At 36.8% G+C, this 115,343-nt stretch carries 113 protein-coding genes and 1 tRNA gene (1 of these 114 running past the window's edge); 52 read left to right on the plus strand and 62 right to left on the minus strand.

Annotated elements, in window-relative coordinates:
* Positions 1 to 106 precede the first annotated feature (106 nt).
* Positions 107 to 637, plus strand: a complete 531-nt coding sequence (locus LUA86_RS15930) for a transposase (RefSeq protein ID WP_255713487.1) — start codon at positions 107 to 109, stop codon at positions 635 to 637.
* On the opposite strand, the gene LUA86_RS15935 is transcribed toward LUA86_RS15930, so the two are convergent.
* Positions 621 to 2,984 carry a SusC/RagA family TonB-linked outer membrane protein gene (locus LUA86_RS15935; protein ID WP_231464546.1) on the minus strand — a complete coding sequence of 788 codons (2,364 nt, stop codon included), beginning with the start codon at positions 2,982 to 2,984 and terminating at the stop codon, positions 621 to 623. The genes LUA86_RS15930 and LUA86_RS15935 overlap by 17 nt on opposite strands.
* A gap of 12 nt (positions 2,985 to 2,996) precedes the next feature.
* Positions 2,997 to 3,452: a carboxypeptidase-like regulatory domain-containing protein gene (locus tag LUA86_RS15940; protein WP_231464549.1), complete on the minus strand. Its 456-nt coding sequence runs from the start codon at positions 3,450 to 3,452 to the stop codon at positions 2,997 to 2,999.
* 202 nt (positions 3,453 to 3,654) lie between these two features.
* Here LUA86_RS15940 and LUA86_RS15945 point away from each other — a divergent pair, with 202 nt between their 5' ends.
* The 7 genes from LUA86_RS15945 (at position 3,655) to LUA86_RS15975 (ending at position 16,951) form a co-directional block, all read left to right on the plus strand.
* On the plus strand, positions 3,655 to 3,840 hold the full coding sequence (locus tag LUA86_RS15945; protein ID WP_109926271.1) for a CsbD family protein: 186 nt from the start codon (positions 3,655 to 3,657) through the stop codon (positions 3,838 to 3,840).
* A 134-nt stretch (positions 3,841 to 3,974) separates the two neighbouring features.
* Positions 3,975 to 8,111 carry a hybrid sensor histidine kinase/response regulator transcription factor gene (locus tag LUA86_RS15950; RefSeq protein WP_231464552.1) on the plus strand — a complete coding sequence of 1,379 codons (4,137 nt, stop codon included), beginning with the start codon at positions 3,975 to 3,977 and terminating at the stop codon, positions 8,109 to 8,111.
* Between the two features lie 117 nt (positions 8,112 to 8,228).
* On the plus strand, positions 8,229 to 11,303 hold the full coding sequence (locus LUA86_RS15955; RefSeq protein ID WP_231464554.1) for a TonB-dependent receptor: 3,075 nt from the start codon (positions 8,229 to 8,231) through the stop codon (positions 11,301 to 11,303).
* Positions 11,304 to 11,322: 19 nt separating this feature from the next.
* A complete protein-coding gene (locus tag LUA86_RS15960) occupies positions 11,323 to 12,807 on the plus strand; it encodes a RagB/SusD family nutrient uptake outer membrane protein (protein ID WP_231464556.1) in 1,485 nt (494 codons plus the stop codon).
* Positions 12,808 to 12,894: 87 nt separating this feature from the next.
* A complete protein-coding gene (locus LUA86_RS15965; RefSeq protein WP_231464559.1) occupies positions 12,895 to 13,953 on the plus strand; it encodes a glycoside hydrolase family 130 protein in 1,059 nt (352 codons plus the stop codon).
* On the plus strand, positions 13,938 to 15,221 hold the full coding sequence (locus LUA86_RS15970; protein WP_231464562.1) for an MFS transporter: 1,284 nt from the start codon (positions 13,938 to 13,940) through the stop codon (positions 15,219 to 15,221). The genes LUA86_RS15965 and LUA86_RS15970 overlap by 16 nt, the downstream gene beginning before the upstream one ends.
* Before the next feature lie 14 nt (positions 15,222 to 15,235).
* Positions 15,236 to 16,951 carry a hypothetical protein gene (locus LUA86_RS15975; RefSeq protein ID WP_231464565.1) on the plus strand — a complete coding sequence of 572 codons (1,716 nt, stop codon included), beginning with the start codon at positions 15,236 to 15,238 and terminating at the stop codon, positions 16,949 to 16,951.
* A 237-nt stretch (positions 16,952 to 17,188) separates the two neighbouring features.
* Here LUA86_RS15975 and LUA86_RS15980 read toward each other — a convergent pair whose 3' ends face one another.
* Positions 17,189 to 20,119, minus strand: coding sequence for a pitrilysin family protein (locus tag LUA86_RS15980; protein WP_231464568.1), 2,931 nt, complete (start codon positions 20,117 to 20,119; stop codon positions 17,189 to 17,191).
* Positions 20,120 to 20,341: 222 nt separating this feature from the next.
* Between LUA86_RS15980 and surE the strand changes: the two genes are divergently transcribed.
* The 17 genes from surE (at position 20,342) to LUA86_RS16065 (ending at position 46,651) form a co-directional block, all read left to right on the plus strand.
* Complete coding sequence (surE, locus tag LUA86_RS15985; protein ID WP_231464570.1) at positions 20,342 to 21,187, plus strand: 5'/3'-nucleotidase SurE; 846 nt, start codon at positions 20,342 to 20,344, stop codon at positions 21,185 to 21,187.
* A 3-nt stretch (positions 21,188 to 21,190) separates the two neighbouring features.
* Positions 21,191 to 21,463: a stationary phase survival protein SurE gene (locus LUA86_RS15990; RefSeq protein ID WP_231464575.1), complete on the plus strand. Its 273-nt coding sequence runs from the start codon at positions 21,191 to 21,193 to the stop codon at positions 21,461 to 21,463.
* 444 nt (positions 21,464 to 21,907) lie between these two features.
* Positions 21,908 to 23,014, plus strand: a complete 1,107-nt coding sequence (lpxB, locus tag LUA86_RS15995; protein WP_231464578.1) for a lipid-A-disaccharide synthase — start codon at positions 21,908 to 21,910, stop codon at positions 23,012 to 23,014.
* A 122-nt stretch (positions 23,015 to 23,136) separates the two neighbouring features.
* Entirely contained in the window at positions 23,137 to 24,141 is a 1,005-nt protein-coding gene (locus LUA86_RS16000) for a LacI family DNA-binding transcriptional regulator (RefSeq protein ID WP_231464581.1), read from the plus strand.
* A 356-nt stretch (positions 24,142 to 24,497) separates the two neighbouring features.
* Positions 24,498 to 27,521: a SusC/RagA family TonB-linked outer membrane protein gene (locus LUA86_RS16005; RefSeq protein ID WP_231464584.1), complete on the plus strand. Its 3,024-nt coding sequence runs from the start codon at positions 24,498 to 24,500 to the stop codon at positions 27,519 to 27,521.
* Positions 27,522 to 27,534: 13 nt separating this feature from the next.
* Positions 27,535 to 29,175, plus strand: a complete 1,641-nt coding sequence (locus tag LUA86_RS16010) for a RagB/SusD family nutrient uptake outer membrane protein (RefSeq protein ID WP_231464587.1) — start codon at positions 27,535 to 27,537, stop codon at positions 29,173 to 29,175.
* A gap of 350 nt (positions 29,176 to 29,525) precedes the next feature.
* A complete protein-coding gene (locus tag LUA86_RS16015; protein ID WP_231464589.1) occupies positions 29,526 to 31,793 on the plus strand; it encodes a GH92 family glycosyl hydrolase in 2,268 nt (755 codons plus the stop codon).
* Positions 31,794 to 31,858: 65 nt separating this feature from the next.
* Positions 31,859 to 32,776, plus strand: coding sequence for an ROK family protein (locus LUA86_RS16020; RefSeq protein ID WP_231464591.1), 918 nt, complete (start codon positions 31,859 to 31,861; stop codon positions 32,774 to 32,776).
* A 119-nt stretch (positions 32,777 to 32,895) separates the two neighbouring features.
* Positions 32,896 to 35,091: a GH92 family glycosyl hydrolase gene (locus LUA86_RS16025; protein ID WP_231464594.1), complete on the plus strand. Its 2,196-nt coding sequence runs from the start codon at positions 32,896 to 32,898 to the stop codon at positions 35,089 to 35,091.
* A 12-nt stretch (positions 35,092 to 35,103) separates the two neighbouring features.
* Positions 35,104 to 36,495: an alpha-L-fucosidase gene (locus tag LUA86_RS16030; RefSeq protein WP_231464596.1), complete on the plus strand. Its 1,392-nt coding sequence runs from the start codon at positions 35,104 to 35,106 to the stop codon at positions 36,493 to 36,495.
* Between the two features lie 26 nt (positions 36,496 to 36,521).
* Positions 36,522 to 38,807, plus strand: a complete 2,286-nt coding sequence (locus tag LUA86_RS16035; RefSeq protein WP_231464599.1) for a GH92 family glycosyl hydrolase — start codon at positions 36,522 to 36,524, stop codon at positions 38,805 to 38,807.
* A gap of 97 nt (positions 38,808 to 38,904) precedes the next feature.
* On the plus strand, positions 38,905 to 40,326 hold the full coding sequence (locus tag LUA86_RS16040; RefSeq protein WP_231464602.1) for a DUF1080 domain-containing protein: 1,422 nt from the start codon (positions 38,905 to 38,907) through the stop codon (positions 40,324 to 40,326).
* 11 nt (positions 40,327 to 40,337) lie between these two features.
* A complete protein-coding gene (locus LUA86_RS16045) occupies positions 40,338 to 42,311 on the plus strand; it encodes a hypothetical protein (protein WP_231464605.1) in 1,974 nt (657 codons plus the stop codon).
* Between the two features lie 325 nt (positions 42,312 to 42,636).
* Positions 42,637 to 43,326 carry a ribose-5-phosphate isomerase RpiA gene (gene rpiA / locus LUA86_RS16050; RefSeq protein ID WP_231464608.1) on the plus strand — a complete coding sequence of 230 codons (690 nt, stop codon included), beginning with the start codon at positions 42,637 to 42,639 and terminating at the stop codon, positions 43,324 to 43,326.
* A 154-nt stretch (positions 43,327 to 43,480) separates the two neighbouring features.
* The gene (locus LUA86_RS16055) at positions 43,481 to 43,864 is read left to right on the plus strand and encodes a hypothetical protein (RefSeq protein WP_231464611.1); all 384 of its coding nucleotides are present in this window, start codon (positions 43,481 to 43,483) and stop codon (positions 43,862 to 43,864) included.
* A gap of 340 nt (positions 43,865 to 44,204) precedes the next feature.
* On the plus strand, positions 44,205 to 45,524 hold the full coding sequence (locus LUA86_RS16060) for a DUF3887 domain-containing protein (RefSeq protein ID WP_231464614.1): 1,320 nt from the start codon (positions 44,205 to 44,207) through the stop codon (positions 45,522 to 45,524).
* A 68-nt stretch (positions 45,525 to 45,592) separates the two neighbouring features.
* Positions 45,593 to 46,651 carry a YihY/virulence factor BrkB family protein gene (locus LUA86_RS16065; RefSeq protein WP_231464617.1) on the plus strand — a complete coding sequence of 353 codons (1,059 nt, stop codon included), beginning with the start codon at positions 45,593 to 45,595 and terminating at the stop codon, positions 46,649 to 46,651.
* Positions 46,652 to 46,655: 4 nt separating this feature from the next.
* Here the strand turns inward: LUA86_RS16065 and LUA86_RS16070 are convergent, their stop codons facing one another.
* On the minus strand, positions 46,656 to 47,078 hold the full coding sequence (locus LUA86_RS16070) for a secondary thiamine-phosphate synthase enzyme YjbQ (protein ID WP_231464620.1): 423 nt from the start codon (positions 47,076 to 47,078) through the stop codon (positions 46,656 to 46,658).
* 2 nt (positions 47,079 to 47,080) lie between these two features.
* Positions 47,081 to 48,403 (minus strand): M23 family metallopeptidase, encoded by a 1,323-nt coding sequence (locus LUA86_RS16075; protein ID WP_231464622.1) that lies wholly within the window; start codon positions 48,401 to 48,403, stop codon positions 47,081 to 47,083.
* Between the two features lie 215 nt (positions 48,404 to 48,618).
* On the opposite strand from LUA86_RS16075, the gene kduI reads away from it, so the two are divergent.
* Positions 48,619 to 49,458: a 5-dehydro-4-deoxy-D-glucuronate isomerase gene (gene kduI / locus LUA86_RS16080; RefSeq protein ID WP_231464625.1), complete on the plus strand. Its 840-nt coding sequence runs from the start codon at positions 48,619 to 48,621 to the stop codon at positions 49,456 to 49,458.
* A gap of 26 nt (positions 49,459 to 49,484) precedes the next feature.
* Positions 49,485 to 50,252, plus strand: a complete 768-nt coding sequence (locus LUA86_RS16085) for an SDR family NAD(P)-dependent oxidoreductase (RefSeq protein WP_231464627.1) — start codon at positions 49,485 to 49,487, stop codon at positions 50,250 to 50,252.
* A 286-nt stretch (positions 50,253 to 50,538) separates the two neighbouring features.
* On the opposite strand, the gene LUA86_RS16090 is transcribed toward LUA86_RS16085, so the two are convergent.
* Both LUA86_RS16090 and LUA86_RS16095 read right to left on the minus strand, forming a co-directional pair.
* On the minus strand, positions 50,539 to 51,168 hold the full coding sequence (locus LUA86_RS16090) for a carbonic anhydrase (RefSeq protein ID WP_231464629.1): 630 nt from the start codon (positions 51,166 to 51,168) through the stop codon (positions 50,539 to 50,541).
* Between the two features lie 154 nt (positions 51,169 to 51,322).
* A complete protein-coding gene (locus tag LUA86_RS16095) occupies positions 51,323 to 51,940 on the minus strand; it encodes a Crp/Fnr family transcriptional regulator (protein ID WP_231464632.1) in 618 nt (205 codons plus the stop codon).
* 75 nt (positions 51,941 to 52,015) lie between these two features.
* Between LUA86_RS16095 and LUA86_RS16100 the strand changes: the two genes are divergently transcribed.
* From LUA86_RS16100 to LUA86_RS16115, 4 genes are all read left to right on the plus strand, one after another.
* Positions 52,016 to 52,723 carry an HAD family hydrolase gene (locus LUA86_RS16100; protein WP_231464634.1) on the plus strand — a complete coding sequence of 236 codons (708 nt, stop codon included), beginning with the start codon at positions 52,016 to 52,018 and terminating at the stop codon, positions 52,721 to 52,723.
* Positions 52,707 to 53,348, plus strand: a complete 642-nt coding sequence (locus LUA86_RS16105) for a chloramphenicol acetyltransferase (protein ID WP_231464637.1) — start codon at positions 52,707 to 52,709, stop codon at positions 53,346 to 53,348. Before LUA86_RS16100 ends, LUA86_RS16105 begins: the two co-directional genes overlap by 17 nt.
* Before the next feature lie 297 nt (positions 53,349 to 53,645).
* Positions 53,646 to 53,719, plus strand: a tRNA-Ala gene (locus LUA86_RS16110).
* A 104-nt stretch (positions 53,720 to 53,823) separates the two neighbouring features.
* Positions 53,824 to 55,119 carry a phage integrase SAM-like domain-containing protein gene (locus tag LUA86_RS16115; RefSeq protein WP_231464639.1) on the plus strand — a complete coding sequence of 432 codons (1,296 nt, stop codon included), beginning with the start codon at positions 53,824 to 53,826 and terminating at the stop codon, positions 55,117 to 55,119.
* A gap of 148 nt (positions 55,120 to 55,267) precedes the next feature.
* On the opposite strand, the gene LUA86_RS16120 is transcribed toward LUA86_RS16115, so the two are convergent.
* From LUA86_RS16120 to LUA86_RS16220, 21 genes are all read right to left on the minus strand, one after another.
* Positions 55,268 to 55,903, minus strand: a complete 636-nt coding sequence (locus LUA86_RS16120; RefSeq protein ID WP_231464642.1) for a hypothetical protein — start codon at positions 55,901 to 55,903, stop codon at positions 55,268 to 55,270.
* Positions 55,900 to 56,277: a hypothetical protein gene (locus LUA86_RS16125; protein WP_231464645.1), complete on the minus strand. Its 378-nt coding sequence runs from the start codon at positions 56,275 to 56,277 to the stop codon at positions 55,900 to 55,902. The genes LUA86_RS16120 and LUA86_RS16125 overlap by 4 nt, the downstream gene beginning before the upstream one ends.
* 10 nt (positions 56,278 to 56,287) lie before the next feature.
* Positions 56,288 to 56,866, minus strand: a complete 579-nt coding sequence (locus LUA86_RS16130; protein WP_231464648.1) for a glycoside hydrolase family 108 protein — start codon at positions 56,864 to 56,866, stop codon at positions 56,288 to 56,290.
* A gap of 75 nt (positions 56,867 to 56,941) precedes the next feature.
* On the minus strand, positions 56,942 to 57,223 hold the full coding sequence (locus LUA86_RS16135; RefSeq protein WP_231464650.1) for a hypothetical protein: 282 nt from the start codon (positions 57,221 to 57,223) through the stop codon (positions 56,942 to 56,944).
* A 20-nt stretch (positions 57,224 to 57,243) separates the two neighbouring features.
* Entirely contained in the window at positions 57,244 to 62,592 is a 5,349-nt protein-coding gene (locus LUA86_RS16140; RefSeq protein ID WP_231464653.1) for a hypothetical protein, read from the minus strand.
* Positions 62,593 to 62,663: 71 nt separating this feature from the next.
* Positions 62,664 to 64,007 (minus strand): hypothetical protein, encoded by a 1,344-nt coding sequence (locus LUA86_RS16145; RefSeq protein WP_231464656.1) that lies wholly within the window; start codon positions 64,005 to 64,007, stop codon positions 62,664 to 62,666.
* 44 nt (positions 64,008 to 64,051) lie between these two features.
* A complete protein-coding gene (locus LUA86_RS16150; protein WP_231464659.1) occupies positions 64,052 to 65,095 on the minus strand; it encodes a hypothetical protein in 1,044 nt (347 codons plus the stop codon).
* Entirely contained in the window at positions 65,095 to 66,420 is a 1,326-nt protein-coding gene (locus LUA86_RS16155) for a hypothetical protein (protein ID WP_231464662.1), read from the minus strand. Before LUA86_RS16155 ends, LUA86_RS16150 begins: the two co-directional genes overlap by 1 nt.
* Positions 66,420 to 67,328 carry a hypothetical protein gene (locus tag LUA86_RS16160; protein WP_231464664.1) on the minus strand — a complete coding sequence of 303 codons (909 nt, stop codon included), beginning with the start codon at positions 67,326 to 67,328 and terminating at the stop codon, positions 66,420 to 66,422. The genes LUA86_RS16155 and LUA86_RS16160 overlap by 1 nt, the downstream gene beginning before the upstream one ends.
* A 1-nt stretch (position 67,329) precedes the next feature.
* The gene (locus LUA86_RS16165) at positions 67,330 to 71,436 is read right to left on the minus strand and encodes a tape measure protein (RefSeq protein ID WP_231464667.1); all 4,107 of its coding nucleotides are present in this window, start codon (positions 71,434 to 71,436) and stop codon (positions 67,330 to 67,332) included.
* The gene (locus tag LUA86_RS16170; protein ID WP_231464669.1) at positions 71,437 to 71,607 is read right to left on the minus strand and encodes a hypothetical protein; all 171 of its coding nucleotides are present in this window, start codon (positions 71,605 to 71,607) and stop codon (positions 71,437 to 71,439) included.
* Positions 71,608 to 71,624: 17 nt separating this feature from the next.
* Positions 71,625 to 72,128, minus strand: a complete 504-nt coding sequence (locus LUA86_RS16175; RefSeq protein ID WP_231464672.1) for a hypothetical protein — start codon at positions 72,126 to 72,128, stop codon at positions 71,625 to 71,627.
* Between the two features lie 39 nt (positions 72,129 to 72,167).
* Complete coding sequence (locus LUA86_RS16180; RefSeq protein WP_231464675.1) at positions 72,168 to 72,692, minus strand: hypothetical protein; 525 nt, start codon at positions 72,690 to 72,692, stop codon at positions 72,168 to 72,170.
* 12 nt (positions 72,693 to 72,704) lie between these two features.
* The gene (locus LUA86_RS16185) at positions 72,705 to 73,109 is read right to left on the minus strand and encodes a hypothetical protein (RefSeq protein ID WP_231464678.1); all 405 of its coding nucleotides are present in this window, start codon (positions 73,107 to 73,109) and stop codon (positions 72,705 to 72,707) included.
* Entirely contained in the window at positions 73,099 to 73,539 is a 441-nt protein-coding gene (locus LUA86_RS16190; RefSeq protein ID WP_231464681.1) for a hypothetical protein, read from the minus strand. The genes LUA86_RS16185 and LUA86_RS16190 overlap by 11 nt, the downstream gene beginning before the upstream one ends.
* Positions 73,530 to 73,862 (minus strand): hypothetical protein, encoded by a 333-nt coding sequence (locus tag LUA86_RS16195; protein WP_231464684.1) that lies wholly within the window; start codon positions 73,860 to 73,862, stop codon positions 73,530 to 73,532. The genes LUA86_RS16190 and LUA86_RS16195 overlap by 10 nt, the downstream gene beginning before the upstream one ends.
* Positions 73,856 to 74,182 carry a DUF6706 family protein gene (locus LUA86_RS16200; RefSeq protein WP_231464686.1) on the minus strand — a complete coding sequence of 109 codons (327 nt, stop codon included), beginning with the start codon at positions 74,180 to 74,182 and terminating at the stop codon, positions 73,856 to 73,858. The genes LUA86_RS16195 and LUA86_RS16200 overlap by 7 nt, the downstream gene beginning before the upstream one ends.
* Positions 74,183 to 74,188: 6 nt before the next feature.
* Positions 74,189 to 74,533, minus strand: coding sequence for a hypothetical protein (locus LUA86_RS16205; RefSeq protein ID WP_231464689.1), 345 nt, complete (start codon positions 74,531 to 74,533; stop codon positions 74,189 to 74,191).
* Positions 74,533 to 75,618 (minus strand): major capsid protein, encoded by a 1,086-nt coding sequence (locus LUA86_RS16210; protein ID WP_231464690.1) that lies wholly within the window; start codon positions 75,616 to 75,618, stop codon positions 74,533 to 74,535. The genes LUA86_RS16205 and LUA86_RS16210 overlap by 1 nt, the downstream gene beginning before the upstream one ends.
* A complete protein-coding gene (locus LUA86_RS16215) occupies positions 75,618 to 76,010 on the minus strand; it encodes a hypothetical protein (RefSeq protein ID WP_231464694.1) in 393 nt (130 codons plus the stop codon). Before LUA86_RS16215 ends, LUA86_RS16210 begins: the two co-directional genes overlap by 1 nt.
* 13 nt (positions 76,011 to 76,023) lie before the next feature.
* On the minus strand, positions 76,024 to 76,683 hold the full coding sequence (locus LUA86_RS16220; protein WP_231464697.1) for a hypothetical protein: 660 nt from the start codon (positions 76,681 to 76,683) through the stop codon (positions 76,024 to 76,026).
* 251 nt (positions 76,684 to 76,934) lie between these two features.
* On the opposite strand from LUA86_RS16220, the gene LUA86_RS16225 reads away from it, so the two are divergent.
* The 7 genes from LUA86_RS16225 to LUA86_RS16255 all read left to right on the plus strand — a co-directional run bounded on the left by LUA86_RS16225 (position 76,935) and on the right by LUA86_RS16255 (position 79,888).
* On the plus strand, positions 76,935 to 77,222 hold the full coding sequence (locus LUA86_RS16225) for a helix-turn-helix domain-containing protein (RefSeq protein ID WP_231464700.1): 288 nt from the start codon (positions 76,935 to 76,937) through the stop codon (positions 77,220 to 77,222).
* Positions 77,223 to 77,295: 73 nt separating this feature from the next.
* Positions 77,296 to 77,433 carry a hypothetical protein gene (locus LUA86_RS16230; protein WP_231464703.1) on the plus strand — a complete coding sequence of 46 codons (138 nt, stop codon included), beginning with the start codon at positions 77,296 to 77,298 and terminating at the stop codon, positions 77,431 to 77,433.
* Positions 77,433 to 78,221 carry a phosphoadenosine phosphosulfate reductase family protein gene (locus tag LUA86_RS16235; protein ID WP_231464706.1) on the plus strand — a complete coding sequence of 263 codons (789 nt, stop codon included), beginning with the start codon at positions 77,433 to 77,435 and terminating at the stop codon, positions 78,219 to 78,221. Before LUA86_RS16230 ends, LUA86_RS16235 begins: the two co-directional genes overlap by 1 nt.
* A 14-nt stretch (positions 78,222 to 78,235) precedes the next feature.
* Positions 78,236 to 78,439, plus strand: coding sequence for a putative quorum-sensing-regulated virulence factor (locus tag LUA86_RS16240; RefSeq protein WP_231464708.1), 204 nt, complete (start codon positions 78,236 to 78,238; stop codon positions 78,437 to 78,439).
* A 1-nt stretch (position 78,440) separates the two neighbouring features.
* Positions 78,441 to 78,635 (plus strand): hypothetical protein, encoded by a 195-nt coding sequence (locus LUA86_RS16245; protein ID WP_231464710.1) that lies wholly within the window; start codon positions 78,441 to 78,443, stop codon positions 78,633 to 78,635.
* A 204-nt stretch (positions 78,636 to 78,839) separates the two neighbouring features.
* The gene (locus LUA86_RS16250; RefSeq protein WP_231464712.1) at positions 78,840 to 79,169 is read left to right on the plus strand and encodes a hypothetical protein; all 330 of its coding nucleotides are present in this window, start codon (positions 78,840 to 78,842) and stop codon (positions 79,167 to 79,169) included.
* 341 nt (positions 79,170 to 79,510) lie between these two features.
* A complete protein-coding gene (locus tag LUA86_RS16255; RefSeq protein ID WP_231464715.1) occupies positions 79,511 to 79,888 on the plus strand; it encodes a hypothetical protein in 378 nt (125 codons plus the stop codon).
* Positions 79,889 to 80,080: 192 nt separating this feature from the next.
* On the opposite strand, the gene LUA86_RS16260 is transcribed toward LUA86_RS16255, so the two are convergent.
* A complete protein-coding gene (locus tag LUA86_RS16260; protein ID WP_231464718.1) occupies positions 80,081 to 80,428 on the minus strand; it encodes a hypothetical protein in 348 nt (115 codons plus the stop codon).
* Positions 80,429 to 80,430: 2 nt separating this feature from the next.
* Positions 80,431 to 80,616 carry a DUF3606 domain-containing protein gene (locus LUA86_RS16265; protein WP_231464721.1) on the minus strand — a complete coding sequence of 62 codons (186 nt, stop codon included), beginning with the start codon at positions 80,614 to 80,616 and terminating at the stop codon, positions 80,431 to 80,433.
* A gap of 81 nt (positions 80,617 to 80,697) precedes the next feature.
* Here LUA86_RS16265 and LUA86_RS16270 point away from each other — a divergent pair, with 81 nt between their 5' ends.
* Both LUA86_RS16270 and LUA86_RS16275 read left to right on the plus strand, forming a co-directional pair.
* Positions 80,698 to 81,465, plus strand: coding sequence for a DNA-formamidopyrimidine glycosylase family protein (locus LUA86_RS16270; RefSeq protein WP_231464723.1), 768 nt, complete (start codon positions 80,698 to 80,700; stop codon positions 81,463 to 81,465).
* A gap of 5 nt (positions 81,466 to 81,470) precedes the next feature.
* Positions 81,471 to 81,680, plus strand: coding sequence for a hypothetical protein (locus LUA86_RS16275; protein ID WP_231464725.1), 210 nt, complete (start codon positions 81,471 to 81,473; stop codon positions 81,678 to 81,680).
* A 93-nt stretch (positions 81,681 to 81,773) separates the two neighbouring features.
* Here LUA86_RS16275 and LUA86_RS16280 read toward each other — a convergent pair whose 3' ends face one another.
* Genes LUA86_RS16280 through LUA86_RS16300 form a run of 5 tightly spaced genes read right to left on the minus strand, consistent with a single transcriptional unit; the run spans position 81,774 to position 83,956 of the window.
* Positions 81,774 to 82,292, minus strand: a complete 519-nt coding sequence (locus LUA86_RS16280; RefSeq protein ID WP_231464727.1) for a hypothetical protein — start codon at positions 82,290 to 82,292, stop codon at positions 81,774 to 81,776.
* 2 nt (positions 82,293 to 82,294) lie between these two features.
* A complete protein-coding gene (locus LUA86_RS16285) occupies positions 82,295 to 83,038 on the minus strand; it encodes an SOS response-associated peptidase (RefSeq protein WP_231464729.1) in 744 nt (247 codons plus the stop codon).
* 9 nt (positions 83,039 to 83,047) lie between these two features.
* Positions 83,048 to 83,260: a hypothetical protein gene (locus LUA86_RS16290; protein ID WP_231464730.1), complete on the minus strand. Its 213-nt coding sequence runs from the start codon at positions 83,258 to 83,260 to the stop codon at positions 83,048 to 83,050.
* A complete protein-coding gene (locus tag LUA86_RS16295) occupies positions 83,260 to 83,709 on the minus strand; it encodes a hypothetical protein (protein WP_231464732.1) in 450 nt (149 codons plus the stop codon). Before LUA86_RS16295 ends, LUA86_RS16290 begins: the two co-directional genes overlap by 1 nt.
* A 13-nt stretch (positions 83,710 to 83,722) precedes the next feature.
* Positions 83,723 to 83,956, minus strand: coding sequence for a hypothetical protein (locus LUA86_RS16300; protein ID WP_231464734.1), 234 nt, complete (start codon positions 83,954 to 83,956; stop codon positions 83,723 to 83,725).
* A gap of 386 nt (positions 83,957 to 84,342) precedes the next feature.
* Here LUA86_RS16300 and LUA86_RS16305 point away from each other — a divergent pair, with 386 nt between their 5' ends.
* On the plus strand, positions 84,343 to 84,621 hold the full coding sequence (locus LUA86_RS16305) for a hypothetical protein (RefSeq protein WP_231464736.1): 279 nt from the start codon (positions 84,343 to 84,345) through the stop codon (positions 84,619 to 84,621).
* On the opposite strand, the gene LUA86_RS16310 is transcribed toward LUA86_RS16305, so the two are convergent.
* The 7 genes from LUA86_RS16310 to LUA86_RS16340 form a co-directional block, all read right to left on the minus strand.
* Entirely contained in the window at positions 84,618 to 86,450 is a 1,833-nt protein-coding gene (locus LUA86_RS16310) for a hypothetical protein (RefSeq protein WP_231464738.1), read from the minus strand. The genes LUA86_RS16305 and LUA86_RS16310 overlap by 4 nt on opposite strands.
* Before the next feature lie 6 nt (positions 86,451 to 86,456).
* Positions 86,457 to 87,884, minus strand: coding sequence for a phage portal protein (locus tag LUA86_RS16315; RefSeq protein ID WP_231464740.1), 1,428 nt, complete (start codon positions 87,882 to 87,884; stop codon positions 86,457 to 86,459).
* Position 87,885: 1 nt separating this feature from the next.
* On the minus strand, positions 87,886 to 89,226 hold the full coding sequence (locus tag LUA86_RS16320; protein WP_231464742.1) for a phage terminase large subunit: 1,341 nt from the start codon (positions 89,224 to 89,226) through the stop codon (positions 87,886 to 87,888).
* A complete protein-coding gene (locus tag LUA86_RS16325; protein ID WP_231464744.1) occupies positions 89,186 to 89,833 on the minus strand; it encodes a hypothetical protein in 648 nt (215 codons plus the stop codon). The genes LUA86_RS16320 and LUA86_RS16325 overlap by 41 nt, the downstream gene beginning before the upstream one ends.
* 1 nt (position 89,834) lies before the next feature.
* The gene (locus tag LUA86_RS16330) at positions 89,835 to 90,488 is read right to left on the minus strand and encodes a hypothetical protein (RefSeq protein ID WP_231464746.1); all 654 of its coding nucleotides are present in this window, start codon (positions 90,486 to 90,488) and stop codon (positions 89,835 to 89,837) included.
* Positions 90,489 to 90,566: 78 nt separating this feature from the next.
* Complete coding sequence (locus LUA86_RS16335; RefSeq protein ID WP_231464748.1) at positions 90,567 to 91,511, minus strand: hypothetical protein; 945 nt, start codon at positions 91,509 to 91,511, stop codon at positions 90,567 to 90,569.
* 16 nt (positions 91,512 to 91,527) lie between these two features.
* Positions 91,528 to 92,349 carry an AbiJ-NTD4 domain-containing protein gene (locus tag LUA86_RS16340; protein ID WP_231464750.1) on the minus strand — a complete coding sequence of 274 codons (822 nt, stop codon included), beginning with the start codon at positions 92,347 to 92,349 and terminating at the stop codon, positions 91,528 to 91,530.
* Positions 92,350 to 92,442: 93 nt separating this feature from the next.
* Between LUA86_RS16340 and LUA86_RS16345 the strand changes: the two genes are divergently transcribed.
* Positions 92,443 to 93,951 carry a P-loop NTPase fold protein gene (locus LUA86_RS16345; RefSeq protein WP_231464752.1) on the plus strand — a complete coding sequence of 503 codons (1,509 nt, stop codon included), beginning with the start codon at positions 92,443 to 92,445 and terminating at the stop codon, positions 93,949 to 93,951.
* A 253-nt stretch (positions 93,952 to 94,204) separates the two neighbouring features.
* Here the strand turns inward: LUA86_RS16345 and LUA86_RS16350 are convergent, their stop codons facing one another.
* The 13 genes from LUA86_RS16350 to LUA86_RS16410 all read right to left on the minus strand — a co-directional run bounded on the left by LUA86_RS16350 (position 94,205) and on the right by LUA86_RS16410 (position 105,142).
* Positions 94,205 to 94,780 carry a hypothetical protein gene (locus tag LUA86_RS16350; RefSeq protein WP_231464754.1) on the minus strand — a complete coding sequence of 192 codons (576 nt, stop codon included), beginning with the start codon at positions 94,778 to 94,780 and terminating at the stop codon, positions 94,205 to 94,207.
* Positions 94,767 to 95,033 carry a hypothetical protein gene (locus tag LUA86_RS16355; protein WP_231464755.1) on the minus strand — a complete coding sequence of 89 codons (267 nt, stop codon included), beginning with the start codon at positions 95,031 to 95,033 and terminating at the stop codon, positions 94,767 to 94,769. Before LUA86_RS16355 ends, LUA86_RS16350 begins: the two co-directional genes overlap by 14 nt.
* Positions 95,030 to 95,413: an endonuclease domain-containing protein gene (locus LUA86_RS16360; RefSeq protein ID WP_231464757.1), complete on the minus strand. Its 384-nt coding sequence runs from the start codon at positions 95,411 to 95,413 to the stop codon at positions 95,030 to 95,032. The genes LUA86_RS16355 and LUA86_RS16360 overlap by 4 nt, the downstream gene beginning before the upstream one ends.
* Positions 95,406 to 96,242: a hypothetical protein gene (locus LUA86_RS16365; RefSeq protein WP_231464759.1), complete on the minus strand. Its 837-nt coding sequence runs from the start codon at positions 96,240 to 96,242 to the stop codon at positions 95,406 to 95,408. Before LUA86_RS16365 ends, LUA86_RS16360 begins: the two co-directional genes overlap by 8 nt.
* A 5-nt stretch (positions 96,243 to 96,247) precedes the next feature.
* Complete coding sequence (locus LUA86_RS16370; protein ID WP_231464760.1) at positions 96,248 to 97,189, minus strand: DUF4373 domain-containing protein; 942 nt, start codon at positions 97,187 to 97,189, stop codon at positions 96,248 to 96,250.
* Positions 97,190 to 97,244: 55 nt separating this feature from the next.
* Positions 97,245 to 97,856: a helix-turn-helix domain-containing protein gene (locus LUA86_RS16375; RefSeq protein ID WP_231464762.1), complete on the minus strand. Its 612-nt coding sequence runs from the start codon at positions 97,854 to 97,856 to the stop codon at positions 97,245 to 97,247.
* Between the two features lie 9 nt (positions 97,857 to 97,865).
* The gene (locus LUA86_RS16380; protein WP_231464764.1) at positions 97,866 to 100,499 is read right to left on the minus strand and encodes a DNA methyltransferase; all 2,634 of its coding nucleotides are present in this window, start codon (positions 100,497 to 100,499) and stop codon (positions 97,866 to 97,868) included.
* A 23-nt stretch (positions 100,500 to 100,522) separates the two neighbouring features.
* Positions 100,523 to 101,257 (minus strand): MBL fold metallo-hydrolase, encoded by a 735-nt coding sequence (locus LUA86_RS16385; RefSeq protein WP_231464766.1) that lies wholly within the window; start codon positions 101,255 to 101,257, stop codon positions 100,523 to 100,525.
* A complete protein-coding gene (locus LUA86_RS16390; protein ID WP_231464767.1) occupies positions 101,257 to 102,171 on the minus strand; it encodes a recombinase RecT in 915 nt (304 codons plus the stop codon). The genes LUA86_RS16385 and LUA86_RS16390 overlap by 1 nt, the downstream gene beginning before the upstream one ends.
* A 165-nt stretch (positions 102,172 to 102,336) precedes the next feature.
* A complete protein-coding gene (locus tag LUA86_RS16395; protein WP_231464769.1) occupies positions 102,337 to 104,295 on the minus strand; it encodes an AAA family ATPase in 1,959 nt (652 codons plus the stop codon).
* A gap of 28 nt (positions 104,296 to 104,323) precedes the next feature.
* The gene (locus LUA86_RS16400; RefSeq protein ID WP_231464771.1) at positions 104,324 to 104,470 is read right to left on the minus strand and encodes a hypothetical protein; all 147 of its coding nucleotides are present in this window, start codon (positions 104,468 to 104,470) and stop codon (positions 104,324 to 104,326) included.
* Positions 104,454 to 104,843 (minus strand): hypothetical protein, encoded by a 390-nt coding sequence (locus LUA86_RS16405; protein ID WP_231464773.1) that lies wholly within the window; start codon positions 104,841 to 104,843, stop codon positions 104,454 to 104,456. The genes LUA86_RS16400 and LUA86_RS16405 overlap by 17 nt, the downstream gene beginning before the upstream one ends.
* Positions 104,843 to 105,142, minus strand: a complete 300-nt coding sequence (locus LUA86_RS16410) for a hypothetical protein (RefSeq protein ID WP_231464774.1) — start codon at positions 105,140 to 105,142, stop codon at positions 104,843 to 104,845. The genes LUA86_RS16405 and LUA86_RS16410 overlap by 1 nt, the downstream gene beginning before the upstream one ends.
* Positions 105,143 to 105,454: 312 nt before the next feature.
* Between LUA86_RS16410 and LUA86_RS16415 the strand changes: the two genes are divergently transcribed.
* On the plus strand, positions 105,455 to 105,748 hold the full coding sequence (locus tag LUA86_RS16415) for a hypothetical protein (RefSeq protein WP_231464776.1): 294 nt from the start codon (positions 105,455 to 105,457) through the stop codon (positions 105,746 to 105,748).
* On the opposite strand, the gene LUA86_RS16420 is transcribed toward LUA86_RS16415, so the two are convergent.
* Genes LUA86_RS16420 through LUA86_RS16430 form a run of 3 tightly spaced genes read right to left on the minus strand, consistent with a single transcriptional unit; the run spans position 105,728 to position 106,724 of the window.
* Positions 105,728 to 105,934 (minus strand): hypothetical protein, encoded by a 207-nt coding sequence (locus tag LUA86_RS16420; protein WP_231464778.1) that lies wholly within the window; start codon positions 105,932 to 105,934, stop codon positions 105,728 to 105,730. The genes LUA86_RS16415 and LUA86_RS16420 overlap by 21 nt on opposite strands.
* Positions 105,934 to 106,161 carry a hypothetical protein gene (locus tag LUA86_RS16425; RefSeq protein ID WP_231464780.1) on the minus strand — a complete coding sequence of 76 codons (228 nt, stop codon included), beginning with the start codon at positions 106,159 to 106,161 and terminating at the stop codon, positions 105,934 to 105,936. The genes LUA86_RS16420 and LUA86_RS16425 overlap by 1 nt, the downstream gene beginning before the upstream one ends.
* On the minus strand, positions 106,158 to 106,724 hold the full coding sequence (locus LUA86_RS16430; protein ID WP_231464782.1) for a response regulator transcription factor: 567 nt from the start codon (positions 106,722 to 106,724) through the stop codon (positions 106,158 to 106,160). Before LUA86_RS16430 ends, LUA86_RS16425 begins: the two co-directional genes overlap by 4 nt.
* 129 nt (positions 106,725 to 106,853) lie before the next feature.
* Here LUA86_RS16430 and LUA86_RS16435 point away from each other — a divergent pair, with 129 nt between their 5' ends.
* Genes LUA86_RS16435 through LUA86_RS16460 form a run of 6 tightly spaced genes read left to right on the plus strand, consistent with a single transcriptional unit; the run spans position 106,854 to position 110,050 of the window.
* Positions 106,854 to 107,666, plus strand: coding sequence for a hypothetical protein (locus LUA86_RS16435; RefSeq protein WP_231464784.1), 813 nt, complete (start codon positions 106,854 to 106,856; stop codon positions 107,664 to 107,666).
* Between the two features lies 1 nt (position 107,667).
* Entirely contained in the window at positions 107,668 to 108,537 is an 870-nt protein-coding gene (locus LUA86_RS16440) for a hypothetical protein (RefSeq protein ID WP_231464786.1), read from the plus strand.
* Between the two features lie 7 nt (positions 108,538 to 108,544).
* Positions 108,545 to 108,994 (plus strand): hypothetical protein, encoded by a 450-nt coding sequence (locus LUA86_RS16445; RefSeq protein WP_231464788.1) that lies wholly within the window; start codon positions 108,545 to 108,547, stop codon positions 108,992 to 108,994.
* Between the two features lie 10 nt (positions 108,995 to 109,004).
* Positions 109,005 to 109,418: a hypothetical protein gene (locus LUA86_RS16450; protein ID WP_231464790.1), complete on the plus strand. Its 414-nt coding sequence runs from the start codon at positions 109,005 to 109,007 to the stop codon at positions 109,416 to 109,418.
* The gene (locus LUA86_RS16455) at positions 109,408 to 109,692 is read left to right on the plus strand and encodes a hypothetical protein (RefSeq protein ID WP_231464792.1); all 285 of its coding nucleotides are present in this window, start codon (positions 109,408 to 109,410) and stop codon (positions 109,690 to 109,692) included. The genes LUA86_RS16450 and LUA86_RS16455 overlap by 11 nt, the downstream gene beginning before the upstream one ends.
* Positions 109,693 to 109,729: 37 nt before the next feature.
* Positions 109,730 to 110,050, plus strand: coding sequence for a hypothetical protein (locus LUA86_RS16460; protein ID WP_231464794.1), 321 nt, complete (start codon positions 109,730 to 109,732; stop codon positions 110,048 to 110,050).
* Between the two features lie 127 nt (positions 110,051 to 110,177).
* Here the strand turns inward: LUA86_RS16460 and LUA86_RS16465 are convergent, their stop codons facing one another.
* Genes LUA86_RS16465 through LUA86_RS16475 form a run of 3 tightly spaced genes read right to left on the minus strand, consistent with a single transcriptional unit; the run spans position 110,178 to position 111,867 of the window.
* Positions 110,178 to 110,642: a hypothetical protein gene (locus tag LUA86_RS16465; RefSeq protein WP_231464796.1), complete on the minus strand. Its 465-nt coding sequence runs from the start codon at positions 110,640 to 110,642 to the stop codon at positions 110,178 to 110,180.
* 5 nt (positions 110,643 to 110,647) lie between these two features.
* Complete coding sequence (locus LUA86_RS16470) at positions 110,648 to 111,118, minus strand: hypothetical protein (RefSeq protein WP_231464798.1); 471 nt, start codon at positions 111,116 to 111,118, stop codon at positions 110,648 to 110,650.
* Positions 111,115 to 111,867: a TIGR04255 family protein gene (locus tag LUA86_RS16475; protein ID WP_231464800.1), complete on the minus strand. Its 753-nt coding sequence runs from the start codon at positions 111,865 to 111,867 to the stop codon at positions 111,115 to 111,117. The genes LUA86_RS16470 and LUA86_RS16475 overlap by 4 nt, the downstream gene beginning before the upstream one ends.
* A gap of 301 nt (positions 111,868 to 112,168) precedes the next feature.
* Here LUA86_RS16475 and LUA86_RS16480 point away from each other — a divergent pair, with 301 nt between their 5' ends.
* Positions 112,169 to 113,563 carry a site-specific integrase gene (locus LUA86_RS16480; RefSeq protein ID WP_231464802.1) on the plus strand — a complete coding sequence of 465 codons (1,395 nt, stop codon included), beginning with the start codon at positions 112,169 to 112,171 and terminating at the stop codon, positions 113,561 to 113,563.
* On the opposite strand, the gene LUA86_RS16485 is transcribed toward LUA86_RS16480, so the two are convergent.
* Positions 113,560 to 113,763, minus strand: coding sequence for a hypothetical protein (locus tag LUA86_RS16485; protein ID WP_231464803.1), 204 nt, complete (start codon positions 113,761 to 113,763; stop codon positions 113,560 to 113,562). The two genes, LUA86_RS16480 and LUA86_RS16485, sit on opposite strands and share 4 nt — an antisense overlap.
* A gap of 316 nt (positions 113,764 to 114,079) precedes the next feature.
* Here LUA86_RS16485 and LUA86_RS16490 point away from each other — a divergent pair, with 316 nt between their 5' ends.
* Together LUA86_RS16490 and LUA86_RS16495 are read left to right on the plus strand one after the other, a co-directional pair.
* The gene (locus LUA86_RS16490) at positions 114,080 to 114,661 is read left to right on the plus strand and encodes a TetR/AcrR family transcriptional regulator (protein WP_231464805.1); all 582 of its coding nucleotides are present in this window, start codon (positions 114,080 to 114,082) and stop codon (positions 114,659 to 114,661) included.
* Between the two features lie 75 nt (positions 114,662 to 114,736).
* Positions 114,737 to 115,343, plus strand: partial view of an MFS transporter gene (locus LUA86_RS16495; RefSeq protein WP_231464807.1) — the 5' portion only. Its footprint extends 551 nt past the window's final position; only the first 607 of its 1,158 coding nucleotides appear in the window; the start codon lies at positions 114,737 to 114,739; its stop codon lies beyond the right edge, outside the window.

Below are 115,343 nucleotides of genomic sequence, written 5' to 3' on the forward strand. Positions count from 1 at the left end.
CAATCTGGGATTCCGTAAACTTGATTCTTTTCATATTGCCAATTAAAATTAATAGTTTTTCTAATAGCCTCGCTGCGCTCGGTCTAGAATTCTACTTTTAAATGGTCTGAATTTTGGGAAGTGCACAGATCAGGCAAGGGCTACTTTGGCCCTGCAGCAGATCCAGCAACTTTATCAGATCGAACGCACCTGCAAAGAAAACCGGTACAGCTATGAGCAGATCAGGGAAATTCGCCAGCAAAAGGCATTACCGATACTCAATACATTCAGGGAATGGCTGGTCCAGAATTATAGTGAGGTACTCCCATCCAGCGTGATCGGGAAGGCGATTGCTTATACCCTAAATCTTTGGGATAAGCTTACTGTATATCTACAGGATGGAAAACTTCATATAGATAACAATGGGGTTGAAAATGCCGTACGGCCATCTGCAATCGGAAAAAAGAACTATCTTTTTGCGGGATCTCACGAAGGGGCCAAAAGAGCAGCAATGTTGTATACGTTCATGGGAAGCTGTAAAATGAACAACATAAACCCTCAGGAATGGCTTACTGATATCCTGGAAAGAATACCATCACACAAAGCAAATAAGCTTAAAGAACTTATGCCAAATAATTGGACTAAACCAACTGCCTAAAATATCTGCCAAAAAAAAGATGGGTTGGTCGTATGCTTACACTCTTAACTCTTAGGTAAGAACCATCCTGAATCCAACGAGAAGATGGACTTGTTCCATTACCCTCATTAAATCTTGGTTGAGGAATCATGGTAACTCTGTTCGTTGGTGTCCAATAATTCATTTGATCAACTGTTTGGTTGTCAAAATAATCTCCATTGGCCGATTGAAAAACACCTGCCATATTGTAAATGTCATTTCCAGAAACAAATTGGGTCTGTACATCTAAATCGAAGTTTTTGTACGAGAAGTGATTTCCTAAACCACCAAAAAACTTAGGATTTGGATCACCTAGCTTTTGATTTTGAGCAAGACTATAATCGCTAGTTGTAGCGGTTCTTGATGCATCAACATAATAAATTGCATCTCCGTTCGATGGATCTACGCCTGCATAAGCTTTTCCATAAAAATAACCTAATGGTTCTCCAACAGCAACTCTACCTAAAAATCTACCGCCTGTAAAAATTGGTTGGTCATTGACTAAACGTAGAACTTTGTTTCTGTTTAATGAAATGTTAAATGAGGTACTCCATTTAAATTCTCCGATGAAATTTCTCGTATTTAGAGAGAATTCAAAACCTTGATTTTGCATATCACCAATGTTTTGTGTTATCGATGAAAAACCATTAGTAGCTGCAATTGGAGCATTTAACAATAAGTCGGTTGTTTTCTTTTTATAGTATTCAACTGTTGATGAAATTCTATCATTAAAGAAACCGAAATCTAAACCGATGTTAAAGTTATTCGTTGTTTCCCAGGTTAAATTGGGGTCGCCAAGTTGAAACGGACGTGTACCACCAACTCCAGCATAATTAACTCCTCTGTATAAATTTCTTGAAGCAAAATCACCGATTTCGGCATTACCAGTTAAACCATAACTCGCTCTAAGTTTTAATTGACTTATCGTTTTACTATCTTTTAAAAAACTTTCCTCATTAATAATCCATCCGGCAGAAACAGCAGGGAACGTTCCGTATCTATTGTTTATCCCAAATCTCGATGAACCATCTGTTCTAATTGATGCACTTAATAAATATTTATCTTGAAATTTATAGTTTATTCTAGCTAAGTATGAAACAAAAGTGTGTCTAGTTTCAGAAGAACTACCAGCTGAAATAACAGCAGCACTTGCAATTTTTGTAAAGCTATCTGATGGTAGTGTTGTGCCTTCAACTGAAGAAAATCTGAATTTAGTATCCTGGAAAGCAAATCCAGCCAACACATTTAAACTATGTTTATCGTTGAAAGTTTTTGTGTAATTTAAGGTATTATTAGTGTTAAAATTTATAGATTTAGCCATGTAATCAGATGAATATCCACCTGTGCTACCACCATCCTGAGTTTTTGAACCTAAGAATTGTTCTTCCTCTAAATTGTTAAAATCAAAGCCATATTCACTTCTGAAAATCAAATCAGGCGTAATTTTTAAGCTTGCAAATGCATTCGCAAATGTTCTGTACGTAGTAGATAAATTTTTGCCATTTGCAACATCAATTAATCCATTATAATAAACAGTTGAACGATTTAATTCTCCAAATTCATCATAAACTGGCTGAATAGGAGGTAATGCGTTCAGTTGCAGTGGATTTGAAAATGCATTATCTGTTGAAATACGATAGTTGTCCACTTTAGAGATGTTTATCGAACCACCAACATCTAAAATTTTTGAAACGGTATGGTCTAAACTCAATCTTCCACCAGTACGAACATATCTGTTACCGATAATAATACCATCATTATTATTGTAATTACCTGATATCATAAATCTCGTTTTCTCATTTCCACCATTAATGTTTAAGCTATACTGTTGTATGTGACCTCTTTTAAATGCCTGATCAACCCAATTTGTATTATTGTTACTCGTCCAATCTGTTGTTCCCGTATAATCTTCCCACATTTCAGCAGCATTTGCATAGTCGCCCCCATCATAATTGTTGTATTTAAATGCTTCATTCAGTAACTGACGATATTGATCTGCATTTAAAAATTCACCTTTTTTGGTTGGGTCGCTAAAGCCTGCATAATATCCAAAATCGATATTGGTTCTTCCTTGCTTACCTTTTTTCGTGCTAATTAATACAACACCGTTTGATGCACGTGCACCATAAATTGCCGCTGCTGCAGCATCTTTTAAAACTTCCATCGATTCGATATCATCTGGGCTAATTGCAGCCAGAGGATTATCAGCCTCTGTATAAGTACCCAATGCTTCAGTTACAATTGGCACACCATCTATTACAAATAATGGTTGATTACTTGCAGAAATTGAAGAAATACCTCTAACGCGTATTTGTAAAGCCTGACCCAATTTACCACTACTCTAATTAATGAAAACCCCAGGAGCTTTACCTTGTAGCGCACTTTCAACAGTCGCCAAAGGTCTATCTTTCATCTCGGCCGCGGTTACACGTGCCTGAGATCCTAATAAATCACGCTTACTTTGCGTTCCATAACCAACCACAACAACATCGCTTAATGTTGTGTTATCCACCTCCAGATTTGCATTAACAGTGTTACCTCTTATTGCAACATCTTTTGATTTATAACCAACAAATGTAAAAGTTAGTGTATTTGCATTTTGCGGAACAGTTAATCTGTATTCGCCTGATGCATTTGTTTGCGTACCGTTTGCCGGCGTTCCTTTCACATACACGCTTACTCCAGGGAGCGGTTCGCCTGTACCCGAAGTTACCTTTCCGCTAATTGGTTTGTCTTGTGCAAAAACAGATGTAATTACGCAAAAAGATAAAAAGAAACTTAAGAGTAGTTTTTTCATCAAATAGGTCGTTTTAAGTTTATAATAGTTTGTTAAATAGGGATTAACAAAGCTAATGTAACAAAAATATTAGATTATTCATTCTTAAAACGATTAAAACTTTTTGTTTAATAGCCTTCTTAGATGAATTTTTAAACAAAGATTCGTTTTGTTGGTTATAATAATGAATGCATTATTTAATAACCTATAAATATTTAAAGAAATGGATAAGTTAGAATTAAAAGGAAAGTGGAACGAGATAAAAGGCAAAGTAAAACAAGCTTATGCCGAATTAACAGATGATGATTTGAAGCATGAAGAAGGGCAAGATGATGAATTGTTAGGTAAGCTTCAACAAAAAACCGGCAAAGGAAGAGACGAACTTGTAAAGTGGATTAATTCTTTGTAGAATTAAGCTCAAATTTATTAAGCAGGCAACTAAAATTAGTTGCCTGTTTTTGTTTAGTGTTATGAGTAGTTAATATTTTCTTTAAATTTATTGCGCATCCTTTAAAATTTCTCCAACAATAAATTTTAGCTTTTATGAGTAAGGTGTGGCGTAGGCTCTTTATAATTTTCTTTTTTAGTGCATGCTCCTTTATTTATGTTAATGGTAATCCACCAGGCATACCTTTTTATTATCAGCAATTAGATAATCGTAATGGATTATCTAACAGTTCTATTAACAGTATTTTTGAAGATAAAGACCAACTAATATGGATCGGTACCTGGGATGGTTTGAACAGATACGATGGAACAAAGTTTACTGTTTATAACCATAACATCGGCAGGGCCGAGAATAGCATTGGCAGTAATGTTATTCAGTCTATTAATGAAGATAACCAAAAAAATATCTGGATAAACACCATAGGAGGTATTTCTCGCTACAACAAACTTAATGGCAAATTTTACAGATACTTTTACAAGAATACGGTTAACCAAAAGGTTAGAGAAAATGAATATCAGTTAATTATTAATCATCAAGGTGCTGTTTTTTGTTATGCTGCTAATGGTGATTTAAGCCTGTACAACGCTAATACTGATAAGTTCGAACTTTATCACCATTTTTCTTCTGGTGATGGTATTGTTAAAATGGCTTTCGCTAATCAAAAATTATACTATATCAATAAAAAAGGCGAACTAATTGTTGGCAAATTAAATTCTGATAGGCTCAGTATTACACAAAAGTACAGTTCAAAAGGTGGTATTAATAATTTTTTTCTTGTCGATAATCAACTTATTTATTCAACTAATAAAGACGAACATTTTTTGGTTAGAGGTGATGGTGTTAAACATCAATTAAACATCGCACCTAAAAAAATCAAGGCAATAGCAAGTTATCAAAATAATTACGTTGTGGCTTGGGAGAACCAGGGTTTATCCATTTATGATAAAGAATTTAAAACATCCACTTTTCTTAAGAAAGAGTCTAATCAATTAGAAAACCTAAAAATTACGGCAATAAAAGTTAGTCAGGGCAAAACTTTATGGCTTGGTACCGATGGAAATGGATTGATTCAAATTTATCCAAAAGAAAATTTATTTGGCATAGTTAGTAAGTTAAATGACAACGCTGTAAATAAACCTATCAGAGCTTTTGAAGAGATAAATGGCGATTTGTGGGTAGGAACGAAAGGTAATGGTGTATTAATTTTTAAAGATTTTTGGGACAACAGAAAGGATCTTGTTTCAAAAAAAATTGACGTAAATAATGGTCTAGAAAATAATTCTGTTTTTGCAATTAAGCGTGGTGCCGATAAGCTTATATATATGGGAACTGATGGTGTAGGCGTATCCGTTTATGACGAACAATTGAAAACCATACTTAGATGGAAAGACATAAAAGGTTCATCTAAACTTCCTGATTTTAAATCGGTTTACACGATAATTCAAGATAAAGATAGTTCGGTATGGATAGGTACAAGTGGTTATGGTTTAATTCATCTAAAGCTGCAAAGAAATATTGATGGAGCTCTTTCAGTTTCTAAATTCAAGCAGTATGCCTCGTCTGGAGTAGAGAAAAATGGCCCTGTAAATGATATTATTTATGCCCTTGCAGAAGGCAAAAACAACCAGCTTTGGATAGCCTGCAGATATGGTGGTTTAAGTGTACTTGATAAAAAAACTGGTCTTTTTAAAACTTACAAAGCCCTTGGTTATGAAGGAAGTTTATCGCATAGCGATGTATTATCTTTATTTTATGACAGCAAAAATACTTTATGGATTGGTACCAGTTACGGCTTAAATTACTTAAGCCAATCAGAATCGGCAAGGGAAAAGCCCAAATTTGTAAAAATAACCACCGAAACGGGTTTACCCAATAATACAATACATGCCATTCAGGAAGATAATGTTGGCAACATTTGGTTAAGCACAAGTAAAGGATTGGCTAAATTAAATCCGCTAAACAAAAGCATTGCTAATTATCAGCATAGCGATGGTTTACAAAGCAACGAATTTAGTGATGGAGCAGTTTTTAAATCGAATACAGGGAATTTGTTATTTGGAGGCATTTATGGTTTCAATTACTTTATTCCACGAAATATTGTAGAAAATAAAAAGCAGCCAAATCTAGTAATTTCAGATTTGCAGATGGGCGGCGTTAAATTCGAGAACAATCAATATGTTATTATTAAAGCCAAAGCTGAAAGCCCTAAAACATTCACATTAGATAGAAAGAATAATTTCTTTCAGTTTTCATTTAATGCGCTAAACTACTTTAATGCATCAAAAAATGAATTTGCTTATAAACTTGAAGGGCTAGACCAAACCTGGCGATATACGGGTACAAACGGAGAAATAGCTTATTATAATATTCCGGCAGGTAATTATAAGTTAATGGTGCGTTGGAGTAATGGTGAAGGCATTTGGACACAAGATATTATCGCCTTAAACATTGAAGTGAAACAATATTTTTGGCTTACACTTCCGGCGTATGCAGCTTATTTATTGCTTTTAATTATTGGTGGTTATGCCTTTCATCTTTACAGAAAAAATAAATTAGAGATGAAATTTAAACTGGAGAGAGCATCCTTATTCAGGCAAAAGGATGAGGAAATTCATCGCCAAAGGATTAACTTTTTTACAAATATTGCCCATGAAATACAAACGCCCTTAACCTTAATAATGGGTTCGGTAGAGCATGTTATGCAAAAACAAAATGAAGTAGAGAAACCTAAGGATAAAAACTTCTTTTTGTCGCTCGTTCATCAGCACACAGCAAGGCTTACGTATTTGGTGCAGCAATTATTAGAATTTAGAAGGGCAGAAGCTGGCTATCTGAAAAGTAACGAAGATTATTTTGACATCACAAAATTATTAAACGGTTTATCGCAATTGTTTATTCCAATCGCTGAAAAAAATAAGCAAGAATTTACCAGAGAAATTCAACAATCAATTGCAGGTTTTATTGATAAAGATAAATTTGAGAAAGTGCTTTTTAACCTGCTATCTAATGCCTTTAAACATGCAGGTATAAATGAAACCATAAAATTTAATGCTAACTATGATGAAAAAGCAAATGAGCTGGAAATAACTGTGGCAAATTCTGGCTGTAAACTTAAAGAAAGCGATTTGCAAAGTATTTTTGAGGAATTTAAAGTTGGCGAAGAGGCGCAGTTTGAGAAGTTTAATTCTGGTATTGGTTTGGCTTTTACTAAAGAGCTAATTTCTATAATGGATGGTAGTATTGATGTCTCTTTAAAACAAAATTGGATTACATTTAGCTTCAAACTGAAGTTAAAGCAGGTTATTGGTGGAAAGGAAAATGAAGTTGTGGCATCGGCTCCATCCTATCTTTTCGAATCTATTTTAAAACCTTATGGCGATGAAATTACATCAACAGTAGAACAAAATAATAAAGCAGCATTAATTGACAATTTGAAGCAAAAAGCTGAACATACCGTTTTGGTTGTGGAAGACGATACGGCCTTGAGGTTTCTGATAAAAAACATTTTAAGCGAACATTACATCGTTTACGAAGCCGAAAATGGATTAAAGGCATTAGAGTTTCTTAAAAAAAATACACCCGACTTAATAGTAAGTGATGTTATGATGCCAGAAATGGACGGTTTAGAACTTTGTAAGTTTGTGAAAACCGCACCTGCAACCTGCCACATTCCATTTATAATACTATCTGCCAAAGGCACTGAAGAACATAAAACTGAAGGTTATGAAACAGGCGCTGATGCCTATATTCCGAAACCATTTCATGTTAATTATTTACAGATGCGGGTTCGCAAATTATTAGATTACCGTGAGCGCATGAACAATTTGATTAAAGATGGCAACATCAATAATCAGTTTGTAGATGTTGATTTAGAGCAAAGCGATAAGGAGTTTTTAAATGCACTTGTTAAAGCTGTTGAAGATAACCTGGCAGAATCTGATTTGGATGCTGCAAAACTTGAAGCTGCTTTGTGCATTAGTAAAATGCAACTTTACCGCAAGCTGAAAACCTTAGCCGGGATGACACCATCTGAATTTATAAAAAGAATACGCCTGAAACATGCTGCGGTATTGCTCCAAAATTCATCGCTAAACGTATCCGAAATATTTTATAAAACGGGTTTCAATAATAAATCTTATTTCTTTAGAGAGTTTAAAAAGATATACCATTTTGCTCCTAATGATTATCGCCAAAAACAGCACGAAGGAATTTTAGATAAAGAAGCATTATAAGCAAAAAAGGCCTTTTTTACGCTTGTTTGCAACAATAGTGAACTAAAATGTTATTATAGTGTACTACTGTTGCATAGCTGCTGAGCTATATTTGTGTACTAATCAAATATAAATCAGATGAAAAAAAACAGACGTATTTATGCATTGTTGGCTTTCTTGTTTTTAGTTGTAACGGGTTTTTCAAGCTATGCTCAAACTAAAGTAACAGGAAAAGTTACCGATGAATCTAATCAGCCTTTACCGGGTGTTGTAGTGGCTCAAACCAATACTCAAAACAAAACCACAACAAACGAAGATGGTGTATATGTGCTCACGCTACAGGTGGGTGGCTCACAAACCTTAACATTTAATTACATTGGTTATAATGCTGTTACGCTAAATGCAGCCGGAGGTAATTTAAGCGTTTCGTTAAAGCCATCTGCTCAATCTTTAGATGATGTGGTGGTTGTAGGTTATACCTCTCAAAAGAAAGCTTCAATTACTGGTGCTGTTGCTACAGTTAATATGAGTGATTTGCAAAAAACCAGGATACCTGATGTTGCTCAAGCATTGCAAGGTCAAGTGGCTGGTGTTTTTGTTGCTGCAAACACAGGTGCACCCGGCGATGGTATTAAACTGAGAATTAGAGGTGAAGGAACCTTAGGCAATAATGACGTTTTATATGTTATTGATGGTGTGCCTACGCGGGATATTTCTTTTCTAAATCAAAGCGATGTAAAGTCGATGACGGTTCTGAAAGATGCTGCAGCCGGTGCAATTTACGGTTCAAGAGCTGCAAACGGCGTTGTAATTATTACCACCATAAGTGGCACAAAAGGTAAAGCAAACCTTAACATAGAGTATTTTAATGGCTTTTATCAGGCAACCAATTTGCCGAAAATGTTAAATGCCGACCAATATTTAACAATTAAAGATAGAGCCTGGCATAATACATTAGGTAATGCCGCAAACGCAGTTAGTCCGTACCAGGCAGCAAGAAGCAGAACTGATTTGGCCGATACAGACTGGCTGGGCGAATTATTCGAAACTGGTAAATCCACTAATTTGCAAGCCGCTGTTAACGGAGGTTCTGAAAATGTACAGTATTTAATTTCAACAGGTTATTTTAAACAGGATGGTATTGTGGTGCAAAATCATGATGGCTATGAGCGTTTTAACTTCAGGTCGAACGTAAATGCTAACGTAACCGACAGATTTAAAGTTGGCACAAATCTTCAGTTAAGTTTTGCTAAGCAAGATAAATTATCATCAAGTGGTGATGTTCCCGGCGTAATTCGTCATGCACTATTGCGTCCGCCGGTTTTAGGTGTTTATAAAAACGTAAACGATCCAACCTACTCTGCGGCTAATCCTTTTACTGATTTGCCTTTTTATACGGGTAATAATAACGGTTGGGATAAGAATTTTGAGTTCAGCTCTAATCCAATTGCCATTGTAAATTTTACAAATGATAAAAGAAAAACGTTTCAAACATTTGGAAACCTTTACGGTGAATATGCCTTTTTAAGTGATAAATCTTTAACCTTCCGTTCAAGTGTAGGTGTTGATATCAGTTTTTCTCACAATAAAAATTTCGCTCAAAATTATGGTGATGATAATGATAATAACCCTGATGAACTTTATCCTGGTAAGGGCAGAAATAATAAGCCGAACAATTTGGATGAAAACAGGGGAGAAGTAATGAATTTTACCTTTACCAACACCTTAAATTATGTAAAAACCTTTGCCGAAAAACATAGTGTAAACTTTTTACTTGGTGCCGAAAGTATTTCAAGTAAATCATCGGCAATTGGTGGCAGCAGGCAAAACTTCAATAAAAGTACATCAGGATTTCAATATTTAGATTATGGAAGCCTAAGCAATATCTATAATTCAGGTTCTGCAAGCCAGTTTAGCCTGGTTTCATTTTTCAGTAGTGCTTCTTATAACTATGATGGAAAATATTTTGCAACGGCAACCTTAAGGGCAGATGGTTCATCTCGCTTTGGTCCTAGTAATAAATGGGGCTATTTTCCATCAGTTTCTGCCGGCTGGATGCTTTCTCAGGAAAATTTCTTAAAAGATGTTCAATGGATTTCAGAATTTAAACTGAGAGGAAGTTGGGGGCAAGCTGGTAACCAGGAAATCCCTAATAACACCTATCAAACTTTAGTTTCAGAATCGGGTGGTATTGTAAACGTTGTACGTTATGGTAACCCAGATGTAAAATGGGAAACTACAACACAAACCAACTTTGGAATTGATTTCGGTATCTTAAAGAACAAGCTATCTTTCACAGCTGATTATTTCAACAAAAAAACAGATGATATTCTGTTAACCGTGGGTTTGCCGGCAGTATCGGTTGGAGTAATTGATAGAACCTATGTAAATGCAGGTGAGGTTACAAATAAAGGTTTTGAGTTTGGTTTAAACTTCCAAAACCGCGACAAAGCTTTTAAATACAATATCAATGCAAATGTTGCAACTTTAACTAATCGCGTAAATAAATTGCAAGAGTTTGTTAAAAATATTATCGACGACCAAACGCATACAAAAACTGAAGTTGGCCAGCCAATTAGCTCATATTTTGGTTTAGCCTTTGATGGAATTTACCAAACACCGGCAGAAGTAAGTAGTCATTTATTTTCGAATGCAAATGGCGCCTTACCAGGCGATATTAAATTTAAAGATTTAAATGGCGATGGACAAATCAATGCTGATGACAGAACATTTATTGGCAACCCAATACCAAAAGTTACTTACGGATTTGCCTTTTCTTCGTCATTTAAAAAATTCGATTTTTCATTCTTGCTTCAAGGTGTTCAGGGTGTAGATCGTTATAACGACTTAAAGCAGATTATAAACTTTGATAGCAGACCTTTTAACTCCATGACTTCGGTTTTAGATAGCTGGAATGGTCCGGGAACAAGTAATACTTTGCCTCGTGTAACCTTTAACAATAATGGTGGTGGTAATGTATCAAGTGTTTTTGTTGAAGATGCTTCATATTTAAGACTAAAAAATATAGAAATAGGCTACACTTTTGATATTAAAAACATTGGTGTTAAAAATGTTCGCTTATATGCATCTGGTCAGAATTTGTTCACCATTACCGATTATACAGGTTTAGATCCAGAGTCGACCTCGTTAATAGACAAAGGAACTTATCCTCAATCAAAAGCATTTATCCTTGGTTTAAAAATTAATTTGTAAACCTTTTATTAAAAATATCATGAAAAAAATATTATATATAAGTGCAGTAATAGGTTTAGCTACATTTACAAGCTGTAAAAAACAACTTACTACAGAAGCTGTGGGCTTAACTACTCTAGAGCAGGTTAATGCTACGCCAACTTTGGGTACAGTAGAAAACTCTGTAAATTCATCATATCAACTGTTATCAAACCGATTAAACATTTTAGCGCAATGGGATTGGGCAAACGGTTTGGTTTTTCAAAACGATTTGGTATTACAGGATATCGCATCAGATGATTTGGAGAAAAAATGGAATCCAGATGGCGACCAACCCTGGATGGATGACATAAACAATTTTACATTTACGTCTACAAATGGTGGTCCGAATGGTTTATGGAAATATGATTATGAAGGCATTAAGCGCCTTAATATCGCAATTGAATTGTTAACTAAACCCGATATCGAGGCAATTACAGGTATAACGGCAGCCCGGAAAAATCAATTATTAGGGGAAGCTTATTTCTTACGTTCATATTATTATTTTTCGCTGGTTACAAATTTTGGCGATGTACCATTAATTCTAAAACCTGTAAGCACTTATCAAGAGGCTTTTGAAGTAGCTGTTAAAGCCGATAAAAATGCGGTATGGGATAAGATTAAATCAGATTTAACGCTGGCGAAAGGTTTGTTGCCAAATGCCAAATACAGTTCTGCAACCGAAAGGTGGAGAGCAAATAAAGGTTCGGCAATAGCTTTGCTGGCTAAAAGTGCCTTGTATACAGAAAAATGGGCTGATGTTGTGACAAATGTAAACGAGCTTCAAGCCTTGGGTTTTTATAGTTTGAATGCCAATTATTTTGACAGTTTTAACCAAACGAAAGAATTTGCAGAGAACGAAGTTATTTTTTGTTATGACCATCAAAGTAACCAGAATCCTTTAAAAGGAAATGGTATTTGTGCGCCTTTAGGTTGGGGTTTCTTTGCGCCAAGTACTGATTTCTTAAATGCTTTTGAAGCAAATGATCCAAGAAAACTTTATACGGTTGATGCTCCAAATCAAAATGTAAATAAGTTATTAGGTAGTACAAATGGCTCAAATAAAGGCAATGATGATGCGGCAAATAATAAAATTTACATCCGCTACGCTGATGTTTTATTATGGAAAGCTGAGGCACAAAATGAATTAGGGCAATATGCCGATGCAGTATCAATCATCAATCAGATTAGAACCAGAGCTAGAACAAGCGCCAGCGCAGCGGGAGTGCTGCCTCCAGCGGGTACTTTATCAAATCGTTCTACATCAACCAATAAAGAAGAAATTAAAAACTGGTTGATTTCTGAGCGCAGGGTAGAACTTGGTTTCGAATCGCAACGAATGTTAGATTTAAAACGCTGGAAAATCGCTAAAACTGTTATGACATCCAAAGGCAAAAATTTTCAGGATAAACATTATCTATACCCAATTCCACAAGGAGAAGTTGATGCTTCTGCAGGAACATTAAAACAAAATCCTGGTTATTAATAGAAACTGGCAGTAATTAAATTTACTGCCAGTTAACTTATAAATTGTTCTAATAGCCATTTCGGCTAAAATTTATCCAAAACATATATGACAGATGCTGCTGAGAGATTTTCTCAAAACCCAATATTATCTCCAAAAGATTTAACTCCAAGCGTAGAAGGGTTAGAAATTGCATGTTTATTAAATCCGGGTGTATTTACTTTTCAAAACAAAACCTGGTTATTAATTAGAGTTGCCGAAAGACCCAAGCAAAAACCCGGTGTAATTTCATTTCCGGTTTTAAAAGAAGGTGGAATCGAAATTATAGAAATTTTGGAAAGCGACCCTGAATTAATTGCTACAGACCCTCGGGTTATCAATTATAAAGGTGCCGATTATTTAACAACTTTATCGCATTTAAGATTGGTTTGCAGTGATGATGGCATAAATTTTTATCAACCTGAAGGTTATCCACTGTTACATGGCGAAGGTGCTGCTGAATCTTTCGGTATAGAAGATTGTAGAGTAGCAGAAATCGAAGGGACTTATTACCTCACCTTTACTTCAGTTTCTGAAAATGGTGTTGGTGTGGGTATGCGTAGTACTAAAGATTGGAAAACATTTGAGAAGCATGGCATGATTATCCCACCACACAATAAAGACTGCGCCATTTTTGAACAGAAAATTAACGGTAAATTTTATGCTTTACATCGCCCAAGCAGTGTAGATTTAGGCGGTAATTACATTTGGATTGCCGAATCGCCAGATGGTATTCATTGGGGGAATCATAAATGCATCATCAAAACCCGAAAACACCATTGGGATAGTAAACGTGTTGGTGCAGGCGCTGCGCCAATAAAAACCGACAAAGGTTGGTTGGAAATTTATCATGGGGCAAATGCCGAACATCAGTATTGTTTAGGTGCATTTTTAATGGATTTGAATGATCCTTCAAAAGTAATCGCCCAAACTGAAGAGCCAATTATGAAGCCGATTGCTGAGTATGAATTATCTGGCTTTTTTGGTCAGGTGGTTTTTACAAATGGCCACACTGTTAACGGCGATGAATTAACCATTTACTATGGCGCAGCCGATGAATTTGTTTGTGGTGCGAAATTCTCTATTCAAAACATTTTAGCTCAATTAAAATCATGCGATCAGAAATAGCTCATTTTAAAAGTCAATCCTATAATTTTAAGGTACTAACTCTAACCAATTTAATTTATAGCATTGTATTACCTGTTATAGATATTTTTGTAGCAGCCTATGTAATGCGTAGTTCAAATGATCCGGTAAAAGTGGTTGTTTATCAATTAACCATTTACACAGGTATTCCAATTACGTTTTTAATAAACGGTTACTTATTACGTACTTTTTCTATCAAAACTTTATATTCTTTAGGGATGATGCTAAGTGGAATTTCTATGATGGTTATGATGTCTTTAACTACCTTAGATACCGTTGGAATTGGTGTTGCCGGACTAATTATGGGCATGTCTTTCGGGTTTTATTGGGCAAATAGGGATTTTTTAGCTTTGGCCATGACCAATGATGAGAATAGAAATTACTATTATGGCTTAGAAACATTCTTCTACACCATTATTGCAATCATAATACCTTTTTCTATTGGCGCATTCATAGAGTATCAATCTGCAATAAGTGGTAACGCACAATTAGCCTATCGCATTGTTACAGGCTTTGTGGTATTTATTACAATTTTGGCTTCGATAATGTGTTTCAGAGGTAATTTTACAAATCCAACTGAAAAGAAATTTGTCTATTTTAAGTTTGACCCTTATTGGTACAAGTTGTTAAGATTAGCCAGTTTAAAAGGTTTGGTACAAGGATTTTTAGTAACCGCACCTGCAATGTTAATTATGTTATTAGTGGGTAAAGAAGGTGCCTTGGGCACAGCTCAATCTGTGGGCGCCATTATTGCCGCATTTGTAATGTATATAATTGGTCGAAAAACTGCCCCAAAACACCGGGTTTATGTATTTGGAGCCGGATTGTTATTGTTTGCTATTGCAGCAATCATTAACGGTATTTTATACAACAGCACAGGAGTTATCATATTTATGCTTTTACTTTTGCTGGCAAAACCTTTGTTAGATATTGCTTATTACCCTATTCAATACAGTGTAATTGATATTTTAACCAAGAAAGAAAAACGCAGCGAATTTGCCTACATATTAAATCACGAAGCTGGATTGTATATTGGCCGTTTGGTTGGCGCCGGAACATTTTTAGTATTGGCTTATAGTTTTTCTGTAGAAATTGCCCTTCGTTATGCCATTGTAATTGTTGCTGTTTTGCAACTGGCCTCGTTTTGGGTAGCCAAGGATATCATTAAGCAGGGCAAAATAGAAAATATAGATGACGCTCCAATTTTGAGTAACGAAGAGCCAACGCTTGTTGCTCCTATCACTAACTAGTAAAGAATTTTTTTATGAGGATTACAAAAATACTTTTAGCTCTATTAATATTAGCTGTTTCGAATATTGTTTATGCCCAGGTTAAGCAGGTATCGCTAAATCGGGTTGATGAAATGGCCGATGTTCCACAGCCTTTAAAAATTATTGACTGGAGGCTGATGGCGCAAAATTTTGATAAAACCATTTATGATTTTAACGCTAAGGGCGAATATTGGCCAGTGGTTTGGATGGATAGTACCAACAAAAATTTTGAACAGCCGGTTATGGGTATTTACACTGCCGTAGGCGATGTTCGCCAGGGTAAGCAGAATAATAAAGGCATGTTTCATGAAGCTTTGGCTAATATGGGAGCGGTAATGGGCGCCACTTTAATCGGAATAGATAAAAGCAAGCAGAACAATATCAATTATGTTGCCATGCTGAAAAACTATTTTAATCGTGATACCAAATGGAATATTATGATGAACAATACTGCTCCCGAGGTTGCACTTTTAGGAGGAGGTTATGGCAGAGACTGGTGGTATGATGTTTATCCGAATGTTTTATTTTATGCCATTTGCGAGCAATATCCAAAGCAAAAGGATTTTGATTGGATTGCAAAAAGTATAGCAGAAAAATTTTTTAAGGCCGATTCAATTTTAAAGGGAGATTATAATTATTCGTATTTTGATTATGCCCAAATGAAGCCGATGAAAAACCAGATTTGCGCACAGCAAGATGCAGCTGCCGGGCATGCATGGGTTCTATATTCTGCTTATAAAAAATTTGGCGATAAACGTTATTTAAAAGGTGCCATAAGCGCTATGACGGCTCTTGAAAGTAATAAAATAAATCCTACTTACGAATTGTTAATGCCTTTTGGAGCTTATTTAGCTGCAAGAATGAATGTAGAGCAAGGAACAAAATTTGATGTTCAAAAATTAATGAACTGGACATTTGACGGAACTGCAGTATGTCGAGAAGGTTGGGGTGTTTTAACCGGAAACTGGAATGGTTACGATATTTCTGGCGTTGTTGGTAGTACTGTAGACCACGGTGGTTATGGTTTTTTAATGAATACATTTGATGCCGCCTGGCCGCTGGTGCCAACAGTACGTTATAATACAGCTTACGCAAATGCAATTGGTAAATGGATGTTAAACGCGGTTAATGCTTCAAGGTTTTTTTACCCTCAATACATGCCGGCAGATAGACAAACCATACCTCAGTTTGAATCGGTTACCAAAGGAGTTATTGCTTACGAAGGTTTTGCCAAAGTTTCTACTTTTGATACACTTTACACAGATAAAAAAGGTCCGGTTGCACAGGGTGATGGACCGAAATGGGTACCAGGAAAAAATCCTGAAGTATCGCAATTTAGTGTTTATGGCAGCGGGCATGTTGGTATTTTCGGCGCCATTGTGGAGAAAACCAATGTTGACGGAATTTTGAAATTGGACGTGCTTGCCACCGATTTTTATAAAAATAAAGCTTACCCATCTTATTTGATTTATAACCCTTACAAAGACGGCAAAGCGATAAACTATAAAACGAAAGGCAAAACAAAGGTTGATTTATATGATGCGGTAAGCCAAAAATTTATTGCTAAAAATGTACTGTCTTCTAATCAATTAAAGCTAAATGGTATGCGTTCTGTTTTGATTGTTGAAGTACCAACGGGTAGCAAAATTACAAAAGCGAAAAATCATTTATTGGCTAATGGTGTTGTTATCGATTATCAGAAAAAATAGCTTTAAAGCAATTTAGCTTTATGTTTTTGAAAGATGAACTTTTGTTTGTAAACCCGACAGCAGCGGCAGCCCCGAGTTTTCACGAGGGCTATAGCGAATGGCGGGGCTGAGGTTTCCGATAGATTACTGCACACTCATTTTCTAATTATAGTTTGTAGTAAAAATCATAAAGAATATGTACAAAAAAAGCGTTCCGAAATTAATCGGAACGCTTTTTTTAGTTTAAATATTGCAAATCTAATATCCAAAAATCTGTTCTAATGTTAAGGTTGTAACCTTGCCAAATTTCTGCATATCCTCAAGTTTCACTTTTTTATCAGATGCAACAATTAAATAGCTGTAAGGCTTATTTGCTATTTTTTGGTCGTGGAAACCTTTAATATCAGTAAAGGTTATTGGTTTCAAACCTTTGTATAAATCAATTCTTGAATCGTAATCGTAGCCTAATTTTTTGTCGGCAAAATAGTAGGCAAAAATACCATCTTTAGTTATTCTTGTGGTTTCGAGCGAAGAAAGCACGTTTGATTTTGCACCATCGAACGATTTATCACTTTGTGGCAAAACATTTAATAATTCATTCATTCCGTTAACGGCATCCGTCATTTTATCGGCCTGGCTACCAACATAAGCAATCATGCTATATTGTCTGTCGGCTTTATCTGGCATTTGGTAAAGCGCATAGGTAGAATATGCCAATGCTTTCGATTCTCTGATGGTTTGGAATACGATAGAACCCATTCCGCCACCAAAATAATTGTTAAAAACCTCAATATTCGGGCGGTCAGTTTTATTGTAAACTCCAGTGTTTCTTAACCAGCGAATTTCTGATTGTACCATATCATAGTTAGCAAAATAGACTTTGTTGCTATCCTGAACGGTATAATTATAAACCTTTGCAGGTGCAGCCGGCGTAAATTCTTTAGCTAAAGGATGTTCTTTTTTAATATCGGCAGTAATTGCATTAACGTCTTTTGGTCCGTAATAAGTAATTACATGCTCATAATTAGTTAAGTTTTTCAGCAAATAAATTAAATCTTCGGCTTTCATGTTTTTAACATCATCGTTAGAAAGCACGTTATTATATGGGTTTACCGCACCATATTGTGCATAAGAAGTTAAACCAACCATTATCTGGCCTTTATTTAATTTATTATTTTCGCGATTTTTAAGAATGGTATTTTTTAAATCTGCTAAAGCTTTTTCATCAGGTTTTACATTTGCAAGAATGTGTTCAACTAGGCTTACTGCTTTATCAAAATTTTCTTGTAAGCCACTAATGTTTAGGGTTGTATTTTCGGTACCAACGTTTAAGCTGTAGGTGCAAGCAATATCATAAAAAGCCTTACTAATTTCTTCTGCAGTATATTTATCAGTTCCTAAAAACGGTAAATAGCTTGCAGCATAAGGTAATAACTTATAATTGTTAGTGCCGTGGTTAAATCTGTAAGTCATTCTGAAAATAGAATTATCGGTATTTTTAGTTGTTAAAACCTCTGCAATACCTACTTTGCCGGCAACAATATCTTTTTTATAATCTAAAAACTTTGGCTCTAATGGCTTAACCGGAGATTCGATTACGCTTTTAACAAATGGAGATGTTAAATTGCCATTTGCATTAATTGGCGTAATGGTTGGCTTTTCTACTTTAACTATGTTTTTGTCTTCACCTTTATGTTTGAAGCCGATAACATAATTATCTTTAAAGTAAGTGTTGGCAAAAGCAACTACCTGCGCTTTAGTAATTTTAGCAGTTTCTTCTATGTCTGCTAAGCTTTTATCCCATTTTGTGCCTCTGTTTAAAATAAACTCGTTTGATAGATATTCAGCTCTGCTATTATTGCTATCAAAAGCTTGTAAGAAACTAAATTTCTGGTTTGCAACTATCGCTTTAATCAAGCCATCATCAAACTTACCTTGTTTTAAAAGCTCAATTTGCTCTAACAATAATTTCGAAGCTTGCTCTAAACTCTGGCCCTGACGCGGTTGTGCAGATAAATTGAACACACCGTAATCTTTCATTTGCTGATAGCTTGCGCTGGCTCTTTGTGTTTTTTGTTGCTTGTTTAGGTTGATATCTATTAAACCTGCTTTGCCATTAAATAAAATACTTTTTATTAAATTAAGCATTAAGCTGTTTTGTGTGTTTTCGGCGTAGCCGCGATAATAAATTTCGGCCATCTCTGCACTCGGACCATAAACATCAACTTTCTGTATTTTTGTTAAAGGTTTTTCAGGAGCCGGATTGTATAAGGTTACAGGTTTGGAAACCATGTAGCTAAATGCCTTGTCCACTTTTTTAATCATTTCATCAGGGTTGAAATCACCGGTGAAAATGGCAGCCATATTATTCGGCACATAATATTTGTTGTAGTAATTTCTTATTTCAACTAACGATGGGTTTTTTAAATGCTCAATAGTACCAATTGTAGTTTGCTGACCATAGTTATGCGTAGGGAAAAGCAATTCCATCATCGCTTCATCAAGCTTGTTTGGGTCGCTATCTAAACCACGGTTTTTTTCCTCGTAAACCGCTTCAAGCTCTGTATGGAAAATACGGAAAATTGGTTTGCGGAAACGCTCACTTTGAATGGCCAAAAATTTATCAACTGCGTTTGATGGAAAATCTTCATTATAAACGGTTTCCTCGTACCAGGTATGGGCATTTGATGAGTTACCACCAATACCAGAAATCATTTTATCGTATTCATTCGCGATAGAAAAATTTGATGCTTCGCCAGAAGTTTTATCAATTTCTTTATAAATTTCTTTACGTTGAGCAAGGTCTGTAGTTTTGTTATACTTTTCGTACAGCGCATCAATTTTATCCAACAAAGGCTTTTCTTTAGCCCAGTTGTTTGTGCCAAATTTATCAGTTCCTTTAAACAAAAGGTGCTCTAAATAATGCGCTAAACCTGTTGCGTTTTTCGGGTCGGTGTTGCTACCCGCCCTAACGCTCATTCTCCATTGAATATTTGGTTCTTTATTATTTGGAGAAAGAATTACGGTTAAACCATTTTTAAGGGTGTAAAATCTCGAATTCGATGGGTCGTTGGTTACATATTTATACGTGTAACCGCCTCCAGTTGCTGTTTTCCACAGATAAGTTTGTGCTTTTACAAACGAACCTGTTACTAAAAAGCAAGCAAGCGTAAATAGTTTGAATTTCATTTATTTGATTTTGGTTTATGATAACGATTTTCGCAATTTTATTGCTCTAATGGATGATTAAAATTCTAAATCGTAGGGTTAATAAGTTACTTTACCAAATATAAATGGATTATTGTATCGAATGAAATGCTTTTGAAATAATTAAAAGAAAAGGTTAAATAACTCATCAATATAATAATCAGCTTTACTACCGCTTAAATTTATAATCTGTATTTTTACAGCATGACAAAGCAAAACACTAAACCCAATATTTTAGTTGTAAATGATGATGGCATTACCGCTTTAGGCATTAAAAACCTAATGGAAGTGATGCAGGAATTAGGAAACGTAGTTGTTGTAGCGCCTGATAGTCCGCAGAGTGGAATGGGCCACGCCATTACAATTGGCAAACCCATTCGTTTTGATAAAGTAGAACTTTACCCGGGCGTAGAAATGTACAAGTGCAGCGGTACACCGGTAGATTGTGTAAAGCTTGCCGTTAATAAAATTTTTAAGGGTAAAAAACCAGATTTGTGTGTTTCTGGAATCAATCATGGCTTAAACAATTCCATAAACGTTCTTTACTCAGGCACAATGTCTGCCGCGGTAGAAGGTGCCATCGAAAAAATTCCTTCAATTGGTTTTTCTTTAGATAATTTTGCAGCCGATGCCGATTTTAGTTTCACAAAAAAGTATATCAAAAACATTTGCGAGCAGGTTTTGGCAAATGGTTTACCCGAAGGCATATTGCTAAATGTTAATTTCCCTAAAGGTGATGGCTTAAAAGGCATTAAAATTTGCCGCCAGGCAAATGCAAAATGGATGGAAGAGTTTGATGAGCGGAAAGACCCTTACAACAGACCATATTATTGGTTAACGGGGGTTTTCGAGAATTTTGATAAAGGCGAAGATACCGATGTTTGGGCATTGGAAAACGGTTACGTTTCAGTAGTTCCGGTTCAGTTTGATTTAACTGCTCACCATGCCATACAAATGCTTAACAGCTGGAATTTTAGTGCTAAAACGCAAACAAATTCTAACGAAAAGTCGAGTAAAGTTTCTGCACCCGATGGAATTAATTTAGGCTAAATAATGAATAGTAGTTTAGCAAAAATTAAAAATTCTGTTTGGATAGGGTTAGGAATTGGCTTGCTTTCTCCGGCGATATTGTGCGCATTTGCCTGGTTTATCATTAACCATGTTGCATATTTAAGCAAGGCCGATTTATTGTACATCGGCGCAATTGCCTTTAACGCATATTTAATGCAATATTTTTTTAAGTATAATAAAGAAAACATTGGCAGAGGCATACTTGCAGCAACTTTTGTATGTGCATTTATTTTCTTTGCTTACAAAGTAGCTTAGTGAAAGATAAATAATTTGAAAATAAACGTTAGTAGTTTTTAGCTTTAAGCAGTCCCACTTTTCCTGCCCGTCCGGCAGGCGGGCGCTTTAATCTTTTTGTTTTCGTTACTGCCTTTAATAGCTGTCATCCTATGCTTGTAGAAGGACAATATCTAAGGCGCTTCTACAAGTTCCGCGTGACAGAGCAACAAAAAGTATTTCCGCTGCAATCGGGTTTAAAAACAAAAGCTTGCTCTGGCAAAATGTGAGCGCTGCATTTTTTAGGTTTGGGTTTTGTGCACAAACTGTTGTACCCAAACCCGATAGAAAAAATAGCCCGCAATCCCGATTCTTCATCGGGAGCGGCTATAAGTGATAGCGGGACTAAACTGAACGATGAAAACTGTACCAATCGTTTTCAAAAAAAGGCTTTAAAATAAAAAAAAACGCACAACTTAAAAATAAATGAAATACTACTTAGTTGCTGGAGAAGCATCGGGCGATTTACACGGAGCCAACTTAATGAAAGCTTTAAAGGCCGAAGATAAGGAAGCTGTTTTTAGGTATTTTGGCGGCGATAAAATGCAGGCAGAAGGCGGTGAATTAATAAAACATTATGCCGAAATGGCTTTTATGGGCTTTACAGAGGTTTTACTAAATCTGCAAACTATTTTTAAAAACTTAAAAAATTGTAAAAATGATATATCTGCATGGAAGCCCGATGTTTTAATCTTAATTGATTTTCCGGGCTTTAACCTTAAAATTGCTGAGTTTGCTAAAAAACAAGGCATTAAAGTTTGTTACTACATTTCGCCTAAAATTTGGGCGTGGAACCAAAAACGGGTATTAAAAATTAAACGAGATGTAGACCACATGTTCTGTATTTTGCCTTTCGAAGTAGATTTTTACAAGGAATGGGGCATGGATGTAGATTATGTTGGCAACCCGCTTTTGGATGAGAAAGCGCAGTTTAAGGCAGACCCAACCTTTAGCGCAAATTATAATTTCGGTGATGATAAAATTATTGCATTGCTGCCCGGAAGCAGAAAGCAGGAAATAGAACGTTTATTGCCAGAAATGCTAAGTGTTACCAGTCAATTTCCTAACTATGCGTTTGCCATTGCTGCAGCGCCTACTTTTACCGAAGATTATTACCAACAGTTTATCGCCGGCAAAAATGTAAAACTTATTTTTAATAATACTTATAATTTGCTGTTTCATGCGCATGCAGCCTTAGTTGCATCGGGTACGGCAACTTTAGAAACTGCTTTGTTTAAAGTGCCACAAGTTGTGGTTTATAAAGGCGGTGCCATATCAATTGCTATTGCCCGTATGCTGGTAAAAATTAAATTTATCTCTCTGGTTAATTTAATTGTTAACAAAAAGATAGTTACAGAACTTATTCAGGAAGATTGCAATACAGCAAAAATTAGTGAGGAACTGAATTTAATCATTTCGGGAGAAGGGCGTAAAACAATGCTGAATGAATATGAACAGCTGCTTAATTTAATGGGTACACCGGGCGCTTCAGAAAAAACGGCTGCATTAATTGTTAGATATTCAAAGCTTTAGTATAAAAACCAATTGGTTTATGAGCCTGGTTTTTCACTGTTTTTGGTGCCATTATAACGATTTAGCAAAACTCATGTTTTTTATTTAGTTTTGAGCCACCATCAACTATTTACGATTCGAGAATGAAAGCCCTTTCTATAAAAGACATTGCTGTAAAAGCCAATGTATCTATAACAACAGTTTCCTTTATTATTAACGGAAAGGCAAAAGAAAAATCTATTAGTGAAGCTGTAATCGAAAAGGTTGAAAAAATTATAGAAGAAAGTGGTTATAAACCAAATCAAATTGCCAGAAGCCTAAGAACCGGTAATTCAAACATTATAGGTTTAATTGTTGAAGACATTTCGAACTCGTTTTTTGCTAAAATTGCTCGCCTGATAGAAGATAAGGCATATAAAAGAGGTTACAAAATTATATACTCCAGCACAGAAAATAACATTGGTAAAGCGCAAGAGTTAATTAATTTGTTTAAAACCCGAAAAGTTGATGCTTACATCATTTCGCCAATTAAGGGCTTAGAAGAAGACGTTCAGGCTTTGCTCAATGAAGATAAACCGGTAATATTTTTCGATAGAAATTTACCCGAGTTAAAAACAAATTATGTTGGTGCCGATCATTTTAACGCTTCTTACCAATCGGTAGAAAGTTTTATTAAAGAAGGCCGAAAAAATATTGCACTCGTTACAACCGATATTGATGTGCAACAAATTACCGAACGTTTTGAGGGTTACAAGAAAGCGTTAGTAGATAACAAATTTGATTATAAAGAAGAGCTAGTTGTAAAAATTCATTTTAATCAGGATGAAGAAGCAACTATAAAAGAAATAAAGACCCTGCTAGAAAACCAAACTTTGGATGCCGTTTTATTTGCAACCAATTATTTAGCCATAAGTGGATTGAAGGCATTGAAGCAATTAAATAAAAAGATTGGTGCTGATTTATCGGTTATTGCATATGATGACCATGAAGCATTTGAGTTGCACACTCCAGGCATCTCAACCGTACAACAGCCCTTAGAGGAAATTGCAGAAACAGTTATAAAGCTGATTTTAAGTCAGCTTTCTTCAAAATCAAAATTACCTGAAGAACAAATTATTCTGCCCACCAAGCTTATCATTCGAGATTAAATTCAAACTCTTCATTTGGTTTTAGTGTAACGTTTATTTTACAACTAAATCGTTTTATTATTTAGAAAAAAATTTCTACTATTGATGTAGTAAAACGATTTACCATAACCAAGTATTTATGAGACTTTCGCAGAACCCTAACTGTATGTCAAATATTCTTTTTTTTTACTGGACGGACTTTTCTAATGGAGCCAATACTATATATGCTGTAACGGAACATATAATCTAAAACAAACGCTCTACAATAAAATATCAGATAGATTAAAGTTTGCTATTGTGTATGGTAGTGCACAACGGATGTAAACAATAATAACAGAAAACATAACTAATCAATTTAAAATTTAACAAAACCGCTAATGAAAATTAATTTACTCAAAATTACGGGGCTATCTGCAGCAATTGTATTGCTTAATAGTCCTGCGTTTTCAATGAATTCGGAGTGGGGAGGTGCGAGAGGATTCTTGAATACGAACTTGCTCAGCAATTCTGTGCTAAAGCAAAACGTTATTACCGGAACGGTAGTAGACGACAAGGGACAGCCTGTACCCGGTGTTGGTGTAAGAAACCAAACAACAGGCAAAACTGCTGTTACAGATGCAAATGGTAAATTTGTTATCGAAGCTTCAACTGGTCAGGTGGTTCGTATATCGTACATTGGTTACGATACTCAAAACATTACCGTTGGTTCTTCATCAACAGTTAGCGTAAAATTAGTTCCTGCTACCGATACATTAGATGATGTAACTGTAGTTGGTATTGGTTATGGTACATTGCCTCAAAAAGAAGTTTCTTCTGCTATTACTCACGTAACCGCTGATGAGTTTAGGCAAAGTGGTTCTAGAAATGCTTTAGACTTAATTCAAGGTAAAGTTGCAGGTTTAAGCTTAACACGTACAAGTGGATCTAACCCAAACAGTGGTGTTAGTGTGCAATTGCGTGGTGTGGTATCTGTAACTGGTAGTCAATCGCCATTATTCGTTATTGATGGTATTCCTGGTGGTAACCCTGATTTATTGCAACAAGATGATATCGAATCAATTGATGTATTAAAAGATGGTTCTGCTGCTGCAATTTATGGCTCTACTGCAAATGCTGGTGTTATCTTAATCACAACGAAAAAAGGTAAATCTGGTCCGCCGCAGTTTAACTACAATGGCTATGCAAGGGTTGAGGTTTATAATCCATGGTTAGAATTTTTAACACCTGCAGAATATAAAGCTAAAGTTGCATCTGGAGAAATTAAACAACAAAACTTTGGTAGCGAAACTGATTTTGTTGGGGATTTGATCAACAAAAAAAATATCTCTAATAACCATAACTTTAACATGAGTGGCGGTACAGATAAAACGAGCTATAGAGCAAGTTTTAACTACCGTGATTTACAAGGTATTGCTAAACAAAATAGCAGAGAAGAATATACCTTAAGATTTAACATTAATCAAACAGGTTTAAATGATCGTTTAAGAGTTTCTGCAAACTTGGTAACTAACTTTAACAAAGCCAATTTATTAGGTGGCGGTGGTTGGGAAAGTGAGCAAACTAAAAACCCTACATTATCAAACTTTAATCCTGATGGAAGCTACCGTTTTGATTTAACAAGTACTAATGAATATGCTCGCCTATTCCAGGAAACTTCTTATCGTAAACAACAAACATCATCTGCTGATGTTAAAGTTGATTTAGATATTATCGATGGATTAAAAGCTTCTGTGTTTGGTTCGGTACAAAGAGATAACGGTTTTGACGGCGCTTATCGTGCAAGAACCAGTGAAAACTCGGTAGAAAATACAGATTTTCCAGGTGGTGGTTATGCAGGTAAGTCTGACTTCCTAAATCAAAGCTGGGCATTTGAACCAACATTAAACTACAATAAAGTTATTGCTTCTAAACATAGTATTAGTGCATTATTAGGTTACAGTTATCGTTATGGCATGAGTGAAGGCTTATCAGCTAGTAACCGTGGTTTCATCAATGATTTATTTCACGAAGATAACTTAGGCCAAGGATCGGCTTTAGGTCTTGGTAAAGCATCAGTAGGTAGTAGTAAAAGTGATAATACTTTAATTGCGTTTTTTGGTCGTTTAAACTATGTATTTGATGGTAAATACATCTTAACTGGTACTTTAAGAAGAGAGGGTTCATCACGTTTCGGAGATAACAACAAATGGGGTAATTTCCCGGCAGTTTCCGGAGCATGGAATATTTCTCAGGAAAATTTCATGAAAGATGTTACCTGGGTTAATAACTTAAAATTAAGAGTTGGTTATGGTGAAACTGGTAACAGTGGTTTCTCTAACAATGCCTCGAGGGTAACCTTAGGCGGTGGTGGCCGTTACTTGTATCCAGATGGTCAGTATTTAGAAACTTATGGTCCAAGTCGTAACCCAAATCCAAATTTGAAATGGGAAACCAAAATTGAAACCAACATTGGTATCGATTTCAGCTTACTAAAAAATCGTTTAACTGGTCAAATCGATTTATTTAATCGTAAAACGAAAGATTTGTTAGATACTTATACTTCTCCTCAACCTCCATTTATTCAAAGTTCTATCTATACAAACGTAGGTACAATTTCATCTAAAGGTATTGAGATTGCATTAAGCTATGCTGCGGTTGCTCAAAAGGATTTCAGCTGGGATATTGATGCAACAGCTAGTACATTAAGAAATAATTTGGATGCATACTCAAACGATGAGTACAAAATCACATTTAAAACTTTCGGTGGTATTGGTGGGGCAGGCGCTTTAGGTGATGCAATTGTAACTTATGAAGGCGGTCGTTTAGGTGAATTCTGGGGTAAAAAGTTTGCAGGCTTCACTCCTGATGGCAAATGGTTGTTTTACAATAGAAACGGTCAGGCCGTTCCAAACGCTCAAATCAACAATTCTAGAGATAAAAACGTAACTGATTTGCAATTGATTGGTAACGCAATACCTAAATACTATGCTTCATTAAATAACAATTTTAGATACAAACAATTTGATTTACGCGTATTCTTAAGAGGTAAATTCGATTATGATATCTTAAATAGAAATGCGCTTTCTTACGCAAATAAAACTTGGTCTGGTAACTTGTTAACAAGCACTTTTGATAAATACAGCCAAATTAACGATACCTACATGTATTCTGATTATTATTTAGAAAGAGGTAGCTACGTTAAATTGGATGAGGTAACATTAGGATATAACTTCAAGTTTAAGACTAAGCTTATCAGAAACATGCGTATTTATGCAACAGGTCAAAACTTAGCAACAATTACTGGTTATACAGGTAGTGATCCTGATTTTATTAATGACAATGGCTTAGGTCCAAGTGTTGATAATAGTGGCTCTTACCCAAGTACACGTTCGTTCCTTTTCGGATTAAATGTTGGATTTTAAAGATTAAAATAAAATGAAAAATAAATCAATCATATATAGCGTACTTGCCGGGGTATTATGCCTCACAAATGCATGTACTAAATTAGATGAAAATGCATACAATGAGTTGTTAACAGATAATTTCTATAACAACAGAACTGAGGTTTTATCAGCAGTTTTACGTCCATATACACATGCTAATGCATGGGTTACACCATCTGGTCAAGATAGCTGGTGGCGTATGGCAGAGCTTTCAGGAGATCAATTAGCATGGCCAACCAAAGGTCGCCATGGTGAAGATGGAGGTAAATGGAAAAGATTTCATTACCATACCTGGACTACTGACGAAGGTGGATTTAACAGTGCATGGTCTTTAATGTTCTGGGGTATGGGCTTATGTAACGACCCAATCGAGAACATCGAGAAACGCGATATCGCAGCTATGGGTATTTCTCAGGCAGAAAAAGATGCATTTGTTGCAGAATTAAAAATGCTTAGAGCATTCCATTATCTTAAATTGATGGATTTGTTCGGAAATATTCCAATCGTAACTCAGGTTGGTATACCTGCTAAACCTGAAACCAAGTCTCGTAAAGAAGTTTTTAACTTTATTGAGTCTGAGATTAAAGCTAACATCGATAAAACTCCAAAATTATCGCGTAGCCAATTGGGTCGTATTTCTCAGGCAGCTGGCTATGCTATGCTTGTAGAATTATATTTAAACGCTGAAGTTTGGACGGGAACAGCTCGTTGGGATGATTGTATTGCTGCAGCTAATAAATTAATTGCTGGCGATGGTGGTGCTCAAAATGGTACTATGGCTTTAGATCCCAACATTACAGATCCGTTTAAAACAACTAATGATTTATCCAAAGAGGTTATTTTCTCTATTGCATATAACTACAGTGTTGCAAACTTCCAGCCATCATGGCCGTCAGAATTTTATCATTTCAAACAGCAACAAATTTATGGTGGCGGTAGAAATGGTAATGATGGTATCGTTGTTATTCCGGGTGTTTTCACAACTTACGAAGATGCGGATTTAAGAAAACGTGAATGGTTATTAGAAGGTACAATGTATCAGTTTACAAATCCTACAGCTCCGGTTTTAGCTTCAGAAGAATATAATGGTTTACCATTAGTTTTTGTAGATAACATCCGTAAAAATAAATCGAACTCTACAGTTTCGAATATGAGTGAAGGTGAAGAAAACTCTGGCGTACGTTTCAATAAATATAAATTAGGAAACCAATTTGCCGGCCCAGGTGGAATACCTGCAATTGATGCTAACTATAACAACGGTGACTGGAATATCTATCGTTTAACCATGATTTATTTTGCTAAAGCAGAAGCAATTATGCGTAAAAATGGTGGGGTTGCAAATGCAGAAGCGGTACAGTTAATTAACGACTGTAAAAAGCGTGCTTATACGGCTGCTAATTGGGCTACCAGAGCTTACACGCCTGCAACATTAACTATGGATGAACTTTTAGCTGAAAGAGGTAGAGAATTTATCTTCGAAGGTATGAGAAGAGATGATTTAATCCGTTTCGGTAAATTTACCACTAATGCTTGGTGGGATCATACGCCAACAGCGGCTACTAAGGCATTATATCCAATCCCTCAAAGACAGAGAGAATTAAACACAAATTTAACTCAAAACCCAGGCTATTAATAGTCTACCTAAGAAAAGGTGCTCACGTTTGAGCACCTTTTTTTGTCAAAAATTTAACCAAACATTTTGTAACTCATATATTACAGCTGTATATTAAAATATTAACCATTTTTTGTTAATATTGAAACTACTAAAACGTTTTACTTTATTGTCAAATAATTACATTTGAGCCAAGAAAATTATAGTCTAAAAGACCTATAAATGTATAATCTATCAATTATTTTACCTATTTAATTCATTTGAACTAGCCAAATTCTATCATGCATAAATCCTGTAATATTTTTCGATGCGTATGTGGTTGTTCTATTGATTCAACAATAAGCAAATAAGCGCAAATAAATTACCATCACATGAAATTTAGGTTTTTCATATTTGTATTTGTATGTCTGTATGCTAGTCAGCTCTTGGCCCAGAAGAAAGATTTGGTGCAATATGTTAATACCCTTCAAGGCACAAACTCTAAACACGAATTAACTCGTGGCAATACATATCCAACCACGGCTTTACCATTTGGTATGCATACCTGGACACCCCAAACCGGTAAAAATGGTGATGGCTGGAAATATCAATATTTTAAAGAAGCAATAAGAGGTTTTCAGCAAGCTCACCAGTGTAGTTCATGGACACGCGATTATGCTGTTTTTTCCCTAATGCCAATGATTGACAATTTGGTTGTGGATGAAAATAAGCGTGAAGCTAAATTTAGCCACAATAACGAAATCGCGAAGCCAAATTATTATAAAGTTAAATTCGATAACCAGATTACTACAGAAATTTCACCATCCGAGCGTGGTGCACACCTTCGTTTTTCTTATCCCAAAGGGAAAAAAAGTTTTCTGGTTTTAGATGGATATATCCGTACCAGCGGTGTAAAAATTTATCCTAAAGAAAATAAAATAACCGGGTACGTAAGTAATGGGCAGGGTTTTAATAAAGATTGGAAAAGTTACTTTGTAATACAGTTTGATAAAAAAATTAAAAATTTTGGCACCTGGGATAATAAGAAAAATACAATTAATACTGATTCTACTTCTTCAGAAGGATCTGGTAAAGGTGCATACGTAGAATTCGAAGCCGGAGCAATTGTTCAGGTAAAAACGGCTTCATCATACATCAGTTTGGCTCAGGCAGAACTTAATCTTAAAAGAGAATTATCTGTTGATAAAACTTTGGAAGCAACCAAAGCAAATGCTGCAGCTGTGTGGAATAAATCATTAGGCAAAATTTTAGTCGAAGGTGGTTCTAAGGCAGATATGGAGACTTTTTATTCATGTTTCTTTAGGGCAAGTTTATTTTCTAGAAAATTTTATGAAATAAATGAAGCTGGAAAACCTTATTATTTTAGTCCATATGATGGTAAAGTTCATGATGGCTACATGTTTACCGATACCGGTTTTTGGGATACCTTCAGGGCACAATTTCCGTTAAATACTTTGATACAACCAGAAATGAATGGCCAATACATGCAAGCTATGATTGATGCTTATAAACAATGTGGTTGGTTACCTTCGTGGTCTTTCCCTAGTGAGGCCGGAAGTATGATTGGCAACCATGCTATTTCGCTCTTTGCTGATGCCTGGGCCAAAGGAATCAGAACTTTTAATCCGGAAGAAGCATTAAAAGCATATCTGCACGAGGCTACAAATAAGGGGCCGTGGGGGCCGGCAAATGGCCGCGATGGATGGAAAGAATATTATGAACTTGGCTACGTTCCTTATCCAAAATACAGAGAAGCAACTGCAAAAACCTTGGAGTATGCCTACGACGATTATTGTGCTTACCAACTGGCCAAAATGATAGGCAATAAGTTTTACATGGATATTTTTGAGCGACAAATGTTTAATTATAAAAATGTTTACGACCCAGCCACCCGGTTTATGAGAGGTAAAGATGCTTCTGGTAAATGGTCGCCAAACTTTGATCCTATTGAATGGGGAGGGCCTTTTACCGAAGGTAATGCATGGCATTGGCAATGGTCTGTTTTTCAGGATACTAAAGGCTTAATTAACCTGATGGGTGGCAATAAAAACTTTGTTGCTAAACTTGATTCTGTTTTTTCAGAACCTAATAAAGTTAAAGTTGGTACTTATGGCGGTATGATTCATGAAATGACAGAGATGGTTATGGCTAATTTGGGTCAGTACGCCCATGGCAACCAACCCATTCAGCACATGGTTTATTTGTATAATTATGCAAACGAACCCTGGAAAGCACAATACCATGCCCGAAATGTAATGGCAAAGCTTTACGATGCTACAGAAAATGGTTATCCTGGTGATGAAGATCAAGGTCAAACCTCATCGTGGTATGTATTAAGCGCAATGGGTCTTTATAGCGTAACACCTGGTTCAGCAGAATATGTTATCGGAAGCCCTATGTTTAAAAAAATTACTATTAATTTAGGCAACTCAAAAAAGTTCATCATCGAAGCTCCGGCTAACGATAATAAAAACATTTATATTCAATCTGCAACCTTAAACGGAAATAGTTACACCCGAAATTTTTTATCACACAGTGATATTACAAAAGGTGGTGTTTTTAAACTCGAAATGGGCAACAAACCGAATTTAAATAGAGGATTAAACGAAGAAGATAAACCTTTTTCGTTAAGTAAATAAATAAAATGCTATTGAAAGCAAAGCATTTTTACAGGGTGTAAATTTTTAAGAAAGATAAAGACAGAATGGAAAAACCTGTTGCATTAGGTGTAGATATAGGCGGCTCGCACATTACAGCGGCATTAGTAGATTTAGAAACCAGGACAATTATTCGTGATTCCATTCATAGAAGTGCGGTTGATTCTCAGGAAAGCAAAGAAATAATATTAACAGCCTGGTGTGATGTTATCACCAAAGCGTTTAAAAAAATAACAGTACAAAATAAACTTGTAGGTATAGCCATGCCGGGTCCTTTTGATTATGAAAACGGTATATCCTTAATTAAGGATCAGGATAAATTTAAGGCACTTTATGGGGTAAACATTAAGCAAGAACTTTCTGCAAGATTAAATATTTTACCAGAAAACATTCATTTTATAAACGATGCAGCAGGCTTTTTGCAGGGTGAGGTATTCGGTGGTGCCGCTCGTGGAAATGCAAATGTTATTGGTTTAACTTTAGGTACAGGTTTGGGCTCTTCTTATGCCGTAGGTGGCTTTGCTCAGGATGCTGATTTATGGAATTCACCATTTTTAAACGGAATTGCCGAAGATTATCTTTCTACCCGATGGTTTGTAAAACGATACAACCAGTTAAGTAATAATACTGTTGCAGGTGTTAAAGAACTGGTTAAATTAACAGCCACAGACCATGCTGCAACTCGTGTATTTATGGAGTTTGGATACAATTTGGCGCAATTTTTAGTGCCGGTAATAAAAAAATATAAATCTGATATGGTAATTATCGGAGGCAATATCTCCGGTGCATTTAGTTCCTTTTCTCCAGAATTAATCGCAACTTTAAATGGTAATGATGTGCATGCAACAATTAAGGTTACGAAACTAAAAGAAAACGCAGCTTTAATAGGTGCAGCAAGTTGTTGCGATGTTAATTTTCATAATGAAATGGTTGAGGTAATAGAACACAAAAAAATTCATCATTAAAAGCTCAGGCTTTTTTTTATTAAAAGTAGTAAAACCATTTAGTAATAATAAAAATGATTATAAGAGCTTTCATTAGCCTCAATTCTTGCAAACATTTCAATGCTTTAAATATTAAATTATTGACCTTTTTTATTGTCGTTTTTTTTGCAGATGTGCAAAATACGATAGCTCAAAAAACAGCCAATAATATTTTTTATGTTGATGCTAAAATTGGTAGTGTTGGTTTAATTTTAGAGCCAACCAGACCAGCCATTCATTTACCAAACAGTATGTTAAGAACCTTCCCGGTTCGTGCTGATCAAATTGATGACCAGATAGCTTATTTTCCGCTAACAATTTCATCACACAGGCAAAACTGGCTTTTCGGCTTGATGCCTTTTACTGGTAAAGTAGATGCGCAAAGCTGGAATCAAAAATTTACTTACGACAACGAAAAAATAACGCCCGATTTTTACAGTGCTGTTTTAGAAGACAACGGAACAACCATAAATTTTGCTCCTTCTGCAAAAGCTGGTTTTTTCAAATTTAATTTTGCCGGTAAAACCGATAATTACCTTCGCCTTAATATTCTGAATTCTGGTGAAATTAATCTCGATGGTAAAACAAAAATTAGTGGTGTAGAGGAATTTCAAGGTATGAAAGCTTATTTCTATGCCGAAACGAATGCACCTGTCGAAATTATTTATCAGGATGGTCAGGCGAAAAAGAGAAGTTTACTGAAAGTGTTGAATGGTGTTCAAAATGTTTCTTTTAAGTATGGTATTTCTTTTATCAGTATAGAGCAGGCAAAAGAAAACTTATCTAAAGAAATTTCTGATTGGGATATTCTTAAACTTCGCTCAAAGGCCACAAACGTTTGGAACAAAGTACTTAACCAAATCAATGTTGATGGTGGTACTGATGCTCAAAAACGTGTTTTCTATACTTCATTATATCGCTCTTACGAAAGAATGGTTGATATTAATGAATACGGAAAATATTATAGCGCTTACGATAAGAAAATACATATATCTGATAAGCCTTTCTTTGTAGATAACTGGCTTTGGGATACCTATATTGCTTTAGAGCCGCTGCAAACGATTTTAAATCCTAAAATTGAAGGTGAAAAAATTCAATCTTATGTTCAAATGTATGAGCAAAGTGGATGGATGCCTTCTTTTGCATTGGTTTTTGGCGATAATCCTTGCATGACAGGAAACCATGCTGCAGCATGGTTTTTAGATTCTTACAATAAGGGTGTCAAGAACTTCGATTTAGAAAAAGCTTACGAAGGCATCAGAAAGAACTCTCTCGAAGCGACATTGCTTCCATGGCGTAATGGTCCGGCAACCTCATTAGATAGTTTTTACAGCCGAAAAGGTTATATGCCTGCGCTTAAAACCGGCGAAAAGGAATTTGTAAAAGAGGTACATGGCTTCGAAAAAAGACAGAGTGTTTCGGTAACCTTAGAAAATAGTTTTGATGACTGGTGTATAGCGCAGTTTGCAAAAGATATGGGTAAAACCAACGACTATAAATTATTTTTAAAAAGGGCCGAAAACTATAAAAATGTTTACAGGGCAGATAAAGGTTTTGTTTGGCCAAAGGATGCCGATGGTAATTGGATAGAACCATTTGATCCTAAATTTTCTGGTGGACAAGGCGGAAGAGAGTATTTTACAGAAAATAATGCTTACACATATAATTGGGATGTTAAACATGATTTAAGTGGCCTATTTACCTTAATGGGTGGCCCTGCTAAAGCAGAGCAGAAACTAGATGATTTGTTTAGAGCAAGTTTAGGTCGTAGTAAATACAATTTATGGTTTACTTTTCCTGATGCTACGGGTTTAGTTGGCCAGTTTGTAATGGGTAACGAGCCAAGCTTCCACATTCCTTACATCTACAATTACACTGGTTCGCCTTGGAAAACCCAAAAAAGAATCAGAATGCTTATGGATACCTGGTATACCGATAATTTATTCGGCATTCCGGGCGATGAAGATGGTGGTGGCATGACGGCTTTTGTTGTATTTTCTATGATGGGATTTTTTCCGGTTACGCCTGGAGTTCCGGTATATAGTATTGGTAGCCCTGTTTTTAATAACATCACCATTAAGTTGGATAATGGTAAAACTTTTACGCTAAATGCTAAAAATAATTCGGCGGAGAACAAATACATTCAAAGCGCTACATTAAATGGTAAAGCTTTAAACCGGTCGTGGTTTACACATGATGAATTAGCAACTGGCGGAACGCTAAGTTTGGTAATGGGAAATATGCCAAACAAAACATGGGGAACTAAGGATTTGCCTCAATCATCATTAAAATTATAATTTTTACGATCCATGAAATACCAATATAAAGGCTTCCTGTTAATCATTATTGCCCTGCTTAGCTTTAATATATCAAACGCTCAGGATGTTAATCTGATTAAACGTCAGCAAGATTTTGTCGATTTGCGCTTTGGTATGTTCATCCATTACAATATTCCAACTTATATGGATCAGGATTGGGCAGATCCCGAGGCATCACCTTCTATTTTCAATCCTAAAAAATTAAATTCCGACCAATGGGCAAAAGCAGCAAAATCTGCCAATATGAGCTATGGCTGTTTAACAACCAAACACCATAGTGGTTTTGCTATTTGGGACACCAAAACAACTGATTACAGCGTAATGAGCAGCCCATACAAAAAGGATGTTGTAAAATCTTATACAGAATCTTTCCGCAAAGCGGGATTAAAAGTAATGCTCTATTATTCTATTTTAGATACACATCATAAAATCAGACCAGGGCTAATTACACCTGAAAAGATTGATTTTATCAAAGCTCAGATCCGCGAACTGCTCACAAATTATGGTAAAATAGATGCTTTAATAATTGATGGCTGGGATGCACCTTGGTCTAGAATATCTTATGATGATATACCTTTCGAAGAAATTTACACTTTAATTAAATCTATCCAGCCAGAATGTTTAGTTATGGATTTAAACGCTGCAAAATATCCGGCAGAAGCCTTATACTACACAGACATTAAATCTTATGAACAAGGCGCTGGTCAGCATATTCAAAAAGAAAGCAATAAGCTGCCTGCATTGTCTTGCCTGCCAATAAATACAGCATGGTTCTGGAAAACAGATTTCCCGAAGGTTGGTACTAAAACTGCTGATGTTTTGGTAGAAAATATGATAAAGCCATTAAACGCTGCATATTGCAATTTTATACTTAATGTGGCGCCAAATCGTGATGGTTTGATTGATGATAATGCTTTATCAACATTAAAGGAAATTGGAAGCAAGTGGAAAAACGAAGGGCCTTTACCTCCGCTTCCAAAAAACGAATATCCAATAATTTCATCCAATTTAGCTAAAAAGCAAGCATCAAACTCCAGCTGGAGCGATGACATGAATATTATGGATTTCGCCAACGATGATAGCTTCTCTACCACGTGGGTGTCTAACCCAACGGTAAAAGCTCCATGGTATGAAATTACCTTTGATAGAGATAAATCTTTTAATACCATCGTAATCGCCGAGAAAAAACCCAATATAAAAGCATATAGATTAGAGTATAATGAAAACGGTATCTGGAAACTTTTGCTTTCAGGCTCAGATGTTTCAAGAATAAAAATTCATCGCTTTAATAGGGTTTGGGGTAAAAAAGTTAGAATGCTGATTGATAAATTTGATAAGCAAGTAGAACTTGCAGAGTTTCAGGTTTACAACGAAAGAAGATAAGAAAACACATAAACTGAATAATAAAAATGAAAAAATTATTTATCGCCTTATTAAGCTTTGCAGCTACTGGAAGTTTCGCACAGCAGGTAGGCAAAATTAGCGATCCGGTTGAGTGGATAAACCCATTGATGGGTTCTCAATCTAAACCTAGTTTATCAAATGGTAATACGTATCCTGCGGTAGGTGTGCCTTGGGGCATGAATATGTGGACACCACAAACCGGTAAAATGGGCGATGGTTGGGCATATACCTATGATGCAGATAAAATTCGCGGATTTAAACAAACACATCAGCCTTCTCCATGGATGAATGATTACGGTGCTTTTTCAATTATGCCTGTTACAGGAAAATTAAAATTTAGCGATGATGAACGTGCAAGTTGGTTTAGCCATAAAGCGGAGGTTGCAAAACCATACTACTATAGCGTTTATTTAGCAGATGCTGATGTTACCACCGAAATTACACCTACAGAAAGAGCAGCTCAATTCAGATTTACTTTCCCTAAAACGGATAGTTCTTTTGTAGTAGTTGATGCGCAAAACAAAGGTTCTTACATCAAAATTTTTCCTAAAGAGCGTAAAATTATCGGTTATACAAGCAAGTATGCCCGTGGTCCGCTGCCTAAAAACTTTAAAAACTATTTTGTAATTTATTTTGATAAAGATTTCAGCATAGCTAAAACCTGGAGTGGGAAGCAATTAAATAACGATTTGGAGCTAACAAGCGACCATACTGGCGCTGTTATAGGTTTTAAAACAGCTAAAGGCGAAAAAGTTAATGCGAAAACAGCATCTTCTTTCATCAGCTTTGAGCAGGCAGAACTTAACCTTAAAAGAGAGCTAGCCAGCGATAATTTCGATGCAACGAAAAATAAAGCCAAAGCAACCTGGAATAAAACCTTAAGTAAAATTGCAGTTGAAGGTGGAACTATCGACCAAATGCGTACTTTTTACTCGTGTTTGTATCGTACGCTATTCTTCCCGAATAAATTATATGAATTGGATGCTCAAAACAAAATTGTACACTGGAGCCCATACACAGGTGAAACCAAACCAGGCTACATGTTCGCTGGAACAGGCTTTTGGGATACTTTCAGAGCTTTATATCCATTCCTAAATCTTGTTTATCCATCAATAAATAAAGAAATGCAGGAAGGTTTGATAAACGATTACAAAGAAGGTGGCTGGTTGCCGGAATGGAGCAGTCCTGGTTACGCAAATATCATGGTAGGTAATAATTCTGCTTCTGTGGTGTCTGATGCTTATATAAAAGGTTTACGTGGTTACGATATCCAAACGTTATGGGAAGCTGTAAAACATGGTGCTAATAACGAAGGCCCAATGGAAGCAGTTGGCCGTGATGGGGTTAAATATTATAACGAATTAGGCTACGTTCCATTTGATGTGAAGAAGAATGAAAATGCTGCCAAAACTTTAGAATATTCTTATGATGATTTTACAATCTATCAATTAGGCAGAGCTTTAAATAAACCTGCATCGGAGATTGAAATCTATAAGAAAAGAGCAATGAATTACAAAAATCTTTTCGATCCGGCTTCCGGTTTAATGCGTGGAAAAAATCAGGATGGTACTTTTCAAACACCATTTAGCCCGTTTAAATGGGGTGGTGCTTTTACCGAAGGTAACAGCTGGCATTATACCTGGTCTGTTTTTCAAGATATTGATGGTTTAGCAAAGCTGATGGGTGGGCATGATAAGTTTGTAACAAAATTAGATTCTGTTTTCTCTATGCCGCCGGTTTTTGATGAAAGTGCTTACGGCGGTGTAATACACGAAATCCGTGAAATGCAAATTGCAAATATGGGCCAATATGCACATGGTAATCAGCCAATTCAACACATGATTTACCTTTACAACTATGGTGGCGCACCTTATAAAACACAATATTGGGTTCGCGAAACAATGGATAGAATGTATAAAGCTACACCAGATGGTTATTGTGGCGATGAAGACAACGGCCAAACATCTGCCTGGTATGTATTCTCTGCAATGGGTTTTTATCCGGTAACACCGGCAACAGATCAGTATGTTTTAGGAGCACCTTTATTTAAAAAGATAACTTTAACATTAGAGAACGGAAAAACTGTTGTTATAAATGCACCGGCAAATAGTGCCGATAACCGTTATGTACAATCTTTACAGATGAATGCTAAACCATATTCTAAGAACTGGATTAGCCATAGCGGACTACAGAATGGAGCAGTGTTAAATTTTGGTATGTCTGCAACGCCAAACAAAACCAGAGGTTCAAATCCTGTAGATTTTCCTTATTCATTATCAACAGAAAAATAATAAAAAGTGGTTAATAAACTAGTGATATAAAACCTAACTAGTTTCTAAATTGCGATAAATTAAAATTTAACTAATAATTAACTAATAAACACACATTATGAAGATTAGCGTCTTAAAAGCAGGATCGACAGCATTATTTTTGCTGGTTGGTACATGCCTGGCGTTTGGCCAGCAGCCAAATATTCCGCTTACAGATCTTTCAGCATTTAAAGAACCGGGTAACTCCTGGTCTCTGGTTAGTGATGTAACTGTAGACATGAATGTTGAAAATGCCATAAAAGGTACAAAAGGTACTGGCATATTATTAAATACATCATTGCCAAAAAAGCCTGGTTTCGATTTAAAAACCATTAAGGAATATGGCAGTATGATTTTGGAATTAGATTATCTATTGGCTAAAGGTGCTAATTCTGGCATTTATATTCAAGATAATTATGAGATACAATTAGAAGATTCGTGGACAGTTAAAAATCCACTTTCATCAAATAACGGTGGTCTTTATGAGCGTTGGGATAATGATAAGCCAGAAGGTGAAAAGGGTTTCGGAGGTATTGCACCACGCCAAAATGCAAGTAAAGCACCAGGTTTGTGGCAACATATAAAAATCGTTTTTCAGGCACCAAAATTTGATGCAGCTGGAAAGAAAACTGAAAATGCAAGGTTATTAAGTGTTGATTTAAACGGAGTAACCATTCATGAAAATGTTGAACTTAATGGCGCAACAAGAGGCGGTTTTGGTACAGAAAGAACAATGGGACCAATTCGTTTTCAAGGCGACCATGGTTCTGTAGCTTTCCGTAATATTACAGTTTCAGATTTGCCAGCTATGGCTACACAAAATGCTCGCCGTGGTGGCGGTGGTGGCGACCCGATTTATGTTGATGCGCCAACAAATACAATGATTCGTAGTTTTGTTGATGTATTACCGGGTGTTCGTTCGGTACATGCAATTTCAGTTGGTGGCCCACAACAAACAGCTTACAGCTACGATTTGGATAATGGAACATTGTTGCATGGATGGCATGGTGGTTTCTTAGATGCAACCCCAATGTGGGATGGTCGTGGAAATGGAACCTCTCGTCCTTTAGGCAGCGTAACGCGTTTTACATCAAAACCAGTTTTGGCCATTTCAAAATTAGCAACACCAGAAAGCGCCTGGACAACCGATACCGCAGGTACCGGATTTCGTACTAAAGGTTATGTTATGGATAATCAGGAACGCCCTGAATTTAAGTACAATATATACGAAAATAAAGTTACAGATGCTATAAAAGTTATGGAAAACGGCCAAGGTTTAAGCCGTGAGGTAACGTTAGAGCAGCCATCAAAAGATCTTTATCTCCTTTTAGGTGAGGTAAAAGATATTAACGAAGTTTCTAAAGGTTTATATCTGGTTGATGATAAAGCTTACTATTTGCAATTTCCAAATGGCGAAAAACCAATTGTTAGAGATGCGAACGGCAAAAAACAACTGATTATTCCTATCGGAAGCAAATTAAATTATTCTATATTATTTTAATCTGAAAAACGATGAGATATACATTTAAAACACTTGCAACATTAGCTTTGGGCTTAAGTTTCTCAACGCTGTTTGCTCAGGAAACACCAAAGGAAGAAGATTTTTTCAGAATAAATAAAGTAAGAGTGCCCGAAGGGCCAATTTTAGAAGTTGGTGGTTTGGTTACTTTGCCAAATGGCGATTTAGGAATTTCTACCCGTAGAGGTGAAGTTTATATTGTTGAAAATCCAACCAGTACGAAACCATATTTCCGCAAATTTGCCAGCGGCTTACACGAAATATTAGGTTTAGCTTACAAAAATGGAGCGCTTTATGTTGCTCAACGTGGCGAATTAACCAAATTGGTTGATAAGAACATGGATGGCAAAGCCGATGTTTACGAAACGGTTTACGCATGGCCTTTAAGTGGTCACTACCACGAATATAGCTTTGGTCCGAAAATAGCTCAGGATGGAACATTTTTAGTTACTGCAAACGTAGCTTTTGGCGATGAAGAATGGTGGAGAGGCGAAAGCCGGGTACCAATGCGTGGTTGGGCAATGAATATTACCGAAGATGGTAAAATGACACCTTATGCAGCGGGCTTCCGTTCGCCGGCAGGTATTGGTATGATAGATAATCAATTCTATTATACTGAAAACCAAGGCGATTGGGTTGGTTCTGGTGGTTTGTGGAAGGTAAATAAAGGCGATTTTATGGGGCATCCTGCAAGTTTAAGATGGGCAGGCAGATCTGATTCACCAGTTAAATTAACTTCAGAATTTTTTTATTCTAGTATTGATGAGCGTAGAATTAAAAATGAGCAAGGACGATACATCAAGCCAGAAAATCGTGTAAATGAAACTTTTAAAACGCTTTTCGATATGAAGAAGGTTTTTCCGGAGTTAAAGTTACCTTCGGTTTGGTTGCCTTACGGAATTTTAGGTATTTCATCGGCTGAGCCAGTAAAAATCCCTGAAAATACTTTCGGACCTTTTGCCGGTCAAATTTTGGTGGGCGATCAAGGCATGAGTATCATCTCGAGAATTTTCCTTGAAACCGTTAAAGGCGAAGAACAAGGTGCTGCTTTCTTATTCAGAAAAGGCTTCCGTTCTGGCGTTTTAAGGTTAGCTTGGGGAACTGATGGTTCATTGTTTGTTGGTGAAACAAATCGTGGATGGGGTTCTGCTGGTGATGCAAACGAAGGCTTAGAGCGTTTGGTTTACAACAATAAAGTGCCTTTCGAAATGAAGGCTGTACGTTCGATGCCCGATGGTTTTGAAGTAGAATTTACTAAACCAGTTGATCGTAAATCAGCAGAAGATTTAGCATCTTATGCAGCAGAAAGCTTTATTTATAAATATCATCCGGTTTATGGTTCGCCTCCGGTAAATACCGAAACATTAAAAATAAACGGCGTTAAGGTATCAGAAGATGGTATGAAAGTTAGATTAATCATTCCAAACCTTCGCCAATATTATATCCATACTTTAACGTTAGATGGTGTTCGTGATAAAGAAGGTTTTTATTCGTTGGTACATCCGGTGGCTTATTATACTTTAAACCAAATTGCTGATGGTGAAAAACTATCAATGACCGGGGTAAGTACAAAAAACTCTGAAAATGGTCCAAAAGCATCGGCTACGCCGGTGAAAAAAGCAGCTAGCCCTAAAGCGGGTACGGGTGCTAAACCAGAAGCTAAAGGTGCAACCAGCACAACACCGTTAACTACGGCTGCGGTAAAGGCGCCAACTTTTAAAGAAGTTGAAGGCTTATTAACCAGAAGAACTTGTACAGCATGCCATAACACAACCAAAAGACAAATCGGTCCGGCGTTTGTGGAAATTGCAAAACGTAAATATTCTCCAGAAAAAATTGTTCAGTTAATTCACAATCCACAACCGCAAAACTGGCCGGGTTACTCAACAGAGATGCCGCCAATGCCTCAGGTTACCAAAGCCGAAGGTTTAAAAATTGCAGCCTGGATTAATTCTTTGGATAAATAAGATAGTTAGTTAAGTTTGGTAAACGGTTGGTGGAAACGCCAGCCGTTTTTTGGTTTAAGAGCTATTAGTAAATTTTAGCTCGTTAAAATTAATGTGTTACCAAAGCCAGCAAATCGATTTTAATTTTTGTAATGGACCGAAAAAAGAAATGGAGATTCCGCTTATGCAGAATCCCCATCATCTAAATTAACGCTCTCATATACATTAACGCTGTAATTAGATTTTATTGCATCAGGTTTTATTTTTTTTTCACATAGTGATGTCGGATAATTCTTCTTTAGCGGTTCTATAGATTTGCATATAATAAATTGATTAATTTTACGACATGAATCCGATTAATAAAGAACTGCAAAACGCCGAAAAACTAGCTGCTGCGATTGAAGCAGTTAAATTTATTAAGGATGGGGACATTGTTGGCTTAGGTACGGGCAGCACTGCAACCTTTGCAATTAACGAGTTGGCTAAGCGGATTAAAGGTGGCTTAAAGATAAAAGCTGCAGCAAGCTCCCTCGCAACAGAAGAGTTGGCGGTTAAAGCTGGTATCGAAATTTTAAAATTGGAAACGCTGGGCGTTATCGATATCAGCATTGATGGTGCAGATGAATTTACAGAATCACTAGATTTAATTAAGGGCGGCGGCGGAGCATTATTTCGCGAAAAGATTATCGCATCTTTAAGTAAAAATGCCATCATTATTACCGATTCATCTAAAAAAGTTGCCAAACTTGGTGCTTTTACCGTTCCTGTTGAAGTAGTTCCTTTAGCCTATAAATATGTTGTAAATAAAATTGAACAAATGGGTGGTAGAGCTTTAATCAGACTAAAAGGAGATAAAAACTTTATTACCGATAACGGGAACTACATAATTGATGCTGATTTCGGCTTGATTAACGAACCTGAAACACTTGCTTTTCAACTAAATCAGATTGACGGTGTATTAGCCCATGGCATATTTATAGGTTTAACGGCTAAAGTGATTATGGCAAAGAGAAACGAAATCATAACCTATTCCTAAATACATTTTCACCGAGGTTTTTCAAATCTAAAACCTTATCAAAAATTTTTACCGACTAATTTATTTCACTCACCGACTATTCCTGTTTACTCGTAGAAAAGCCATTTCTCTGCATCAGTTTTCGAGCTACTTTTGATATATAAAAACAAAGGTCATGGAAAATTTAACCAACAAAAATCACTCAGATAAACAATTAGGATTTGGTGTTTTAATTATCGTAATAGGTGCTGTACTTCTTTTAAGAAATAGCGGCATAGATGTTCCACATTGGGTTTTAAGTTGGCACACCATTATGCTTGGTGCTGGTTTATGGATTGGATACAGCAAAAATTTTCAAGGTAGTGGCTGGTTGGCGTTTACCTTAATCGGAGGTTTCTTTACACTACGTGACATTACTTTTTTCGATTTTGAAATGTCAAAAATTTCAATCGCATTAGTTTTAATTGGTCTTGGGCTGTGGGTTATTTTAAAACCCAAACAATACAAACCTTTAAATAATTTTCAAAATTCTGCAGAGCAGCAAAATTTTAAAAACTAAAATTCTTAACTCCATCATATATAAAAGAAGGAACACCATATAAAAGTGTTCCTTTTTCTTTTTGTAAGAATTTATGGTGATGTGATATTTTGATTTAAAAAAGAAACGGGGATACCACCTAAGCAGTATCCCCGTCATCTAAATTAACGCTCTCGGTAACATAAACGCTCAAATATTTATTTATTGTGTAATAATTAATTTTTTTTAAAAATTATTTTGTAAAGCTGCTGATGGCTAACAAAAAACTAATCAATTAGTTGTTTAATAGTAAAATACACTTCAAATATTATTAACTTAGGCTGTTTAAATTTTAACCAAACAGAACACCCTTATATTATTCATGAAAAAAAGTATTTTATTAATGTTTGTTATGTTGATGTTTACAACTGCATCTTTTTCTCAAAATGTAGTTGCGCTTTTCAACAATGCAAATAATTTCTTTCAATTAATGGAAGAACAAAAGTTTACAGATGCCTATAGTCTTTTTGATGATACGGTAAAAACGAAAATTTCGGAAGAGAATTTAAAAAAACTTTGGACGGATTTGCATACTTCTTTAGGTAAATCAGAATCAATTGATGCAGTTCAAAGTAAAGTTCAAGGTCAGTTTTTTGCTGTAACCGTAGAAGGCAAATTTGAAAGAGGCACGCAAGATTTTATATTGGGTTTTAATAAAGCTCAAAAAATTGTCGGCTTTTTTCTGGTTCCAAAAGTAAATTCTCCTAAATACCTGTCGCCTGCATACGCCGATACTACTTTATATACAGAGAAAACTGCTTATATTACTACTCCCGGGCATCAGCTTGCTGCAGTAATTACTGTTCCAAAAAATGCAAAGAATTTCCCACTTGTTGTATTTGTTCATGGTTCAGGTTCTTATGATATGGATGAAACCGTAGGCCCTAATAAGCCCTTTAAAGATTTGGCAGCCGGTTTTGCAGCGCAAGGAATTGCATCCATCAGATATGTTAAAAGAACATTAATATATGCCAACGAATTTCAGAAAGCTTTTACTGTAAAAGAAGAAGTTTTGGATGATGCAAACCAAGCGTTGTTAATGGCGAAAACTGTTCCTGGTGTAGATTTAAAAGGCATATATTTATTTGGACACAGTTTAGGCGGAATGCTTGCCACTAAAATTGCTGCTTCTTTTCCAGATTTAAGTGGCGTTATTATGGCTGCTGCACCTGCACGTAAGCTTACCGATTTAATTATCGACCAGAACAAGTATTTGTTTAGTAAAATGAATGATACCACTCAAAAATCAAAAGAACAGTTTGATAAGTTGATTGCAGAGTTTTCTAAAAGTAAAATAACACAGGCCGGCACCATGAAACCCGATTCTGTTATTTTAGGTTTACCTGTTTCTTACTGGGTAGATTTGAATAATTATGACCAGGTTGCAGCGGCAAAAAACATTACCAAACCACGTATTTTAGTATTGCAGGGCGGTAACGATTATCAGGTTACAGAAGAGGATTTTAATCTTTGGAAAACGAATTTGGCAGGAAAACAAAATGTAGAATTTAAGTTTTATCCCGGTATTAATCACTTGTTAAGTCAGCAGCTTGAAAAAGGTACGGGAACACAATACCAAACTTTTTCGAGTGTTTCGGCAACGCTGATTAATGATATTATAGCCTGGATAAAGATTAAGTAAGGTTTTAAGATATTTAAAGTAAATGCTCAATCGGAATAAGATTGAGCATTTTTTTTTAGCAATTATTTTTGAGCGTAATTGCAAATGCCATCTTATCAATTGCAGAAAACAATATCTTAATTTTTCGGGTTGTTAATAAAGATATATTTAGCCGATACATGGAAAAAAAGAAGATAACATTAAAAGGTATTTGGGGCGTACTTAAAGCATCATTCACCGGGTTTGGAGATCATAAGGTTACAAAGTTAAGCGGTTCACTTGCCTACTATACTGTGTTTTCTATGGCACCGCTTTTGGTGGTTATCATTTCACTTTGTGGTATTTTTTTAGGCAGAGAGGCTGCAGAAGGACAAATTTATCGCCAATTGGATGATTTTTTAGGAAAAGATACCGCCTATCAATTGCAGCAAATTGTTAAAACAGCCTACTTAAATGGAAAAAGCACCATTGCATTTACTGTTGGTTTAGCCACTTTATTAGTTGGTGCAACAACGGTTTTTGGCGATATACAGGATTCTATCAATACCATCTGGGGTTTAAAGCCAAAACCTAAAAGAGGCTGGTTGAAATTATTGCAAAATAGATTTTTATCTTTTTCTGTAATTATAAGTCTGGGCTTTGTTTTGTTGGTATCTTTAGCGGTAACATCTGTATTAGATGCTTTTAGTAGTCGTTTACAAGCTCGTTTTGAAGATATTTCTGTTGTTGTATTTTACATTCTTAATCAGATAATTACACTTTCCGTTATTTCATTAATCTTTGGAGTAATTTTTAAAGTGCTTCCTGATGCTGTAATTAAATGGCGTGATGTTATTTTAGGGTCTATTGTTACTGCAATACTGTTTATGATAGGTAAATTTGCCATTTCAGTTTATATAGGTAAAAGTAATGTTGGCAGTACTTACGGTGCTGCAGGCTCATTAGTTATTCTCCTGTTATGGACATACTATTCGTCCATCATTTTATACTTTGGTGCTGAGTTTACCAAAGCCTATGCTATTGCTTATGGTTCAGAAATTCATCCATCGCATTATGCAGTAACTACTAAAGAAATTGAGGTAGAAACCGAAGGTAATTCAATTCAGGATAATCATCCGGAATTGAAAAAACAGATTACAGAAGAATAAGGATTTATTCGCCCCAGGCAGTAATTATCAATTTTCTGGCACCACCATAATTTCTGTGTTCACCAAGATATATCCCTTGCCATGTACCAAGGGCAAGCCTTCCGTTTCTAATTGGAATGGTTACTGATGTGCCCAGCATAGCCGCTTTTAAGTGTGCAGGCATATCGTCAGAACCTTCGTAATCATGCTTGTAGTTTGGATCGTTTTCTGGAGCAGTTTTATTAAAGAACATCTCAAAATCTACTCTAACAGTTGGATCTGCATTTTCATTTATCGTTAACGATGCAGAGGTATGTTGGATAAAAACCTGACAGATTCCTATATTGATTTGATTGATTTGAGCTAAGGCCGCAACCACTTCTTCGGTTATGATGTGAAAACCACGTCTCCTTTCTCTTAATGTTAATGCCTCCTGAAAAATTTTCATCTTTATTTTTTTATCCAACCAATTTGTTCATCATCATGGCTTATTAAATGATAGTTTTCAAAGTTACCTAATACATTAACAAGCGTAGATTCTTTTAAAATTAATTTTACAAGTGCCGAGCTATCTGGCTTATCGTAAACTGTAGTTTGAAAAGCTTTTAATTTTATTTTCAGTAAAGGCTTTTCAACTTTAGCAATAGCATTATACTCAATAAATCCCGTACCGCCATCTGCCAGTTCTGCTTTTACCCATTTAGCGTTTGCCGCACTAACTGTTAAAATTGTACCACTTTGCAGTTTTGCGTAGCTTTCGTCTTTTTTTTCTGTTGAATGATGCAAGAATACATTTTGGGCTGTTCTAAAGGTTTTATTGAGATTTACGAGCGGGCTGGCAATATTATCAGGTTGCTGAATATACGGGTTAATAAATGGTAAAGGATTTATCGCGCCACCGCGTGTGTACAACCCAAAATGCAGGTGAGGCGCTGTAGTTTTTGCATTTCCGGTATTGCCCATTAACCCTAAAGTATCGCCCTTTTTTACTTGTTGTCCTGCATTTACGAGTTGCTCATCAAGATGGGCGTAATATAAAGTGTAATCTTTATTTGCGGGCCTGAACCAAACCACCCTGCCACCTAAATTATTTTCATTTACACGTTCAACCGTTCCATCATTAGTAGCAATAACCGGGCTTCTAAACTTCCCGAAAATATCTACACCTTCATGTTTTCTGGTATTTGCATCTCTACCATCGCCAAAAAAACTTTTTACACTATTTAATCCGCTATGCGTTGGGAAACCTTGCGATGGTCCGGAAGTTATCTCCAAACGGTATTCTACACTTTGCAGCAGCTCTGGCTGTAATCGGATTAAGAAAGTTCCTTCATCTTCAACATCAAACAAAATATTGCTATTTAGCGTATCTGCAGAAGCCACCAACTTCATATTTTCTGTATTCATCTGCCATACATCTAAATAAATTGATGCGCCTGTAGCGGGTTTTTTAATAATTGATATGGTTAATTTCTGTCCTTTAAGGGCTTTAAATTTATAGGCTGCGGCATTTGCCTTTTCTGCAGAAAAATATCCTGCCTCTTTAAAAGGGATGGTAATGTTTAATGCTTTATCTAAACTTAAAGTTGCGGAGGTAAGCCACAAAGCACCCATGGCAGTCTTATCTAAGCCTGCAGAAATTAATTTTCGCTGGTATTGCTCGTGTGGTGAGGCAGGTTTGAAAATGCTAACGGAGCCAGATTTACATGCGTTTAAAAAGCTCGCTAAACAAAAGCTGCAAATAAGTATGGTTAAACGTAAAGGATGATTCATGTTGGGTGTTTAAAAAGATAACAACGCTAAGCAGGTAGGGTTTGCTTTACACCATATTATAATGAAAATTGTGCTACGAAAAAGATAATCGTTATGGCGACAGTAATTTTTTTCCAATAATTTTACGATTAATTCCATTAATCCCTTTGGGTTAAATATATTTGTGGAGGTAGGGCAATAAGCCTATTAGCTAATCAAATTATAAAATCGATAAAATGAATAAATTCGAAAGCCGTTACGCTCAGAGTCCAAATGAAGTTAAACAAATGGATACTATCGCTTTGCGGGAAAATTTTTTAATTGAAAATGTTTTTGAGCCAAACCAGGTAAATCTTACTTTATCTCATTTCGACCGATATATTGTTGGTGGCGCAATGCCTGTTGATAAAACAATAGATTTACCAAATCCAGACGATTTAAAAGCGAATTATTTTTTAGAACGTAGAGAAATTGGTATGATAAACGTTGGTGGAAAGGCTATCGTAACAGCCGATGGTGTACAGTTTGAATTAGCATACAAGGAAGCACTATACATTAGTAAAGGCACAAAAGAAGTTAGTTTTGCATCAGCAAATGCTGCAGAGCCAGCCAAATTATACATCAATTCTGCACCGGCACATCATGCTTATCCAACAAAAAAAATAAGCAAAGCTGATGCTGAAATTGTAGAATTAGGTACGCCTGAAACTGCAAATCACAGAATTATAAATAAACTTTTGGTAAATAGTGTATTGCAAACTTGCCAATTGCAAATGGGTATGACCGAGCTGAAATCGGGCAGTGTATGGAACACAATGCCTGCACATACACACGATAGAAGGATGGAAGCTTATTTCTATTTTGAAGTACCACAAGGGCAAAGTGTTTGTCATTTTATGGGGCAGCCACAAGAAACACGTCATATCTGGATGCAAAACGACCAGGCTGTAATTTCTCCAAATTGGTCTATTCACTCTGGTGCAGGAACCAGCAACTATACTTTTATTTGGGGCATGGCTGGCGAAAATTTAGATTACGGCGATATGGACCATTGTGCAATAAACGATTTAAAATAATTCGAAACGCTAAAAAATAAATAAAAATGGTATCAAACCTATTTAATTTAACAGGTAAAACTGCACTGGTAACAGGCTGCAAACGCGGTATTGGAAAAGCCATGGCGCTGGCCTTGGCCGAAGCTGGAGCAGATATTATTGGCGTTTCTGCTAATCTTGAAAATTCTGGAAGCGCTATTGAACGAGAAGTTACGGCCTTAGGCAGAAAATTTTTTGCTTACCAATGTGATTTCAGTAAAAGAGAAGCTACTTTAAGTTTTGCTGCAAAAGTTAAGTCAGAACATCCAGTTATCGATATTTTAGTCAATAATGCGGGTACAATATTACGTAAACCAATTGCCGAACATCCGGATGAATATTGGGATGAAGTAATTGCTGTAAACCAAACTGCACCATTTATTTTAACAAGAGAAATTGGTCGGGATATGGTTGCACGTGGTAGCGGTAAAGTAATTTTTACTGCATCATTATTATCTTTTCAAGGTGGCATTACCGTTCCGGGCTATGCAGCAAGTAAAGGCGCAATCGCATCTTTAACCAAAGCATTTTCTAATGAATGGGCAAATAAAGGGGTAAATGTAAATGCTATTGCACCAGGTTATATAGCAACAGATAATACATCAGCTTTAAGAGAAGATGAAGATAGAAGCACGTCTATTCTATCCCGAATCCCAGCTGCAAGATGGGGAACACCAGACGATTTTAAAGGCCCAACCTTGTTCCTTGCATCAAATGCAAGTGATTATGTTCATGGGACTATCTTGACGGTTGATGGCGGCTGGATGGGTAGATAGTATTGAGATTTGGGTATTGGGTACTGCGATTTGGGTATTGAGTATTGAGTATTGCGATTTGGGTATTGAGTATTGAGTATTGAGTATTGCGATTTGCGTACTGAGCATTGCGATTTGGGTATTGCGATTTGGGTATTGAGTATTGAGTATTGCGATTTGAGAATTGAGTATTGAGATTTTAATATTGCGATTTGCTTATTGAGCATAAAAAAGTCCGAAGTTTTTTACACTTCGGACTTTTTTGTATGCTAAATCTTCTGACTTTGGTCTATAGACTTATAAAAACCTATGAATACAAATTGTAAATCTCTTTAATATCCTTCAAAATCGCATCAAAATCAATTTTTAAATCAATTAATCGACCTGTGTGGATATCGAAAACCCAACCTTGTACGGTTAATCCTCTTAACGTTATTGCTTCTTGTACAGCAGCCGTTTTTAGCAAATTAACGCATTGTTCTTGTACATTAAGCTCAACTAATCTGTTGTATCTAACGCCTTCGTCTTCAATTTTATTTAACTCATCCCTGTGGGTACGGTATACATCGCGGATATTACGTAACCAAGGGTTCAAAATACCCATGTCTGCTGGCTGCATTGCCGCTTTTACACCACCACAATTGTAGTGCCCACAAACAACAATGTGTTTCACTTTTAAATGGCGAACAGCATAATTTAATACTGTCATCACGCTCAAATCCACATTATTAACCAAGTTGGCAATATTTCTATGGATGAAGGCTTGACCAGGCTGTATGCCCATCAAATCTTCTGCGGTAACTCTACTATCAGAGCAGCCGATATATAAAAACTCAGGCGTCTGTCCTTTGGCTAATTCAGTAAAATAATCAGGGTTATTTGCTAATTTACGGCCAATCCACTCTTCGTTATTTTTAAAAACTTCTTCTACTTTCATTCTTCTAATATTTTTTATGATACAATATGTTAGTAAGGATGTTATTTTTTATAAAACTATAAAAAGATTTTTTCTTTTCGGTTAACTCTCCCCACTATATTTTCATTCTATTTTTTTAAACAAGGCTGATGCTTAAATGTTGAGATAATTTTATTTAAATTAATTTCTCTAATAGTGTTTTAATCTCAGTTGTGTTTAAAGTAGCATTAATCTTAATTTGCTTTAATGTTCGGTTTAGGCTCCTCACCGAAATACCCAGATAAGCTGCCATATCTTCCTTAGAAATTTCTAAATCGGCCTCCGTTTGTAGTTTTAAAAGCTTAGCTAATCCATATTCTAAAGTATATAATTGCTGAAAAGATGCCCGGCTACTTGTTTGCATAATGCGGGTTGAAAGCGCTTGTAACAGTATTTTCGTAAAGTTAACATTGGTATCTATTAACGATAAAAAATAATGATGAGGAATAACAAATGCGGATATTTTGCTAATGGTTTCTACATTACACAGGCAATCTATTTTTTTTAAAGCTTCAAGTTCGCCAACAACTTCACCTTTTCCTAAAAACTCAATAATGAAATCCTTGCCGTTTTCTTCGGTAATAAAACATTTGGTAATGCCATCTTTAATAATGTAAATATTATTGATTTTATCGCCTTGCACAATTAATTTATATCCGGCAGGAAAATCTTTTAACATGATGTTTTTTTGTGTTTCTGCTGTATTTAATAGCGATTCGGCAAATGATAAAAATGTAGGATTGGTTCGTAGCATATTTCCATCAGGACAAATGTCCTTTATTTTATTGGTGCGTTGGTTTAAATTTGAGCAACTAATTTAAGCATAACCATGAATAATAATATTACTGTAATTGCTTTTGACGCGGATGATACGCTTTGGGTAAATGAGCCCTATTTCCGTGAAGCGGAATCACAATTTGCCAGTTTGCTCGAAGATTTTTTACCTCACCATAGCATAGTTGCAGAATTATATAAAACCGAAATAGCAAATTTACCCCTTTATGGATATGGTATTAAAGGCTTTATGCTGAGTATGATTGAAACCATATTGCGGATTACAGAAGGTAATGTTAACCCTGAAGTTATTCGCAGAGCGATACAACTAGGGCAGCAGATGCTGAATAAACCTGTAGAATTATTAGATGGTGTTGAGGAAGTTTTAAAGGCTTTGCATGGTAAATATAAATTGGTAGTAGCCACAAAAGGCGATTTGCTGGATCAGCAGAGAAAACTCACCAAATCAGGCCTCGATCACTACTTTCATCATATCGAGATTATGAGCGATAAGCAGTCAAAGGATTATCAAAAGCTTTTGAAGCATTTAGATTGCAAACCCGAAGAATTTTTAATGCTCGGAAACTCTTTAAAATCGGATGTATTGCCTGTTTTAGAAATTGGAGGAAGCGCCGTTCACATTCCTTATCACACCACCTGGGTACACGAGCATATAGAACACACAATAGAACATGATAATTTTTACGAGATGGAAAGCCTATCTGATGTTTTAAAGAAATTAATGTATGAAAGAGAAAATTGACATAAGAAGCTGGATTAGAAAAGATCATTTCAGTTTTTTTAACCGTTTTGAAGAACCATTTTTTGGAGTAACCGTAGATGTAGATTGTACGGAAACCTACCATGAAGCAAAAAATATGGAGGTATCTTTCTTTCTGTTATACTTGCACAAATCTTTAGTTGCAGCAAACCGCGTAGAAAATTTTAGATACAGAATTAACGGAGATGAGGTTTGGAAGTATGATGAAATCTTTGCATCCGCCACCATAAACCGCCCAAATGGGACTTTTGGCTTTGGGTATATAAATTTCCATGCAGATTTTTACAAATTCCATGACGGCGCTATTAAAGAAATTGAAAAAGTTGAAAATACAACAGGACTCATTCCTTCATCAGCTGGAGATAATGTAATTCACTTTTCTGCATTACCCTGGTTAAATTTTAAATCACTATCTCATGCCCGTAGTTTTTCTCATCAGGATAGCTGTCCGAAAATTTCTTTTGGAAAGGTGAGGGATGAAAGCGGAAGGAAAATAATGCCAGTTTCTATCCATGTTCACCATGCTTTGGTAGATGGTTTCCACGTATCTCAGTTTGTTGATATTTACCAAAGCCTGTTAAATACAGTTGAGTTAACGCCAGATTAATTTTTATTTAATATGTAGCAACTAATTTAGTTGCATGTTCTCGTTTGTTGTTATTGTTCCAATTTATATCCTCGCCATTATTGCAATGTGTTTTATGGATTCTGTATTTAAAGCTTTGATGTTTTTAGTCATGCTTTTAATACTTACTTTTTTAATGTTTTTATTCATTAATCACCCACTACCTTCGGCGCTTTTTGTATGTTGCATTATTGCATTGTTCGCTTTCCGGTTTAAAGATTAAATTTCGTTTGCTTTAGAGAAACTAATTGTTATTTTTGCTCACCTGATTTATACAACGGGGGATTAGCTCATTTGGCTAGAGCGCTTCGCTGGCAGTGAAGAGGCGGCCGGTTCGAATCCGGCATTCTCCACAAATAAAAGCCGTTTCATTTACATGAAGCGGCTTTTTTATTTCCAATAAAACAACCATTTTTGTATAATTCAACGTAAATGTTTTACAAAAGTTTTTTCTAAAATGTCAACCTTTAAAGCTTTAGTCTTCGAACATCACAAAAAGCAGGATAATACCTGGAACGTAAAAATTAGATTGACGCATAAAAGGGTTATAAGGTATCTTGATACTCCAATATTTATTGTCAAAAGCCAAATGAACAGGAAGTTTGAAATTAAAGACGACTATGTTTTAGAGTTGACTAATGAGATTGTAAAAAACTATCGTGAAGCTGTTGCCTCATTAAAGATGGAAATTTTTTCTATGACTGCGGATGAGGTGAAATCCTTCTTAGAAAAGAAATTTGAAACTAAGCAATCTGAAAATGATTCAAAGGTTGATTTCATTCAGTTCGCCAGAACCCACATTGCCAAGATAAAAAAAGCTGGAAGAGATAGTAAGGCAATGACATATAATGCAATCGTAAACTCCATTGAAGATTATTTCAAGAAGTCGAGCGTAGATATATCAGAAATCAATTATAAGTTTCTAATCGGTTGGGAATCCTTTTTAAAATCAGAACGTACAATGGAGCGCAAGAATCAACATGGTGTAATGAAGGAAATCACAAAACGTGCTGCTACTGATTCTGGTGTCTATCACTACATGAAAGATTTGAGGACCTTATTTAATGAAGCTATTCGAATGTATAATGATGAGGATACTGGTGAAATTCAAATTAAACATTATCCGTTCAGGAAATATAAAATAGGGAACGCTCCAAAAACAAAGAAGAGGAATCTGACCAAGGACGAGATCAATTCAATCATTAATCTTGATTTGGAGGGATTGAAAAAAGGAAGTTTATTAGAGATGGGAAGAGATGTTGGACTTCTGTGTTTTTATCTTATCGGGATGAATACTACAGACATCTTTCACATAAATAAAATACAGGATGGTCGTATTTCCTACAACAGGCGCAAAACAAGAGGTGAAAGAGCAGATGATGCGTACATATCAATTAAAGTTGAGCCAGAGGCGGAAGAGTTGATAAAAAAATATATGGATGAAAACGGTGAACGAGTGTTTTCATTTCACAGAAGATATGTCGATGAACGAAGTTTTAATAAGGCTGTCAATGAAGGTCTCAAACAGGTTGCTAACAAAGCAAATATTGATAAAGATTTGACGTCAGTATTTTTAAGGCATTCATGGGCTACAATCGCAAGAAACAAGTGTGATATTGATAAAGATATTATCGGTAAGGCGCTCAACCATGTAGATGCAATTGGAACAATTACAGACGTATATATCGAAACAGACTGGTCGATTATTGATGATGCAAATAGAAAGGTCTTAAATTATTTGAAGGATGAATAAAGCCCGGTCAGCAAACCGGGCTTCGTATTGATTAACTTTCAGTCAGCAAACTGAAAAATCACAACAACTCTGTAAAAATAGTATTTATTGAGCACAAAAAAAACCAGATATCTCGCGACAGCTGGTTCCCATAACAACAAACAATTTTTTATCTCTTCCGAATCACAGCATATATTAATGCTGATAGCAAGATTAGGCCAAAAAGCCAGATCCACACATTTGGTTTACTTTCCTTTATTTTTTCAATGGTTGTATACTTTGATTTTTTATCGGTCAAGGTGACATTTGCGGTATCCACCGTTAATTCTGAATGATTTTCGAATGTTGCCAAGCTATCAATCTGCACATTAGATTTTCCGGATTTTCGTTTAATATTAATTTCACTAAATGGTGTTGTATGTGTAGATGTTGGCGTCGTAACTGTTGCCATTACTTCTTTTCCCTTTTGGAAAATAGAGAGCGTTATTCCATTATTTTTGATATCAACCAATTTTATAGTGTCTTTCAATAGCGCACCACTATCCAGTTTAAAATTTGCAGAGATTGTAATGTTCTCTAACGGACTGTTATTTTTAAGGCTGATTTCTTCATCCATAAACTCATTCGACTTAATCTTTGATGTAGACTGTTCAGATTTTAGACTGTCAATCTTCAAAGTCGAAGCATAAACCTCATTTATTATTCTACTCTGCTCAAAGGATTTATCAATTGTCTTAGTTTTAAGTACCTTACAGCCGTAAGGAAACATAATCACGGCCAAAAAGGCGATGGCTATCTTTTTCATTTTTTTCCAGGTTTTATGACAACGGAAGTCTTCCCGTTCTCGATGATTTTTATTACTCGCTCAAGTCCTTCAGTTTTGGTATCAAATAATAGCTTTTGTAAACTGTCATTACTACGCTTCAACTTGGTGTTTTCTGCACCATCATTGTCGCGCTCTATCCTTAAAAGACTATCTTTCAATGCATCTTTAGTTCTATAGAATTCAATTGTTTTATTAAGCTTGTCAATTCGTTTGTCTTGAGTTGCTATAGTTTCGTCCTTGCTGCTGAAAGCCTTTGGAAGCAACCAGCCTAAGAACAAACCAAACGTTAGGAGCGCATAAGCCAATGGCATCTTATGAATATCCTTAATTCCCACTTTTGGCGCTAACCCCATTGCTTTAATATTAATCTTTATATGGTTTCAATCTGTTCAACCAGCTCTTTAGAAACTGGGCCTGGTTTCCAACAGCCCAAGACCTGTAAGCTGATTCTCGTTTGGCATTATATGCTTGCAACAGTTGTTTAGGATTTGATTTGTTAACGGCAGCAATTACTGCAGTATCCATAAGACCGTCTTTTTTCAATCCAAATATTTCTTCAAGAAATTTGATAGCTCTTCCTTTACCAGAATTTACTCCAAAATCATAAATTGAATTTGCCAATTGCTGGTCATTAATCTGGTCTAATCTATTTATAGTCCAAAAATTGTCTTTATAGAATTTGACTACTAACTCTCTAACTGGTTCATCCTTTACTTTTGCAGATGCATTTATCCAGGCTGCTAGGGAAAGCTTAGTTCTATTTTGTTCTTTGGCTTTGTAATAATCTGATTTATATTTATCGATGTATTTCCATCCTGGCCACTCTTTCCAAAAGTTTCTAGCAATACCAGCATAGGTTTCGCCACCTCTATCAGCTAAATTGTCGGCATAACCCCCTTCATTGATTCCTGTAATTTTTTCTGCTATTTCAAATTTTGCCATGATAAATTGTTCTCAGCCAAAGGTATTCAAAAACATATCCAAAGGTTATGTTTTTGAATACAAAAAGATTAACAATTATTTTTTTTCAACTTGTTGGTCGAAAGAACTATTAATTGTTGTTACACTTTCTACGATGCTGGCCGCAACTTCTAAATCAAAGTCAGCTGCACCACCGAAACTAATGTTCTTGTTATTTTCGGAGAAATCACAATTGATAAATCCACTCTTACCGTCATTGCCGGTAATCTTCACGCCTGTAGGTTTAGCCCCATTCTGAGATTCCCACTCGTACTTTAAATCCCATTTGCCAACTTTGGCTGAGCCGTACGATTTTGTTGTTGTTGCTGTAATTTCCATTTTGATATAGTTTACGTTATTTAATTTTGACCGCCATCAACATTGACGACGATTCCGTTTTTGTAAGTTGTTTTTGCCCATGTAGCGCCAGGTGGAATAGATGGCGTTTGATTTATACGAACTTGATTTGAGCTACCACCGGCAACCTGAAAGACGTAGCCAGTCCATCCGGTTAATTCGGTGTTTCCATCTTTCACCTTTATGGTATCAAGAACTGTATTTCCTGTTACGCTTAATCCAGTATTCGCTTTCACAACACCGTCTGGCGTCACCTCGAATTCTGTAGCTCCCGAAACCTGATTTATTTTTTTATAGAAACCGTTGGTTATGAAACCTTTTCTACCAATACTGGATGCTCCATCCGAAGTCGAAAAGTCACCAACTCTAAAGCCAGGGCCATAAGTGATGATAATTGTTGGAGGTAAAGGAAAATCATTGGCTTGTATTGTGATGCTTTCAACTGCAGAGTCGTCATCACCTTCAAGTAAGACATTTCCACCTGAGTAAAGTCTAAAATTGTTAAGTGCTGCACTTACTTCGAAAAACTTATCTGTGCCCGGTGTACGAATGCTTTTACCAACGATATCCAAACCTTGGATGTAGCCAGCATTAATGACATTTGCCTTTATATAATCAGCATCAATTAGGTTGGAACGTATGTAGCCACCTTGAATAATTGTTGAACCTAATTTTGAATATTCCACAACGTCCTGATAAGCCATTCCTTTCAAAGATGTTGTTAAATTGTTGTATGCATTGATTGCGTTATTCGCAGCTGTTTGGGCGTTTGCGATAACCGCATCAACATCTTGAATTGCAGGGCTCCAATCTGTGCGCTTTGATCCACGTTCTAATTTAGTCCAGTAATGCGAAGCGGTTTCGATTGAGCCAGATTGATTTGCAATATTATAAACAGAAATAACAAGGTTTCCATTTGTTTCAGGTGCCGTAAACGTTAAAGAATAATAGCCATTACCTAAATACGTAAAAAACCCTAAATGTATAGATCCTGAAGAAATCCACGCCCCGAAACTACCGTAAAAACTATCATAACGCCCCGAAATAGTATATTGTTGACCTGTAATAAATGGCTCTGTTAAAGTTGATTGAAAAAACAAATAACCACCTGTAGGATAAGCGTTTTTACTGTTTAAAATTAAATTAACACCCCCTAATTGAATGCTGTTTACTAAAGATTGGGAATAACCGACTGCATCAGATCGAGCGGAATTAGCTTTTGCAGTTGCATCACTTGAAGCGGCCGAAATTGCACTTAACTGAGCAACGTTTGCTTTAGATGTTGCAATGCTATCTGCATAACTTTGAGCGGCGTTAATAGTTGCGGTTGCTTTTGTATCGGCATAAGCAATTGCATCTATTTCCTTTGCAGTCATGTCGTAAACCGTAGCGCTCGCCAACCAAAATGCCATGCTAACATCTGGCCCCGTTATAAAAAAATAATTAGTAGCACCAAAAGATCCGCTTGTATTACATTTGACGGTAAATAAATATTCTTTCCATGCGCCTATTCCGGTATTATCTGTTTGATATATTATTGATGTTCCCGGATTAGTGGTCCAGTTAATGTTAAATCCAACGGGGATGTAAGCCATTAACCTAATAATAAAAATAGCATTTGCTCTTGCAGCTGTAGAAAAAGTAAAGCCGCCCAAACCCGGTGAAGCACCGCCGCCCGCATAACTTACCGCCATATATTTGTTTGAACCGTTGGGAATAGCGGCACCAAAATCAGCCGCCCCATTTTCGCCTGCTCCAAAACTTACTTTACCGTTCTCTAAATTATTATAAACAGTCAAACCATTAAATCCGTTTGCAAATTCCGGATCACGATTTAGCATTTTACCCGCGGCGTAACTACGAGCAAAAGCATCTGAAGCTGCGTTACTTATTGCGTCGGCTTTGGCTTGTGTTGCCTGGTTTTGCGCATAAATTTGAGCGGCTGAAAGAGCGGCGTTTGCATAGTTCTGGCCATTTAAGCTTGCTGTTGTTTGTGCGTTATTGGCATAGGTTAAGGCCTGATTTATGGCTGTATTTTGAGCGGCCAACGCTTTGGTAGTGGCATCAATTGCCGCTGCATCTTTTGCTAAATCTGCTTTTATTTGCGCATTTAAATCAACATCTAAATTTGATGGGGTCCAATCCGTAGCATTGTTGCCTTTCTCAATTTTAAAATCACGATAATTTAAAGTCGTTTTATCTGAAACAAGAATTAAGTAACTGACGTTATTTGATGATGTGCTGAATTTACAGCTTATTTGCCTCCATTGAAAAGCTTCAAGGCTCAAATTACCTGTTTCAACAAAATTCATATTTGGCCCTGAAACATACAGCTGTATATTTGCGGCTTGTGGCGAATTAACCCAAACAGAAATAGTATAATCAGTATTTAAATCAAAATTTATACTACCAATTCCTGCATATTGAGAAACTTGTTTATCACTATCAGAAACAACTGAAAAATAAGGGCGTGGAATTCCTGCAGGTTGATAAGTAACAGCGCCTAAACCAACTGCATTCGGATTTGTGTAAATTTTATCTGAATTAGCTAATAAGTTTGCACCGCCTATTTTAATACCGTTAATTGCATTTGAGGCAAAATTTTGAGCATTTGATTGTGCTGTACTTGAATAACTTGAAGCCTGATTTACTGCGTAGCTTTGCGTTGCCAATCCACCCGAAATGATTAAAGCATTGGTTTCAATTAATGAGGTTTTAATATATCCACCTTGAATTATGGTACTACCTAATTGAGCCAACTCAACTGCCGATTGATAAGCCAAGCCACCTAATGCATTCTGGATGTTTGTTAAGTTATTTTGAACTATTGCAGCATTGTTAATCGCTGTGTTTGCGGCAGATTGCGCAGCATCAGCAAGTTGTTTTGCTTTGATGGCAATAGCACTTAATAAACTAACTTTCTCATTGTAGTAGTTAGTGAAGTATTGTCTGAAAGTAACTCCATTGATAACGTCATCCGAACCCATTGCAGAAAGCAGGGGGTTTAGATAGTTAATCAGCGCTGCATAATTATTGTCGTAGTTTGTGGCATTAACAGAGTATTGACCAGCTTGAGCAATAATAATTGGCCGCTCTCCAACGATGATATTATATTCTTTTAATACATCTGATTTTTCAGAAGCAGCAAGAATATTATCGTTAGCAATATTGGCAATTACCTGATTGGCAAGATTTGCAGAATTCTGTGCGTTATTGGCAGCAGTCAAAGCACCCGATGCGTTAGTTATAGCAGTATTGGCAACACCTTGAGCTGTTGCGGCATTGCTTAATGCAGAACTGGCGTTGTTTGAAATGTTGTTTATTGCCGATAATGAGTTGCCGACAAAAGTCACATCACCTTTAATGGTTCCTGTCTCGAGGTTTATTTCGAGCGCATTATTTCTTCCGGCAATCGTACCGGTTTTAATTCTGTTACCTGTGATATCTGTTATGCCGTAAGTAAATTCAGAATCTCTAAAGCCATTGTTTACCGGATAAATTCTGCCTGCAAGGAAGTGGTAAAATCCTGCAACATCTTCAGGTTTGATTTTGTCGGTAGTAACAACCCAGCTACCAACCTGAGAAGTTTTGCTACACTTAACATAGATGTAATAAAGGCTCGAAGGATTCAGACCGCTCTGACTGAAAGATGTGATAGTCCAGGTGTCACCATTTGTGCCGGTATTTGAAATTTCCAAGTGGATAAGCTGACCGCCGGATATATTTACTGCATTAGCATCACCACCAACATTATCAGTTAGCCGAACGGCACTAAGCACGAAGTTTTGAGACTTTACGCCAAAAATTCCAAGTGCAGCTGTTAGCACACCAACATTAAATTTGTCAATATCGAAATTACCATCAGTATCAAAAACGCTTGATTCTAGTTGGCGTAGCGCTTGTGCTGCTCTTTTGTATTGGATGATTCCACGGGCTGTAATTTCTGCAATCTGTTTTGTATTGTTTAAAACAGCGGCGTATTGCTTTGCCGCAGTATCAAAGATGATTTCATTTCCAATGACACCAGTAACGTCAAACTCATTTACTATAGGGTAACTGATTTCTATGAAGCGTAACACTTCATCTAAACCTAGATCGCCATCAATCGCTGTAGCTCGGTCACCGCAGTTTAACTTGATATTATTGTCGCGTAGAAACTTTTCATCGGGCTTGACAGCAAAGATTTGCCTGCTTCCTTTATTTTCATTAAGAAATTTTTGGGTTTCTTGCTTTAACTCAACCTCGGCCGCAATCTTATAAGATTCGGGCATCCTCACATCAATGAAGGTATATTTATCCCCAACTTCTGGTTTACTTGTATCGGAGGGAAAGTAATATCCAGATGTGTCGGTGAACGGAATTAGAGTTACAGATTTATTAGCCAAACTGAAATCGCTTATTTCAAAATCAATTCCTGTAAGCGAACCCGTTCTAAAGGAGATTTTCGGTTTTACACCTTCTTGTAAACTCGACATTAAATCGAAATCAATCCCATTGTCTTTAATGGTAACTGATTTAATGATTAATGCCTCCTTTACAATGGTGACTTCTGCCACTGAACCATTATACCTAGGATAAATATCAAGGTTTTCATACTTTCCTTCCTTTACTCTCTCAGAGCCATTAGTAACTCCCGATGTTTCTAGATATCTTTCTTCAAATACTAAATTTGGTTCCGTCCCACCTCGATATGTGCTGTCAATGTTCCGTGTTCCGCCAATGCCATAAACGCGGTTTATTTTTTCTTTTGAAGTATCAGATGACCTCGTAATTTCGTGTAGGCCCTTACCTCTGCCCATCTCAAATACAATGCCTGTATTGTTGCCGACTGTCGAAATCAAGTTTATTTTTGTACCAACAGCGTTCCATTCCAGCCCAAATGCTTGCGCTATTTGGTCAAGTCCTGGTCGGATATACGTCCAGTCGTAATTAATCAGCTTTTCTTCCGTAGCATCAACTTGTCCTATATTCCATCCCGAATCATTTAAGTTTGCACTGTTTATCAATAATTGCAAATGACCAGTAGCATCTTGAAAATAGGGGAATACTTTGCTACCCTCATGCTGAATAAAGGTATCATGCAAGTCATAAAATCTAGCTAAAAAGTCAATCCTGTAGGATTTTGACCGCTTACTGCTATCTTTTGAAATTTGAGGAAGTATTCTGATTTTGTATGCAGCTCCCCTATGAATGATATAATCTTCTTCCTGGAGTTTTAATACTTGAAGAGTCTCAATAGGGCAGGAGATTAATTCAGTTCCAGGGAGTTTACTACTGAAGATAGTGTTGATATCAATATCGATTTTTGCGATAATTGTACCCTGTCTGTAAATATCAAGTGAATTAATCATATAAAGTAACTATCACAAAAATAGAAAAACATATCCAAAGGATATGTTTTTGAGTAAATAAAAATTGTTAACTATTGACGCGCACCAATCCCAGGGAATTTTGAATTGAATTCTGAATCTAAAGCATCTCCAATGTTTAACTTATAAATGTTTCCAGCTCCTGATATTTTAACATCACTCATATTGTTAATCATATTACCTATTGCTCTACCGGAATAGTTGAGCTCAAAACCTAGATTGTTGTAGTATTCAAGTGTTCCGCCGTAATTGTATAAATCGAGCATCTGACCCTCCCAGTCTTTGGAAGTATTCATTCTGCCAACAGTATTATTATAAACTTTTGCATTGGCAAATGTTGTTTTGCCAGGAATTATATATCTATCGAAACCTTGGAGCTCGAAACCTCCGTATTTTCGAGTGTTGAAGCAGAAGTTATTAAATATTTCGTTGGTATATGGTGTACTTCCGCGGGTGTAAAGCCACATCCTGATCGCATTACCTTGATAGTTATTTAATTTATTATCATGAAACTTACCACTTCCTTGCATGTAGAAAATACCATTGTGGTTATCATTTTTGCTATTAAGATTCTCAACAATATTATGATGAATATCGTAATTTTCTACATTCTCAAAAACAACTGCCGAACCGATTGAAGGATTGTTTTTGAATGTATTAAAAGCTATTTCTGGATTTTTAAATAAACCTCTATCGGCATTAATGTCTTTATCCAGCTTTCCTTCCATCTGAATGTTTCCAAAATTGTCGAAAACGTTGTTAATAATTTTAAGTCCTAAATTCGCTGTTGCATCTTTGCCATTATAATCTACTTCTTTTGCGCGGTTGCAATAGAATGCATAATCACCGCAATTAATAAATGTAGAATTGTATAAATGAAAGTTATTCAGTCCGAAATCGAATCGTAGAACTCGCGAATCGTTATTGTACATTTTAATACCATAAATCTCTACCATATCGCCTGACCCTAATTCAATTACCGACTTTTCAAGATTTACACCATTGGCATCGATAATAATATTCTTTAACTTATTACCAGTAATATAAACGCTGTTATAATTGCCAGGCTTTAGCTTTATCTTTTGATTTGAATAGTTGGATAAATCCAAGGTTTTACCACTAGTTAAGGATATTTCAATGTAATTTCCTTCTGGCAAAGAAAACGTCGGCTTCGTGCCAGTTGAAGGCATTGGGTTTGGATATGCCGGGGTAGTTGTAAGTGGGAGGTTAGCGGTATTTTCTAAATACTTTTTTAAAGCCGCTGTCACCGTAGCAACAGAATTACTTCCTTCTAGATCCAGAACCACGCCATTAGAGAAACTGACTTTCGTGAGTTTTTTTTCCTCTTTTTTATAATTATACTTTACTCCATTAATGGCATTTGTTGTCTGAGCCATTGAACTTAGACAAATGAATAAGGCTACGAGTGTTAGTTTGAACTTCATGATGTTTTTTTGAAAAGGTTTAAAAGTTTTGATGAATTATTAAATGAAAAGCTATTTGCGTTTGTAGTGACTGATTGAATGTTTGCAGTAGTGTTGAGCAGGAAAGAAATATCCTTCCACATGTTTTTGGCTGATAATGTGCTTAAGTCAACTTCGATGTTTAATGTATTGCCTACCAAGCTTTGGATGATTGGCAAAGCGCTAACTTCTTTGTATTCGAATACCTCACGGGTTGTGGTAACCCAAAGCTGGTCATTTGATGATGATTGTACAAAGTCAAAAAATGATTGAAAGGCAGCTTGATTATCAATTGTGTGAGAACCAATCCTATAAAACTTATCAGTGGCGGCAACCAGATTGGTTATACTACCTTTAATGAAGTTGAAATCGTTAGCCCATTGGTCTGTAAAATCCCTTCGAAGTGCTGCAAAAGGGCCAACTACAGCGTTATTACCTGGTGGAGCATATTGCCATTCAGCGGTAAATCCATCTGACTGACTTTGTGAAGTTGAATATAAATAACCTTGATCAAATGCAGCTTGTGCATGTCCTGCATAGTTGGTCGGCACAATTTTACTACGAGTTTGAAAACCGTTAAATTTTCTTTGTATAAAATCCTGCATTGCTATTGTGCTTTGCAAAGCAGTCATGTTCGCTCCGAATCCTACAGGATCATGATAATAGCCATGATCGGATAAATCACCATTAGCAGCTATTACCGCTCTTAATCTATCACCAACTTCATTGCTAAAGTCATACTCCTCTCCGGTCATTTCCTGAGCTCCATTTACAGAAGCGGCCATTGTATACGGCTTGTTATTACCGCAACCATCGGTGTAGAACTTATTCGCAAGCACACTCAGAGCAAATGGAATTGACGAACTGTGGTCATCCATTTCAAAGCTGAACCAATTCTTCTTGTCGTATTTTAAAGGAGGTATTGATACGACCAAATCGCTTGGAGCACTGCTAAAAGTAATGGTCGCAATGATCTTGTCAAACACTGCCGTTCCGGTAATATATTTTTTAGCTGTTAACATTATGGTTTCGCTGTATCAGATTCTTGAAGTACAATTAATGCTAGTGTCGCACCGTAGTCACCGCTCACCCTGTTAATAGCAGCCTCGATGCTCGTCACACTTGTAAGGTTATTGAAAACTATAAGCTCAGGATCATTCAGTCCATTAGCAGCAGCACCAAACGAGGCAGCCGAACTTGTGGAAGTTCTGTTTTTTGTAGTTCCGTTAATGGTTACACCTCGCACAACGGTATTATCCATAGGCATCAAAAAGTATAATTGATAATACTTACCCGCTGTAAGCCCTAAGAAATTTATTTTGGCCGATGTTCCACCATTTACAGACCAGCCAGTGTTTACGGCAGCATTTTCATATACTCCGGTATTCCCTGCAGAATCTTGAGCTGTTGATATTTGAGAGTTACCACCTGAAAACGCACCGCTATTCGTTAATGTGATACCAGTTAGCGCACCAGTTATATCTTTTAAATTAGGTGAAGTAAACCCGTTAACAGTTCCTAGAGCCGAGTTGGTTGCATTTAAAACATTAGCATTTGGCGGATTGGTAACACTACCATCAGCATACTCGCTGCATAGATTTATGAAGATTGTTTTAGGTGTAAAAGCACCACCACCGCTCGCTACTGTAAAAGCCGGACTGCTAACAACCGAACTTTCATTCCTTCCAGTTGCAGACTTAATTTTGAATTTCCAGTAACCAGCTGCACGTGCTACGTTTCCAACACTAATTGGAGAATAGGCAACGTAAGCCGCATCATTGATACTCATAACAATCTCCGATGTGCCAAGCGCATGACTTGCAGTTAAAGTATCTGTAGAGTCATTTGCTGTCAAAGTTGGAGGTGCGGGCGTAGTGTTTCCACCACCCGAACCCCAACCTTTAGAGCTTGCATAGGAATCAAGCCATGCAGTATCAATTTGAATGCTACTTTCACTATTGTTATCTGTATATTCTTTCACACCTGGACCAAGAATGACAGCACGTAAATTATTTTTTGCAATTACCTTTTCTGTTCCGACCGTTTCTAGCTTAGCAACATTGGCTGACAACCTCGCATCATCCAAAGTGCCAGAAGTTAAAGCACTCGCATTAGTAGTAGGACTTCCACCCCCAGTAATAGCGATATTACCTGGACCAAGGATTGAGATACCGTTGATAGTTTTTATTGTTGTGCCACTAACTAGGGCTGCCTGAAAGCCCGCAGTTATGTCAGCCAGCGTGACCCAAAACATTTTTCCATCGCTAGCTCTAGCAGCCATTATTTTCTCTGTACCTGAAACAGGTGAGAGTCGGCTATAGTCTTTGGGGAATTCTTTATCTGCCATTAGATTATTAATTTTATATTGTTACCATCACTATCGGTAACATTGAATTTTTGGTAATCAATCAAGTTTTCTAGGGTAATTACTGAGGTCACGTTTACCTCTGTGATTTTGATGTCTATCACACAAAATTTTTTAGTTCGTTTTGCATATAGAGCAGTTGTTTTGAAACCATCTTTCACAAAAAAGGCTCTCAGCTTATCGTTTGGATAGACTAATTTCCTTACACCAGGGGATGCAAGAAGTGCCATGAATTCTTTCACTTTATATCTTAGTCCAATGAATGATTCATCCCGCAATCCAATAGTAAGCGTGTGCTCTGGCGCTGTCAATCTTCCAATAAAAGCTTTTTCTTTTCCGAAGAAAGATATGTTCTCAGTTTTCGGATTTGTTCTATTCCAACTATCCCCTGATAATTTAAGTGCTTCGCCACCTAAGAGGGCAAATGAATTTCCATCTATGCCATATTGTGAGGAATCACCAATTGGTATCAACGGAGTCATATCAACTACGGGCTCTCTAAATGGGATAGTAACCGACAAAATTGTATCCGATAATCGGTTGCCTACTATTGGCGCGTTAACGTAAACATTAAAAGAACCCCAGTCGCTTTGAAGAGGAACAGTATCAGTAAACGAGTTTATTAAATTATAGAGCACTCCAAGCTTATCATTGCAGTCAGACTTGTTGTTTCCTTTTATAAAACCAGTCAACGATAAATCTCTACCCCCAAAAAATATTTCGGATGCACTAACGTAAGGCTCGATACCATCCTCATCGCCCCAATCATGAAAGGTTTTTCCAAGACGAGCGGGCATATCAAACAGTCCAGACAACGCTATGTCTGAATTATTTTGAACTCCTGCAATGAAAGGGATATCGCTTAAATCTACGCCTCCTAAGTTGTACATACTATGGTTTAAATCCGTTATTAAGCAAATTCTGATAAGAGCTACCTGAAGAAGTGTTTGCTATAATTTTATCAAGCTTACTGTCCAAATTGTCAGTATTGTTTGCCATTCTATAAGTATTCGCATTAATCTGTTGCAGTTCACGTAAGTTAGCGGTGGCCGCATTTAATTGGTCAGTTGCATTCTTTCCTAAAAGAACCAGATTTCTTAAATTCTCTTCAGAGTGGCGGACTAAAGTTTTTGTTAAATCAAATTGAGCTCTCCATATGCCCATTGATTTATTTGCAGTGTCTTCCGTCAATCCTGCAGCGGTAATGCTGCCTGAAACAGGATTTGCTTTACCATCTTTATCAGTTAAGCTAACACCAGTTATGTTTTCCAATTCTTTGAATTTATCAGCAAAACCCTGACCAAGGGAAACGTATTGTGCTTTCAGAGCATCAAGCTGGTCTTTAGTTGGTGTGCCTTTAGTAAATAGAGAAGAAAACTCATCATAGAATGGTTGCAACCCATCTTCCAATAACTTATACTTAAAGCTGTTGGTAATTGCTTTCTTCATTATTTGTTCAAAAGAATCTCCAAAGTCTTTTGCCGCGAACTTTCCGTTCTCAAATAATTGAGATAACGAGTCGGCTAATCCTCCAACAGATGTGCCTGTAAGCATTTCATTCAATTGGCCTTGCAATTGCTCAACTTCTATACCGGCAGACTTAAGCTCTTCTTTTAAAGCTTTTAGACTTTCAAAATCTGCTTTCGCCTGGTCTTTAAGCTTGCCCTGAGTATAAAGCTTTTCTAAATCAGCATATTGGGAGCCAGCAAGACTGGCCATGATATCCCAAGTCTTTGCTTTTCTCAACCATGTTCCATGCTGGTATCCAACTCCACTGGTAAAACTCTCGCCCTGGATTGCAGCAAATATTTTATTGTAGGCTTTTTCAATTTCAGGAGATTGCTTTTTGAGTAACTCCAACTGGTCGATAATGGCCTGATAGCTATTCTTTCCCCGTTTGATGTCGTCTTGCTCCCTTTTGCGGATTAATGCCTGGTATTCTAGTTCACCCTTAATAGCTGCAGCTTGATAATCATCCATTGCTTTCCAAGCAGCTTCTTTTGCTTCCTTCAAACCTTTAAAATATCCGAATACAGTTGTAGCAACACTTATTGCAGCACCTGCAATACCAAGTCCAGCTCCAATCTTGTCTGTTGTCGATGCCTTTGGATCCTTTACAGTTTTTAAATTCTTTTGTATTTCAACATAAGACCGCGCCGCACTTAAAAGTACAGTGGCAATATTCCCGATATCTCCATTAATGCTTGCAAACTCACTTCCTATTCTCTCAAGCTGATAAACAACAGTCTCCAAAGTTTTCCCGCCATCGTCTTTAACAGATTTTTTTAAGTCATCAAGTTCTTTCTGTGCCTTCGCTTTCTCATCTGCTACACCTGTAAATTCATTAAGTTCTTTCTGGTAAAGGTCAATTGCATCTAGAATCTGTTTTTTGGTTCGCTTACCTACATACTCAAATAAGTTTCTGTACGAAGACATTTTCTTAATTTGTGTAGCATCTAGCGCTCGTACATCTTCGATTCCAGCATTGATTGCTTCTTGAGCTTCCTGCTCTCTGCCAAGTTTTCTGAGGCGGGCAGCTTCGTTCAACGCGGTCTCTTGTAAGAGTTGTCTTTTTGTGGCGTAAGTTTGAAATTGTTTTAATAGGGCATCGTTCTTATCTGATTCAGCTTTAATCGCTTCATCATTTAATTTCTTCACTGCTTCCAGAGCCGACTTTTCTGAACCAGTCATTTCCGTGGGGTCTTTCGTCAATAATTCTCCAAGTCTTTGCTCTACGATTTGCTGATAAGTTTTATTTAAATCGATTTCATTCTTAAATCTTTCTTTGGCTTTCTTCTCTCCAAAATCAACTTTGTATTGTTCAAATTCTTCGTAGGCAGATTTCTCTTTCTGAAGCTCGGATAATATTAAATTAGTTCGCTGCTTAGTTTCTATTTCGTATTGCTCTTTAGATTGGGCGTTATCAATCATCTGATAGGTAGCTCGACCTATCAATGGTTTGTTTTCTTGCTTAGCCTCTTTGTTATATTTTTCAATTTCATCTCGCAATGCTTTATAATTAGCTTTATTGTCATCAATCTCCTGTTCGTTTTGACTTTTCTGATTAGAGATTGCACTTTGATAAGCATCTGAGATTTTCCCTATTAGTTCCACTCTTCTGTCGGTCCATTGCTGAAATTCATCATTCGATTTCTTTGCAGCTTTTCCTTCTGGATCGAATGCTAATAATGCCTGTTTTGCTTCACGGATTCGTTTTTTTAATGGTGCTGCTTTTGTATTAAAATCTTTGTCAGCTGTATCTAGAGCTTCTAATTGGTCAGTGTTGTTTTTAATTATTGCTTCGTAGAAGGCTTTGTTTTGCGAGGTAGTTTTCGGTCCACCAGTATCATTAGTAACAAGGCCTGTTACCCGATTCTTGAGTTGATTTTTATAGTTTGAGTCAACTGCTTTAATTATTGCTTCATCTTGTTGATTCAACTGCTTAACGATGTCGGTCGCCACATTCTGAACGTCACCAGTAACAAATCTACCTTTAAAAATATTTTTCAATTGATAGCCGAGAAAGTCCATAGTGCTTAGTCCCTTCTCTCTTGGATCAACAATAGCTTTTGCATTTCTCTCAGCTATCCGCTTTACTGCTTCCGATTTAACAGCATATGCTGCTTCACCTTGCAGTTTTGCTTTAAGCCATTTCAAATATTCCTCAATAGCTTTACTACCATCACGGGTGGAAATATTTTGAGCGTTTAGTCCGCCAAGAAATTGTGGATTTAATTCATTGAGCTTTTTAACAGCGGCAATCCTTTCGTCTTCAGTTATATTTCTATCCCTGGCAACCCTGACAATTTCAGTCAGGGCAAGCTTTTGCTCTGCTAATTTTCCAGAGTAATCCCCTGCTATTTGACCGAGAGCTTTCGTAGCAACCGCTGCTGCAGTTGTAGTCTGACTTAAAGCATAAATAGCTACTGTCAATGCAGTGATTAAAGCCGTATAAGCTATTACTGGTGATGCTGCCATTACAGAATTTAGAATTCTCATTGCAGCCGTTTTAGCTGTTATTGCTCCTAAGTGAAGTAACTCTGCCGTAGTCATGCCGACAGCTCTGGCGGCAGAAATTTGAGCCAAAGCAGCTTCTATAACCAATGCTGCTCGGTATGAGCCATATGTTGTAACTAATAATCCGACAACAGTAAGAACTTTTTCATAGTTCTCTACCAACAGATTCAATCCTGCAATACCATCATTTAGTATTCCTTCGTTACTTTTTCCTATTGCATTAAGCATCCCATCGAAACTATCCTCGAGATTGGATAACTGGCCAGTTAATGATTTCGATTGTTCAGCCATTAGGTTAAAGAATAATCCTGATGATGATGTCATGGCCTGGAATGCCTTTTGTACTTCTGGGAATCCAACCTTGCCAGCTTCCACTAAGCCCATCACTTCACCCTCTGCAACTTTAAATTGTGCTGCTAATTCCTTTATGATTGGAATACCTCGTCCAGTAAATTGTTGGATATCCTTCGAATATGCACGTCCTTGGGTTTGTAGAGTGCCGTACAAATAAACAATGTCGTTTAGTGGAGCACCGACACCACTGGCCACGTTGCCCAGCATAGTTAATGTTGGGAAAATATCCTTTGCAGCGGTTCCATAAGCAAGTAATTGTTTAGCACCACTAGCAACATCAGAAAGTGCGAAAGGAGTTGTCGCAGCTAGCTTAACAGCCTGAGCCATTAATTTATCAGCTTCATCCTTGCTTTTTAACATGGTAGTAAAGGCAATTTCCAATTGCTGGAATTCGCCTCTAACACGAATGATGTTGTCAATTAAATCTTTAGCACCAGAGAAAGAAGCATAACCAGCGGCCAATGCAGCAACGCTTTTGGCCCAGTTTTCTAACTCGTTACCTTCATCTTTAATTTTCTTAGTTAGGCCAGAAATTCTAGCTTCTACACGGGCAGCTACACGATCGATTTCACTATCATCAATAGTTGCTTTCCAGCCTAATGCTCCATCTGTAACTCTAACACCCATTTAAAACCCTGCTTCTTCTAAATTATTTTGTACTTCTGATTTTATACTTTTCGATGATAATGGTCTTTTCTCGTTGTCATCATCATCTTTCGTTTTGATATCTGGGATTACGGCCATCATCATTTTGAGATTGGCCCAACTCGTGCCTCTCAAGCAAAATTCCCAATTCATCGATGGATAATATTTTATTAATCCTCCGATAGCATCCCAGATACTATGTTTTCGAAGGCTATCATCTCCTCCGTTTTCAGTAGACTCATCCCTTTTAGTAAGATGATAGAATTCAAAAAATTTTCTATTCGCGAGTGATCAACCAGGATGACCAATGTTTTATAGAAGTCCTCGTTGTCAAGATTCCTTAGTAGCCACTTTTCAAGTTTTTTGACTGGTAATTCATTTGTGTTAAGCAGTAGAATTGCAATTAGTGTTACAGTGAGTTTCACGTCACATGATATGGCTTTTAAATGTTCAGCCAATGTTTTTTTTTCTGTTGAACTTTCAGTGATGATATCGAGAGTCAAGTTGGAGAAGAGAAGTAATGTGTCTAAGCATGCCCTTCTAACTTTAAATACTCTAACTTTCTTGTTTCTGATTTTTTCAATCAGCGTAGGCTTAACGATATCAAACTCGACGTCAATTGTTTTGTTGAGGATAACATCACCAGTTCGCTTCAGATTTTGTATTTCATCCATAAAGTTTGTTTAAGCCCCGATTGCTCGGGGCCAGTTAGATTAAGCTGGATCTGGTACAGATAATGACCAAGCTCCTGTATCTGCTTTGGTTGGAGCTAATGCCTTCCAATTAATGATTAGTTTACCTAATTCACTATCCTGGAAGTTGAATTGCCACACCGGTAGGAGTTGCATTCTGACTACACCCAAGATTGCTCCATTTTTACTTTCCAATTCACCTGAAACTTCAATTGGATTGTATACCGCTGGCGGAGTATAAACTTTTTTCTTATTTGCCCCGCTGCCTACAGAAGCACTAGTTCCACCTGCTATTTTAATAGCAGTATCTGGATGTACATCATAAATTTCCAACACACCCGATAATTGTGGTTCTTCAGTTACTACAGATTCAAATGCTTGAGACTGCTCTTCAATATTGAAATCCTGAGTAGTAGCTTCGGATGTTGTAGCCGTTACCGAACCTTTAACTGTAGCGCCAATTGCTGTAAGCACCTGGCCCATTCCTCCATCGGCAGCAATTGCTCCAAAGCGGAAGGCTTTATATCCTTTTAATGACTTTGCCATAATTTTAATTTTTTAAATGTTTTCGTTTCTAAATTCGATTCTGAAATTGTTGAAATGCTCGTTAAAGCCTTCGTTTGCAATAATGTAATCTTGTTCAATATTTAAGCTCCATTCATCCTGGTCAACTTCATCTAACAACTCATAAACTTGTTTGCTTAGTTCTTTAATCCGTGGATAATTCGCCTGGCTATTGTCTTGGCTAGTGCCTATTTTCTGAGATAGGTTAGGAACAAACACATTTACATTTATTAAGCTTTCCTGCAATTGCTCGTTAGTCATGCCTAATGAGTTTATCACTATGCATTCACCCGAAAAACCGTCAGGTTTATTGCCTTTAAACATCTCGAGAGTGATGCCTCCGTCTTTCAAAAGCTTATAGACAATTTCAATCGCTTCTATTGATAATTTACTTGCCACGATATTGTCTGTTTAACTTATCCAATGCTCGAATGAGTAATTCCCTAGTGGTCTTGGAAGAGTTTGTAATTACATCTTTTCCTCTTGCCTCAACAGCAACAGCATAATCCATTCCTGCAACTGCAACCAGTATAAATCCTTTTGGATGTCCTTCAGCAATCAGGTTCGCTATCCGTTTGCCTTCAACTTTACCTTTATCTTTACCGTCAAAGTTTTGAGATATCACTTGGCCATTATAGAAAACCATGTAGCCAATTGAACTTCTTAAATTACCTGTCTGGTCAACATAAGTGTTGTTCTTCCGGGCAAGGTTTATGAATTGCTCGCCAACGTATTGAAACCTGTTTTTTATCGCTGACTGATATGCCTCAACTTTTGATTTAATTGCTTTAGCGATATCTGCCTTAGTAAATTGAGGAACTAAACCCATAACCTTGAATGAAAAAAATCTCTGGAAAATTTTAAAGAACTTGTTTCGAGAATTACCTCTTCACCCTCAAGAACCTTTATCTCCGATCCAATTGGAATCGTTTCAATCCGTCCTTCAATAAAGATTAATGAACTGAACTCAATTTTTTTTCCATCCTGGCCATTAGTGTATGAACCTTTTGAATTCGGTTCAACCCTGCATCTCAGATTATTCAATTCTGAGGTGCCATTTGGTTTTAGCCAATCTCCATTTTCATTCTTAATGGATGCCTGAGCTGCAAAGCTCACATTCATAATATGCGGATATTGAATTGATGCTACCATGAATCCGTCCTGTCAACAATGTTATCCTGAACCGGATTGTAAATGTCTGGTAATCCCAATTCACCACACAGAATAGAGTAATAGGCTTTGATTCCGTCAACCTTGAATTTTATTGAGTAATCTCCCTGGCTGATGTCCGGTGCAAGCAATAATTCGGGAATTACAGAAATCATAACTTTCTTAACTTTGTCACTCAATTGGATATTATACTCTGTTTCAGGAGTAAGTTCCAAATCAATCAACATTGCTTCAAGCTCCTCATCAGTTACACTGAATTGGAACCTCGAAAATTTTGCCCTTATGTAATTCCCGATAGTCACGATTTATTAATCCTGTTCTACTTTCTCAACTAAACCGTTTTGAACCAGCGCGGCCAGTCTACCCGCATCAAAACTGCTTACGTCATCACCTACTTTGTGTTCTTTAGAAAAATCAGCAGCATCCCTAAACTTCGCTTTCACGATATGTTTAAAAAGTTTTGGTTTCTCTGGCTCAAGAGTCTCAGGGTTAAGAATCGCAGAATAGATTTGGTCAATTTGTTCAGAAGTGAACTTACGTTCATCTTTAGAAATTGCGTCTTTTACCTCCGCATCAGTTTTTTTGTCAACTGAATGAAGCGGACCGTAAACTTTTACGGCCGCTTTTAAAGATTGTTTATTAAAGTTTTCCATTAACCTTGAATAGTGTTTGAGTCAAGTAAGAAAATATCGTTGATTGCGCTGATTACAGGAACGATTCGCGCCTGTGAGTTGACTACTTCAGCAAGGGTAGGACGATTTACTCTGAATTGTGAAACAAGTAAGAAATCTTCAGGAGATTCGTATTTCACACCGTCAACTGGACGGTTTTTCTCAGCTGGTTCTTTCCATACCAAATCACCCAATTGCTCTGTGCAAATGCCAACAACCGCGTGTTCAGCCCATGGCTGGTAAGTTGTGTTTACACCGTTCTTTTGAGATACCATTGAACGGTCTACAACTTCAAAGTCGTATTTGAAACGTTTTTTGGCTGTAGCGTTTAATTGGTCGAAGTCAGGTTCAGGGATATTTTCTCCAACAAAATTTTGACTGAAAGCGAATAGTTGTTTTGCTTGATTTGTTGATGCAATATTCATCAAATCACTTTCAGTTATCAACCATTTTGTGATTGTTTTACCACCTTCTGCTTTTGCTTTTGCACGAGCACGATTTAAATCATCAAATGGCTTAGATGTTGGATCTGACCATAATTTGGTTACACCAAACTTGTGATCATTGCGGTATTTGAAATCCATTCTGATACCAACACCAGTGTTTTTATCATCCTGAATTAAACCAACACCAGTTGACAATGATTGCAAAAACGTTGACTCGATTGTCTCATACACAGCAAGAATTACGATTGGTAAATGCTCTAGTAATTTTGCAGCGATTAACGCCTGAGGTTTTTGTAAAGCAATCATAGTGTCAATTGCATCCATTTGAGACTCATTTAACTGCATCTCAAGACCTGATTTCGGAATCGTACCGCTCGCAGAACTTTGTGACGGTCGTCTCTTCAATGGAAGTGGCGAATCCATTGCTACATAATCCGCCGTGATAACCTGTCCATTAACAGTAATGGCTTCCCATTTACCATCAACCGAATAAGTTTTCTTTAAAAATCTACGGAAAAGATAGGTTCTTTGGCTATTAGTGCCGTTAATAGTCTCAACAATTTTTAAGACTAACCCTGGGAAGTATCCTTCAACCAGTTCTAAATACTTTGTAACTTCCATTAGTCTGCTCTAAATTGAATTTGATTTAAAGCCGTAATTGCACCAGCCGGAGGAGTAAATGGTGAAGCCACCGGATTTACTGTTCCATTTGTCAAGATTGCTGCAAACGGGCGTTTAGTTAATATTGATGCGATAAGCACACCTACATAAATGTGGTCGGCTGGTAAAGCTGCATAAGCTGTAGCACCACCATTTACTGGCATGGGTTTGTAATCCTTGCTTACAGGATCTTGAATGATTATATGCCCTGCATTAATCACCTTTGGTGCAAATCCGGTTACATTTAGGGATTTGCCACCACGGATAGAATCAAGATGACGAACGATAACGATCGAATCGTTACCGGTGTCAATGATATTTCCGTCCTCGTTTAAATCGACTGTCGTTGACATAAAAAATTTTAGGTTAAATATTCATATTGCCGATTGCAGCATTAATATCCGCATCGGACGCCTCCTTACCTACCTTTGCGTTGGCAGATTTCGGCTTGGTTTGCTGGCTCAAGCTTTTGTCTGAAAGATTTTGTGTGAATTCTGCAGCGTCAGTTTCAATTTCTTCTAAAAATCTTTCGAATTCCTCATCGGTATCGAACTTCATTCTTCCAAAATTTTTAAGTGTCTGTGCGCTGAACTTCTCATCAACCCCTTTCAACTTCGTTTCCAAAGCTTGTTTCCTTGAATCGACGGTTTTTCCTTGTTCTATTGCAGCTAATCTATCCGTCAATGTTTTATTTGACTCGATTAATTGTTTAGCCCAAGCTGGTGTTTCCTTATCATCCTTACCAGGTTGAGGATTGGCCGGATCGTCATCATCCTTTTTCCCCTCATCTTTTTTGCCATCTGGATTAACCCCTTTCGCAGCCTCGGATGCACGTCTATCACCTTCCGATTGAAAGATAGAAAAGAAGCCCGTTACTAAACCTTCTGCATCTTCTACAGCATCGTCTACTTCGGTTTCTTCGTTTACGCCTTTTTCAATATAGTCAGCAGCCTTGTCTAGGATACTTTTAGAGACGTTTTTGTGCTTTACTCTCAGCTTTTGAAAGATTTCTTTTCTAAATGCCATGCTTTTAAATTAACGTTAACTAATTTGTTTAATCAAAGATATGTTAATTGCTTTAATATATCCAAAAGATATGTTTAACATGTCTTAAATTGTTTATAAATAGTTTTAAACAATTAACCAAATAGTTGATTTAATTTGAAAATTTCTTGGAATTGTAAAGAATGCTAATTATAATTGCAATGTCTTAGCCGATAGGAGCAGCAACTTCTGGCTAAGGCGAACAACAACATTGATTAACAAAAACAGCAAACATGAACACATCAAAACAGTGTAATGGCGAAGCCATATCAAGTGCTTTCGATTCCCAAAATGTCGGCGAGAATTTAAGCCACAATCTAAAGCTCATCAGAAAGCAAAAAGGATTTACTCAAGAGGAATTTTCTTCGCAACTATCCATTTCAAGACCTGCTTACGCTTCCTATGAAGAACAAAGGGCATTGCCATCTTTGGCAGTCGTAATAATTATTTCAAATCTCACAGGTATTGATATCAATACTCTTTTGGAAGATAAACTAGGAGAGGAGGTTCACAATGACTAAGAAAAAAACTGATTTAGAAAAGTTTATCGATATGTTTTCTAGTAACGTCAAGAACCTCAAAAAGGGTAGGGTGATGTTCAAAGCCAAGAATCTGGATAAGCAAGTCGCCTCAGCCAGAAAACTTATTGTAGATATGAAGTTCAACTTGAAAGTAGTCTCAGATGCTGATATGGCATCATACAGCGCTTTCGAAGTATGGGAGGTTCAGTAATGGATTTGCATTTATACGATCTAATAATCATAAACAGTAGTGCTGGGAAGGATTCTCTTGTAGCAAAGTTTGATGTTTGCAGGCTGGCGATGGAGCAGGGCTATTCTTTGGACAGGATAGTTGTGAGCCATCAAGACCTCGGAGAGATGGAGTGGAAGGGAACACATAGACTGGTTAAAACTCAGGCTGATTTTTTTGGACTACGAACCTACTATTCGAAACGTAGAAATAGCAAGGGTTACGAGGAAACGCTACTCGAATTTGTTGAACGTCGAAAGAAATGGCCTGACAACAAGAATCGATATTGCACCAGTGACTTCAAACGCGGACCGGGTGCCCGTGTCGTGACAATGCTTACAAAAGAATTGGGGAATTGCAAAGTTCTTCACGTTTTCGGCTTCCGAAAAGACGAAAGTCCCGCCCGAGCCAAGAAGGAGGTTCTTAAAGTAAATAAACAACTTACTACAAAAAGGCGATTGGTTCATGACTGGTTACCGGTTCATGATTGGTCACTAGAAAAAGTCTGGAATGTAATCAAATCAAATAACCTTCCGTACCATCCAGCCTATGATTTAGGCATGCCACGTCTATCCTGTTGTTTCTGCATTTTTAGCCCGTTTGATGCTTTGGTAATTGCAGGTCAGCATAATCCGGAACTGCTAGATAGATATGTAGAAACGGAGAAGAAAATTGGCCACAAATTTAGAAACGGATTTGCTATAAGTTCAGTCAAAGACGCAATCTTAAATAACTACACACCATCAATCATTTCTGATTGGATAATGTAATCACAACAATAAGCATGGAAACAGAAATTTTTACGGACTTAACGCCAATGCCTTTTGGTAAATACAAAGGACAGGCGCTAGTAAACGTTCCAGCAAGTCACTTGCTTTGGCTATATAGGAATGAAAGAGCAGGTAGACTTAAAAAATACATCTTGGAAAATTTTGAAGTTTTGGAAAAGCAAGCTTCAAAGGACAATAAATCATCTAAATACAAATAATATGAATTATAACAATCTCGGTCGTAAGCCTATAGTAGGCATTCGGTCTGTAAAGATTTCAACAATAGTGCTAGCTATCGCCTTGGCTGGCTCAGTTTTTATCGGAAGCTGCGAAAAGAAGATAATTAAGCCTAAGCCGCCAATTGACAATAAAACTTTGAAGGATAAAAAGGTGATGCAGGCCCGTGGGGTATAAAATTACATTTTGCCGATTTAGGTAAGATTCACTGGTTTGTGATTTTGATGGTTAGAATAAATTTTATTAAGTCCTATATAGTAAATTCTCCGGGCCAAAAATCCAACCAAGAATTAAAATGGCAACAATGTAAAACAGAACTTCTGCCGCATGCTTTAAAAACTCTTTAAAATTATCTGACATACAACAAGATAGGGAAAAATTATGAAAAATAAATATGCAGTGTCATTAGTATTTACAAAGCAAAATCCAGAAGGTCTAAATATTCACAACTGCCTTCGAATCGTTGATGCCGAAACGCAGGAGGAAGCTTTTGGATTAAGTTACAAAGACTGTGGAGATGTTCTCAACACTCATCAATTATCATTTCATGCTTGCGTGGTTATACAGCCACCAGTTGAGCTATCTGAATTGTGTAATTGGATTAAGAAGCAATTTGACGATGACGGTTTAGAGCAGATGGGTATTCGAGAAGAAGTGATTTACAGTGAGGTAAGTAAGTATGCAATCCTTTCACTTAAAGACAAATTTTAGTTAAACCCAACAACAAGTTAAAAAATACCTGGTTTTAGTAAAAACAAAAACCACTTGAATTTATTTCAGGTGGTTTTTGAACAAACAATTTTCAATTATCTATCCAGACTGAATGAAAAAGTTAATTAAAAATAATCAATTTAAACGAGAAAAAAAAGCCTCTGTTTTCTCAAAGGATTAGGGTAAAATATAAATGTTGTTGAGTAATGTATTTTATTAACGAATAAGCTGATCTATTGTTTAAACTTATTGAACAAAATGAACGTAGGTTGAAAGCCTAACCTCCGGTAAATTAGATAATGCGCAAATTGTCTGATAGTTACCTGTTCTTAATTATAGTGATGATCTTTGCATTCATCGCACCTAAATTTTCACAAGCCCAAAACTTACAGGGTTGCGGTAAAGTTGGAGGATCACAAATCTATTATATGCGTAACGGTTTCGGTAGTGGCCTGAATTTTCTCATTCCGCGCTATGATGCTCCTTTTTCTACCTTCACCTCGAGCACTACCGTTTGTCCCAGATTTACGACTTATTCCCTTGCATCACCACAAACAGCATGTTGTATTGGCGCTACTGATTGCTCAAATAACTACATTTACAATTTCACCAATATTGGTTGCGATTTGGACGATTACACCCCTGCATTGTTAGCTTCAATTGGCTTAGTAGGTATTTTGGTGATTAGAAAAAGAAAGAAACAGAAAAGCCCTCAATAATTTGAAGGCTTTTTTTGCTAACTAACCAAAGTATGAATCATCATAGGTGGATGATATTTAATAAACCAATTAATTCATGGATTGTTTTTGAAAAAAGAAAACCACCAAATTTCTCTGGTGGCTTCTCCTCTTAAAACTATAAACTGCTTAATGTTTATACCGTTAAAAGAACATTAAATTAGGCATTAAGTTTTATCTTTTCCTGCTCACATAAAACTGATTCTCAAAATCAATTACATGCTGAGGCTTTTCCGTCCAATGTTTTCTTTCACTTGAACGTGTTGGAGTGTTGGCTAAAGCAAGCATCTTTTTAACATAAATAACAACAGGATCATCGTTCCCTGCATTTCTTAAATGAGCTTGCAGTTTGCTATCCCAATTTTCTACGGCTTCCGCCACGCTACCGCCTTTAGCAGTAACTGAGTTATGCACATCCGCAGGCAATAAGCATACGAACCCAGGCGATTCAGCGTAAATTTCCGCTCCAAGTTTTTTAGCGATTCCATTTAGCTCAACTTCATGTTTTTTTCTGCGTGGCATTACTAACCTTTCTGTTTTGCGATGTAATCCGCAATAACTTTGCGAGATGAACTTCCCGAAGCTTTAGCAAATTCTTTGTATTCAGATGAACTTACTCCAGCTTGTTTTGCTGCATAAGCAACTTCATTAGGGTCGTTTAAATCTACTTTAGAATCGTCACGACCATCTTGTTTTAATTTATCATCCATAGTATTAATGTTTTAAGGTGTTGATAAAACATCCCTTAAGTCCAAATAGTTTTGCCTTATCTTCGTTCAAAATTATTGAACATGCCGGAACTTCCAGATTTAGCCGTAATGGCGAAGCATTTATCTAAGCAGCTTACTAACCATACAGTACAGGAAGTTACCTTGCATGTTGACAGAAAAGCGAACGCAACTCAGGAGCAACTTAACAATGCCCTAGGCAACCACAAGGTTAAATCAATATATCGTGAGGGCAAGGAATTACATTTAGAAATAGGAAGTAGCATATTAGGCTTCCATCTAATGCTGCATGGTGAAATTAGATTAGTAGGAAAAGGGGAGGAAGTTAAATTTCCAATACTGCAGATTGATTTTCCAACTCAATCTTTATTCTTAACCGACTGGCAAAAATCAGCTACGCCAACATTAAACCCTGAACCTTCAGAAGTTCCCGATGCACTGGATTTTGAGCCAAGCTATTTGAAGGGAGTTTTGGCTAAGAAGAAGGGTGATGTAAAATCTGTTTTTCTTGACCAAAAAGTTATTAGAGGCATTGGAAATACTTATGCCGATGAAATATTCTATCATGCGGGTATTTCACCACTTTCAATCGCCAGTGCAATACCAGCTGATGTGGTGGGCAAATTGGTTAATTCAATTCATCAGGTACTAACTAATGAGATAGAAAACATATCAACTAAAGATCCGGAAAGGATAACCGGTGAGAATAAAGAATTCCTTAAAATTCATTTGCCTAAGACAAAATCGACAGCTAAGGGAGAAGAAATATTGATTGATAAAAAAGGTTCTCGCAAAACATACTATACATCCAGCCAAATAGTTTATAAATAAACCAAATGACTATCCCTGAACTTGAAGATTGGTTTAGAAATGCACCTAAGCCGGATATGCCAGTATTTTTAAATAATGCAACCAAAGTGAATGATTACAATCATTTTCTTGAATCACACTTTGCACCATTACGCCTTAAACCCGAATCAAAAGTTAACCAACCTTTACTCTGGCGATTGCAGGCAATGAAGTTGGTTATTGAAAGTAATATGTAATCAGATGTTTAGGGTTGGGTGTACGGTATTATCGGCTAATTACCCGATATTCAAATTTATCGGCTTTTCACCCGATATTGAATGTACTGAAAGTTAAATTTTAATTCCTTCCCTACGCATTTGGTCCAATATCGGCTTGACATTTGGTAAATCCTTGACGTCATCAAACGTTACCGGGCCTTTATTTAATCTAGGTTGCTTTTTGAAATAATCCTTATCTCTATACCAAGGATGGTCAAGTGGCAAAGGCTCTAACTGCTCTCGAGATGGTGGTGGTTGCGAAAAGCTCAATCCATTTTCCTTCGCATTATCTAAAGCAGTTACGTCAAATTTTGATGGATTGATAATAGTAACGCATTGAATTGATTCATTAACATAGACAATCACCTGTAATCTTTGTAGTGGTGCATCTATCTCGGGCAAACTTTTTAACATGGTATATAGCCACCCTTTACTACGTGCACTATAGCCTGGACTATCGGGTAGATGGAGATATAAGTTTCCACCACCGTATATACATTTAACCTGAGGAAAAGCTTTGTTAATGTTATCTGCTAAAGTCACGCCGTATAGATTGGCACCACCTCTAATTTGGTCTTGTAAATTTTCCATATCTAACTATATAAATTACTTTGTGTGTTGTCACTCACTTCACGCAGTACATTTTTGTCATTTGGAGCGCTCTTTAATTCCCTGATTACGCGATAAGCAGCGAGGTCATCGTCAGAACAGGCAAATTGCATAATATCATCAATCAATCCATCTGGACTATCAGGATTTATCCAGTCATCAATAAGGGATTTGCTTAGCATCAAAGGCATTCGTTTAGCGGAGTTGTGTATATCCGCCATAAAAATATTAGCAGGCTCAGTAACAATCGTAAATGTTTTATACCATTCATTTGAAACTGGCTCTTTATAGTAGCTATACAAACCAGCAAGGTAAAAGTAAGGTTGCTCTTTTGGATGAATCAGATATGGCAGCGTATCGATTTTCTTTCCTTTCTCATTAAAAATGTGCTTATACTCAAAGAAAGAATTTACCGGGATTATGCAGCGCTGTTTTTTGATAGCATTTTTAAAAGAAGTGGTCGTTCTGATATCCTCACTTCTGGCGTTAAGCGTTCGCTTAGCTAATGCAAGCATATCAGTTAGGGGTTTATTCCAGGTTGGCATTAGTCCCCATTGATAGAGGTCAATGATGTTTTCCCCATTATCGTTGAGTAGCACCAATAAAGATGGATGGTCAAACCCTGATGCTTTATATAGATTGACTTCAACTGTGGGATCTACTGCCTTTGCAGGGAAGTGGCTCTGCAAATCATAAGCTTTAGTAACTTGTGTAGCTGTATAGCACATTTATCTAAGTTAAGAATTTTGCTCAATATATGCACCCATCCCAGCAACTACCTCATCAAGTGTTTGCCGGCCAGATACCTGTTTCCAAACTCCATCTATTTTTTCTATAGAACCAATGAGAGTAGTTTTAGAATAAAAGTAATAAGGCTGACCAATATTATGCTGTACGATAGTATAAGGGTAATCTGGATGGTTAATATATTTATAGAGTAATTGAAGCATTAGTTAATATCAAAAGTATAGGTGTGTTCATCATTTTCTTTTCTTACGATAACAATCAGCTTTTTCTCAAATTCTACATCATCATAAATAAGGTCTTCCATTACGTTACCAAATTCTTCAATGTCTGTATCTTCGTGCGCTGTAAGTTCTAAAGTATCATCTTCAATAAATCTAAAGCTAACTAAGTTATCACCATACCTCTCAAGAAGTTTTTCAGGTAATTCACTAATTTTCCTATCGGCATCCAAATGTGAAGCTATTGAGTATAAGTGTTGCTTAAGTTCTGCATCATCGGTTACAAAACCAGATTCAGTACTTTTATCAATTTTCATAGAACCCTTAAAGTCATCATCTATCGAAACATAGAAAAGTTCATCTTTTTCTTCTATCCTAATTTTAGATGGTCTTTTAGTATCATTGATGTACATCTCAAATTCTGTAGTATTCATATTTCAAGAACCTTTATTTATCCAATTTAGTTTGAAATCTTGCAATTAACAAATCTCTATCAGCAGAAGTGAACGATGAAGGCATATTCAACCAGCACCATTTACCGCTTCTTTTCTGTAATGCACCAACATAATAATCATCAATCATTATATGGTATTGATAGCCACCACCATGCGGCGCTGTTAATCTTACTGTACAAGTTTTGCTACCAAATGCACCACTAAAAATTAAATCATCGACATTCATAACACAAAGATTGATTTTACTAAATATTTTAGCAAAAAATCTTACTAACAAAAAAAACACCTACAAATTAATGAAGGTGTTTAAAAAAAAATCAGATTAGTCAAAGGTAGAAAGAGTTAATCTAAACTAGCCACCAGTTAATTCCAGATGGCCATGCCAAAAATATAAAATTATTGCTTCCCAAAAGGCAAAAAAGAAAGCAGGTACATAAATGTAACCTGCCTTCCATCTAATTTAACGCTCTCGAGTACAATTATAGTAAACCGTATTGACAAATGTCAATAGAAATATAATTTCCCGTATTTATTTGGAAAAATGTAATTTGTTTGGAAATCCCTTCGATAAATACTTAAACGGTGAATGGTTAAAGTCGTAACTTTACTTAAATGAAAACCATATTCGATTATAAGCCAACTCAGGAAGAATTAAAAGAGCTTTTCTCATACAATGAAACCGAGAGGACTATGACTTACGGATTTTCAATAATTCCTATTGACAAGCATCATTACATATCAATAGTTAATGCTGAGGAAGCTCTCTTTGACATCGCGCAATTACTTGAGTTAAGGAGTGATAGTGTTGAGGCTCGGAAGATATGGAAGCAGATTCCGGAGATAGAAAAACAATATCGTGCAGGTTTCGACAATAACATTCGCCCAGTTTAAGGTTTTTTGTTTTTGGCAAAGAACTTTATGAGCTCGAACTCGATATTTTTATAGTTTTTCATAAGTACAGGCTGTAGTTCTGCTAAAGCAGTTTGTTCACTTATTCCCGCAAGCTTTAGCTTATTTCTAAAATCTGTTATCCAGTTCGAATAACCGTAACCCTTTTCTAAAATTTGGTTTTTATGGCTAACTTTTCCACCCAAAGCGTTAACAAATTCATCATACGTATGTCTGGCTACAAATTGGTTAACGGTTTCCATTGCTTTAGTTTGTCCAACTGTGAGGTGTTGTGGAGGAGACAAAGTCTTAGCATGCAAAATCTCGTGCCACATTGACTCTAATGAGTATTCTTGGTTAAACGTAAGTTCCTGACCATTTTTAATTGCAGATAAAGCCCCTTTAAATTCTGATTCTGGATTGAATCCAATGGAAAGGAAATTATTTTTGCTGATTGTGATATCTGCTTTCCCGACCCACTGATTTGTTGAAGTCTTATAACTGGCGGAATGCTGCATCATATAAGATCTCGACTGTCGGAATCGCAAACTTCCTAGCCCAGTCCTGAAATTTTCAGGAGTATTGGCCGCAAATGCCAGCATAATATTTTCAGCTTCTTTATTGGTCGGAACATTACCTTTTATGAAATCTGCTAGATTAAGTATGCCTTTAGTCTTTGTTTCAGGCTTGGCTGTTTTGGTCTTTGTAACCTTTGCGGCAGCTGACGTCTGTTTCTTTGTGCTAAAAGCTAAACCCTTATTAATGTCACCATTTTTGAAATTGTCTTTTATCCAGAATGGTGTACTTTTAGCATTTGTTGCTCTGCCTTTATTAGTATTTACCCATTCCTTGAATTTATCGGGAACATCGGAAACAGTATTTTTTGATTTGCCATCGGGAGTTTCACCATCCAGCATAACTTTTTCATCTCTGTCAAACTCTTCTGCGGTTTTCAAAATAGAGATAGCATGGCAACGACATTGTGGATGCCAACCCACAAACTTAAAGTCTTTTGGGTATTTGCCCGCCAATGCCTCACACATTGGACAATGATTCGGATTATTAGATAACCGAATTTCTATGCCCACTACAAAATCTAATTGCCCCCAGCGTTCATGGTCGCTAGCGCGATAGGCCATATTGGTTTCCGTCCTTGTTACCCTCATCGCATTTTTAAATGAAGAGCGGTAAACTCCGCTACCAGGGTTGAAAGATTCTGCAACGCTTGAAGGGATTAGTGTTCCTCGCTTGTTCCTAACTCTTCTAAAAAGATTATCGGGTTGCTCCAGATTTTTTCTAATAATCTGCGAAATCGCTGCAGCTGATTTTCCTTCACCTAAGCCAATATCTAAGCCGAGTTCTATTTCTTGCTTATGATCCTTTGCTATCTTCCATATCCGTTCTGACAAACCCAATCTATCTTTACCATCTTTGCGTTTCTGAAACTCGGACAATGCGTCAAGATTTCTATTGCTGTATTTATTGATTTGCTTTAGGCTTAGCTTCGATGTTGAAAGCAGTGATTCAACTAGCTTATCATTCTTGGTTCCAGCATGTTTCCACTCTTTATCAATTCCATTGCGGACAATCCCTAATACGTTTTGATAAGTTGATTTCAATATCCTGTCAACCTTTTCCCTAGTTTGTGGGTAATCTTTGAAGCTAAATAGCTTATCTGGATTGAAGTCTTTGACTGTAACTCCCAGCTTTACATATTCATTGATTGCAGTTGTATAAACAGACTTTACCTGTTCGGCATAGTTTTCAATCCGAGACAGGTGTGCTCTCTCAAAAACAGAGTCATTTATATTTATTAGCCTGCGCTTAGCCAAAAGGTATTAGTATGTAGTTTCAAAGGTGTTAACAAGGCTATCTTCTTTTTTTTCTTCCTTGATTTTGTCGTAATCTTCCTGGTTTCCACCATAAGCTTTTACAGATTCGAGCTGTGACATAAATGGCTTACCACCGTTAGCTGTCTGTAGCACCTGGGCCTGCATTAACTCATCAGCAATCATGTAAGGCTCAATAACTGGTTTGATTTTCATTTTGGCTACAGTCTTGAAGCCGTTTTTCATTTCGGTTGCATAAGCTCTCATGATTTTGTACCGGCGCTGCAAGTATGGTATGAATATCTCTTCCTTATCCTTAACTTTTAAGTGAGCATCCAGGAACATTAATTTCAGGGCAATTCCAGAAAGTGCACCAATACCTTTTACGCTGTCAAAACTGATATCAGGAGTTTGTGTAATGGTGTAAGCCATTTTAATAAGGTTATTTGCCTCCACCAAAAATGACTCTGGTGCGTGGTCCCATGATAGATATTCAGCTTTGGCATCTTTCTCACCCTGGATTACTGTATTGCTCGAGCCTTTTGAGCCGAAGCTTAGGATTCGGCCATTAACGAATATTTTTGGTGCAGAATGGTAGTCGTTTGTATCGCCAAGATTAGAGAACATTTTTTCCAATCGATTGATGATGCTCTCGATATCTTCCGTTTCCATTTCATCCTGTCTGCCATAAACGATGGGAATCTTTTTAATAGCGATAGGTTCGCGGTGGTCCTCAATCCAGCCACCAGTAATAGAAAGGCTTGATTGCTTCCATCTAACAAGCTCCTCATCTGTATAAGTTTCGAAGTAAATTGTTTCAAGATTAGGTTTTTTAATTTTAAACTCGCGGCTAAAGGCAACCAGATTCTCATGCTCATCAAAATATGGGTAAAGCTTATCTCCTTTATCCGGGCTAAAGATTTTACAGCGCAGTTTAAATTTAGTTGAAAACCCATATTCCTCGTGGGATTCTTCTCCTTGCACAGGAAACCAATATTCGGCAGCCTCGGTAAAAGAAAATATCTTACGGGCAATCTGTTTGTTCAAAAACTCCTCTTTGTTATCCTCTAACATCTCTTCAAGACATTCAATAAGAGCTTTCTCTTCATCAGTTTCAGCATTATAGTCCAGAACAACTCTATTACCGAATAGAAATGACACTGCACGTTTGATAACAAGCTTCTGCAATGCGAAACCAATTCTATTTACCTTTTCTGTTTTTCCTTCTCCCTTGCTAGTTATATTACCGGCTGCATCTTTAACAGGGTCAGGATAAATAGTTTTATCCTCACGCTTTGCAGTATTAAAAACATCATGACCAAGTACGTCCAATCTCTTCTCGAATTTGGATACATCTGGCAGGGGATAGGGTCTGAGCTTTAGATTATTGATAATGGTATCAATGCCTGCACCAGGTGCTATTTCTTCAACTTTCATATTAAAAAACTCCTTCTAAGTCTTGTGGTTCATGTTCTCTGTAAACGAAGTACATTCTCATCAGCAGTGTATCCCTATAATCGGGTGAACGTCCAATGTCAGCTTTAACTTCGCTTTTAGGTTTTATTCTAATTTTTGCATTATCATCATCCATTTTCCATGTTTGAATCTGCTCTATCTCAGTGATAATATCATCTTTTGTATCAGCCGGAATGTCGACGCAGTCGTCAATTGATATCAATCGTTTATTGACCATATCTGCAAGCTTGTAAGCACACTGGGCCTGTAAGTTTGCATAAGGTTCTTCAACTCCACTATCTGGATGAGGCAATGCGCTACTGTTGTTTACAAAACCCAATATTCCACAGTTATCTACTACGCCACCACCAACTCCATCCTCATCAGCAATGCATCTATCTGAAGGTATTGTGTATTTGTATCTTAATGTGTTGATTGCATGTTGCAATTCTGTTGTTTTTGATACATCGAACTCAACCATGTCAACTACTCTGAATCCATCCCAGACCATAATCACTGCTTTATCTGAACCTAACCTTGCGATATCTGCAGTTAAATAGTACTTGCCAGTTGGCTTTACAATGTTTCCGCCGAACATGCTTACAATCGAATCATAATCACATAATGCATTTGGGTTATCATCGTAATCGAAATTACCATGCAACAGCCTTTCTCTTTTTACCTTATCAGTAATCTGGCGCATGTTATCGATATAGTCAGCAGATAGGAAGGGGTTATCCTGGTATAATGCTCTAATGAAAGCATAAGCTTTGTCAAGGCACTTATTTCTAAATGGTTTCCAGAATGTTGTATATAACCAGTTCTTTTTTGGATTTGCAGTAACCAAAATTTTCGGTACAATTCCGTACTCAGTATTCATGTGCCTTCCAACCCTCGATTTCAATGTATCGAATGCAGCAAAATGAACCTCTCCGGCTTCTTCAATCCAACCACCAGTATATTCTTTTGAACCAAGCCTTTCAAACATTGGGTCTTTTTGTGGATAAAACGATAAGTCAAGGAACACAACGGCCGATCCATTAGCAAATTTTATTTCATTGTCGGCATACTTCCATTCAGTAAAGCCATATTCTTTTGCAACTTTTCCCCAGGTAATCAATACAGATTCTCTGGTATCTTTTAAACTATCCCGGCCAATAAACCATCTGGTGCCCGGGAAACGCCAACACATTGTCATTAACCAAAAACATCCTAGCCAGCTTTTACCTCCACCTGCCGCTCCTCCATAAAAAACAAACTTTACCAGGCACAGCCAATGCAGTTTACCTAGCGCTATTAATTGTTTCTTGCTGAGTTGCTTCATTTACTTCCTTATCAAAATCTGCTTTATCGAGGCAATCAGCCATGAAAGCATCAAAGCCATTGAAAAGGGGAGCACCATCTTTACCGGTAAGCTCTTTTTTCTCAGCAGCATACATTCCAGTCAGCTTTCTGCGTTCTTGGCCTAACTTTGTAATTTCAGCCTGATACCTAGGGTCACCGTAATTTATCTCGTCCTTTTCGGTCTTCTCAATGCCGGTTGTTACGATTTTATCAGTATCAACCAATCCATTTGGACCAACCGCCTTTGTTTTGCCTGTAATACCTTTCTGTTTTTTGCTGGTTAATTTCTGGTCAGATTTCGATTTTTCCCATGCGTCCCACAATTCACGCTCTTGTAGATTTATTTTGTATAGCTCATGGTTAATAGCATCATCCATTTCGGCAATTCTTGCTTCCTTCCATTCAGCTTTTAGGCTGTCAACATCCTTTTTAACGGTAGATAAGGAATAGGTTTCGAGGCGAAGTCGATTTTTGACCTCTTGAACGATTTGCCTTAAAGCATAACCTTTGGCATACAATTCAGCTACATGAATTAGCCTTGCTTCTTTCTTTTGTTTGGCGGTTTTATTTGGATCGATACTTCCCATCTTAATCTCTTAATTTTGCTGATGGAAACTCTTCGACAATGTCGCTGACCCTGCGCTTAATCTCGTCGTAATCGCTCAAATCACCATCAAATTCTACAACCAGTCTCACAATGGACTTTTTATCTTTCTCCTCTTCTTCATCTTCAGGATCCATAAAGTTTGGAAGCTCCATACCCCAATCAGATAGGTCTTGCTCATCCCATTCGTTAGCCAATAAATCATAGTCATCATTACCGAATCCAACATTGTCTTTAATGATATAGGCTTTAATTTGCTCGACAGTAGCAGTTCGTGGGATAATCTTGCATGGGATAGTTTTGCTTTCTCGTAATTGAGAAAAAGCGGTTAACCATTCATTAAAATTATCTAGTGATTGTTTTTGCTCGATGACTTTGGCGAACTCTTCATCAGAAATTGAGGCTGCTTCAACAACAGCTCTCAATCTCATGTTTCCGGCAATCGCTACATATTCATCAGCATACTCGACAACGAGGCATTCTCGAAGTTCAAGCATTTCTGGATGGTCAATAATGGATTTGACCAACTTGACAAAACGGTCATCCCGAATCCCTCTCGGATTCTGTGGAATGCCAGCAATCTGACCAGTGTTTGGCCAAATTTTAATGGTAGGAATTGATTGCGTAACGATTTCCATGTACGCAAAGATAAATAAAAAACATATCCAAAGGATATGTTTAGCCTTTGTTTATCTTTTTTTAAGTTTCCTCACTTTTTAAGCGAATAACTCATAGTTTGCCGCTAGGATTGAGCCAACAGCGGTTAATCTCTCAGTGCCAGGGATAATTAAAGCGTATGGCTCTAATTTAGCGTAAACCCCAGTTGATATTGATCCGGCATGTCTTTCGAAATTTGCTACAGCAATAAAATCTTTCCAGATGTTGTCTTGCTTTAATTTTAAGACAAGTTCATGAATTGATGGTGGAAATTTCTCTTTTGAATTCCAAAAAGGTCTATTGGTTTGACTAAAAAATATTTCGCGATATTGTTGTACATCGATAGTAGTGAAACCCAATCGTTGATTATAACCTATAACTTCAGAATCCATATTTTCAATCCTAGATTGCTTTTCATTAACTTCCTTTCTTAAATCATCTATGATTCTGCTATCGTTAGAAGCATTATTATTTAGATGACTTATTTGGTTGTTGAATTCAGTGATGTTAGAGTTTAACTCGTTAAGTTGCTTATTTTTATTTTGGACTTGTTCCTCTTGGCTGTCATAATCTCTGGAATATTGCCTAACTAACTGTCTTTGCTCTTCATATTTCTCAGAGTAAAGATTCTTTTCTTGCAAAACATCATCGTAAGTTTTCTTGTCTATTACTAACTTGCTTGTTACTTTTCCGGTTATCCATGGCATAGCTCGAAACTCTATAAAAATAGAAAGAGTTCTAGTGGTTACAACTACTATGTATCCGATCACCACAATAATCAGAGCCCATAGTACGTCCTTGGCAATATTGCCAATCGAAAACTCTTTTTGAGCTAAAACTCTTAGATTGTAGAGTTTTTCATGTAAAAGCAAGTCTTTGTCGAAATTAAATATCGTATACCAAAATTCCCAATGGTGAATAATTAATATAAATGTTAATGTACCAAAAAAAGGACTGGTCAGCTTATCCTTTATGTTTTGAAAAAAAGAGTTTAGAAAATCCATGAGAGGTGTTTAGCTTTTATTTGTTGTTTGATATTCCTATTAGATAATTCACAAATGCACTTGATGCAACAAGCATAAATTTTGCTGTTTCGAATGTTGCAGGATTATGCTCATCAACTATTGCGTGTCTAATCCCCGATTTAGGGTCGTTGGTGTAATTGTAAAATTTATTAAAACCCTCCTTTAATTGATTGTTTATCGGAAGACCCGTTTTTTCAAATTTTGCCAAAGCTCTACCAAGAGTGTTCTCGCCTGTCAACTCTCTAGCTACAGATTCAACGGCAGAAATACTTTCTTTTATTACATTAGCATAATTAGAGTTTTCTTTTGCGCTTAGTAATTTGATAGCGCTTTGAATGTGGATTTTTGCACCGGTCGAAACATTCTGTTGAATAGATATTTTTATTTCTTCTAGCTCAATTTCTTCGACAATTGGAGCAATTAAATTGCCGACAACTCTATATGCGCTGTTTTCACGTTCAAGAATAAAATTTAATTCTGAGATATAATTCTTCGAGGCTATATATGGCTTTTTTAAAAAAAACTCTAAAAAGTCATAAGTTTTATTCCAAGACAATGAAAAAAAGTAGTTCTCACAATCTTTAACAATCATCTGGAAATTTATGGGATATCGATTAATTAGGTCTTTTTTTATGTCTTCTACATAATCAATGGTAAATTTTGTAAGTTTAAAATAGTCATGACTTGGTCTAATAGGGGTTAAAACACAATTATAGAATGAATTCCATAAGCCATTACGTAATGGACCATCTATGCTTTTGATTTGAAAGGGCAATTCAATGGGCTCAATACCCATCCTTTGAGAAAATGTTGACATAGCATTAATTTAGATTTTAAATATATCAATAGTTCGTAAAAGACCCAACTGCTAATCAGATTAGTTTTTTATATTAGTAGAAATTAATCTCTCATGCAAAATACGATACCACTACAAGAAATAAGTCATAATTTTTTATCTCATATTACTAAGGAGGCGAACTCGAGGATTCTTCTTTCATCACCTTTTGGCAGCGGAAAGACTTTTTTTCTTGATACTTTTTTTGAAACCTACCAACAACAATTCATATCAATCAAGCTTTATCCAGTTGATTATAGCGTAGCCAATAACAAAGATATTTTCGAACTGGTTAAGCATGATATTTTAATGGAATTGATGGAAAGCCATTCTGATGATATTGATTTAGAGAAAGAAGATGTCAACCTCTTAGTGGCTGCCAAATTTTGGATAGATTCGAAATTCGATATTTTGCAGTTTGCTGGTGCACTTTCTAAATCAAATCAGCAGGGTGAGAGTGCAGTATCTATCGCTCAGTCATTAAGATCTGTATTTAAAAATATAAAATCTCACCAGAAAGAACTTTCGATAGATGATGAAGACACTATCATTAAGTATTTAACGAACGAAAAAATGAAAAGTGGTTCAATCCGCGAAATGGATGGGATGACAAGCATGATTAAAGATTTTATTCAAAGAATAAAAGTCAAACACCCTCAAAAACATATTGTGCTTACACTGGACGATTTGGACAGATTAGACCCTGAACATATTTTTAGACTATTTAACGTGTTTACATCTCACCATGATAGTAGAACCAATCAAAATAAATTTGGGTTTGATAAATTGGTATTTGTTTGTGACTTAGATAACATCCATAACATATTTATTCATAAGTATGGTGCAAATGTTGATTTTAACGGATATATTTCTAAATTCTACTCACACGAGATTTTCACTTTTGACTTACGGAGATCTCTTATAGATAAATTATCCAGCTTTTACAGAACTAGTTTAGAATTGAATTCAGGTGGACCGCTAGCATCAAATAATTCTATATATGATAAATCTACGATTCAATATATGGTGTTTTCCGAAATATTGTCAGAAATGATTGATTCTAGAGTGATAAATATTAGAGCACTTACTAAAGTTTATCCTTTTGAATTTGAACATTACATTTTACGTCTGTCTACTGGTGCTTCTCGATCTTCAACATCTTTTCATATGATTTCCTTTATCTTGGGATTGAGACAACTATATTCGAGAACTGATGACCTCCTTAAATCAATTATATCTTTGTCAGAGAAATTTCCTGCAGACTATAAACCTGCTAATAACGGAAACAACAATAAGGATTTCGAATTACATATAATTGCCTGGTGTGTTCCATTTATAGTGGAAGATAGAGCAATTCTTCTATTAAACACGGCGAGTGCGGAAGCGGACACAATAATTAAAAATGAATATGGAGATAACTTATATTTATGCTTTGGTTTCAACGCATGGGGAGGATTGGATTTGTTGAAATTTTCGAATGGTGAGCAATTCCTTCAGAATAACGTACCAAATCGAATAAACCCATATTACATTTTGTATCATGCAATAATTAATGCAAGAAAAAATAAGTTCATTCCCATTTAATTTCATTTAAGTATTTGTATATCTCATAACTAGCCCAATCTACTTCATGGGCATTATTTCTGTATGCATAAATTCTTTTATGGATTAAACTGTTTTCTCTAAGCAGCAATGTTGATAATTATTTAGCTGGTGTGTTGATTAAAATATTAAACTTGCTGCAATTAACTATCTATTAACATCTTAACAAAAAAACAACGCTACATTTATTTTTTCTTGTGTTTTCATATCTTATTTTAAGTTGCTTCTAAATCTGTTAGGTTATTTTCTGAGTTTTTAAAGACTTGGCATGCTCAATGAACAGCCTGGTTTGTTCCTTCCGTTCAAATTCCTGTTTTGCGTATAGTGCTGCAGATTCTCTATTCTTGTAGGTCATGTATTGGCATCCGAACACGGTTTTCGCCGTCAGATTCTCTAGCATACCAATAATTAACTTTTCTTCAGCTTTAACCTTATGCAGCATCGGGGCGCTAGAAATTACTTCTAGCTTGCCAAATTCGTCGACATACATTAGACCAGCGTAAGCAGGGATTTCTGATGCATTAATTAAACCTTTTGGGCAGGCATAATAGAATCGGTTAGGTACTTTCGAATTTCTATCCTCTGTCGGATTCTGCATACGATGGTGCTTGTGTCCTTTTCTGAAGTCTGCTTTAAAATCACCTCTTGAAATCTTAATTTCAACCTCTGTTACAATCAGGCTTTTTGTTACAGCGAGAACATCCGATTCATGATAGCCAGACCGAGAGTAGTTGCAGGCCTGGTAAACGTGTGAGCGCTCGTAAAGATGCTTCTGGACTGATTCCTGAATAAATTTGCTATTTATTTTCATTTTTCTCGTATTTTCTACAGCTCGGCCAGTTTACTTTGTGGTCGGTTGCAGGTCCGTTAGTGTCTTTTCTTAATTCACATTTGTAATACCGTTTGCCAAAAGACTTGCAGTAAAGGTGAGTGCAGGTTTTGCACCTGGTTCCTTCTGGTCCCTTTCCATATGCGCCAACACAGGGATTGATTTTAAGCGCACCCGATTTGTTCTTACGATTGACTGCATCGAATGAAACATCATTTCCGAATAAGTCTTTCATGGCTTGCGATTTAAAATAGTTTGCCTTATCAATTCCAATGTTTCAACCGTGTTTAGTTGCTCGGGTGTTCTTCGTATTACAGTCCAGCCTAAAACACTCGCTTGCGTAAGCTTTTCCATATCACGTAAAATGTTTTGAGGTCGTGAGTGAGCACCACCACCTTTCATCCAGACGCCACCGTCTTTTTCTATTGCAATTTTGTGTTCAAGGATGGCATAATCAAAGCGCCAACGTCGGGTAGGATGGAAGCGATACTCAGTTACGATATCAAGCTTCAAGTCAGAACGAACCAAAGCGCAAAAGAAGTCGGGAGCACCCTTTTTTTTCTTTACCGGCTTACGGTTCGGGCTTTTAGTGTTCGTTTTGAGAGCTTTAGGCATCTTTTCTGTCCTCCATACTTTCTTTCAGAAGCTTGATGAAAAGGCTTCTTTGTTGCTCAATTTCGTTTGCTAAATCTCTTTCTTCCAATAGGATACATTCGAATAAGGATTTTAAGGCAAGAGCTTTCGAGACATTGATGACCTGATCTTTGCATCCATTGTTGGCAAGCTCATTGATTGTGGATGATAGTTTTTTTCGTTCTGCAGGTCTTGTTTCGATTACTTTTTGGTTGTCAAGCATTCCTTTTAACTCCACTTTTGCCTCATCTACGAAATCCCATTTCTCTTGATTTGAGAATGTGATGAGCTTGATGCTGTCGAGAAAATTGTAGGCTGTTAGCGCAATCCTTTCAAACGTTTTAGTTTTATTTTGGAACGACCTGAACGCTTCCACCACATTCGATTTTGCGGTTTCGAACATAACGTGGGAGGTTGGCATTGTTGGCGCTTCCAGTGCGGGAACAGTTTTCCCGAGATTTGCACGCTCTGGACTGAAGATGTACGATTTGACGAAGTTGTCGAAGGTAACCACGCTTAGCCCAAAGTACTCACCATACTCGCCACGGATACCCTTGGCGAATGCTGTTTTAATTTCTGAAATTCTGATGCCAGGGTATTTTTCGATGATTGCGTCAGTTACTTCGTTTGCTAAAAAATCCATGTCCTTAGCGTCGAGTTTCTTTGCGTTCAGATGAGCGAATGATATCGCCAATGCAGCTTTTATCGCTTCGAACACGACATTTTCATCTTCGTATTTTACCTGCTTGGCGAGCAGGGGATGGGTGTTTTGCTGAACAGCCAATCCGGTTTGTGTTGTTGTGATTTGCATAATGTTTAAACTTTTTGTCGCCTTTGCACTTCTGCGAAAGCTAATCCTGCTTCAACTCCCCTGGTGGTTTGCTGCCCACCGTTAAGTTTTTCTTTTTTCGCGGAACTTTTTTCTTTTTCTTCGTTTAGCCGGAAGCTCCAATTTTCTGCATTCCAGGCTCCGTCATTAAATTCCTGGGATTGTTGGCCCACAAAATTTTGAAATGAGTGGATGTATCCCTGGGAGAGTTCCTTGAAATCCCGGTAAGCGTCAAACTGGTTTCTGAAAAAATCCAAACGGCCAGAATTTTTTAAAGAAAAAACGAATTCATTTACGGTCCTAGCTTTATCAAAATTTGTGTGAACGGTGAAGCCGAAAAATTTTAAAATTGAATCTTCGAGTTCATCATCTCTTTCCGGGGGAATAAAATCACCTTTCTTTTCTCCTCTTATCTCTTCTTCTCTTTTCTTTTCTTCTCTTCTCTGTGTGCAAATGGCGGAGTTTTCAGTTAATTCTCCGGAGTTTTCGTCGCTTATTGTGAGAATGTTCCGGAGTTTAGGCGGAACATTCCGACCTTTTCCCGCGAGTTGGCGGATGATTGACGCTTTGTCTACTACTTTGTTGCTTCTCTTCCGGTAAGCATCCGCGATTTCATCGACAAATTTTTGATTGAAAAGGATATTGCATTCCTCTAAAAGTTCCCGATCGAACTCTCCAAGGGTTACTAAATCTTCAATTATATTACGTAAAATCTCCTCTGTAACCTTGCATTTTGAAGCTAAAAACATAAACTCAACCTTGTCCGAAAGGTCTAAATAATGGTAGTTCGTGACCGCTAATTGCCTGAGTATTTTCACCCAAGTTGCATAGCCGTCATTGCCATATTTCTCTTCTATGTAGAACATAGCTTTGCCTTCCTTACATAGGAACGGGAAGTAGTCTACATTATTAATTTCTTTCCTTGCCATTAATGCATCAATTTTAGTGATAATTCGTTACATATCCAAAAGATATGTTAAGTAGCTACAATAAGCTCTTTGCGGAGTTGTATATAGCTTTAAATTTTGGGTTTGAAAATAATAATCCCTCGCAGGTTTTGTGGTTATAAATCACTGTGGAGTGGTCTATTCCCAGCTTTTGCGCCAGCGATGTTAATTTCGTTCGACCATTCATTTCGAAATGAAGACCGATGACCATTTTACGGGCATCAACGAACTCTCGCTTCCTTGCTTTGGATAAGATATCCATTTCGTGCAGTCCGGTTGATTGTGCTACAGCTTTTACGATATCGCCGAACAAATCATTTTCGTAATTTGGGTTGTTGATAAAACTCTTTACCTCAATTCCGAACTTACCTGCCCATGCAATCTCTTCGAGCATGCCTGCGCTTACATGAGTACCGTAAAGCCTTAGTTCCTGAACGAAACCGGATTCGAAGTAATGGTAATTGTTTTTGAATCCACGTTCCCTTTCTTCGGGTTTGTCATCGTTTAAGGCCATGCAATCCACAATATAAGGCGCGAATGGAACTATGTCTGGTTCGGACCTATTAATATCACCTACATGTTTGATTACTTCTCTAATGTTAAAATTTACGTTGCCACCAATCGGGTGAGCTATATATGCTACTTTCATATTATACTTTTATGATGCTTCTTCTACTAAATCAAATAACGTTGGTACATTCATCTTAAGCTCTTCTGCTTTCATGTAATTTGCTCCATCGAGAAAGTACGTTGGATTTAGCTCAATGCCATATCCATACCGGCCTTTCTTAATAGCTCTTAATGGAACAGTCATTAATCCACCGAAATAATCTAAAACCACGTCACCTGGATTGCTCATTTGTTCTATAACTCTATCCGCAATATCAAACTGCATTGGACATATATGCATCTCTTTGCCCAAACTCCACTGAGAACCATTAAGAGTAAGCATCCTGGTTATGTCAGTCCAAACGTCGTCTGTCCAGCTTTGTGGTTGCAAAAGCATAAATCCTGATGGAAGTTTACCTTGAATCTCTAAGTTCTCGGCAATGCTCACTATTTGTTCGAAGTTCCAAACTTCGTTGAGACTGTGCGTCTTGAATATTTTGAAAATTGCATCTGCCTCAAGGGTAGCAACCTCTGCAGGATCTAATAACCTTTGTCCCGAACTTCTGGTAAAGCCATGTGCATCCATTTGCCACCTGGCTCTCGAATATCCTTTGTTATTATACCGTCCTTCCGACTTATCATATTCGCGTTTTTCTTTTACTACAGGGATATCCGCATAAGCATTGCTAGTATCACTTGGTGGTTTGCGAAAAAGTAGAAGATATTCAGGCATTCCTACGCCCATTTTAGAGCCATCTTTACATTGCTCAGTCCAGCCTAAACGGTACGTTTGATTATTCTCTCTTACAACATCCGTGACTATAGTCTTCATGCCTATATATGCAAAGCCATGTTTTGTGTAATGATTTATAGTGTCCATGTGGAATGGATAGACTGTTTGGAAACCTAATCCGGAAAGTCCACCAGGTATGATTCTATCTTTAACGTGTATCGCGGCAATTCTGCCTGGCTGTAACACGCGAAAAGCTTCTGGTGTTGAATAATCCATTTGTTTGAAAAACTCTTCATTGCTCTCGGAGTGTCCGTAATCTGCATAATTAGGGGAGTATTCATACTGTGATGAGAATGGAATTGAAGTAAGAATTAATCCAACAGAGTTGCTTAAAATGCGCGGAAGCTCTTTAACATTATCATTTTGGACAACTGTAAAGTTTTTACCTTGGACTTGAATTCTATCTACTCCCATTTTTCTGGTGAGTACTTGAGCCATTGCGGCTTGAGATAAGCCAAATTTTTTTATTATTTCAGTCATTTTCTTAACCATTAAATTATGCTGTTGCCATTTTTTTTCAAGTTGCTTTCTAATTTGCCTCTCCGCTTCGGTATAGATTAAATCAATTCGAACTTGTTTTGGCTGACCAAATCTTAATACTCTATGGATTGATTGTATGAAGTCATTGAACTTGAAACCAATACCTAGATAAATTGCCCACGAACAATATTTCTGAAGGTTGGTGCCAGAGCCTAGCATTGAAGGTTTTGCAGCTAATTCTTGTAATTTTCCATTAGAGAAGTCAAGTACTATTTCTTCTCGTAGTTCAAGTTTCTGGCTACCAAAAACACTTTTACTGTTAGGAACGAGCTTCTCAATCAATCTTCGCTCATCTTCTAAGTCATGCCAGATTAATCTATGCGCACTTATATCTTCTTCTCTTATTTGCATCATTCGTTCGACACGAGCTGCTAGACTTTGGCGTTTTTCTCTGGATGACCCTGATAATCCAATAGCTGTTTCAGCATACATTTTATATTGTCCATTCCATTCGGTTCCAGCTTTACTATGATCACTTGGAATTTCCTGCCACCTAATATCAAGTGGAGGTAAGTTATAGCCAATATCATCTGACTCGTCTCCAGTAAGGTCTGAAGGTTTAGATACGAAAAGAGCCCAACTTGCTACCCAAAGCCAAAACTCTTCTTCTTTGTGAGAATGAATGGTTAGCTTGTCTGCTTTGGTACTGTCACGTTTAAAGAATCTAGTTTTCGCTTGGCTAACATCCATCACACCTAAAAAGTCAGCATACGCTAGAAGTTCAATGTAGTCGTTTGGTGAAGGAGTCGCTGTAGCTACAAACCTATATTTAACAATATCAGTTCCGCGACGTTCTCCATTTGGTCCACCATCGCCGGTGAATAGCCGCATGAACTCCCGGAATGTTTTAGAGCCTCCAAGACCACGCAATATTGAAGCTTCATCAAGGCTCGCTACTTCAAAAAGTCGTGGGTCTAACTTTCCATCTCGTACAGTTTCATAATTGGTGATATAAATACCGGTTTCATCTGCTTCTTCGATTCGCCTGATAAATCTCGGACCCTCGTTCCAGCCTAAAATATTAATCGCATCTTTACTAAACTCGGCTCTCACTCCAAGTGGTGCAATAATTAGCCCTCTGCCTCCTGTTTTTTTAATGGTTACTCTTATTGCTTCAAGTTGAGTTACTGTCTTGTGTAGTCCAAAGGATGCAAAGCACGCTCTTCTACCGCCTTCAACGAGCCACTTTACCATGAGCTTATTGTGAAGTTTCAATGCTGGATTGATTTCTTCGATGTCGCATTCAAAACCATTAGATTGAGCAAGGCGAACTTTACTTTTTAAAAAGTTATCGTATTCCTGTTCCGTCATTGTTGTTGTGATTAAAACCAGGGGATGTTGCTGCATCATTATTCCGGCTGTTAGTTATTTCTTTAAAATGGTGTTTTGCCAAATGCTATCACTGTACCGTTTTCTGCGACGGTCACTTTTTTGGCTGTTAAATCTTTTATTTCTTTTTGGAACCTGAGTGCGTGGCTATTCCTGTCGCTTAAATGAATCAACACGATATTGAATACATTTTTTAAATCGTTAGCTTGCAACAGCTGTTTACAGGTCTGAAGGCTCATGTGGCTTCTGATAACTCTATCTCTCAAAAAACTAGGCTCTTCGCCTGCATCAAGCCTCGCCTTTAAGATTGTATCGCAATAGTTAGCCTCAACTATCATGTTATTCATTGCTGGTAGCTTGTATTCGCAATAGTAACTATCTGTTATGAAGCAAAACCTTCCGGTTGAAGAATGCTCTACGATAAATCCAAGGCATGGAACGTCGTGCTTTAAATCGAACGCGGCCACTTTGAAACTTCCCACCATAAATGTTTTGCCCGGCAAAACGTGGTTGATTCTGTGGTTGCTAATCCCAAAAGTGTCACTGGTTTCTTTTAAGCAAAAGACATCGATCCCAGCTTTTATAACATCCTTTACATGCTTACAATGGTCAAGATGGCTATGGCTGATTAGCATTCCTGCTACTTTTCTGGTATTGAAGTTTAATGCTTTCAATGACTCAGAAAACTTTACTCCGCATTCAATTAGCAATGCCTCATCATCGTTTTGGATGATGTAAGCATTGCCTTTGCTGCCGGTTCCTATGACATGGAGGTTCATTAGAAGTTTGCTCTCCTTTCAGTAGTGGTTGACTCTTCCTCCTCTGCTAACTGCTGACCCACTTGTTGTAGAACCGATGGCTCTTTTTCCTGCAGGGCTTCAGTTTGCTTATCATCTACTACAGTAGCATCTTCGAAATCAATTTCCTTGGTGTTGGCCTGGTTTCTTATTTCATGGCTTACATTTTCGTATACCCTGTCCTTTACTAACGTGCTATCGTCGGTTGAGCCTACGTCGATTTTTAACGCTCGGTTGATGACTGTCTTCTCAGCCATCTGGTCCGGGAAATTTTTGTGAGCTGGTGAATTACCTTTAGCGCCACCCTGTGCCCATGCTTTTTGTATCTGTGGCAAGGTCATGATTTCACAATCTCTTGTGCCGTCAACATAGCACACGATAGCGTATGCACCGACAATCTTGTCAGGATTGATATTTTTTAAAGACTGTTTGTGTGAAATGATTTTTTTTCTGCCAGTCTCTACGTCGTTCTCATACTCGAAAACATCGCCTTCGTAAATGGTTACAGCATTTACTTCTTTTACACCAGCTTCGCGTTTCGCAATAGCAATTTTACCGATGTAGCTATCTTCAAGGCTTAACTTATTGCCATACACAACAAAGTAACACTGTTTCTTTACCACGCTTAAGCCTTTCGTTACCATTTCAAGAAAAGCATTTGCAATACTTTCTTTAGTGCAAACCTCAAGTGCCGGTTTGTCGTTACGGTCGACTGTTTCCTGAAGCATTAGCCATGCAGCTCTTACTGCATTTTCTGGTACATAATTAGTTGGGAGTACCAATTCACCAGTACTTTGGAAATCAGAAACCCTTTTTAAAATGGAGTCTACTGTTCCTTCCTGGAATTTCGCTGGTAATTTTGCTGCTGTTTGTTGTTGTTGATTTTCTGTTGACATTTTATTTGCTGATTTTCTGTTTAACTAAGCATGTTCTAAATTCTACTGCTGGCTGCATCATTCTGATTTTTGAGCAGTATTTTATGGACGGATGACTGGAAGGTTCGTAAAACTTACAGTCATCGCACTTTACCAATGGATACCTTGTATCCTTTAAGGATTTCATTACGCTACCCTCAACTGTTTATCTTCCGGTGAAACGATTAGATTTACTACCTGGCTGTCTGTGGCCGGAATCATGCTGATACTTTCACGGTTATCTAAAAAGATGGGAGCAAAGACCTGGTAGTGGGTAGAAAGCGTATTGATGATATCAATACCAGCCCAAATCTTACCCGCTGTGTTAAGGTCGCTAAAAGGCACATCCTTGTACATTGTTTCACACGTTTCAATAGGGTTATTGTCTATGGTATAGTCATACATTTTGAACTTTACGAACTGGAATTTTCCGTTTATGCGTTTTTCGATTAGCTCAATCTTTGCTTTAGTGAATTCTTCGATGTTGTGCTCCTCTCCTTCAAGTTCAGCAAGCTGACCTGAAAGATTTGTTTCCTGTGCTTTTAAATCTTCGATACGTTGATGGCCACTCTTGATTTGCTCTTCAAGATTAATCTCACGTTTAATTAAATCGAGCTCGGATGAAACCAGAAGTTTCCTGTCTTTAAGCTCTGAGGTGTTATTTTCTGCTGGTTGTTGCATGTTATCCAGTTCAGACTGAGCATTCGTTAGCTTTGTATTTAAAGCGATGTAGTTTTCAGAACTGAAGAATACATTCGCATCAAAAACTGTATTTACATTAGTGTTTTCAGCTTCAAATTTTTCAAGGCTCGCTTTAGCATCTTTAAGCTCCTCATGAAGGCCGTCAATCATTGTAGCTAATTGAGAAATCATTTTCTCGCACTCTTCAGATTCTTTCTTCAAAGCAATACCTTTTGCCTCAATTTCATCCAGGGCCTTGTTTTTATCGGCCATGAAGTTTTTTCGCAACTGGACTTTGCCTTCCTCTATTACCTGAGCCTCAAATGCACGTTTACAGGTTGGGCAGGCGAATTGATTTGCATCAAATTCTATTTCTTTGCTGTTTGTAGTTTCGAATAGTTCGCGAAGATTGTTTCTTCTTAAATCAAGGCCTTTTTTCGTATCCCTTTGGCTATCCATAAGAATGGATTTGCTCCTTAGGTTACGCTCAATATTAGAAACAGCATCAGCAATCTCTGAGCGTCTGGTTGACAGTGTATTTAATGATTTTTTAAAGGTTGATTCTGCTGTAAATCTTAAATCATTAATCTCTGTTTTAAGTTTATGGATGCTATGTTGCTTCTCCTGAACATTGTTCAAGTGGTTCTGGCTTGCTTTATTTTTATCAGAAATCAAAGTGTCAATATCTGCAATGCTGCTTTCCAGTTTTGACTTCTTTACTTTTAATGCAGCGAAATCTCTTTGCTCAGGTAAAGACCTGCTTACTTCATCAATTCGGAAAGGAATAGCTTCCAAATCATCTTTAAACTTTTTCTTTTTGGCATTGATTTCAGCTTTATAGCCATCAAGGCTTTTGCTTGATATGATTGCAACTAGGTCTTTAAATTTGTTGTTCGTTGCAGCAACATCATTGTCAGAAATCTCGCCTGCGAGTTTGAAAAGAAATTCTCTTCTTTTTTTCCATGGTAGAAGATTGAAGTATAGAGCATTGGTGATTAGTTTGAAGACAGTCTCGTCAACAACTTCAGCAATCTTATTCGCGAACTGCCCTGCCTGCATTGGAACATCATTCCAATAGAACTCCTGCTCATTGCCGGTATGTTCTGAACGGGTTGCACCTTTCTTTTTGGTCCACTTTTCTTTATAGATTCTTTTAATGGAAACAGGTTCATCGTTAATGACTAGCAGCCCTTCAACCTCGTGCTCCTGTCTATTCAGTTCGGGAAACACTGTATTTTTAATGGCGAAATCTTTTCTGTCGAAACTATCCTTGCCGAAAAGCAACCAGTTGAATGCATCGAAGATTGTAGTTTTTCCAGCCTCGTTTGCTCCGAGGATGTCTGTTTGTTTCGTAAATTGTAACGTAAGTTCTTTTATCCCTTTGAAATTCCGAAGTGATAATTGTTTAAGAATAATACTTTTCATTGCTGTTGTGGGTTTGTTGTTGTGATAATTAAATTGCTGATATGATTGCCAGGGCTGTTGCTGCCATGAATATTAATGCCAATGTTATTCTATCTCCCTTTACCATTTCTTCCTCACTTGGCTTGCGGTACCTTCTTGATTTGGAAGGCTCGCTGTAGTTAGAACTTGACTTCATTTTTCAGTTGATTTAGGATTGATTCAATTTGTGCTATGTTTTTATTTACAAGGCTCATTTTGGAATTCTCATCATCTACTGGATATTTTCCGAAAGCGTGAATAAATTCCGATCTCGCTTTATCGGCTATTGTTCCACTTAGCGCAGCTGTTATTGCTGTAAAGCCGTCGTAAGTGATGTAGTAGTCAAAATTGTTTTCGGTGGTTTCTTTATTTGCTTTTTCTATTAGGAAAAAGTTCTTGTTGTAGAAAGCTTCTGAAAATCCGGCGCGGTTAATGAAACCTAAAACCTCAACTTTTTTCTTTTTGAACCTATCGGCAATTAAGCTTGCCTTAGTAACTGGCTTTGATAGTTTTATTGTGATAAGTTCCATTAGTCTTCCTCCCTCACATAATTAGTGTACCAGCTCATTCTGTTACTGGTTTTTGCAACCATTTCAAGTTCCATTCTTGAAAGCCTCATGCTGCTGGTATTAGTACCGTCCTTGATTTTTCCGATGAGTTTTTCTTTAAGCCACCTATCAACCTGTGCTCTGCCATACATTTTGTAAGCCTGCTGTTTGCTTAAGTATGGTGTAAGTAAGCCAAGTTCAACGAGGGTTTTTTTAACGCCCAGTTCCATACTGTCTTGCATTAGTATTCTAATCTGGCGGGCATCGAGTGTCATTTCCATGTTCATATTCTGCCCCCTCTCATGATGTAGAATAAAAACCTATGGCCATTTAAAAGATGGATGTGAAGTGACCATGCAAGGAAGCTCACATATCTGAAATGAGGCTCGGCGGTTGATTTTACGAAAACGATTTTCGTAGGGACATTCCCGCTGGCATCTGCCCGGTGAGGGTAGCGGCATATTACCGGTACCGTCCGGGCTTTAATATCGGATTGTTGCTGCAATCCGATAGTTTTCTTGTTGTTGCGATTGAATAAATTCATTGTTGTTGCGATTTTGCTGATGAATTATATTTTAGTTAAGTTTGAATAGATGCCAGTTGATTTGCTGTCTGTGCTGGCCGATTCATTTATTTTAATCTCTTTATTTATGTCAGATTCAAATTTTAAACCCGGGGACTTTGTATCTCATTTTGAGTGGAAATACCCTAAAATGCTGGTGGTGAAAATTCTTGGTGATGGTTCAGTTGGTTGTAGATACCGCTCAATTAATGAGAATGCTAACAAAACATCTGAATATATCTTCCACTATCATGAATTTCAACCATTCGAACTTGTGTTGAAAGACTCAGAGAAAAGTGGAAATTTAGGTGTGTTCCCGATTTAAAAATTTCATTTTTTCATCATCACTCATTAAGGTCTCTATTAGCATTTTGGAGACCTTAATTTTTCTCTCAAATAAGTACTTGCCAAGTTCAGTGTCTTTTCCGTCAGATAACCTCTGCTCAATTACTTCCATTTGAGCTATTCTATTTAACTCATCTTCCAATTGACTTTGTGAAATTTTTTCCATTACGCTATTCTTTTAATGTTTAATACTTGAACTTCTTTTTCTTTCACCTTGATGATTGCTTTGCTGGTTGCGAAGGACATTCCGGTGTATTTGTATTTTAGTGTTCCCGAGATGAGAGATGTGATTGATCTCATTTTATCATAAGGAGCGTTTAGTTCTTCCCCTACTGCAAGGCCAGTTAGCATGTCGGTCCAAGTCGGTGATTTTTCAATGTTTACGATTGTCATATGATGCCTTTCTTTTGAGCGAAAATTGCTAGCTCAACTTTTGATTTTAAGCCAGTTTTTGTTCTTATGTTTTGTTGATGAGATATTACAGTGTCGGGTGAAATGTTAAGCTTGCATGCTATTTCTTTATCGGTCAAGCTTAAATGCTTCAATATTTCCAGCTCCATTTTAGTCAGATAACCATTTTCAACTTTAAGTGCTGTACATAGCTTTCCTTCATATTTGCAAGTACCTCTTAAGCCGCAGTCGAAATATTCAGCTTCGTGAACCTGGCCTTTAGTATCGATATCGGGTTCATCATCAATACCTCCGAATCTGCAAATGATATATTGTCTGATATGCTCTTCATTATCAAGGTTCTCCCATGTGGCCAGTGCTTTTAATGCCTCAGGATGTTTAAGCATGTCCGCCTCGACGATATCAAGTATCCATGATGGAATCTCTTCAAATGTGAATCGTAAGCCATCATGTAAGCAGTACACTTCGTTTTTATGCACAAAGAATTCTACCGACTTATCAATCAGCCCCGCTATTAATCTGCTATTTTTAGTTGCATTGTACATTTAGTTACTATTTGGGATTGTGCGATTAATCGCGTTTAACTACATTTGTTTTTGTTATATAATACAAATGTAAATAGAAATTTCTACACTTATATAGAAAAGTGTAGAAAAATCATTAGAAATTTCTAAATGTCTGAATCTCAGCTTGAAAAAATAAAAGGACAGCACGAACGGCTAGCATTGTTTCTGAAATATAGAGGATTAAGCCTTAGAGAGGCCGAGCAAATGTTAATGGTTGGTAACGGAAGGTTAGGAAAAATGGCTCAAAACTCAACTGCTATTAAACCCTCCTTTCTGGAGAAAATTCTAAATACATTCCCAGATTTAAATGGGCCCTTTTTAATTGATGGTTTCGGTGCGATGCTAAAACCTAATGATGAATTCAAAAATCCTAGGCATGAGGCTATGCCTATCAGACTTCATCCAAATAAAGAGGATGAAGATGAGACAGATAAAAAGTTTCTTTATGCTGCTGATGGCACCATGGGAATGAAAGTCAAGGTCGTGCCAGCAAAAGCTTACGCGGGCTACTTGAGAGGTTTTGCTGACGCAGAGTATTATGACGATTTTGAATATGTAGTGATCGCAGTCGAGCAGGAACATCGAGGTACGTATTTAGGCTTCGAAGTTAGAGGTGATAGTATGGTTTGCCTAGACTCTGAAGAACTTGCCGAACAGAGCATATTTCCAGGAAGAATTGCAATAGGTCGTGATTTACCCAGACACCAATGGGTCTACAAGTTACATACTCACAATTATGATAATTGGATTATAGTTCACAAGACTGAAGGTATTCTTATTAAACAAATAATCAATCATGACGTAGAAGATGGTATAATCAAAATACATTCGTTAAATCCTAATTATGAAGATGAGGAACTTTACCTTGATGAGGTTGAGCAAATATTTAGTGTTGTACAAATAATTAAAAAAACTAGATAAAATGAAATATCTAAATTTTAAATCTCTCTTATTCTTTTTTGTTTTGTTGCCATTTGTATCCCTGGGTCAGGAAGAATGGTATAAGCCAGATGCCTCCGATTTGTTAGGCGTCGATAGGTCCAAATATAAAACTATCGGGTCTATACACGATTATTTTGAAAATCCATATTTAGCAATTAATAGTGAGCCAAAACATGGTCTTGTAGTCTACAAGCCTTTGGTGAACATGCCAGTTGCAATACTCGCAAAAAATAAAGCTGAAGCCCAGCTGTGCTTAGCTGAGTATAAAAAAACTCAATATTCATCTAGTATTTTTGATTATGACTTTAGAAATTTAACAAAAGCAACTTTAGACACTGCTGATATAATAAAATATGTTGGAGCACCCGTTACAATAAATGAAGATGATGATAATTATGTTCAATATCATTATGCAGGATTTTATCTGACATTTATAAAAGGTACATCTTTTTCAAAAACTTACCTAGAAGATTATACACGGGTCGATGCTACAAAAGCCCGATTATTGGGGCTAGGTATTGCTGGCATAGCTATCAATCTATCGGATTCCGATGATGACTACGTTACAGGAATTAGATTTTCTGTATTTAATTTCTCGAAAAAGAAGATCAAGTATGTGTACGCGACCGTTTCCGCAATAAATCCAGTTGGGGATTTAGTTAGTAAGAAGGTAGCGACTGGTGTAGGTCCCATTTTGGCCGGCGAAAGCGCCTCATATTCGTTTGATAATCTATTTTTTTCAAGAGTAGCCGAGCGTGTAAAAATTAGCGTTCTGAAAGTTTTGTATTTCGACGGTACGTCGAAAACACTTACTCAGCAACAAATAACTCAGGCTACAATCGATAAATAAAATAACCATGGAAAAAACACTTTTACCCTGGGAGCAAGCTGTTCTGGATGTTGCATTGGAACACATCAGAGATAATGAGCTATGGTCAGATGAGTTGTATCCGGAAAGTGGTTTTCATCTTATGCCCAGGCCAATGGAATGTAAGGTTGATGCTGTTGAATTGAATTTACTCTGCTGCCAGGTATTTGAGGCGACTGAGGATTATGATGAAAATGCGGAACGTTATGTCGATGGGGTTATCAATGTAAATGTTTTTCACACTGACTTAAATAGAGTTGCTGAGTTAACTCAAATGGTAGAGCGGATATTGGAAGATGCTTACGTTGAAGGGTTTCTATTTACAAAAGAATTTTCAAGGATGTTTAAACAGGGACATTCACTATTCTATAATAATATAAGGTTCGAGTTCGCCATGAATAAAGAGGAGTTTGAACAACGATTCACTTTAACCCATTAAGCAGAACATAATGTCAATCAACAAAAGAATTAAGCAGGTTATAGATATCAAGTTGGGTGGAAGCCAAAAAGCATTCGCGGCTTTAATTGAAGCTACACCTCAATATGTAGCTAGATTGATTGCTGAGGGTGGGAGTGTAGGACTTGAGCCAGTAATTAAGATATTAAAGCTCTATCCTGATGTTGATGCAAGGTGGTTAATCTTGGGTGATGGTGAGATGATTACGCCTGGCCATTTCAATGAAGTTAAATTTTTCTTGCACCAAAATATACAAGAGATGCTCAAGATAGAGCAATATCTTCCGTACATGACCGATGATGAACTAAAACAATATAAAAATGCTGCAACAACTTTCACCGCTTACAACTACGAACAAAAACAACTCGATCGCTGGTCTAAACTCGCAGAGCAACATGGAAAATAAAGAGAAGCAAACAGAAGGAGCAAGGTCTAAAGCCTACGATATCGAAGTGAACAAGCGATTCTTTATCGTCATGGATAGACTGCAGCAATTAGGCAAAATCAAAAACATGTTCAACTTCTGCGCTAACCATGATTTGCTTTATCCTAATTATCATCGATTAAAGAAGGAACCTAATAGAACTCCTAGCTTTTATGTGATTAATCTTTTGAGCGAAAAGTATGGAGTTAATGCAGATTGGATTTTGACTGGAAAAGGGGAGTGGTTAAAGAAATAAGTTATTTTAATTTTTATATTTATTAAAATTTACGCTCATGAATGAAATAATACTCACCATATCAGGCTTAGTAAGCGTGATAGCTCTAATCGTTTTCTTTGTAATGGCAAGCAATGTTAGTACCATCAAAGACTACATTAAGGTTGCAGGTAAAACCGATCTTTATTCTGAATACAAAAAACGCGACACAATGAAAAGGCCAGCCAATGAAATTCTCTACGCCGCTCAAGACTTCGTTTGGTCAGAACTGGTAAAAGATAAAACCATTAATCGATACGAAGAGCTTAAGAAAGGTTGGGCAGCCAAGTTTGAATCTTTAGGTGGAGAGTTTCCAGATTATCCGTTTACGAAAGTTTAGGGGTTTGTGCTTACAGGTTCTATCGCAAAGTGATAGCGGCTGAAATTCCCGTTTTTAAATTCAAAATTGTTTAAGCCAATGAACAATTTCTGGTAGTCGAAAATAAAGTTAACAAGTGTAAATCTTATTAACGATATTTAGTTGACATAAAATATTTGGCTTTACCATAGGTCTCGTTTTCGATTGTGTGAGGTGTCCCATGAAAAATATCAAATAAGCGGCCTAGTTTGCTTTTCCAACGGCCTTTGCTATCTTGTCGAGCCGCGTGTGTAAGCTGATCATTTTCGTCAACATATATTGCAATCTTTATACGATTTTCTTCAAAATCGCCATTTTCACAAAGCTCGAAGCCTTTTTTTCGAAACACCTCGACAATGTTCGAATAATGTAGACTCTCGTTATCACTAGGCCAAGTGCTAACCCCGTCGAGTTTTGGATACGGCCAATACCAAATGTTCGACACATTATTTGCCCAGGCAATACAATTATAAACATGGTCAATTGGGCTTGTGATTTCGAACCCGCTGTCATCTGTTAGGCCAGGAAAAAGATCGAACAATAGAGATTTATTTTCGTCAGTATTGAGAGTCATTAAAATTATTGATGTATTTTTTGATTAGCAATTCCCCACTTAACCCATGCCTTGCAAGCTTCATCGATAGTGAGATTAGTAGCTGAGATTTTCTTACCTGTAATCAAATTCATCGCCCATACTAATATTGATGGTTTTATACGAAGTTCGTTTAATATTGAAGGAATTGCTAACTCTCCGAGACTTAAAATTTGCTGAAAATTCTCATTTGCTATTATTGCATGAACGTCAGATAAAATTATAGTTTGTTTAAGCCACTTAGACGTAAGAAATTTAATCCTGCTTTCAAGATATTTTTCATCTAGCTGAAAATAATCACCAAATATTTTACTTATTGAACCTGATTGCTCAATAGCATGAGATCCTATCGGTAAATTTGCTTCATTAAACAACATATTTGTACTCTGAAAATTATAAACTCCTGCAGTTAATGCTAACAGAACAGGTGCCATAGTAACAGTTTTCTTCAATATCATAGAAGTAAATTAAGAGTTTTTTCAGTTAAATTTGAAAAGAAAGTTTTATTTTTGACTTTTCTCAGAATATCAAACTCATCCCAAAGGTTATTATAAGTTAATTCTTTCAGTGAAATAACGTCAATATCAAAAACGAATGGGAAGATTTTCCCAATTGCAGGCTCGAATCCTTGTGTAACATGGGTTTGGATATCAATATCTTTGAGTTTGGTGGTGTATCGTATTAAAAATGAATCTACTTCTCCCTGTATTACATTAGATGCAGCATATAGAGTTGTATTAAAGTATTGTGTTGGATCTACCATTTCTGGGATTTCAATTCTATTAATAAATCTAGTGGATGCTCTATTAACTTTATACCCGCCTGCAAGAATCATGTCTGAGTAGATAGACCAGATTTCTCTCAATTGATCAATCTGTTTTTCCCAAGTTGTATATTTACGTGTTTCGAATATAAACGAGCTTTTCGTAATGTTAATTACCAATGAATTATCACTCGAAGCAAAAATATAAGTATCAATTATTGGCTCGGATATTTTTACCTTTTTATCCTCGTGTCTTACCTTACCAAGTTCTAATGTTCTATTGTAGTTCCTATTAAATACCGTAAAAACATTAGAAATTTTCTTAGCAAATGCATTTATCAGTTCATCCTTAAATGGAAACGAACTAATGCTATCAAAGCCTATCTGAAATACAGCTGTCTGAATTGGAGGCTTGGAGAGAGTTGGGTATTTTTGATTTAGCATGCGAGAACAATAATACAAATATAATTAGTAATTTCAATTTATATATCCAAATAGGATTAATTACAACAAATAATCGTCTAAAAAGTTACTAATGTCAATTAGTAGCATATTTTAATTCACAGGATAAAATTATCCATGTAGGCATACTAAACGAACGAACCACACATATGTTTTACAGTTGGTTTATTAATGTTATTGTAAACATATGAATATCAATCATCTACGTTAGGTTGAATTCTTCGCTGGCAGTGAAGAGGTGATCGGTTCGAATCCGATATTCTCCACCGGTTCTTCTAAGTCATTGAAAAACAAAGACTTAGAAGATTTTTTGCCTCGTAACTCTGACACAAGTCTGCCACTAGACGGCTCGGGAACCAAAAATTCACCCCGTGCGGCACGGCGAAAAAATCAAAATCCTTCTGAAGAAAATGAAAAAAACATTGGGTATTCCGAAAGTAAGTTCCAGGGAAGAACTCCTCGTGGTCCTAATTTTGACCTCATTGAGATTCCTGAGTTGCCATATACTGTTCCCCGTGTCGTAAAGGGAAGAAATATAACCAGGATTCCTGTAGGAAGCACCTTGGAGAAAGAAGTGGCTAAGCAAAGTTGGTATGTGGAGTTCTTTTTTCACAATGCATCAGAGGAGCGTATGGAGCGAATCAGGGTGACCAGGAAGCTTAACCGGATTAAAGATCCACGGCAAAAACTTAAAAACTTTAACAATCTGTGTGAAGCTTACCGGATTGCACTCGAGGGCGGTTGGAATCCATTGGATGAGCAGGCAAATGCCAGGCTAAAAAAGGAGCTAATAGGCATTGATCTTGATGAAGCATTGGTTCTTTTTGAATCCTATCACAAAGCAAAGGGAACCAGGCCAAAATCAATCAGTACTTACCGTTCAACAGTAAACTCCTTCATCAAGTACCATGGCGGTAGTAAAAAGGTGAATACGATCAGTGATTTTGAGATAACCGATTTTCTCAATTTCAAGGAAAGGGAGGAAAAGTGGGCGGGGGTAACTTATAATAACTGCAGGATCGGCCTCAATAATTTCTTTCGGTACTTAAAGGTCAATAAATATATTCCAGAGAATCCTGTAACTGATTGTGAGACGCGAAAAAAAATGCCGACACAGTCCCATCAGGTTTTTACGGAACGTGATTTTAAGGTTATCATGGACTGGCTTGATAAGCATGATAAATATTGTCAGCTATTTGTGCGGATGATTTATTACACCTGCATCCGTCCGAAGGAGCTTAGATTTCTTCAGTTGAAGTATATTGATCTGGAGGAAAATACCATTACAGTGCCCGGTACCGTGTCGAAGAATAAAAAATCAATCCCTGTAAATATTGATGTGAGCTTAAGAGTTGAACTGGATAAACTACAGATAGAAAAATTCGGTAAGGAATATTTTCTGCTTGGTTCTGCCCAAACATTTATCTCACGGAGTATGTGCTCAGAAAATTACGCCTATAATAGATTCAAGAAATGTTTGGAGGCAACAGGTTTGTTGGATAAAAACTATACACTCTACTCGTTTAAACACCTGTCAAACGTAAGAAAATTCAGGGCAGGATGGACCCTCGCAGAAATCTGTTCGGCCAATAGGCATGGAAGTCTTTCGGAAACGGAAACCTATCTGAAAGAGCTGCTGAAATTCGTTAGGTCGGATAAAGCAATTCCAGCCATTTAAATTTTCTTAGGGTTTCTTGCAGGACTTGTCAAGATCTCTGCAAGAAACCTTTGTTTTTGATTTTTACGCTTTTTTAATTGATTTTCCGAAAAATGTAAGCGATGAATGTCGTTGATCTTTCTGGATAGATCCAATACAATTTCATAAAGTTCCTGATTGTTCAGTTGTGGAGTTTCAGCACTTTCTTTATATATTTCCATAAATTACGCATTAAAGCATAAATTTAAATTACTTAAACCATAATCTTTATCCCTTACCTTAGGTACAACGTAAATCATACTTTCAATATGGGAATCGCCTTACCTAAAGAAATTACTAGAGCACCATGTTGACTTCTTTGAGGTCATAACATTGATTTTGGAGAAAAATTTTCAGAATAGTTTTAAAATTTTAGAAAAATAAAATTTTGGTGTTCTTAAATTTTTCGATCTAATGGTTAGGGCTGATAATACGTGATTATGAATTATTTCAAGTTTTATTTTAAACTGAACAGTTTAAAATTTATATTTGCAGCATATGGGAAGAAATAAGGAATTTGATTATGACCAGAAACTGGATATTGCGCTAGAACTTTTCTGGACGCAGGGGTATCACGTAACTTCTATTACTGACTTAGAGAGCAGAATGGGAATTAACAGAAGTAGTATTTATCCCACCTATGGAGATAAAAAAGAGTTATTGATCAAGTCTTTAACTAAGTATATGAAAGCTAAAGTATCTGAATACGCAGGTATCTTACGCGAACCTCACGCTGATGCAATCGAAGCCCTAAGAAAAATTTTTCACTTGGGAGTCGACCAGAGTATTAAGGAAGGTAGGACCTGTCTGGCTGTAAAGATGGCATTTGAAATTGCCCTTACTGATGAAGAAGTACGGAGTGTGTTGGTTATTAATGAGAAAAAAATCGAAGAGATTTATTTTAAAATATTAAAAGACGGTCAGGAGAAAGGTAGTATTAAAGCTGATTTGGATACGAAGCTAACTGCCGATTTCTTTACTTCCTCCTCGAGTGCCTTATTCAAAAATTATGCGCTGAATAAAAATCGCATGACCGTCCATAAAATGATAGAAAATCTGATTGGCTTAGTCAAAGCCTAGTTTCGCTTAAAGTTCTTAATAGTATTAAATAACAATAAATATTTTTTTAGTCTTTTTTAAACCGTTCAGTTTAATATGAATTTAATTGTCAACAAAAAAGTAGCCTACATAGGATGTTTGGGCGTGGTCGGAATTATTAGCACTGAATTTGGTGTGATTGGCATTTTGCCGCAGATAGCAAAACAATATGATATCAATATTGGAACGGCAGGATATTTATTGAGCATGTTTGCCTTAACGATTGCGCTTACTGGACCTTTTATGGTTTTATATGCATCCAGATTCGATAAAAAGAAAATCATGATGAATGCACTTGGACTATTTCTGATCTCTAATTTTTTCTCCTTTTTTACTCCCCCTTTTTGGTTGCTAATGATCTTCCGGATACTGCCCTCCATTTTACATCCTGCTTTTTTTTCTATGGCTATTGCTGCGGCTACGAAGGAAACCTCTCCTCAATTGCAAATGCGGTTAACCAGTATTATCATTGGAGGTATAGCAATTGCACAGTTTACACTGATTCCATTCACCACATTTATTGCAAGTATTTATGCGTGGCAACTGAGTTACGTTATTCAGGGGCTGATTATTCTGGTAACACTAATTATTATTTACAGGTATCTCCCATCCATGCCAAATACTGAAGTTAAATCTTTTAAAAATCAATTGAGTATACTTAAAC

It is taken from the genome of Pedobacter sp. Leaf132 (assembly GCF_920984695.1).
GTDB lineage: Bacteria > Bacteroidota > Bacteroidia > Sphingobacteriales > Sphingobacteriaceae > Pedobacter.

What these genes read in the sequence shown, in the direction of transcription:
- LUA86_RS16345 (WP_231464752.1), top strand. Translation starts at nt 92,443, where the DNA reads ATGCAAAATACGATACCACTACAAGAAATAAGTCATAATTTTTTATCT.
- LUA86_RS16045 (WP_231464605.1), top strand. Translation starts at nt 40,338, where the DNA reads ATGAGATATACATTTAAAACACTTGCAACATTAGCTTTGGGCTTAAGT.
- LUA86_RS16020 (WP_231464591.1), top strand. Translation starts at nt 31,859, where the DNA reads ATGGAAAAACCTGTTGCATTAGGTGTAGATATAGGCGGCTCGCACATT.
- LUA86_RS16100 (WP_231464634.1), top strand. Translation starts at nt 52,016, where the DNA reads ATGAATAATAATATTACTGTAATTGCTTTTGACGCGGATGATACGCTT.
- LUA86_RS16140 (WP_231464653.1), bottom strand. Translation starts at nt 62,592, where the DNA reads ATGATTAATTCACTTGATATTTACAGACAGGGTACAATTATCGCAAAA.
- LUA86_RS16105 (WP_231464637.1), top strand. Translation starts at nt 52,707, where the DNA reads ATGAAAGAGAAAATTGACATAAGAAGCTGGATTAGAAAAGATCATTTC.
- LUA86_RS16425 (WP_231464780.1), bottom strand. Translation starts at nt 106,161, where the DNA reads ATGACAATCGTAAACATTGAAAAATCACCGACTTGGACCGACATGCTA.
- LUA86_RS16315 (WP_231464740.1), bottom strand. Translation starts at nt 87,884, where the DNA reads ATGAAAGTTGAAGAAATAGCACCTGGTGCAGGCATTGATACCATTATC.
- LUA86_RS16370 (WP_231464760.1), bottom strand. Translation starts at nt 97,189, where the DNA reads ATGGCAAGGAAAGAAATTAATAATGTAGACTACTTCCCGTTCCTATGT.
- LUA86_RS16385 (WP_231464766.1), bottom strand. Translation starts at nt 101,257, where the DNA reads ATGAACCTCCATGTCATAGGAACCGGCAGCAAAGGCAATGCTTACATC.
- LUA86_RS16395 (WP_231464769.1), bottom strand. Translation starts at nt 104,295, where the DNA reads ATGAAAAGTATTATTCTTAAACAATTATCACTTCGGAATTTCAAAGGG.
- LUA86_RS16170 (WP_231464669.1), bottom strand. Translation starts at nt 71,607, where the DNA reads ATGAATTGGGAATTTTGCTTGAGAGGCACGAGTTGGGCCAATCTCAAA.
- LUA86_RS16280 (WP_231464727.1), bottom strand. Translation starts at nt 82,292, where the DNA reads ATGGAAAATTTACAAGACCAAATTAGAGGTGGTGCCAATCTATACGGC.
- LUA86_RS16255 (WP_231464715.1), top strand. Translation starts at nt 79,511, where the DNA reads ATGATCTTTGCATTCATCGCACCTAAATTTTCACAAGCCCAAAACTTA.
- LUA86_RS16160 (WP_231464664.1), bottom strand. Translation starts at nt 67,328, where the DNA reads ATGTACAACTTAGGAGGCGTAGATTTAAGCGATATCCCTTTCATTGCA.
- LUA86_RS15990 (WP_231464575.1), top strand. Translation starts at nt 21,191, where the DNA reads ATGAATAGTAGTTTAGCAAAAATTAAAAATTCTGTTTGGATAGGGTTA.
- LUA86_RS16330 (WP_231464746.1), bottom strand. Translation starts at nt 90,488, where the DNA reads ATGGAAATCGTTACGCAATCAATTCCTACCATTAAAATTTGGCCAAAC.
- LUA86_RS15965 (WP_231464559.1), top strand. Translation starts at nt 12,895, where the DNA reads ATGACAGATGCTGCTGAGAGATTTTCTCAAAACCCAATATTATCTCCA.
- LUA86_RS16230 (WP_231464703.1), top strand. Translation starts at nt 77,296, where the DNA reads ATGTTCAAAGCCAAGAATCTGGATAAGCAAGTCGCCTCAGCCAGAAAA.
- LUA86_RS15950 (WP_231464552.1), top strand. Translation starts at nt 3,975, where the DNA reads ATGAGTAAGGTGTGGCGTAGGCTCTTTATAATTTTCTTTTTTAGTGCA.
- LUA86_RS16375 (WP_231464762.1), bottom strand. Translation starts at nt 97,856, where the DNA reads ATGAAAGTAGCATATATAGCTCACCCGATTGGTGGCAACGTAAATTTT.
- LUA86_RS16125 (WP_231464645.1), bottom strand. Translation starts at nt 56,277, where the DNA reads ATGGGGTTAGCGCCAAAAGTGGGAATTAAGGATATTCATAAGATGCCA.
- LUA86_RS16410 (WP_231464774.1), bottom strand. Translation starts at nt 105,142, where the DNA reads ATGGAAATGACACTCGATGCCCGCCAGATTAGAATACTAATGCAAGAC.
- lpxB (WP_231464578.1), top strand. Translation starts at nt 21,908, where the DNA reads ATGAAATACTACTTAGTTGCTGGAGAAGCATCGGGCGATTTACACGGA.
- LUA86_RS16085 (WP_231464627.1), top strand. Translation starts at nt 49,485, where the DNA reads ATGGTATCAAACCTATTTAATTTAACAGGTAAAACTGCACTGGTAACA.
- LUA86_RS16120 (WP_231464642.1), bottom strand. Translation starts at nt 55,903, where the DNA reads ATGAAAAAGATAGCCATCGCCTTTTTGGCCGTGATTATGTTTCCTTAC.
- LUA86_RS16130 (WP_231464648.1), bottom strand. Translation starts at nt 56,866, where the DNA reads ATGGCAAAATTTGAAATAGCAGAAAAAATTACAGGAATCAATGAAGGG.
- LUA86_RS16035 (WP_231464599.1), top strand. Translation starts at nt 36,522, where the DNA reads ATGAAAAAATTATTTATCGCCTTATTAAGCTTTGCAGCTACTGGAAGT.
- LUA86_RS15975 (WP_231464565.1), top strand. Translation starts at nt 15,236, where the DNA reads ATGAGGATTACAAAAATACTTTTAGCTCTATTAATATTAGCTGTTTCG.
- LUA86_RS16115 (WP_231464639.1), top strand. Translation starts at nt 53,824, where the DNA reads ATGTCAACCTTTAAAGCTTTAGTCTTCGAACATCACAAAAAGCAGGAT.
- LUA86_RS16465 (WP_231464796.1), bottom strand. Translation starts at nt 110,642, where the DNA reads ATGACTCTCAATACTGACGAAAATAAATCTCTATTGTTCGATCTTTTT.
- LUA86_RS16195 (WP_231464684.1), bottom strand. Translation starts at nt 73,862, where the DNA reads ATGGTAGCATCAATTCAATATCCGCATATTATGAATGTGAGCTTTGCA.
- LUA86_RS16005 (WP_231464584.1), top strand. Translation starts at nt 24,498, where the DNA reads ATGAAAATTAATTTACTCAAAATTACGGGGCTATCTGCAGCAATTGTA.
- LUA86_RS16205 (WP_231464689.1), bottom strand. Translation starts at nt 74,533, where the DNA reads ATGGAAAACTTTAATAAACAATCTTTAAAAGCGGCCGTAAAAGTTTAC.
- LUA86_RS16220 (WP_231464697.1), bottom strand. Translation starts at nt 76,683, where the DNA reads ATGGCATTTAGAAAAGAAATCTTTCAAAAGCTGAGAGTAAAGCACAAA.
- LUA86_RS16030 (WP_231464596.1), top strand. Translation starts at nt 35,104, where the DNA reads ATGAAATACCAATATAAAGGCTTCCTGTTAATCATTATTGCCCTGCTT.
- LUA86_RS16420 (WP_231464778.1), bottom strand. Translation starts at nt 105,934, where the DNA reads ATGGAAAAAATTTCACAAAGTCAATTGGAAGATGAGTTAAATAGAATA.
- LUA86_RS16490 (WP_231464805.1), top strand. Translation starts at nt 114,080, where the DNA reads ATGGGAAGAAATAAGGAATTTGATTATGACCAGAAACTGGATATTGCG.
- LUA86_RS16400 (WP_231464771.1), bottom strand. Translation starts at nt 104,470, where the DNA reads ATGAAGTCAAGTTCTAACTACAGCGAGCCTTCCAAATCAAGAAGGTAC.
- LUA86_RS16180 (WP_231464675.1), bottom strand. Translation starts at nt 72,692, where the DNA reads ATGGCAAAGTCATTAAAAGGATATAAAGCCTTCCGCTTTGGAGCAATT.
- LUA86_RS15970 (WP_231464562.1), top strand. Translation starts at nt 13,938, where the DNA reads ATGCGATCAGAAATAGCTCATTTTAAAAGTCAATCCTATAATTTTAAG.
- LUA86_RS16335 (WP_231464748.1), bottom strand. Translation starts at nt 91,511, where the DNA reads ATGGATTTTCTAAACTCTTTTTTTCAAAACATAAAGGATAAGCTGACC.
- kduI (WP_231464625.1), top strand. Translation starts at nt 48,619, where the DNA reads ATGAATAAATTCGAAAGCCGTTACGCTCAGAGTCCAAATGAAGTTAAA.
- LUA86_RS16265 (WP_231464721.1), bottom strand. Translation starts at nt 80,616, where the DNA reads ATGGATGATAAATTAAAACAAGATGGTCGTGACGATTCTAAAGTAGAT.
- rpiA (WP_231464608.1), top strand. Translation starts at nt 42,637, where the DNA reads ATGAATCCGATTAATAAAGAACTGCAAAACGCCGAAAAACTAGCTGCT.
- surE (WP_231464570.1), top strand. Translation starts at nt 20,342, where the DNA reads ATGACAAAGCAAAACACTAAACCCAATATTTTAGTTGTAAATGATGAT.
- LUA86_RS16350 (WP_231464754.1), bottom strand. Translation starts at nt 94,780, where the DNA reads ATGAAAATAAATAGCAAATTTATTCAGGAATCAGTCCAGAAGCATCTT.
- LUA86_RS16260 (WP_231464718.1), bottom strand. Translation starts at nt 80,428, where the DNA reads ATGCCACGCAGAAAAAAACATGAAGTTGAGCTAAATGGAATCGCTAAA.
- LUA86_RS16135 (WP_231464650.1), bottom strand. Translation starts at nt 57,223, where the DNA reads ATGGAAATTACAGCAACAACAACAAAATCGTACGGCTCAGCCAAAGTT.
- LUA86_RS16475 (WP_231464800.1), bottom strand. Translation starts at nt 111,867, where the DNA reads ATGCTAAATCAAAAATACCCAACTCTCTCCAAGCCTCCAATTCAGACA.
- LUA86_RS16415 (WP_231464776.1), top strand. Translation starts at nt 105,455, where the DNA reads ATGCCAGTTGATTTGCTGTCTGTGCTGGCCGATTCATTTATTTTAATC.
- LUA86_RS16430 (WP_231464782.1), bottom strand. Translation starts at nt 106,724, where the DNA reads ATGTACAATGCAACTAAAAATAGCAGATTAATAGCGGGGCTGATTGAT.
- LUA86_RS16365 (WP_231464759.1), bottom strand. Translation starts at nt 96,242, where the DNA reads ATGCAAATCACAACAACACAAACCGGATTGGCTGTTCAGCAAAACACC.
- LUA86_RS16075 (WP_231464622.1), bottom strand. Translation starts at nt 48,403, where the DNA reads ATGAATCATCCTTTACGTTTAACCATACTTATTTGCAGCTTTTGTTTA.
- LUA86_RS16055 (WP_231464611.1), top strand. Translation starts at nt 43,481, where the DNA reads ATGGAAAATTTAACCAACAAAAATCACTCAGATAAACAATTAGGATTT.
- LUA86_RS16445 (WP_231464788.1), top strand. Translation starts at nt 108,545, where the DNA reads ATGGAAAAAACACTTTTACCCTGGGAGCAAGCTGTTCTGGATGTTGCA.
- LUA86_RS15945 (WP_109926271.1), top strand. Translation starts at nt 3,655, where the DNA reads ATGGATAAGTTAGAATTAAAAGGAAAGTGGAACGAGATAAAAGGCAAA.
- LUA86_RS16165 (WP_231464667.1), bottom strand. Translation starts at nt 71,436, where the DNA reads ATGGGTGTTAGAGTTACAGATGGAGCATTAGGCTGGAAAGCAACTATT.
- LUA86_RS16360 (WP_231464757.1), bottom strand. Translation starts at nt 95,413, where the DNA reads ATGCCTAAAGCTCTCAAAACGAACACTAAAAGCCCGAACCGTAAGCCG.
- LUA86_RS16290 (WP_231464730.1), bottom strand. Translation starts at nt 83,260, where the DNA reads ATGCTTCAATTACTCTATAAATATATTAACCATCCAGATTACCCTTAT.
- LUA86_RS15955 (WP_231464554.1), top strand. Translation starts at nt 8,229, where the DNA reads ATGAAAAAAAACAGACGTATTTATGCATTGTTGGCTTTCTTGTTTTTA.
- LUA86_RS16240 (WP_231464708.1), top strand. Translation starts at nt 78,236, where the DNA reads ATGGAAACAGAAATTTTTACGGACTTAACGCCAATGCCTTTTGGTAAA.
- LUA86_RS16145 (WP_231464656.1), bottom strand. Translation starts at nt 64,007, where the DNA reads ATGGCTCAGACAACAAATGCCATTAATGGAGTAAAGTATAATTATAAA.
- LUA86_RS15940 (WP_231464549.1), bottom strand. Translation starts at nt 3,452, where the DNA reads ATGAAAAAACTACTCTTAAGTTTCTTTTTATCTTTTTGCGTAATTACA.
- LUA86_RS16485 (WP_231464803.1), bottom strand. Translation starts at nt 113,763, where the DNA reads ATGGAAATATATAAAGAAAGTGCTGAAACTCCACAACTGAACAATCAG.
- LUA86_RS16340 (WP_231464750.1), bottom strand. Translation starts at nt 92,349, where the DNA reads ATGTCAACATTTTCTCAAAGGATGGGTATTGAGCCCATTGAATTGCCC.
- LUA86_RS16210 (WP_231464690.1), bottom strand. Translation starts at nt 75,618, where the DNA reads ATGGAAGTTACAAAGTATTTAGAACTGGTTGAAGGATACTTCCCAGGG.
- LUA86_RS16235 (WP_231464706.1), top strand. Translation starts at nt 77,433, where the DNA reads ATGGATTTGCATTTATACGATCTAATAATCATAAACAGTAGTGCTGGG.
- LUA86_RS16190 (WP_231464681.1), bottom strand. Translation starts at nt 73,539, where the DNA reads ATGGGTTTAGTTCCTCAATTTACTAAGGCAGATATCGCTAAAGCAATT.
- LUA86_RS16405 (WP_231464773.1), bottom strand. Translation starts at nt 104,843, where the DNA reads ATGGAACTTATCACAATAAAACTATCAAAGCCAGTTACTAAGGCAAGC.
- LUA86_RS16295 (WP_231464732.1), bottom strand. Translation starts at nt 83,709, where the DNA reads ATGAATACTACAGAATTTGAGATGTACATCAATGATACTAAAAGACCA.
- LUA86_RS16010 (WP_231464587.1), top strand. Translation starts at nt 27,535, where the DNA reads ATGAAAAATAAATCAATCATATATAGCGTACTTGCCGGGGTATTATGC.
- LUA86_RS16355 (WP_231464755.1), bottom strand. Translation starts at nt 95,033, where the DNA reads ATGAAAGACTTATTCGGAAATGATGTTTCATTCGATGCAGTCAATCGT.
- LUA86_RS16275 (WP_231464725.1), top strand. Translation starts at nt 81,471, where the DNA reads ATGACTATCCCTGAACTTGAAGATTGGTTTAGAAATGCACCTAAGCCG.
- LUA86_RS16300 (WP_231464734.1), bottom strand. Translation starts at nt 83,956, where the DNA reads ATGAATGTCGATGATTTAATTTTTAGTGGTGCATTTGGTAGCAAAACT.
- LUA86_RS16150 (WP_231464659.1), bottom strand. Translation starts at nt 65,095, where the DNA reads ATGTTAACAGCTAAAAAATATATTACCGGAACGGCAGTGTTTGACAAG.
- LUA86_RS16175 (WP_231464672.1), bottom strand. Translation starts at nt 72,128, where the DNA reads ATGGATGAAATACAAAATCTGAAGCGAACTGGTGATGTTATCCTCAAC.
- LUA86_RS15980 (WP_231464568.1), bottom strand. Translation starts at nt 20,119, where the DNA reads ATGAAATTCAAACTATTTACGCTTGCTTGCTTTTTAGTAACAGGTTCG.
- LUA86_RS16380 (WP_231464764.1), bottom strand. Translation starts at nt 100,499, where the DNA reads ATGATGCAGCAACATCCCCTGGTTTTAATCACAACAACAATGACGGAA.
- LUA86_RS16305 (WP_231464736.1), top strand. Translation starts at nt 84,343, where the DNA reads ATGAAAACCATATTCGATTATAAGCCAACTCAGGAAGAATTAAAAGAG.
- LUA86_RS16285 (WP_231464729.1), bottom strand. Translation starts at nt 83,038, where the DNA reads ATGTGCTATACAGCTACACAAGTTACTAAAGCTTATGATTTGCAGAGC.
- LUA86_RS16000 (WP_231464581.1), top strand. Translation starts at nt 23,137, where the DNA reads ATGAAAGCCCTTTCTATAAAAGACATTGCTGTAAAAGCCAATGTATCT.
- LUA86_RS16095 (WP_231464632.1), bottom strand. Translation starts at nt 51,940, where the DNA reads ATGCTACGAACCAATCCTACATTTTTATCATTTGCCGAATCGCTATTA.
- LUA86_RS16320 (WP_231464742.1), bottom strand. Translation starts at nt 89,226, where the DNA reads ATGAAGCAACTCAGCAAGAAACAATTAATAGCGCTAGGTAAACTGCAT.
- LUA86_RS16440 (WP_231464786.1), top strand. Translation starts at nt 107,668, where the DNA reads ATGAAATATCTAAATTTTAAATCTCTCTTATTCTTTTTTGTTTTGTTG.
- LUA86_RS16450 (WP_231464790.1), top strand. Translation starts at nt 109,005, where the DNA reads ATGTCAATCAACAAAAGAATTAAGCAGGTTATAGATATCAAGTTGGGT.
- LUA86_RS16325 (WP_231464744.1), bottom strand. Translation starts at nt 89,833, where the DNA reads ATGGGAAGTATCGATCCAAATAAAACCGCCAAACAAAAGAAAGAAGCA.
- LUA86_RS16245 (WP_231464710.1), top strand. Translation starts at nt 78,441, where the DNA reads ATGAATTATAACAATCTCGGTCGTAAGCCTATAGTAGGCATTCGGTCT.
- LUA86_RS16460 (WP_231464794.1), top strand. Translation starts at nt 109,730, where the DNA reads ATGAATGAAATAATACTCACCATATCAGGCTTAGTAAGCGTGATAGCT.
- LUA86_RS16155 (WP_231464662.1), bottom strand. Translation starts at nt 66,420, where the DNA reads ATGGCAGATAAAGAATTCCCCAAAGACTATAGCCGACTCTCACCTGTT.
- LUA86_RS16470 (WP_231464798.1), bottom strand. Translation starts at nt 111,118, where the DNA reads ATGATATTGAAGAAAACTGTTACTATGGCACCTGTTCTGTTAGCATTA.
- LUA86_RS16040 (WP_231464602.1), top strand. Translation starts at nt 38,905, where the DNA reads ATGAAGATTAGCGTCTTAAAAGCAGGATCGACAGCATTATTTTTGCTG.
- LUA86_RS16435 (WP_231464784.1), top strand. Translation starts at nt 106,854, where the DNA reads ATGTCTGAATCTCAGCTTGAAAAAATAAAAGGACAGCACGAACGGCTA.
- LUA86_RS16250 (WP_231464712.1), top strand. Translation starts at nt 78,840, where the DNA reads ATGAAAAATAAATATGCAGTGTCATTAGTATTTACAAAGCAAAATCCA.
- LUA86_RS16390 (WP_231464767.1), bottom strand. Translation starts at nt 102,171, where the DNA reads ATGTCAACAGAAAATCAACAACAACAAACAGCAGCAAAATTACCAGCG.
- LUA86_RS16225 (WP_231464700.1), top strand. Translation starts at nt 76,935, where the DNA reads ATGAACACATCAAAACAGTGTAATGGCGAAGCCATATCAAGTGCTTTC.
- LUA86_RS16060 (WP_231464614.1), top strand. Translation starts at nt 44,205, where the DNA reads ATGAAAAAAAGTATTTTATTAATGTTTGTTATGTTGATGTTTACAACT.
- LUA86_RS16215 (WP_231464694.1), bottom strand. Translation starts at nt 76,010, where the DNA reads ATGTCAACGACAGTCGATTTAAACGAGGACGGAAATATCATTGACACC.
- LUA86_RS16090 (WP_231464629.1), bottom strand. Translation starts at nt 51,168, where the DNA reads ATGAAAGTAGAAGAAGTTTTTAAAAATAACGAAGAGTGGATTGGCCGT.
- LUA86_RS15960 (WP_231464556.1), top strand. Translation starts at nt 11,323, where the DNA reads ATGAAAAAAATATTATATATAAGTGCAGTAATAGGTTTAGCTACATTT.
- LUA86_RS16455 (WP_231464792.1), top strand. Translation starts at nt 109,408, where the DNA reads ATGGAAAATAAAGAGAAGCAAACAGAAGGAGCAAGGTCTAAAGCCTAC.
- LUA86_RS16070 (WP_231464620.1), bottom strand. Translation starts at nt 47,078, where the DNA reads ATGAAAATTTTTCAGGAGGCATTAACATTAAGAGAAAGGAGACGTGGT.
- LUA86_RS16270 (WP_231464723.1), top strand. Translation starts at nt 80,698, where the DNA reads ATGCCGGAACTTCCAGATTTAGCCGTAATGGCGAAGCATTTATCTAAG.
- LUA86_RS16015 (WP_231464589.1), top strand. Translation starts at nt 29,526, where the DNA reads ATGAAATTTAGGTTTTTCATATTTGTATTTGTATGTCTGTATGCTAGT.